We start from the raw sequence: 101,990 nt of genomic DNA on the forward strand, positions 1-101,990 counted from the left end.
CTAAGCTATTCGCGACTATTTGGTCAGATGTCCGAGGGCAGATCCGTAAGGATCATCCGGCGCCATACCCGCTCGAAATACCGCGCCGTCTCATCTTTAATGTTTGGCTTCAACCATGGACGAGCCTGCTGCCGTGGCCTTGTGCCGGAGGCTGAGCGTGGAGGGGAGATCATCGGGCACGGCAGTCGCATCATGCGACGCGGCGCCCGGGTGACAACCTTGCTGCCCGGCCCGCTGACCAGTCTGCGACGGCTGGTGGACCAGCGGATCCCTGGCCGGCTGCGCAACACCCTGTCCGGCGCGCGCAGCAACGTCCAGGCGCACTACGACCTGAGCAACGACCTCTTCGCCGGCTTCCTCGACCCGACCATGAGCTACAGCTGCGCGGTCTTCGGCGGATCACCGCCGTACGACGCGCAGAGTCTCGAGGACGCGCAACGGCGCAAGATCGACCGGATCCTCGACCTGGCTGGGGTGACCCAGGGCACCCGGCTGCTCGAGATCGGGACGGGCTGGGGCGCTCTCGCGATCGCCGCCGCTCGCCGCGGCGCACACGTCACCGGTGTGACGCTGTCGGGCGAACAGCTCGAACTCGCGCAACGCCGGGCGGCCGGGGCCGGTCTCGGTGACCGGGTCGAGCTGCGCCTGCAGGACTACCGGGCCCTGCAGGGCAGGTACGACGCGATCGTCAGCGTGGAGATGATCGAGGCGGTAGGTGCGGAGTACTGGCCGACGTACTTCGGCACGCTCGACCGGCTGCTGGCGCCCGGCGGCAGGATCGCGCTGCAGGCGATCCTGATGGACCACGACCGGATGCTCGCAACCCGGAACTCGTTCAGCTGGATCCAGAAGTACATCTTCCCGGGTGGACTGATCCCGTCCCGGCGAGCGATCGAGGACAGCCTGGCTCCCACTGGGCTGCGGATCGTCGCCGACGACCGGTTCGGCCTGCACTACGCGGAGACGTTGCGGCGCTGGCGGCGGCGCTTCGACGAGCAGTGGCCGCGGATCCGGACGCTCGGCTTCGACGAGAACTTCCGCCGGATGTGGGAGTTGTACCTGGCCTACAGCGAGGCCGGCTTCGCGTCCGGCTACCTCGATGTCGGTCAGTTGCAGCTGGCCCGGGGATCGCGATGAGCGCCCTCGCCGGCAAGACCGTCTGGGTGGTCGGCGCATCCAGTGGGATCGGTGCCGCTCTGGCCGCCGAGCTGGCCGACCGGGGCGCCCGGGTGGCGATCTCGGCCAGGCGGGCCGATCGGCTGGAGTCCGTCGCCCGCGGGCGGATGGCCGTCGTACCGCTCGATGTGACCGATCGGGAGGCGGTCGACAGGGCCGCTGGACGGGTCGCCGACGACATCGGTGAGCCGGACCTGGTCGTGTTCAGTGCGGGTACCTGGGAGCAGTTGGATGCCACCGCCTGGGACCGGGATCTCTTCGCCCGCCACATCGAGGTCAACCTGCTCGGCCTGAACAACGTCCTCGGCGCGATGCTGCCGCCGATGCTCGAGCGCGGGCGGGGCGCGATCGTCGGGATGGCGTCGGTGGCCGGCTACCGCGGCCTGGCCGGAGCCGAGGCCTACGGCGCCACCAAGGCGGCGCAGATCAATCTGCTGGAGGCGTTGCGGATCGCGGTCGCCGGTTCCGGCGTCGACGTGGTCACCGTCTGTCCGGGGTTCGTCCGGACCGAGCTGACCGAGACGAACGCGTTCCCGATGCCTTTCATCATCGACGCGGACGAGGCCGCCCGATCGATCTGCGACGGCTTGGAGCAGGGCCGCGCGGAGATCGTCTTCCCGGTGCCGATGGCGATCCTGATGAAGATCGCCCGCCTGCTCCCGGTCCGTGTCTGGGCGAGCACGATGAGCCGGTTCACGCGTCCCAAAGGACGTTGAGGGCGGACGGTTTCCGGAAGACCAGACCGCGCGGTGGGGGAGAGCCCGGCGCCAGTCGCAGGCCGGGCAGGCGCAGTACGGCGTCGACCGCGGCCAGGGTCTCCAGCCGGGTGAGGTGCATCCCGAGGCAGATGTGCGGGCCGCTGGCGAAGGCGAGGTGGCGGCGGGCGTTGGGGCGGCGTACGTCGAAGTCGTCGGGGGAGGGGAAGACGGCGGGGTCGCGACCGGCACCGGCCAGGGACACGGTGACCAGGTCCCCGCGGCGGATGGACGCGCCGGCCAGTTCCACATCACGCGTCGCGTAGCGGTCGACGACGGCGGCAGCCGGTTCGAGGCGCAGGGACTCCTCCATCGCGTTGGGCAGCAGGGACGGGTCGGCGAGGATCACCTCGAGCTGGTCCCGGTGGTTGAGCAGGTGCCACAGCGCGTTGGTGATCATGCCTTCGGTGGTCTCGATCCCGCCGAACATCAGCACCGCCGCGTTCGCGACCACGTCGTCGACCCCCAGCCCCGCGCGGGCCGCGGCCGCGATCAGGGAGTCGGTCGACTCGATGCCTGCGGCAACGTGTGCGTGCAGCCGGCCGAACGCCTCGGCACCCTCCGGTGTCACCGGACGTCCGGCCGAGACGCCCGTGACCGAGTCGGAGATCGCGGCGTACCAGTCCAGCACTGTCGAGGCCGAGGCAGGCGGCAGGCTGAGCGAGTACGCCACGACCGCCACGGACAACGGACCGGCCACGGTACGGCGCAGATCCGAAGACCGCGGCTCAAGAGCACCGACCAACTCATCGACGGTCTGTTGCACGACTGAGGTGAACCGTCGGCGGGTCTCGGCCAAGCCGAAGGGGGCCTCGAACGGCGTGCGGTGGGCGGCATGCGCGGCGCCATCCCTGGAGAGCATCGACGGGCCGACGACCTGCGCGGTGGAGAAGCGCGGATCGTCGACCGTGAAGGTGTCGGGATCGCGCAGAACCGTCAGTGCGAGCTCGCGGCTCGCGACGACCCAGCTGTCCAGGGCATCGACCCAACCCACCGGCCGCAGTGCCGCCAGCGCCGGATGCGGATCCGTTTCGAGCTCCTCCAGCGTGACCATTCAGCCACCCTAGATCGATGAAACCAGTAGGTAGACTGGTATGGCTGCGACAGATCGGAATTAAACGACTCAGCGGGGCAGCGGGTTACGAAACTCGAACTAACGCCATCTAGGGTGTGGGCCATGTCTGAGAACCTGGTGCTGCTGCCTGCCGTCGATGTGGCAGACGGTCAGGCTGTCCGGCTGGTGCAGGGAGAGGCCGGAAGTGAGACCTCGTACGGCGATCCGCTGGCGGCCGCGATGGCCTGGCAGGACGCCGGAGCGGAGTGGATCCACCTCGTCGACCTGGACGCCGCGTTCGGCCGGGGCAGCAACCGTGAACTGCTCGCCGACGTGACCGGCAAGCTCGACGTTCAGGTCGAACTGTCCGGCGGGATCCGGGACGACGACTCACTCGAGGCCGCGCTGGCGACCGGCGCTCGCCGGGTCAACATCGGCACCGCCGCGCTCGAGGACCCGGAGTGGTGCGACCGGATCATCCAGCAGTACGGCGACCGGGTCGCGATCGGGCTCGACGTCCGCGGCCGGACCCTGGCGGCCCGCGGCTGGACCAAAGAAGGCGGCGACCTGTACGAGGTCCTCGAGCGGCTGGAAGCGGCCGGCTGCGAGCGCTACGTGGTCACCGACGTCACCAAGGACGGCATGCTCCAGGGGCCGAACCTCGACCTGTACCGCGACCTGTGCGCGCGCACCGCGAAGCCGATCATCGCCTCCGGCGGTGTCTCCAGCCTCGACGACCTGGTGGCGCTGAGCACGCTGGTCGCCGACGGCGTCGAGGGCGTGATCGTGGGCAAGGCCCTGTACGCCGGTGCGTTCACCCTGACCGAGGCACTCGAACTCACGCGTGGAGGCGACCAGTGAGTCTGGCCGACAAGCTCAAGGACAAGAAGGTCCTGGTCACCGGCGTCACCGGATTCGTCGGTGAGGCGCTGCTGCACCGGATCATCGGCGACCTGCCCGGGACCACCGTGGTCGCGATCATCCGCCCGAAGGGGTCGCTCAACGGCACCGACCGGATGGCGCAACTGCTGAAGAAGGACATCTTCAAGCCGTTCTACGGCGAGGGCACCGAGTACGCCGACGCCGAGGCGCTGAACAGTGCCCGGATCCAGGTGATCGACGGCGACCTGTCCGACGTACCGGAACTGCCGAAGGATCTCGACATCGTCGTGCACTGCGCCGGCGACGTCAGCTTCGACCCGCCGATCCACGAGGCGTTCACCACGAACGTGCTCGGCACGAAGAGCCTGCTCGAGCGGATCGTCGAAACGGCGCGGCCGGTCCACTACGTGCACATCTCCACGGCCTACACCGCGGGCCGTCGCCGGGGTGCGATCCCCGAGGCGTCGGTCGAGCACAGTGTCGACTGGCGGAGCGAGGCCGAGGCCGGGATGGCGATGAAGGCCCGGATCGAGGAGCAGTCCCGGTCCGCGCCGATGCTGGCGAAGTTCCGCAAGGACGCCGAGAAGCTGCACCGCCGGGCCGGCCACCTGACCGCCGCGACGGACACCGAGCGCCGCCGGACCGAGTGGGTCGCGAAGAAGCTGGTCGAGACCGGCACCGAGCGCGCCCGCAGTCTCGGCTGGACCGACTGCTACACGTTCACCAAGGCCCTCGGCGAGCGCGTGGTCGAGGAGTTCTCGGCCAAGTTGCCGACCTCGATCGTCCGGCCGGCCATCATCGAGTCCGCGGTGCAGAGCCCGCACCCGGGCTGGATCGAGGGCTTCAAGATGGCCGAGCCGCTGATCCTGGCCTACGGCCGCGGTGAGCTGCCGGAGTTCCCGGCCAGCCCTGACTCCGTCGTCGAGATCATCCCGGTCGACCACGTGGTCGGCGCGATCTGCGCGGTGATGGCGACCGAGCCCGAGCTGAACAAGCCGGAGTACTACCACGTCAGCTCCGGCGCCCGGAATCCGCTGACCTTCGAGCAGTTGTACGCCGGTGTCCGCGCGTACTTCTCCAAGCACCCGTTCGACCTCGGTGAGCGTGGCGCGGTCCGGCTCCCGGTCTGGAAGTTCCCCGGCGGCGACTCGGTCGAGAGCATGCTCCGGTACGGCGAGAAGGCCCACAAGATCGCCGACAAGATCATCACGACCGTGCCGCGGAGCGAACGGGTCCGCAAGTACGCGCGGGAGCTGGACGTACAGAAGCGCCGGCTCGACTTCCTCCGCCGCTACATGGATCTGTACTCCGAGTACGCGCAGGCCGAGCTGCAGTTCATCGACGACAACGTGCTGGCGCTGCACAACGCGCTCGAGGGTGACGACCGGGAGAAGTTCTGGTGCGACACCTCGATCGTGGATTGGCAGCACTACCTGCAAGAGGTGCACTGCCCGAGCGTGACGGACTCGCTGCGCCGGCTGGACGTCGTACGGAAGAAGCGGAACAAGGCGCTGGCCGAGTCGGCCGGCGTACTCAAGAAGGTCGAGCCGACCCAGGACGCGGAGGTCATCGCCGCGTTCGACATGGACGGCACGCTGCTGTCGTCGAACGTGATCGAGACCTACCTGTGGATGCGGCTGCCCGAGCTGGACAGCCACCAGCGGGTCGGTGAGATCGGTGCGATGCTGCGCCGGCTGCCGAAGCTGATCTCGGCCGAACGCAAGGACCGCGGTACCTTCCTGCGCACGATCTACCGCCGCTACGAGGGCGCGGATCTGGAGGAACTGAACCGCATCGTCGACGAGGTCCTCGCCGAGCATGTCCTCGAGCGGCTGAGCGGAGCCGCGGTACGGCGGATCCGCGAGCACCGCGCGGCCGGGCACAAGACGATCCTGATCACCGGCGCGGTGCGGCCGCTGACCCGGCCGCTCGAGCCGCTGTTCGACGAGATCGTCGCGGCCGAACTGGCCGTCGACGACCGCGGCCGCTGCACCGGCTTCCTGTCCGGACCGCCGCTGGTCGGTGAGTCCCGGGCGGCGTGGCTCAAGCACCGCGCCCGCGGTACGAACATCGACCTGTCCAAGTCCTACGCCTACGCCGACAGCCACTCGGACCTGCCGATGCTGTCGGTGGTCGGCAATCCGGTCGCCGTCTCGCCGGACGTGTCGCTGTTCCGGGCCGCCCGGGCCGCGCGCTGGCAGATCGTCGACTGGAAGACCCCGTCCTCTTCGTCCCGACTCGAGCTCCCTGGGGTGAACGCTCGATGATGCTCGCACTCGAGATGTACCGGTCGCCGGCCAAGTACCTGGCGGCCAAGGCGGTCGGCGGCCGCATCCCCGGCATCCTGACCGGTCCGGCCGCGCCGCTGCGTCTCGTCACCATCAACGAGCCGAAGGCCGAGCGGGAGGGCTGGGCGCGGATCCGCCCGATCCTGTCCGGCATCTGCGGCTCCGACCTCGGCATGGTGACCGGATCCACCAAGCTGTACTTCTCCGCCATGGTGTCGATGCCGTTCGTCCCCGGTCACGAGATCGTCGGCGAACTGCTCGACGACTGCGAGGACCTGCCGAAGGGCACCCGGGTGGTGATGGACAGCGTCCTGACCTGTGCGGCCCGCGGGGTCGAGCCCTGCCAGGGCTGCGCTTCCGGCAACACCAACCGGTGCGACCGGATCACCGTCGGCCACGTGGCGCCCGGTCTGCAGACCGGCTTCTGCCAGGACACCGGCGGTGGCTGGGGCAACGTGATGATCGCGCACCGCAGCCAGCTGTACGCCGTACCTGAGACACTCACCAACGAGCGCGCAGTGCTGGTCGAGCCGCTCGCCTGCGCCGTGCACACGGCGCTGAGGTCCAAGGTCGAGCCGGGCCAGTCGGTCTTGGTGAGTGGCGCAGGTGCGGTCGGCCTTTTCGCAACCCTCGCCCTCCGCGAGCTCACCCAGGCCGGCCGGATCACGGTTGTCGCCAAGCACGCCAAGCAGCGTGAGCTGGCCCGGGCGTTCGGCGCCAGCGATGTGGTCGCGCCCGACGAGGTCTTCCGCGGCGTACGACGCTCGACCGGTGCGTTCCGGTTGAAGCCGGAGATGGCCAAGGAGTTCCTGCTCGGCGGTGTCGACATCGCCGTGGACGCGGTCGGCAGCAAGGACTCGATCGACACCGTGCTCCGGGTGACCAAGGCCGGCGGCCGGGTGGTGCTGTCCGGCATGCCGTCGACCGGCGCGGACCTGTCGCCGGTGTGGTTCCGGGAGCTGGAGCTGGCCGGTACCTACGCGTCCGCGCGGGAGGAGCCGAACGGCCGGCCCGCCTTCGACACCGCGCTGGAGCTGGCCGCCAAGGCTCCGCTGGACGGCGTGGTCGGCGCGCGCTACCCGCTCTACCGCTGGCGCGAGGCGATCGACCACGCGCATTCGGCCGGCCGACTCGGCACGGTCAAGGTTGCTTTCGATGTGAGGGCCTCATGAGGGCCGTGACAGCGCTGCACGACGTACGAGAGAGGTTCTGACATGTCTCGGCCAGGGTTTGTGCTTGAGGTGGACGACCGGACTCCGCCCCTGCTCGTCCACAACGGTGAGGGATTCCTGCTGGAGCGCTTCCCGCTCGGTACCCGGGTGGTGTACCCGCCGGAGGCGCTGCCACCGGTGCGGGACGTGGACGAGGCGATCCAGAACGCACTGCTCAACCCGCTGGAGTCCGAGCCGCTGCCCGAGCTGCTGTTCGCCGGGATGCGCCTGACGATCGCGTTCGACGACATCTCGATCCCGCTGCCGCCGATGAAGAAGCCGGACATCCGGCAGCGCATCATCGAGGCGGTGCTCGAGCTGGCCGCGGCCGCCGGGGTGGACGACGTCGAGCTGATCTCGGCGAACGCCCTGCACCGCCGGCTCACCCCGAACGAGCTGCGCGACATCGTCGGCGAGCGGGTGTTCCGGTCCTTCTTCCCCGACGGCAAGCTCTACAACTTCGACGCCGAGGACACCGCGAACCTGACCCACCTGGGTCAGACCAAGCACGGCGAGGACGTGGAGATCTCCAAGCGGGCGGCCGAGTCCGACCTGCTCGTCTACGTGAACGTGAACCTGGTGGCGATGGACGGCGGCCACAAGTCGACGTCGATCGGCCTGGCGTCGTACAAGTCGCTGAAGCACCACCACAACAGCCACACGATGATCCACTCGCGGTCCTTCATGGACCACAAGGCCTCGAAGATGCACCACTCGGCCTGGCGGATGGGCGAGATCCTGACCCAGCACGTCAAGGTCTTCCAGATCGAGACGTCGCTGAACAACGACATCTTCGGCGGCCCGCTGGAGTTCCTGCAGAAGCGCGAGTGGGAGTGGTCGATCAAGGACCAGGCCTCGATGCTCGGCACCAAGCGCGCGCTCGCGGCCGCGCCGGGCAAGCTGCGGCACAAGATCTTCACCGACGTCCGGTCGAACTACGGCCTGACCGGGATCCACGCCGGCAAGATCGAGCCGGTGCACGACAAGACGCTGGACAACGTGCACCGCCAGCACCTGGTCGAGGTGCAGGGCCAGTCCGACGTAGCGATCATGGGCGTGCCGTTCGTCGGGCCGTACAACGTGAACTCGGTGATGAACCCGATCCTGGCCGCGTGCATGGGGCTGGGCTACTACTTCAACTCCTACCGGGGCAACCCGATCGTCCGCAAGGACGGCGCGGTGATCCTGTACCACCCGGTCGACTACGAGTTCAGCCAGTTGCACCACCCGTCGTACGTCGACTTCTTCGAAGAGGTGCTGTCGGAGTCGACCGACCCGGCCACGATCGAGGCCAAGTTCGAGAAGCAGTACGCCGAGGACCCGTGGTACATCCACCTGTACCGCACGTCCTACGCGTACCACGGCGTGCACCCGTTCTACATGTGGTACTGGATCTCCCACGCCCTGGACCACTGCGGTGACATCGTCTGGGTCGGCGCGAACCGCAAGACGGTCGAGCGGATGGGCTTCCGGTCGGCCTCGACGCTGCAGGACGCGCTGGAGATGGTCAGCCACTCGGTCGGCCGGTCGCCCTCGATCACGTACCTGCACAACCCGCCGCACCTGCTCGCGGACGTGCGCTGATGGGGACCAGCCTGGTGAAGTTCAGCCGCGACACCGCGCGTGACGTGAAGCAGGTCGCGCGCGGGTGGCGGTGGGGCCGGCGGCCGCAGGTGCCGCGGTCAGCCGAGCCGTACGTGATCCCGAAGGAGACCACGGTCTTCCCGACCAAGTGGGCCCGGACTCCGGCGGCGATCGCGGTCCGCGAGGTGCTTCAGAAAGGCGCCCTCAACTCGGTGCTGCGATGGGAGGTCAACCCGCAGGTCAGCGGGCTCGACTCGCTGCTGAAGCTGCACGGCCCGGCGCTGATCGTGGCGAACCACTCGTCACACCTCGACACCCCGCTGGTGCTGTGCACGCTGCCCGACGCGATGCGCCGCAAGACCGCCGTCGCCGCGGCCGCCGACTACTTCTTCGACACCTGGTGGCGGGCGACCGCGTCGGCGATCGTGTTCAACACGTTCCCGATCGAGCGCCGCGGCGGGAAGCTCAGCTCGACCCCGGGCGACCTGCTCGCCGACGGCTGGAACGTGGTCGTCTTCCCGGAGGGCACCCGGTCGCCGGACGGCTGGATGGAGCGGTTCCGGATGGGCGCGGCGTACCTGGCCGTCGAGCACGGCGTGCCGGTGATCCCGGTCGGCATCAAAGGCTCGTTCGCCGCGATGCCGCGCGGCCGCGGCTGGCCGGTGCCTGGCCGCCCCTCGGTCGCGGTCCGGTACGGCGATCCGCTGAGCCCGGCGGAAGGGGAGAGCGCCCGCGAGTTCGCGCCGAAGATCTCCGCGGCGGTCTCGGCCCTCCTCGACGAGGAGTCGACCACCTGGTACGAGGCGCGCCGCCGCGTGGCCGCCGGCGCGTCCCCGTCCCAGTCCGGCCCCGACGCCGCCCGCTGGCGCCGGGTCTGGGAGTCCACCGCCCCGCTCAAGCCGGCCGGTTCCAAGCGCCGCGCCTGGAAGTAGTCACCGCTGGTTGCGTCCGGAGAGTGCCTCGGACGCAACCACCGCCAGCGCCTCGTACCCGGCGTCGTTGGGGTGCAGATGGTCGCCGGAGTCGTACGCCGGGTTGAGTTGCTGCTCGTCGGACGGGTCTCCCACGGCTCGAGCGAAGTCGGCGACGGCGTCGTACTGGCCTGAGGTCCGGATCCAGGTGTTGACCTGGTCGCGGATCGCCTCCGCCCGCGCGAAGTCCGCCGGTTGCATGTAGTCGGCCTTGAACGGCGTGATCGTGGCTCCGACGATCCGGACGCCGCGTGAGTGCGCGGCCTTGATCATGCTCCGGTAGCCGGCGATGAGCTGGTCCGCGGTGACCCTGGCCGTGACGCCGCAGCCGCCGAAGTTGCCTTCGCTGTCCCAGATGTCGTTCTCGCCTTCCTCGACGATCACGGTGCGAACACCCGGCTGCCCGAGCGCATCGCGGTCGAACCTGGACACGCCTGACGCGCCGAAGCAGGGCAATTCGCTGAGCAGCAGGTTCCCGGTGATGCCGACGTTGGCCACTCCCAGCCGACTCGACTGCAGGCGCTCCGCGAGTGTGTCGGAGTACCGGCGATCGGCGTCGACGGTCGAGTTGTGCCCGTTGGTGATCGAGTCGCCGAAGGCGACGACGGTGCTGGCCGCGCCGGTCACATCGACGCCCGTGAGGTAGTAGACGGAATGGCTGGTCTCCCCGCCGGCCACGCTGTCGTACAGGTGATCGCCGGGCGCGGCGGTGGTCGTGGTGAGTCCGTCTTCGTGGTACGTCGCGGGCCCGGTGGCGCCGTCGACGTACAGGCTGATGACGAGTTGGTCTCCGGCGTCGGTCGCGATGGTCACCGGGTCCGACGTCATCGTTCGGCCGGCCGCGACAGTGGTACGGCGTGAGTCGTCGAAGGTCACCGTGTCGTGTGGTCCGCCTGTGGCCCTGGTCAGGGTCGTGCCGGTCACGTGCAGCGGCTTGGCGCCGTACTGGTTGGACAGCCGGATCCGCAGGCTGCGACCGCCGGTGCTGAGCCGGATCGTCTGCCGGATCGTCTGGTGGTCGAAGCCGGCGGTGGACCAGTTCGAGTTGTCAGCGGAGGGGCGTTGCATCGCGGCGGTCCAGGCGGCCGACCAGTGGGTGGCCGGTGGTTGCGCTGCCGCGGACGCCGGAAGGACGGAGGTGGTGGCCGCGACGAGCGCGGCGATCAGAGTGGTTTTCACGGTTGGATGGTTACATGGCATCTAGTTGCAGTGCAACTAGTATTGGCTCACTCCGGATCGACGACCGCGTACCAGCCAATCAGCAGGTGAACCGGGATGCCGCTCGGGTCGTCGTCCGCGAGGGTGTCGAATTCGTTCTGGAGCGCCAGCAGCCGACGCCGGAAGTCCGCGGCGCGGACGGGGCTCACGCGGGCGACCATCCCTCGCCCGATCAACAGGCCGAGCGGCGTCTCCGCCTCCGTGCCGATCGGCACTCGCCCTGCACTCAGGTTCCCGGTCAACTGGGTGTGGAACTCGCTGAAGACAGAGGACAGGGTGTCGGCGAACTCGGTGGACGCCGATGGGTCCGTGACAAGTTCCCGGCTGAGGGTGAAGGTCAACTGGGCGGTCCGGTAGCGCTGCTCCTGGATGCCGGAGACCAGCCGGGTCTCTGCCACCTGGATCAGGCCGGCCGCCTCGAGTTGCTTGAGGTGGCGGTAGAGCTTCGTCTGTGGTTCGCCGAGTGCCGCCGCGATCTCCTTGGCCGACATCACCGGCGCGGACCGGCCTCCGCTCATCAGTACACGCAGGATCGCGATCCGGGTCGGATCGGAGAGGGTCCGCATCGTCTCGAGGTCGGTGATCACCCGGACCGGCGAGACGTCGGCTGGTGGCTGCATGGCGCTCCTTCTTGCCCAATGTTCACCCGTCTGTCAATGTTCACCCTAACGTGAATATCGAGGTCAGGGGCTGGAATGAACGAGGAATGGTTACGGCGATTCGCCGAACTGGCGGTCCGGGTCGGCGTGAACGTGCAGCCCGGGCAGGGGGTGGTGGTCTCCGCCGACGTCGCCCAGGCCGAGATCGCCCGGCTGGTGGTCGAGCGTGCCTATCTCGCCGGGGCGCGGTGGGTGGAGGTTCTCTGGTCCGACGCCGTCGTCCGGCGGTCCGACCTCATGCACGCCGACCTGGAGGCCCTGACGGCAGACCGGCCCTGGGCATTGGAACGCACTCGCAGCTGGACCGACGACGGGATCGCATCGATCGCCCTGGTCGGTACACCGGATCCGGCTCTGTACGCCGGGATCGGCCCCGCACGGATGGCCGCCGTACGAAGGCAAGAGGCGATCGCCATGCAGCAGGCTGTCATGTCCGAAGGGTGGCGATGGACGGTGGTGACCGCTCCGAACGCCGACTGGGCCACTCAGGTGTACGGCGAGCCGGACGTCGACCGGCTGTGGGGCGTGGTTGCCCAGGCCATGCGCCTCGACGAGACCGATCCGGTCGGGGCCTGGCGGGAACGGTCGGCGGCCCTCGCGGCTCGGTGTGCTGCCCTCGATGCCCTGCAGATCAGCGAGCTCAGGTACGTCGGCGAAGGTACGGACCTGACCGTCGGCCTGCTGCCCGACTGCCGCTGGACCGGCGGCTCGACGGTTGACCCGGGCGGCGTGGCGTACCTGCCGAACATCCCGACGGAGGAGGTCTTCACCAGCCCGGACCGACGCCGCGCGGACGGTGTGGTCCGGCTGACCCGGCCGGTCGTCATCGCCGGCCAACTCGTCGAGGACCTGCGGCTCACGTTCGCGGACGGCCGGATCACCGAGGTCTCGGCCACGACCGGGGCGGACCTGGTCCGGTCGCAGCTCGACACCGACCCGGGTGCCCGCAGCCTGGGGGAGGTGGCCCTGGTCGACAAGGAGTCCCGGATCGCGCAGGCAGGTGTCGTCTTCCACAACACCCTGTTCGACGAGAACGCCGGCTGCCACGTCGCCTGGGGGCAGAGCTTCCCCTTCGCCGTCGACAAAGGCCTGGAGCTGACGCCCGACGAGCGCTACGCCCTCGGGCTGAACAACTCGTCCGTCCACACCGATGTCGTCGTCGGTGGCGACGGTCTGTCGGTCACCGCCACCACGCCGAATGGTCCCGTCGTGCTGCTTCGCGACGACATCTGGCTACTGCCGGCCTCTTGACCCGCGGGAGGGGTCTCGCCGGACGCTCAGGCGGGGTTCCCAGGGTCGAGTCGGTACCCTTTCCGCGTGACTCTTGCCGTGCGGGTGATCCCCTGTTTGGACGTGGATGGCGGGCGGGTGGTGAAAGGGGTCAACTTCACCGACCTGCGCGATGCGGGAGACCCGGTCGAGATGGCCAAGGTCTACGACGCGGAGGGTGCCGACGAGCTGACCTTCCTCGACATCACCGCGTCCTCGGGGTCGCGGGAGACGACGTACGACGTGGTCGGGCGGACCGCCGAGCAGGTGTTCATCCCGCTCACCGTCGGCGGCGGTGTGCGCGAGGCGGCAGACGTGGACCGGCTGCTGCGGGCCGGCGCGGACAAGGTCGGGATCAACACCGGCGCGATCGCCCGTCCGGACGTGATCCGCGAGATCGCCCACCGGTTCGGCAACCAGGTGCTGGTGCTGTCACTCGACGTACGGCGGGCCGCGGACCAGCCGAGCGGTTTCGAGGTGACCACGCACGGTGGCCGCAAGTCGGCCGGACTGGACGCGATCGAGTGGGCCAGGCGCGGTGCCGAACTGGGTGCGGGGGAGATCCTGCTGAACTCGATGGATGCCGACGGCACCAAACAGGGGTTCGACCTGGAGCTGATCCGGGCGGTGCGCGAGGTGGTCGACATCCCGCTGATCGCCAGCGGGGGAGCGGGGGCGCCGGAGCACTTCCCACCCGCGATCGAGGCCGGCGCGGACGCCGTACTGGCCGCGAGCGTGTTCCACTTCGGCGACTTCCGGATCGCCGACGTCAAGAAGGCGCTGCGCGACGCCGGGATCGTGGTCCGGTGAACGAGGTCGTCGAGTCGCCGCGGACCGAGCACAGGGAGCGCATGCTCGCGGACATCGAGCAGGAGTTGTCGGCGCTGTTCCGGCGCTCCCGGTCGGCGTCGCTGCGGCTGGCGCGCCGGGTGCACCCGGACATGGACGCGGCCGGTTACGCACTGATCTCCCAGATCGAGCTCGGCACGTCCGGCGGTCGTGCCGGCGTCCGGGCGTCCGACGTCGCCCAGGCGCTCGGCCTGGACAAGTCCACCGTCAGCCGGGGCATCACCCAGCTGGAGAACCTCGGCCTGATCGAACGCGTCGGCGACCCTGACGATGGCCGCGCCCGTCTGCTCCGGCTGACCGCCACCGGCGCCGACAGTTTCGGTGCCATGCGTGCCCAGCGTCAGACCGAGTTCAGAGCCATCCTGGACCGCTGGAATCCCACCGACCTGGCCGACCTCGGCCGCCTCCTCGCCCGCCTCAACGCCGACCTCACCTGACCGCCGACGGCCGACGTCAACCGACCGGCCACGGCCGACCTGAGCTGACCGGCGACGTCGGCCCGCGTTCAGCGGCCGGTGCGTTGGGCCCGTCCACCGCTGTCGTTGCCCGCCTCGCGCCACTGGGCCCAGGTCAGGTCGGTGTCGTTCCAGGAGAAGTACGGTTCGTCGAGTGACGGCACGAAGTACGTGTTGTTCTCGAAGCGATTGTTGGCTCCCGTGTAGACGGCAGCGTCTCCGATGTCCTGGACCGCACCGGTCGTCTGGCCGGTGGACAAGGTGACGCGGTTGTCGTGGACCCAGACGTTGCGAACGACGTGTGGTCCGTGCGGCGCCGGCTCCTCGTCGGCACGGCCGCCACTCTCGATCAGGGCGATGCCGTTGGCGTTCTCGCCGAGGGTGTTACCGGCGACCTCGATGAGTCCCGTGCCGCCCGACGACTGGATCTGGATGCCGGCCTGCCAGGCCCAGCCGCTGTGCCGTCGGCCGTTGCCGGAGATCTCGTTGTCCTTGATGGTGGCGTCGTAGCTGATCTCGTGCTGGATGCCGGCTCCCCAGTTCCCGGTGATCTTGTTGAACGAGTACTCCGTGTGGATGTTGCCGCCGTCGGTCCACAGGCCCGGGCCCAGGTTGTCGTGGACGTAGTTGTGCCTGACCGCGTGCCGGTCGGTGTGCCAGCTCTTGCTCCCGCCCGCTTCCCAGTCCGCCGAGTAGCCGGCCACACCGTTGAACGAGATCTCGTTGCCGCTCACCACCGATCCGTTGCCCCAGGCACCGAAACCGAGCTGGCCCTGGTGGTGCACGAAGTTCGAGGTGACGACGGCTCCGTCGGCCAGCCCCAGGCCGACGCCGTGGTTGAGGCGCACCTCGTTGTGCGAGATCCGCCAGCCGGACCCCATGCCATCCGGCGTGGTCCGGCGGGTCTCGACGACGGCCACCTGTGCCTCGTTGGCGGCCTGCTCGAGAACGAGGTTGGCGACGGTGACGTTGTCGACGGCCGCACTGATGAGGCTGGGAGCGACGGCCTGTTCGACCAGGTGGAGGCCAGGGTTGTCGCCGATGGTGATCGTGTTCGTGGCGTAGTCGGCATGGACCGTGCCGGCGGTGACGGCCGACCTGGATCCGACCCGACTCATCCGCTGCTTGTCCACGAACACGTCTTCGGCGTACGCACAGGTCGGCACGGATTCCACGCACTCGCCGTGGTCGCCCGGCTCCGTGGGCAGGAAGCCCGTGTTCGACCAGACACCGTTCCGCTGTTGCCAGCCGGTGAGTACCTTCGATCCACTGACCACCGCGCCCTGACGACCGATCATCGCGTCACCCTGCTTCGGCTCCAGGGGTTGCTCCAGCCGGTAGGTGCCAGGGGAGAGGCAGTACGTCGTACCGGCCGCGTGCGCGTCGATGACCGATTGGAGGTCCTCGGACGGACCGACCGAGACGCCGTCACAGGATCTCGGAACCGGACCAACAGGCCCGGTCAGTCCGGCGCGGCCAGGCAAAGCGGTGTCGGTCGGCTCGCCGTCGCACGACACGGCCGGCGATGCCGCCAGCAGGCAGATCACCGCGATCCAACGCGTCCTGGATCTCACGGTCCCATCCCGCCACGGAACCAGGGCCGGACTGTGGTCACCGCCACCCCGATCCCGAACGTGGTCCACAGCAGCGCCGCGACCTGCGGTCCCTCCAACTGGGGATCGAAGAAGCAGGACACCAGCACGGCCGTCGTCACCATCAGCGAGAGCACGCCCACCTGACGCCTGGTGTGGAGCCCTTCGCGGGCCAGCCGCCGGCAGCCGCCGATCATGCGCCAGTACCACCCCACCCACAAGGCGATCCACAACGAGATGCCGACCAGACCCAACCTGGCCATGATGTGCAGGTGCGAGTTGTGCGGGCTCCGCAGCGAGTCCTTGCCCGCATCGAGTATGCCGACCTCGCTGGCCAGGTTCTGGCCGAAGCCGGACCCGTCGATCAGATGGCCGTCCGCGACCTGTTTGTCGAGGATGCGCGACCAGAGTTGCTCACGCCCCTCGACGGTGCCGCCGAGGTTGCCGCTGGTTTCCTTTCCACCGAGGCTCACGACGTTGGAGATCAGCTGGGTGGCCGAGAACTCCCGCCCCTGCAGGCCGCCGAGCGGTACCTTCAGCGACAGCAGTGAGGCCAGTCCCAGGCCGACAGTCATCACGAGTACGACGCGGGCGGCGAGCCCCACGCGGTTGCGGAGGAACGCCAGTCCGACCGCGCCACCGGCCATCACGCCGAGCAGGCCACCGCGATTCTGCGTGGCGGCAAGTGCGACCACGACGAGCGCCATCAAGCTCCAGCCCGTACGGCTCCGAGCGCTGCGCGTCCCGGGCAGGAGCCACATACACCCGAGCACGAGCAGCGCGGCGATGGCCGAGCTCCCGGCCTTGTGCGACAGCACCGACACCGTGGTGAACGGCACCGTGGGGGCACTGTCCGACAGCGGATACAGCACGACGGCGAACGGCAGCCAGAGCAGCAGCCACGGAGCCAACCGGCTCAACCCGTTCGTCCACCGGTCGAGGAGCTCCGGGGACCTGGCCAGCGCGGCAATGACGAAGAACGCGAACAGGCAGTAGAACCAGAGCGCGGCATCCCGCACCGCGTCCAGGTGGTACGTCGCGACGCCGGGCACCGTCCGGATCAGTCCCCAGGCGGCGAACGCGATGAGCGGCGCGAGGATGGACTCGTCCCTGATCGGCACCTTGAGGTAGTGGGTGGCCACGACGGCGGCAGCAGCGCCCACCCCCAGCACCATCTCGCCTACGAACAACGGGCTACCGGGCAGATGGACGTAGGCGAAGGCCCGGTCGAGCAGCAGGTAGCCGGCCAGGAGAGGCCCGAGCAACCGCCCGTACAGGATCCAGAGACGTCCCGATGCGTCCGGAGGCGGCGCGCGCAGGTCACCGCCGAGCTCGCGCGGAGTACCTGCGGGCAAGGACATCCCGCATCAGTCCTGTGGTTGGTGTGCCGATGTACGGCGGCCCCTGCCGGGCCGGAATGCCAGCATTTCGACCGGCTGCATGGGCTCAGATCCGATCCGCGCTCGCAGCCAGCCGACGACCTTCGGTCCAGGACCGGTCCGCCGGTAGATGTAGCCGGCGACACTGGGCTCGACCTGCTCGAGTCGCTCCACCACTGTCACGTGGTCCTGCACCTGTTCGCCGGGGCCGAGGACGACGACGGTCGCATCGGAGTCCTGCACCAGTTCGACGGCGTTCGCCGCCGTCAGCACGGCGGGGCTGTCGATCAGGACGAGTTCGAACGACTCCTTGGCCTCGGCGATCAGCTTCCCCACCGCCTCGGCGTACGCCGTGCCGCTGGTCCGCCGCACCCGGGTGGGACCCGCCCGTAGGACGGTGACGTCCGCGTTGAGCGGGCTCGGCTCGATGCACTCCGACACCGGACAGCACCCGGCCACGACCTGTTCGAAGCCGTCGGACTGCGGGCTGCCGGGGAGAAGCAGACCGGTCAGGGCACTCGCGCCCGCATCGGCGTCCACCGCCAGTACGGGCGTCCCGCTCTCGGCTACCGCGAGCGCGACATTGGCGACGACCGTACTCCGCTCGGATCCGCTCTCGGCCGAGAGGAAGACGACGGCCATCCGGTGGTCCCGGCCGGAGCGCAGGCGCTCGACGGACCCCGCGGTGAACCGGAACGCCTCGGCGGCCGCGGACTGCGGATCGGCGGCCATCGGCAGGGGATGGGCGTTAGCCGACAAGGTGGATCGGATCCGGTTCCGGCCGGTCGGCGGGATGTCGCCGAGGAGAGGCGCGTCGTAGATCGCGACCGGGTCGAGGCGGTCGTCGAGACACCGCCGGCGGCCGGCCCGCAGATAGGCCAGTACGGCACCCAGGGCGAGGCCGGCCACCAGCCCGATCGCACCGGACCGCTTCGCGTTGCCGTTGATCGGCAGCTGCGGTTCGGCGGCCCAGGTGACGGTCGGGTGGGTGGCGAGGGCCAGCTGCAGATCTACCAATGTCTGCGTCCGCTGGTTCTGCAGGTCGGTCCGCTGGCCCTGGGTCCGGGCGTCGTCGATGGCTCGCTGGACCGCGGCGACATCGGCCGCACCTTGAGCCGCGATGGAGGCGGACCGTGCGTCATCGAAGGCCTTGAGCACCGCGTTGACACCGGCCTGGGCGACCTTGCTGCTCGGCCAGGTGAAGGTCAGCGCGACGATGCTGGAGCCGAAGCCGCCCGGTGTGGCCTGCTCCGGTGGGGTGATCTCCAGTGAGCTGTCCTCGCCCGCGAAGTCGCGCCGGGTCAGCGCGTTGCCGTTCAACTCCGCGTTGGCGAAGCGGACCGCGCGGTCGGCCACCTCCTGGGACTGCAGCAGCAGCACCTGACCGTCGAAGTACTGCGTGCGGGCCTCACCCTCGGCGAGCGTGCTCTGCGGCACCGTGACCGTGGCGTACGCGCGGTACACCTCGGCCTGTTGCATCGAGTACCCCACCGCTGCCACGGCCGTCAGCACAGCGATGACCGTGACCATGACCCAGTAGCGGCGTACCGCACTGAGGACAGTCGGCTCAAAGCGTGCTTGTTCGATTCCCGTGGCCTTCATGGCCTCACCTCAGTCGCTCCCCTGGACTTCGGTGCACTCCCCAGAAAATGCTCCCCTTCGGAGGATGATAGACGGAGAGTGGCTAGAATGGCGCCCTTCTCCAGAATTTCTCACGCTCCGTAATTGAAACCGGCCAGTCTGCCATATGGTTGCAGAAACCAACTACTTTGACATATAGTTGGGTTATGCAACTAGCTCAGGAACCCCTCGTCCCGGGGGTAGAGCGGGACGCGTCGGCCCAGGAGCTGCTCGAAGGAGTCAGCTCGCTGGTACGGGCCGTGCGTTGTATCGAGCATCGGCATCTGATCCCTGAAGGCCGGCTGCGCCGCTCCGACGCGAGCGTGCTCAGGGTCCTCCTCAGGGACGGTGAGCAACGCGGCGGTGAGATCGCCGCCAAGCTCGGCGTCGACGCGTCGGTGGTGAGCCGGCAGCTGACCGCGCTGGAGGCCGACGGACTGGTGAGCCGTCGACCGGATCCGGCCGATGCGCGGGTCGGGCTGGTCAGCCTGGCTCCCCAAGGCAAGGCCCAGCTGGAGGCCTTGTACTCCACCTACACCCAGCAACTTCGTACCGCCATGGCGGACTTCGACGACGACGCGCTCCTTGCCGCTGCGGAAACCATGCAGCGGATCGCCCGCGCCATCACCGAAGCCGCCACGAGCGTGAGGCGATCTCAACCCACAGGAGACTGATGACTGTCATCGAGACCCGGCGTGCGCCTGTGCCCACCGCGCCGGAACTCACCCACCGCGAGATCCTCGAGATCCTGATCGGCCTGCTCGCCGCGCTGTTCACAGCGATGCTGAGCTCGACCATCGTCAGCAACGCCCTGCCGACGATCATCGCCGAGCTGGAAGGGACCCAGACGCAGTACACCTGGGTGCTGACGGCGAGCCTGTTGGCCACCACGGTGTCCACGCCGATCTGGGGCAAGCTCTCCGACTTGATGAGCAAGAAGCTGCTCGTCCAGCTGGCGATCTCCCTGTTCGTGGTCGGGTCGGCACTGGCCGGCATGTCCCACAACGTGCCGTTCCTGATCGGCGCCCGCGTCCTGCAGGGCCTCGCGATGGGCGGCCTGATGGCGCTGGCCCAGGCGATCATCGGAGCGGCGATCCCGCCCCGCAGCCGCGGCCGATACTCCGGCTACATGGGTGCGGTGATGGCCGTCGCGACCGTGAGTGGTCCGCTCATCGGTGGCGTCATCGTCGACACCTCGTGGCTCGGCTGGCGCTGGTGTTTCTACGTCTGCGTCCCGCTGGCCGTGATCAGCCTGGTCATCCTGCAGAAGTACCTGCACCTGCCGCTGATCAAGCGCAAGGTCCGGATCGACTACCTCGGCGCGGTGCTGATCAGCATTGCGGCGAGCCTGCCGCTGCTCTGGGTCACCTTCGCCGGTCACGACTTCGCCTGGATGTCGTGGCAGTCCGCGCTCTTCGTCGGCGGCACGCTGCTGGTCGGTTTCCTCGCCGTGCTGGTGGAGAACCGGGTCAAGGAGCCGCTGGTCCCGCTGAAGGTCGTGCGGGAGCGGACCACCGCGCTGGCGATCGTCGCCAGCCTGGCGGTCGGTGTCGCGATGTTCGGCAGCGCGCTGTTCCTCGGCCAGTACTTCCAGATCGCCCGCGGCTACAGCCCGACCGAGGCCGGTCTGCTGACCATCCCGATGATGCTCGGGTCGTTCCTCGGCTCGGTCGGCTCCGGTCAGATGATCACCCGGTTCGGCAAGTGGAAGCGCTACTTGGTTGCCGGTGGCATCCTTCTGGTCGGCGGCCTGACGGTGCTTGGCACGATCGACCACACCACGCCGTACTGGTACGTCGGACTCGGCATGCTGGCGATGGGTCTCGGCATGGGCATGACCATGCAGAACCTCGTCCTCGCCGTACAGAACACCGTTGACGTCTCGCAGATCGGTGCGTCGAGTGCCACGGTCTCGTTCTTCCGCAGCCTGGGTGGTGCCGTCGGCGTGTCGGCTCTGGGTGCCGTCCTCGCGGTCCGGGTGCAGGATTCGATCGTCGCCGGTCTGCTCGCCAGTCCGGGTGGCGCCGACGCCGCGCGCAAACTGCAGGAGGGTGGCTCCGGCAGCACCAGCCTGCTGGACGTCGGCCACCTGCCGGCGCAGTTGGCCGAGCTTGTGCGGCAGTCGTACGGCGATGCGACCGGTCAGATCTTCCTGATCGCGGCCGCCTGTGCGGTGGTCAGCCTGATCGCGGTGCTGTTCATCAAGGAGGTCCCGCTCCGGCTGACGGTCGCCAAGGTCAACGACGTCGAGGACCTCGCCGACCGCGCGGTGCACGACTAAGGGCCACGACTAGAACTCAGGAGGCTCGAGTCCGTCGAGTTCGCGGGTGCGGATGTTCGGCGAGCCGACGAGCCACAGGACGGCAAGCAGGCCGCCGGCCGCGGAGACGAGGAGGGTTGCCCGGACACCGATCCAGGTGCCGAGCAACCCACCGACGACCGCGCCGAGCGGCCTGATGCCGTAGTTGATGGTGCTGTAGGCCCCCGACACCCGGCTCCGCATGTAGTCGTGCGTGACGGCGGCCTGCAGCGAGTTGTTCGGTATGTCGAAGCACATGACAGCGAACGCGCCGACGAACTCGGCCGCCGCCAGCGCGGTGGCCTTGACCCAGGTCGGGCCGTCGGCGAACGCCGCGATCGCGATGGCGCCGGGGAAGACCACGGCGCCGGCGGCGATCAACGGTCCGACGCCGAAGATGCAGCTGAGCGGGGAGGCGGCGACCGCGCCGAGCAGCCCACCGGCCGCACCGATGCCGAACGCGATCCCGATCGTCCCCGCGGACAGCTCCAGCTCCCGGCTGGCGAACAGCACCAGCAAGGCGGTGCTGATCAGGTTGAAGAAGTTGACGGTCGTCGAGCAGGCCAGGCTGCGGCGGAGGTACGGATGCCGGAGCAGGTAGCGCATGCCGGCGCGGGCGCGGCGCAACAGCGGTTCCGCTGTCTCGTCCGAGGCGGCCGGGGTCATCTCGATCCGGCGGATCTGGAGGGCGGAGAACGCGAAGGTCAACGCGTCGACGACGATCGCGACCGGTGCGGTCAGCCACTGCACGAGCAGGCCGCCGAGCGCGGGACCACCCATGAACGAGATCGACCTGGTCGCGGACAGCTTGCTGTTGGCCTCCAGGAACTGATCCCGCCCGACCAGCGCGACGAAGAACGACGCGTACGCGGTGTTGAACACGACATGCGCCGTACCGGCGAGGATCGCGATCACATAGAGCTGGCCGAGGGTGAGCGCGTCCAGCCAGTACGCCGCCGGCAGCGAGAGCAGGAGGACGGTCCGGGACAGGTCGGCCGCGATCATCAGCGGGCGCTTGTCCCGGCGGTGGTCGACCCACGTGCCGATGAACAGTGACGCGAGGTTCGGCAGCCAGACCGCCGCGGTCAGGAACCCGACCTGACTGGGCGAGGCGTTGAGCATGGTGACGGCGATCAGCGGCAGCGCCAGCTCGGTGATCCGGTCGCCGAACTCGGACACGCCCTGCGCGGACCAGAAGGTCCGGAACCGGCGGTCCCGCCAGAGACTGGTGGCGGACAGCGTGCTCACGGCGATCCCCCAGGCGGAGTTGTTGCTTCGGGCAACGTCATCCGCAGGTAGCGGACCGAGCCCGCGTCCGGTGGCGTCTCGCCCTCGTTGCGGCGTTGGACGTACGGCGCCAGCAGTTGCTCGATCGCGGATTCGATCGCCTCGGCCTCGGCCGGTGTGATGACCAGCCGGGTGTTGGCGGACCCTGCGACGCGGCTCCACCCGGCCTCGAGTCCGGGCTCGGTCTCGGCCAGCCACTGCTGCACCGCCTCGAGCGACTGGTTGATCATCTCGGCGCGGAGCAGCCGGCCGGCCTCGGCACCCTCCGGGGTGTCGGGCATCTCGTAGCGGAATCCGCGCGAGACCGCGCTCCACCAGCGCTGCCGCCGGTCCGAGCCGCCGTCCGGGGGAGGCCCGTCCACCACCAGACCGAAGTTCGCCAGGTGCCGCAGATGCCAGCTGGTGACTGACGGCGAGGCGCCCACGTGCTCGGACAGCTGGGTCGCCGTGGCCGGGCCGTTGCGCTGCAGCCAGCTGAGCGCCGCCAGCCGAACCGGGTGAGCCAGCGCCCGCATCGCCTGCGGGTCGGTGATCTCGAAATCGCCGTACGGATTTCTGAGAGACATGTTTCGAGAGTAATCTCTCAGATCTCCTGGGAGCAAGACCTGGCACTCTGGCCGGGGTCGCGCGAAACTTCTCCGCACCGGGACGGAACCGGGTGGGCTGGTCGCGCGTGTTAGCCGTGTGACGACCCGTTGGGGAGGTGCGCGGCGTGCACGACAGCGACGGTGACCCGGCTGCCGACGTGGCGGCGCTGTACCGCCGGACGTGGCCGCGGCTGATCGGTCTGCTGGTGTCGATCGGCGGATCGCGCGCCGACGCCGAGGAGGTCGCCCAGGACGCGTACGTGAAGCTGCTCGGCCGGTGGGACTCGATCCGCCGGTACGACGACCCGGAGGCCTGGGTGCGTGCGGTCGCGGTCCGGACGCTGGTGAGCCGGTTGCGTCGGCAGCAGGTGGCGACGCGCGCACTGGCGAAGCTCCGCGGACGGCCGGTCGCCGTCGAGGGCCCGGATGGTGACGCACTGGATGTCGCCGCCGCCCTGGCGCGGATCACGCCCGAGCAGCGGGCGGTCGTCGTACTGCACCACGTGATGGATCTGCCGGTGGAGCAGATAGCCGAGGAACTGCAGGTCGCGGCGGGCACGGTCAAGTCCCGCCTGGCGCGGGCGCGGCAGGCCCTGGCGCCACTGCTCACGGTCAAGGAGGTGTCCGAGCATGCGTGAAGCCCTGATGGAGTACGTCGACGAGCTCACGCCGGCCGAGGCGCCGCCGTTCGAGTACGTCGAGCGCACGGCCCGGCAGCGTCGTCACCGGCGCCGGGTTGTGCTGGCTGCGGTGGCGGCGGTTGTTGTGGTTATCGGGGGAGTCGCCGCCACTGTCGGCCTACCACGCGCGGGCGAGGAGCCCGCCGGACCGGAGAAGACCACGAACTCCCTCGACGACGGTCCACCGCCGAGCCAGTTCAAGGTCGGTACGACGGTCATGGTGCTGCAGGGTGAGGTCGGCGTGATGTCCGCGACACCGGTGCCGGACCACCCGTCCGTGCTGATGGTGAGCGTCGGACCCGGGATGGGTAACCCGCAGCCGTGTGTGCCGAGCACGGTCGTCCGCATCCTGTCCCAGGACCACACCTCGGTCCGGATTGCGGCGTACCGCTACACCGCCGTCGCGGATCAGCCGGAGACTCGGCACTGCAGGCCGTCCCTCGGTGCGATTGCGGTCGACCTCGACCTGCGCAGTCCACTCGGCGACCGCACCGTCTACGCGGGCAGCAGCGGTCAACGCGCCGTCCTGAACTGACGCCTCGCCGGGGTGGACCGCGACCACCCCGGCGGGCGTCTATACGCTCCTGCGCCAGATGTCGCTGATCAGGTCGGGCTTCATGCCGACCGCGGTGTAGAGGGCGACGGCGGGTGTCGGGTTGCTGCTGTCGACGTGGAGGATCGTGCCGGAGCGGCCGGCGGCGGCGTCAACGGCGAACGCGTCGTGCAGCAGGAACTTCGCCAGCCCGCGACCACGCGCGGACGGTACGACGGCCAGTCGACCGACGTACCCGCAGTTGTCGGTGCTCACGAAGTTGTCGTTGCACTCGGTCACGGCCACCGCCTGGCCGTCGAGCTCGACCGTCGTGAGCTGCGACCAGTCGAACGTCGACCGGCTCTCCCGCGACGCGAACCACTCGTCGTACGGCCGTGGATCGGCCCCGGCCTGCCCGCGGAACGCCTCCACCAGTACGGCGTGAGCCGCCCGGCGACTGCGGTCGTCGAAGGCCCCGCGTCGTACACTCGCGCCTTCCGGCACCGTCGGCGCCGGGATCTGGCCGTCGAAGTCGATGCGCATCCGGTGGATCGACGTGCCGATCGTAAAGCCGTGGGCGGCGACGATCTCCGGCAACAGCTGGTCCTGACGAATCACGCCGACACTCGCCACCACCTCGCCTGGCGCACCGTCGGACGCCCGTTGCATCGCCCGATCGAGAAGCCACCCGACGATGGCCGGATTCTCACTCAGCACCTCGAGATTCGCCCGGGTCCGGTCGTTGTTCGCCGCCGCGGTCGCGGAGCCGGCGAACTCGCCTGCCTCGTCCGTCACCACCCACCCGTCGGTGGCCGGATCGAAACCCGGGTCTCGCAGGTAGTTCGCCACGTCCTCGAAACTGTGCTTCGAGAACCCGATCAATGCGCTGGTGTAGGCGCCGGACCGCTCGGCGATCAAGGCGGCGTCCTCCACCCGCATCGGGCGGACGGCGTAGCCGTCAGGCAACGTCATGCCGCCCGCACCTCCAACCGCCAGACGTCGATCACCAACGACGCGGACATGCCGACCGACAGATAGAGGCCGAGGGCGGGCGTCGGGTTGTTCGTGTCCACATGCAGGATCGTCCCGGCCAGCCCGGCCGAGGCATCCTGCGCGAACTGATCTCGCAGCAGGAACTTCGCCAGTCCGCGCCCACGGGCCTCCGCGACCACGCCCAGCCGCCCGATGTAGTTGCAGTTCTCGTCCTCGAGGAACTGGTCCGTGCACTCCCGGAACGCGACCACCTTGCCGTCCAGGTCGAGCAGTGTGATCTGCGACCAGTCGAACGACGACTGGTTCTCGTGCGACGCGTGCCATTCCTCGAAGGTCCGTGGGCTGAACCCGAACTGGCCTGCGAACGACGAGTTCAGCACGTCCTGGGCCGCCCGTCGGCTCGCCTCGTCCGGCGCACCTCGGCGCGCCGTGATCCCGGCCGGCACAGCGGGTACTTCGACCGGTCCGGCGTGATCGATCCGCATCCGGTGGTACGTCGTACCGGTCGTGAAGCCGTACTCGGCCAGCCGGGCGCGGCGGGATTCGTCGGCGCGGTAGACGCCCACGTCCACAGGCACGGAGGCGTGCCCGTACGCGGTCGCGATCTCGGCTGCGCGGCGGGTGAGCTCGCCGAGCAGGTAGGCCTCGACGACCGGCTCGGCGGTGACGACGTAGACGTCGAGCTGGTGGCGGTCGCCCTTGCCGTAGATGGTGGCGAAGCCGGCCAGGCGATTGCCGTCGAAGACCAGCCAGCCGTCCGTCGCGGGCTCGAATCCGGGCGCGGTGAGCTCGTCGACGACGTCGTCGAGGGTGAAGTCGGCGAAACCGATCACGGCCATGTTGCAGGCGGCGACCAGGTCGAAGACCGCTTCCGCGTCCTCCTTGGCCGGCGGTCGGACGGAGTACGTGGCAGGCAGTACGGCGGTCATCCCCACATCGTGGTGAACGACCGCCGTACTGTCGAACTGATTAGCCGGATCAGCAGGCCTTCTCCCACTCGAGGTCACAGCTGGACTGGCTGGTCCGCAGGGTGTTCGGGCTCACCGCGGCGGGCGGTGCCTGGTCGCTCCACGACGCGAGCGTGACGCCGACCGCATCCTCGATCGACCGCGGGCTGACCAGGTAGTTGTTGCTGATCATCGAGAACACGAGCTTGCGGCCGTCCTGGTTGCTGACGTAGCCGGACAGCGCCGTCACGCCGGTGAGCGAGCCGGTCTTGCCGTGCAGGTTGTTCGCGGCCGGGGTGTTCAGCATCCGGCTGCGCAGGGTGCCGCCGACGAAGCGTGCCGGGTTACCCGCGATCGGCAGGCCGTCGTACCACTGCTGCCACCACGGCTCCTTCTGGACGCCGATCAGGATGTCGGTGACGCTGTCCGCGGTCACGTTCACCTTGCGGGACAGGCCGGAGCCGTCGGAGAGCCGGATCCGGCTGGTGTCGACGCCGACGCTCTTGGCGTAGTCGGTGACGACGCCGAGACCCGCGGACCAGCTGCCCTCGGCCTCGACCACGGCACCCATCGCCTTGACCAGCGTCTCGGCGTGCATGTTGTTCGACAGCTTGAGGAACGGCGTCATCAGTTCGCCGACCGTCATCGACTCGTCCCGGGCCAGCCGCCGCGCGGTGGCGGGGGAGGCCGCGTTCTTGATGTGACCGTCGACCCGGATGCCTTCGGAGGCGAGCGCGCGCTCGAACACGTCGGCCGCGTAGAGCTCCGGCTCCCAGACAGTCACCCACTCCTGACCGACCGAGGCGCCGAGCGGAACCGAGCCGGTCACCCGGACGATGTTGGTGCCGTGGTCGCGCTCGATGCTGAGCGTGTTCGACGACCCGGCCGCACCGGTCTTCGCGGTGTTGACCAGCTTGAGTACGCCGTTCCCCGGGACCAGCGTGAGCTTGACGGGTGCACCGACCGCTGCGCCGGGCCGGCTCTCGACGATCGCCGTACCCGAGTCGTAGTCGGTGTTCGGCGCGAGCGTGAGGGCGGAGATCTGGGCCGAGTAGTAGAACGGCTCGTCGTCCCAGGCCCAGCTGTCACCGAGCCGGGCGTGGTCGAAGTAGGTGTCGTCGGCGATCAGGTCGCCGTCGACGCTGCGGACGCCGGCCGCGCGGAGCTGCTTGGCCAGTCCCACGTAGTCGGACTCGAGCGCGGTCGGGTCGCCGTACCCCTTGAGGTAGAGGTCCCCTTGCAACTTCCCGCTGCGGACCGGCGCCGTCGCCAGTACGTCGGTGTGGAAGCGGTACGACGGGCCGAGCGTGTGCATCGCGGCCGTCGACGTGAAGAGCTTGGTGTTCGAGGCGGGCAGCATCCGCTGATCGCCGTTCCGGTCGTACAGCGTCTCGCCGGTCGTCGCGTCCCGCACCACCAGCGCGACCTGCGACCCGTCGTACCGGGCGTCGTTCAGCAGCGTGTCCAGCTGTTGCTGTAACGCCGTTTCCTGCACGCCGGCCGGCGCTCCGGCCGACTGTGTCACCACGCCGCCGACAGCCGCTGCGACAACGGCGACGGCGGCGACCACCCCGCGCCCCGACACTCTCGGTAAATAGCTCACGAGAACTCCCTCAAACCCAGGCGGAAACCAACAGCGGGAGTCTGTACCCCGGATCGCTCCAGGTCCAGGGATCGGCACAATTCCGCTCTGTCCATCCAGGTGAATCGATGGAAAACTGCTCCGCACAGGTTCCGCCCCACCTGAGGAGTACTGATGTTCCGACGACTTCTGGTGGCCGCGCTGGCCGCACTCAGCCTGGCCGCCCTGCTCTCGGCACCCGTGCAGGCCACGCCCCAGCGAGCTACGGCGGCAGAGTTCCCGGCCGAGATCATCGGCGAGGACTTTCCCGATCCGGACGCCTTCGAGCAGAACGGCACGTGGTACGCCTACTCGACGAACAACGGCCGCGGGCATGTGCCGGTGGCCAGCGCCACGAGCGCGAGCGGGCCGTGGACCATCCGCGGCGACGCCATGCCCGGCGGTCCGTCCGCGGGCTGGGCCCAACCCGGCCGGACCTGGGCACCGGATGTGTACGCGAACGCGGACGGCACCTACACCCTGACGTACACGGCCTGGCACAAGGCGTCCGGGCGGCAGTGCATCGGCGTCGCGACCGCGACCTCACCGCTCGGCCCGTTCAACCCGGTCGGTAGTGCGCCGCTGATCTGCCCGCTCGACCTCGGTGGCGCGATCGACGCGAACACCTTCGTCGCAGGAGACGGCACCCGCTACCTGGTCTGGAAGAACGACGGCAACGCCATCGGGCAGCCGTCGACGCTCTGGCTCACCCGGACGGCGAACAACGGTACGACGCTCGCCGGTGGCAACACCGCGCTGCTGACCTCCAGCGGCATCATCGAGGCACCCGACCTGGTCCAGCGCGGCAGCCAGTACGTCTTGTTCTTCTCCGGTGGCGGCTACACCGACTGCAACTACCTCACGTCGTACGCGACCGCGGCCAGCCTGAGCGGTCCGTGGACCACCGCCTTCCGGCCGCTGATGACGACCGCGACGTTCGACAACCACATCTGCGGGCCTGGAGGCGCGGACTTCGTCGGCGACAAGGTGTTCGTGCACGGGTGGGTGAACGGGTCACGGCACCTGTACGTCGCCGACGTCGGATGGGCGAACGACTACCCGGTCGTCCGGGGCAGCCGGGTCCGGTACGAGGCCGAGCGCGGCACGCTGAACCACTGCCAGGTCCGCTCGAACGCCGCCGGTGCCTCGGACGGCAAGGTAGTCGCGTACATCGACTTCGCCGACTCGTGGGTCGAGAACTCGGTGTTCGCGCCGGTCGCGGGCGGTTACACCCTGCACGTCGGCTACGCGAACGGTTCCGGCGCCGCCGCCAGCCACGGCCTGGTTGTCAACGGCAACAACCAGGGCTCGGTCAGTTACCCGGTCACCGGCTGGGACAACTGGCAGCAGAGTTCGGTCCAGGTCACACTCAACGCCGGCTGGAACACCATCCGCCTGACGAAGGGCGACCTCTACACGGAAGTCGACTATCTCGAAGTGCAATAGAGCGCCGCCTTCGGCGGCGGCGAGGGAGAGGGAAGTCGACTGTCTCGAGCTTCAGTAAGCTGCCGGGTCAGGGAATCACCCGGCGGTTCCCCGGGTCCGACCCGGGAACCACCCGTCCAGGGCGTGGCGCGGTGCAACTGCGCTGCAGCATGCCTCGTACCCTCGGTACAGCACAGCAGGACGGACGGGGAGCACGAAAGCGGGCCATGGCGAAACCACCTGAGCAGGTCTCGGACCGGCGACGACGGCCGTTCTGGCTCGACCTGCGCCGTACCGGCCGGGGACTGCAGGCGATGCTGCTGGGCGGCCTCCTGTCGCTGATCTCGCTCGTCATCACGTTCTGGACGCTGCCGCAGATCAGCAGTGACGGCCGGATGCCGATCCTGCGCCTGGTCCTGCTGCTCGCGCTCTTCAGCATCCTGATGCGCTGGGTGCTGGCCGGGGTCGCGATCCTGATCGGGTCGATCGGCGTCCTGGTCGGCGGGTTGCTCTCGCAGTTCGGCGTCGTCTACCTCGGCATCACCGTGGATCCCGGGGTGACCCTGCACGGGGGCGTGGGGGCGCCGCTGCTGGTGGCGGTCGTGATGGCCTCGGTCAGCGCATTCGTCGGCTGGATCGCGTACGCCGGGAGTGACGACGCGTACGTCGCCGAGGTGATGCGGGTCGTGCACCGGAGGGCGCGGAAGATCGAGGCGGCGCCGAAGACCGGGATGCTGATCATCCAGATCGACGGGCTGTCCGCCCCGCTGCTGAACTGGATGGTCCTGGCCGGCAACCTGCCCAACCTGGGCGGCTGGATCCGGGACGGCAAGCATTCGATGGTCGGCTGGCACACCGGCGTACCGGCGACCACCCCGGCCAGCCAGGCCGGCATCCTGCACGGCGGCTCGAAGCACATCCCGGCGTTCCGGTGGTACGAGAAGGAAACCGGCCGGGTGATGGTGACCAACCGGGGCCGGGACGCGGCCGAGATCGAGACCCGGATGTCCACCGGGCGCGGCCTGCTCGCCGACGGCGGCGTCAGTATCAGCAACAACTGGTCCGGGGACGCGGACAAGTGCGAACTGGTCTTCAGCCGGGCCGCGCTGCCGAACAGCCGCAGCCGGGGCTATGTGCGGTTCTTCTCCAGCCCGCAGGGCGCCGCGCGCGGACTGATCCTGTGCTTCGCGGAGATCTTCAAGGAGCTGCACCAGGCCCGGCGCCAGCGGGTTCGCCACCTGGTCCCGCGGGTCAAGCGCGGTGGCGCCTACATCTTCCTGCGCGCGATCACCAACGTTCTGCTCCGCGACCTGAACGTCTCGCTGATCACCGACGAACTGGTCAAGGGCACCCCGGTGATCTACTGCGACTTCGTCGACTACGACGAGGTCGCGCACCACGCCGGGCCGACCCGGGCGGAGTCCCTGCAGACGCTGGAGGGCCTGGACCGGGTGCTCGGTGCGCTACAGCGGATCATCGACATCCTGCCGCACTCGTACGAGATCGTCGTGCTGTCCGACCACGGCCAGAGCCAGGGCTCGACCTTCCTGCAGCGGTACGGCCGGACCCTGACCGAGGTCGTCGACGACCTGGTCGACACCACCAAGGAGCCGGTCGCGGCCGTCGGCAAGGCCGAGGGCTGGGGACCGGTGAACGCGTTCCTGACCGAGCTGAGCCTGCGCCGGAGCGTGGCCGGTTCGGTCACCCGGAAGGCCCTGCACGGCAAAGCGTCCAGCGGCGGGGTTGAGCTCGGCCCGAAGGACTGCGAGCCACCGGTCGCCGCCGACGAGCAGATGGTCGTCACGGCGTCGGGCAACCTGGCGCTGCTCTACCTCGCCACCACGCCCGGCCGGGTGCCGCTGGAGGAGATCGAGCTGCTGCACCCCAAGCTGATCCCCGGTCTGGCCACTCACCCCGGCATCGGCTTCGTGGTGGTCGACTCGCTGGCCGAGGGGCCGGTGGCGATCGGCGGTGCGGGGGTTCACGTCCTGCGGACCGGCCGGATCGAGGGCACCGACCCGTTGACGCCGTACGGCGAGCAGGCGGCGGCGTCGCTGCTGTGGCAGGCGGAGATGCCACACAACGGGGACATCGTCGTGATCAGCCGGCTGGACGACTACACCCACGAGGTGGCGGCGTTCGAGGAGCTGGTCGGGTGCCACGGTGGCATCGGCGGCTGGCAGACCGACGCCGTCCTGGTGCACCCGAGTCGTTGGGTGCTGGCTGAGCCTCCCGTAGGCTCCGACGCGGTCCACAGACTGCTGATCAGCTGGCTGGAGCTCCTGGGCCATCGCAAGGACCTGGACAAGCCGGTCGAGACGAGTGTGGAGGCCTGACGCGTGCGGATCACCTGGTGGGGGCATGCCACCACCACCATCGAGGCGGACGGCACGCGGCTCCTGACCGACCCCGTCCTGACTTCGCGCATCGCGCATCTGCGCCGTCGCCGTGGTCCGGCCCCGCTGCCCGACGCAGGCCGGTGCGACGCCGTACTCGTGTCGCACATGCACTCCGACCACCTGCATCTGCCGTCGCTGGCGCTGGTCGCGCCGGACGCCGCGCTGGTCGTGCCGCGGGGATCGGCGAAGCTGATCCACCAGGACCAGGGCGCCGCGCTGTCGGACCGCTGCATCGAGGTCGCCCCGGGCAACCAGGTGCGGATCGGTGCCCTCGACATCACTGCGGTGACCGCTCACCACGACGGTCGCCGGCTGCCGTGGTCCTCGTACGCCGGACCTGCTCTCGGCTACCGCGTGGATAGCTCGCCGAGTATCTGGTTCGCCGGCGACACGGACCTGTTCGATGGTCTGGCGGCGGAAGCCGGTCCGGTCGACGTGGCCGTGGTTCCCGTCGGCGGCTGGGGGCCGTCGCTCGGTGAGGGGCACCTGGATCCGGTTCGTGCCGCGGAAGCGGTTCAGCGGGTCGGAGCCACGACGGCGGTGCCGGTACATTTCGGGACGTTCTGGCCGATCGGGTGCGACTGGCTCAAGCCGGAGCTGTTCCTGCCACCGGGGGACAGGTTCAAGACCGCGATGGCCGAGCTGGAGCCCGCGGTACGGGTCGAGCTCCTGGTGCCTGGCGAGTCGGCCGAGGTCAGCGGATGAGCGGCGACACGCGCTTTGACCTCTGGTACCTGTTCGCACTCGCGGGAGCCGTTCTGATCGGAGCGGTCCTGCCGGTGCTCCCGACCGGGGCGGCCGTCTCGGCCGGTGCCGTGCTGGCCTCGCACAGCAATCCAATCGGGCTGGTCGGCGTCCTGATCGCCGGTGCCGCTGGTGCGTACGTCGGCGACCTGATCGTGTACGCCGGTTGCCGGTTTGGCGGCGAGCGGCTGGCCAAACGCATCGGCTGGCTGCGCGACAACGCCTCGCTGGACGCACTGCGCGACCGCTTGGACGACCACGAGATAGGTGTGTTGCTGACGTCTCGGCTCATCCCGGGCGGCCGGGTCCCGGTGCTGCTCGCGGCCGGGCTGGCCGGGTACAGCTGGGAGCGCTTCGCGGTCGTGGACCTGGCCGCGTCGTCGATCTGGGCGGCGGTCTACATGGCGATCGGCCTCCTCGGTTTCGTCTTGTTCGACGAGCCGTGGCAGGGCGTGCTGGCCGCGATCGTGCTCGTCGTACTGACCACCGTGGCCAGCAGCATGGTCCAGCGAGCGCGTCGTCGGCGCGCGGGGAAGTCAGACTCCGAATGACGCGCTGCGGAGCCGCTCGACCGTCTCCGCGTCACCCTCGAGCTGGACGTCGGCCACCTGCTGACGGCCCATGCAGAACAGCACCAGCTCGGCCGGCTCGCCGGTCACAGTCACGGACCCGCGCTCGGTGGGTCGCTTCGCGACGGACGTCGTACCGTCGGGGAGTCTGAGCACCACGCCGCTCGGGGCCTTCCGGAGGAACGACTTCGCGCCGAGCCGGACGCCCTTCCACAGGCCCTCCTGCTGCTCGGCCGGCAGTGTGCGGACCTCGTACGACGGCTGGGCCCGGCGGACGTCCTCGTGGTGCACGAAGTACTCGGTGGTGTTGAGCTGGTGGCCGAGCTTCGGGAACGCGTAGATCGAGGCCCGGGGCGGCCCGTTGCGGACCTTGTCGACGACCTCGGCGAAGCTGTAGCGCCCCTTGGCCCGCGCCATCCGTCGCGCGGTGGTGTCCGACAAGGCCGGAATCATGATGCCGGGTCCCGCCATCGGATCGGCCTCCCGCACATACAGATGCACGGCGAGGTCGTAGGTCAACCATCCCTCACACAGCGTGGGCTGATCGGGCCCGAGCTGATCGAACAGATCACACAGAGCAAGTCGTTCTACCCGGCTGTAGTCGGTCACGAACTCGATCGTAGTTGTCTGCACCGAATGGCAGAATGTCAATCGTTGTCATGCTTGTGCCTGGTGTTCGCACCTGACTGCCCTGGAGAGTGTCTTGCAGCCGAAAGTCCCCGACAAGGGAAGTGTGACCCGGCGGGGGCTCGCAGTTCTGCGGGTCGCGATCTGGGAGGAGCCGTGGATCTTCGCCTTCTCCGTGCTCGCCGCCATGCTCTACGGAGCGATGACGGTGGCCATCGGCTTGGCGCTGGGCTGGGCGACCGAACACGTGCTCCGGCCCGCCTTCGAGACCGGTCACACCACCTTCGGTGCGATCGCCTCGCTGATCGGGCTGTTCATCGGGATCGCCATCCTGAACGCGATCGGCGTGGTCGGGCGTCGGCTCGGAGCCGGCGTGATGCAGTTCCGGCTGCAGGCGACGTACCGCCGCCGCGTCACCCGGCAGTACCTGAAGCTTCCGCTCGAGTGGCACCACCAGCACTCGACCGGCATGTTGCTGTCGAACGCCAACGCGGATGTGGAGTCGACCTGGTTCGTGATCGCTCCACTGCCGATGGCGATCGGTGTGATCGCGATGCTGGTGTTCGCGACCGTGGCGATGTTCGCGGCCGACCCCTGGCTCGCGCTCGTCGGCTGCCTGGTGTTCCCGCTGGTGTTCGTGGCGAACGTGATCTTCCAGCGCTACCTCCAGCCGCTCGCCACCCGGGCGCAGCAGCTCCGTGCCGACGTCTCCGAGGTCGCGCACGAGTCGTTCGACGGGGCGCTGGTGGTCAAGACGCTGGGTCGCGAGGCCGCCGAGACCGAGCGCTTCCGGGACCCGACGTACCAGCTGCGGGACGCGAACATCGCGGTGAACAAGGCCCGCGGCCTGTTCGACCCGGTGATCGATGGCCTGCCGCGGCTCGGTGTGCTCGCGGTACTGCTGGTCGGCGTCGTCCGGGTGCAGTCGGGTGGGGCGGACGCGGGTGACGTGGTCCAGGTGGCGTTCCTGTTCACGCTGATCGGCTTCCCGATCCGCGCGCTGGGCTGGGTGCTCGGTGAGTTGCCGCGGTCGGTCGTCGGCTGGGATCGGATCCAGCGGGTGCTGACCGCGGAGGGCGGGATCGAGTACGGCGAGGCGCGGCTGACCTCGACGAAGGCGGCCCGGTTGCAGGTGGCCGGCGTTCGGTTCGGGTACCTGCCGGACCGCGACGTACTGGCCGGAGTGGACTTCACTCTCGAGCCCGGACGGACCGTCGCGATGGTCGGGCCGACGGGCGCCGGGAAGTCCACGATGACCACGCTGCTGATGCGGCTGGTCGATCCGGAGCAGGGCGCGGTCAAGGTCGACGGGGTCGACGTGCGGGACCTGGCCCGCGACGAGCTGGCCGGATCGGTCGCGCTGGTGGCGCAGACCGCGTTCCTGTTCGACGACACGATCCGCGGCAACATCACGCTCGGCGGCGACTACAGCGACGAGGACGTCTGGGATGCGCTGCGGATCGCCCAGGGCGACGGATTCGTGAAGCAGCTGTCGGACGGTCTGGACACCAAGGTCGGTGAGCGCGGTACGACGCTGTCCGGCGGCCAGCGGCAACGCATCGCCCTGGCCCGCGCGCTGGTACGGCGTCCTCGGCTGCTGATCCTGGACGACGCGACCAGCGCGGTCGACCCACAGGTCGAGGCGCGGATCCTGGCCGGGCTGCGGTCCGCCGTACAGGACGCCGACGCGGCGACGACCGTGTTGGTGATCGCGTACCGGAAGGCGACGATCTCGCTCGCGGACGAGGTGCTGTTCCTGGACGAGGGCCGGATCGCGGCGCAGGGGACGCACACCGAACTGCAGGAGACGTCGGCCGCCTACCGGGATCTGGTCGACGCCTACGAGAAGGACGCGGAGCGACGCCAGGAAGAGGCGGATCTGGCCGCGGAGATCGACGATCTGGACTCGGAAGGAGCATCCGCGTGAGTGCGGCAGAAGCCAGCCGGTTGGACCACGGCGATGACGCCGGTGGTCTCGAGACCCTGCGGCAAGGGCTGAAGGTGTCGCCCGAGCTGGCGAACGGGTGGTGGGTCACCGGGATTCTCGCGCTGACCATGACCGCCGGGCGGATCGTCGTACCGATCGCGGTGCAGCAGACGATCGACAAGGGGCTGTCCGGTCCGGGCGGAGCGGACCTGTCGTACGTCGCGTGGATGTGCGTGGTCTGTACGCTCGGCATCCTCGTCACGGCCGGAGCGTCGTACCTGACGACCGTGCGGCTCGCGATCAACTCCGAGCACGGGCTGGCGACGATGCGGATCAAGGCGTTCCGCCATGTGCACGACCTACCGGTGCTGACCCAGAGCACCGAGCGGCGCGGCGCGCTGGTCAGCCGGGTCACGTCAGATGTGGACACGGTGTCGCAGTTCCTGCAGTTCGGCGGGTTCATCTTCCTGGTCAGCATCGGCCAGATGCTGCTCGCGACCGTGGTGATGTTCGTCTACTCCTGGCAGCTCGCGCTGGTGGTGCTGCTGTGCTTCATCCCGCTGTTCGCCAGCCTGAAGTACCTGCAGCGGGCGATGTCGAAGGCGTACGGCATCGTCCGGGCGAAGGTCGGCGAGATGCTGTCCGCGGTCGCCGAGCCGGTGGTCGGCGCGCAGGTGGTCCGCGCGTACGCGATCGAGAAGCGGACGCAGGACCGGATCGACACCTCGATCGAGGACTACCGGCGGCAGGCGACGAAGGCTCAGGCGCTCACGGGTGTGACCTTCTCGATCGGCGGTCTGGCGGCGGGTCTGGCCAACGCCGGTGTGCTGTCGGTCGGCGTGCTGCTGGGCGTCGACAAGCAGGCGACACTGGGGGAGCTCCTCGCGTTCATGTTCCTGGTGGCGCTGTTCTCCGACCCGGTGCAGATCGCGACGCAGGTGCTGACCGACGCGCAGAGTGCGTTCGCCGGCTGGCGTCGGGTGCTCGGGGTGATCGCCACGCCGGCCGACGTGGTCGACCCGGGTGAGTCAGGGGTGAAGCAGCCGCGCGGGCCGATCACGGTCGAGTTCGCGGACGTGGACTTCGCCTACCCCGAAGGCGAGTTGGTCCTGCGGGACGTCGGCGTACGGATCGAGCCGCATCGGCGGGTCGCGGTGGTCGGCGAGACCGGCTCGGGGAAGACGACGTTCGCGAAGCTGCTGACCCGGTTGATGGATCCGACCTCGGGATCCGTGTTGCTGGACGACGTGGACGCGCGGGAGATCTCGTTCGAGTCGCTGCGCGAGCGGGTCGTGATGGTGCCGCAGGACGGCTACCTGTTCGACGCGTCGCTGGCCGAGAACGTGCGGTTCGGCCGGCCGGAGGTCACGGACGCGGAGTTGCTGACGGCGTTCGAATCGCTCGGGCTGACGGACTGGCTGGACTCGCTGCCGGAGGGACTGGATTCGCCGGTCGGGCAGCGTGGTGAGTCACTGTCTGCGGGTGAGCGTCAGCTGGTCGCGCTGGTCCGGGCGAACATCGCGGACCCCGACCTGCTGGTGCTCGACGAGGCGACGTCAGCCGTCGACCCCGGCACCGAGGTCCGGGTCAACGCGGCATTGGAGCGGCTGATGGCCGGGCGTACGTCCGTCACCATCGCGCACCGGTTGTCGACCGCGGAGGCGGCCGACGAGGTGCTGGTCTTCGACAACGGGGAGATCGTGGAGCGCGGCGCGCACGCCGAGTTGGTCGGCGCCGGCGGGGTGTACGAGCGCCTGCACGACAGCTGGATCGCGCAGCGCAGCGCGGCCTGACCAGCCGGGCCTCACCGCCGGGCGAAAGATGGGCCAGACCGCTGGGCGAAGGGTGGGCCTGACCGCTGGGCGAGGGATGGAGCCGGGACCCCGGGAGGGTGGGTCCCGGCTGCACCCACGGTCATGCTCAGGCGGTCGGGGCAGCGCCGTTCTGCTGACCGGCCCCCGGCTGCGGCACGAGCAGGAACTCGACACCGCCCTTGTCGTCGACCGCTGCGTCCAGGATCTTGTCGTCCAGGGCGTTCGCGGCGTTCTCCTCCAGGAACACGCGTGCTCCGGCCTCCTCCACCACCTGGTCACCGGGCCGCGGCGCCTCCGTCGTCGTCACCGCGAGCGCCGGATCCGCGGGGTTCTCCTGCGAGATCCGCACCCCGGCCCCCTCCGGCGCGCCCTCGACCCCCGTGATGCTCTTGATCACCAGGGTCGCGTTCTCAGTCAGGGTAAGCACAGCCCACTCCATCCGTAGATTTCACTGAGCCCGCCCCGTGCCCGATCCCCCAGAACACAAACACCACCCCACGGCCCCGAGCCACCGCCCCCCGCGCCGCCGCCCCCCGAGCCACCGACCCCGGCGCCCGGTGGTGCCCCGGGCGACTTGGTGCACCACATACGTACGATTTCGCACTCGGCGTACGGATCCTGTGCACAAGGTCAGCTCTAGGCCGCGTCGCTCCCGGCCAGGCCGGGCAGGGGCGCTGGGCGCCAGGTCGGGGCCGGGCCGGTACGGCGGGATCCGCGATCGAAGGCGGCACGGAGTCGCCGTACCAGCTGGTCGGGGTGGGAGACAGCGTCCTCCCAGCCGAAGTGGACCAGTTCCACGCCGAGGTCCGCGAGTCGCTGGTCGCGCCGGAACGATCGGCGCAGCAACCGGCGCCGAGCCGTGGCGGTTGCTGCCTCGAACTTCTCGAGTCCGTCGGCCTCACCGACCGTACGGAAGTCCGGCCACCAGAGATCGACCCGCTCCTTCATCCAGCCGTGATGGTCCCAGAACTGCGCCTGAAGGAGCGGAACTGGCAGGCCGGCTTCGGAAAATACCGCGCGCGCGAACGACTCGAGCGCCGACTCCGCGCGCGAGTTCCCGAGCGCTACGGCTGCTCGCGCAGCCTGGACGCCGGGCCAGCGGCGCTGGCGCTGCAACACCGCTTCCAGATCTCCGCGGGACACGGACGTGGACAGGGCATGGTCGATCGTGACCAAGGCTTCGCGCAGCGGCAGCTCTCGGGCGAGGTCCACCGTGGTTCGTGCGTCCGAGGTGATCCAGAGGCCACGGTGCAGCTGGCAGTCCGCTGCCGTGAGGCCGGCGCAGCGCAGAACGACGTCCGCACGCTTCAGATTGCGCCGGGAGCCGGGCTCGCAGCTGAGCCAGATCGACCCGGGAGCCAGCAGGCGGTTCGGGTTCGTCCAGACCCGCAGTCCGGCGAGCTCTGCGGCTGTGCAGTGGCTGATGATCGACTTCGGATGCGCCGCCTGAGCGCACCCGGCGCGAGCCAGACGTGGTTCGAGGTCTCCTCTGACGTAGTAGGTGTGCGCACGCTGCAGGACACCGTTGCGCAGGAGCCGCTCGACGTCGTGCTTGCGCAAGCCCAGCTGTAGAAGCTCCAGATGCCGCAGAGGCCGCCCCCACTCCGCCACCAGCCGAACCCTGACCCCCTCCCCGAGCCTCTCCACGCTCCCATCCTCCCCAAAACCGCCGCCCCCTGCCCGGCCGCCCTGTGGATAACCCGACCTACTGCATGGCGTCCGTACGACGACGCGCGTCTGGTACGGACGCCATGCACAAAGTCCGCCTCGAGCGGCGGGGAAACCAGGGTGCGGATTGTCGGCGCGGTGGTGTGTGATGCGGGTATGGCGATTGTGTTGGGGATGCCGGGGGTTGATGAGCTGGGCGACGTTGTGCGGGCGCTGCGCGGGTGGCAGGACGATGGGGCTCCGATCCAGTTGCATCCGGGGGATCTCGGGTGGTTCTGGCGGTTCGGGGCGGAGCGGACGGCCGCTGCCACCAGGACGTGGAGCCGTGACGGCGAGGTCGTCGCGGCCGGGATGCTCGACGAGCCGGAGCTGATCCGGCTGGCGATCGCGCCGGATCTGCAGCATGACGAGGAGCTCGCACAGCAGTTGGCCGAGGACGTCTCCGCGCCGGAGCGGGGTGTCCTGATCGAGGGCAAGGTGTACGTCGAGGCGCCGATGGGCTCGCTCGTCCAGGACCTGCTGTTCAAGGACGGGTGGATGACCGACGACCCGTGGGTGCCGTTGCGACGCGACCTGAGCGAGCCGGTGCCGGATCCAGGCCTCCGCGTCGACGTGATCGGGGCCGAGGAGGCGCACGAGCGGACGGCCGTGCAGCGGGCGTCGTTCGACGGCTCCACGTTCACCGACGCGCGCTGGCACGCGATGGCCGACGGCGTGCCGTACGCGGACGCGCGATGCCTGGTGGGGCGCAACGAGATCGGTGAGTCCGTGGCAGCCGTCACCGTGTGGTCGGCCGGGGAGGGCAGGCCGGGGCTGCTCGAGCCGATGGGCGTGCACCGGCTGCATCGCGGCCGCGGCTACGGCCAGGCCATCACGGTCGCGGCGGCGCGAGCCCTGCAGGACCTGGGCTCGTCCAGCGCGATCGTGTGCACGCCTGGCTTCAACGTCGGAGCCGTCGCCACCTACAAGGCGGCCGGCTTCGAGCAGTTGCCGGACAAGCGCGACCTGTACCGCAACGACTAGGCGGCCGCAACGACCAGGCGGCCAACGACTAGGCGGACGCGTCGTCGGCGGCCCGGAGCACCCGGAGGATGTTGCCCCCGGCAAGCTTTGCCAGTTCGTCGTCGCTCCAGCCGCGGTCGGCCAGGGCGCCGAACAGGGCCGGGTACGACGACACGTCCGGGAGCTCGACCGGGAATTCCGGGCACCCGTCGTAGTCGCCACCGACGCCGATGTGGTCGACTCCGGCCACCTCGCGGACGTGCTCGACGTGCTCGACCACATCGGCCAGAGTGGCGAGCGGCTTGGGCTTGCCGTAGATCTCGGCCAGGCGCTTGCGGGTCTCGGGTTCGTTCGGGTCCAGGCCCTGCTTCTCCGCTGCCTCGCGCGCTCCCGCGACCCAGTCGACGTACGCCTGGGAGACGAAGTACGGGACGAAGGTGACCATGCACACGCCGTCGTTGCGGGCGAGTGTCTCCAGTACGTCGTCCGGTGCGTTCCGCGGTACGTCGCAGACCGCCCGGGACGACGAGTGGCTGAAGATCACCGGCGCGCTGGTCACCCGCAGCGCGTGCCGCATGGTGTCGGGGGAGACGTGCGACAGGTCGACCAGCATGCCGATCCGGTTCATCTCCCGGACGACCTCCTCGCCGAAGTCGTTCAGTCCGCCGAGCACGGGCTCGTCGGTCGCGGAGTCGGCCCAGGACACGTTGTTGTTGTGGGTCAGCGTCATGTACCGGACGCCGAGCTCCCGCATCACCCGCAGTACGCCAAGCGACTCGCCGATCGAGTGGCCGCCCTCCATCCCCATCAGTGAGGCGACCCGGCCGGCCTTGATCGCCGCGTCGACGTCGGCGGCGGTCGATGCCAGCTGCAGCGCGTCGGGGAACCGATCCACCAGCCGGAGCATGAAGTCGAGCTGCTCGAACGTCCGCCGGACCGAGTGCTCGTCCTGCGGGACCCACAGCGACCAGAACTGCGCGCCGACCTGTCCCTCTCGCAGCCGCGGCAGGTCAGTGTGGAGCTGCGGCACCGAACCGCTCAGGTCGTGTGCGTCCAGGTCGTAGTCGCACAGTTCGTAGAACGCGATCGGCAGGTCGTTGTGCCCGTCGATCACCGGCTGCGCCGTCAGGACGTCCCGGACCCTCGCCTCACTCGATGTCATCTCGCCATCCTGACAGATTCTGCCCGCGGTCAGGCGGCGGCTGTGCATCGGCGACAATGGGTGGGTGAGCATCGACGAGCTGACCTTCGACGCGGCCGGGCTGATCCCGGCAGTGGTGCAGCAATACGACACGCGCGAGGTCCTGATGGTGGGCTGGATGAACGCCGAGGCGGTACGCCGTACCGCGGAGACCGGACGGAGTACGTTCTGGTCCCGCAGCCGGCAGGAGTACTGGGTCAAGGGCGAGACCAGCGGCCATCGTCAGCACGTCAAGCAGATCCTCGTCGACTGCGACGCCGACACCCTGCTCGTGCTGGTCGACCAGGAGGGCCCAGCCTGCCACACCGGGACCCGCAGTTGCTTCGAGCACGGCGAGATCGAGGTCAAGCCGTGAACCAGAGCGTCACCGAGACCACGATCGCGAAGGAAGCCGTGAACAGCCCCAGCCTCGAGACCTTCCGGGAGTACGCCAAGGACCGCCGTGTCATCCCGGTGACGCGCCGGCTGCTCGCGGACGCGGAGACGCCGATCGGTGTCTACGGCAAGCTCGCGGCCGAGCGCACGGGCACGTTCCTGCTCGAGTCCGCCGAGAACGGCGGGGTCTGGTCCCGCTATTCGTTCATCGGCGTCCGCTCCGCCGCGACCCTGACCGAGAGCGACGGCCAGGCCGTCTGGACCGGCAACCCGCCGGTCGGCCTGCCGGAGACCGGCGACCCGTTGCAGGCGCTGCGCGAGACGCTGGAGATCCTGCACACGCCCCGCCTGCCCGACCTGCCTCCGCTGACCGGTGGCATGGTCGGCTTCCTCGGGTACGACGCCGTCCGCCGGCTGGAGCGGTTGCCGGACACAACGACCGACGACCTCGGCCTGCCCGAGCTGACCTTCCTGTTCGCCACCGACCTGGCCGCTCTCGACCACGAGACCGGCGAGATCTGGCTGATCGCGAACGCGGTCAACTGGGACGACTCCGACGAACGGGTCGACGAGGCGTACGCGGACGCGGTCCGCCGTCTCGACGCGATGGAGGCCGACCTGGCCCAGCCGACGCCGTCGTACGTCGTCCGCGCGGACCGCGGCGCGCAGCCGGATCCGCACCGGCAGCGCTCCAGCGCCGAGTACCGGGAGGCGGTGGAGCACGCCAAGGAGGAGATCCGGGCCGGCGAGGCGTTCCAGATCGTCGTGTCCCAGCGCTTCGAGCTGCAGAACACCGCGTCTGCGCTGGACGTCTACCGGGTGCTGCGCCGGTCGAACCCGAGCCCGTACATGTATCTGGTCCGCCTGGACGGCTTCGACATCGTCGGCTCGAGCCCGGAAGCGCTGGTGAAGGTCACCGAGAACAAGGTGATCCTGCACCCGATCGCGGGCACCCGCCGCCGCGGCGCCACCCCGGAGGAGGACCACGCGCTGGAGGAGGAGCTGCGCGCCGACGCCAAGGAGCGCGCCGAGCACCTGATGCTGGTCGACCTCGGCCGCAACGACGTCGGCAAGGTGTGCGCACCGGGCACGGTCGAGGTGGTCGACTTCATGGACGTCCGCCGCTACAGCCACGTGATGCACCTGGAGTCGACGGTCACCGGTCAGCTGGCCGCCGGGCGGACCGCGTTCGACGCGCTCACCGCCGCGTTCCCGGCCGGAACGTTGTCCGGGGCACCGAAGCCGCGGGCGATGGAGATCATCGACAAGCTCGAGGTGACCCGGCGCGGCGTGTACGGCGGCGTGGTCGGCTACCTGGACTTCGCCGGCGACGCCGACACCGCGATCGCGATCCGGACCGCGGTCCTGCGCGGTACGACGGCGTACGTGCAGGCGGGCGCGGGCATCGTCGCCGACTCCGACCCGGCCGCCGAGGACGCGGAGTGCCGGACCAAGGCGGCCGCGGTGCTGAACGCCATCGCCGTCGCGGGAACGTTCAGTGATGTGTGATGAAGCCGCAGCGACTGGTTGACCTGCTGGCTCTGGTCGGGCTCGTCCTGCTCGGGTTGTCGGCGTACCTGACCTGGTCCTCGGCCGATCCGGGCAGCGGGCGGCCGGTCGTGGACTTCAACGGTTACACCGTCACCAAGGCGCCGGTGACGCTCGCGCTGGCGTCGCTGGTCGCCGTCGTCGTCACCAAACTCGCCGGTACGGCGCTGCGCCGCGTGCTGGGTGCTCTGGTGCTGCTGCTGGGTGCGGGCGCCATCGGCGTCGCGCTGCAGGTGCGACCGGGCGCGGACGAGCTGGGCCGGATCCGTCCGGAGCTGAGCCAGGCGCTCACCGACCACGTCTCGGTGACCGGAGGTCCGGCCCCGTGGTTCGCGCTGACCGGGGGAGTGGCGCTGGTCGCGGCGGGCCTGATCGCCTTGCTGACAGCGCATCGCTGGCGGCGCGCGACCGCTCGCTACGAGCGTGATCCGGCCGCCACACCGGCCGATCAGTGGAAGGCGATCGACGCGGGAGAGGACCCGACTCTCTGAGCTCGGCGGGCTACCGCCACAATAGGACGGGACGACGACGAGGAGTGGCGCCAACCATGGACAATACGACAGCCGATCAAGCGGTGACGCGGGTGAGCGAGGAGGCTCACGACCTGCACGGCAACAGCCCGGCGGCCTGGACCGCCGTGGTGATTGTGCTGGTCGCGTTCACGCTAGGGGCCATCGCAATGGTGCTCGGCCCGAACTGGCTGCTGTTCTGGATCTCGGTCGCGATCGCCGTACTCGGCGCGCTGACCGGCAAGGTGATGCAACTGCTGGGCTTCGGTGTCCCGGCAGACGGCCACCACTGAGGAGTTGACCGATGACGACTGTGCTTGACGACATTCTCGTGGGGGTTCGGGAAGACCTCGCGGAGCGCCAGGCGCGGGTCAGCCTGGACGATCTCAAACTGGAGGCGCAGCGCAAGCCCGACGCCAAGGACCCGATGCCGGTGTTCCGCGGCGACGGGATCGCGATCATCGCCGAGGTGAAGCGGTCCAGCCCGTCCCGGGGCGAGCTGGCCGAGATCAGCGACCCGGCCGCGCTGGCCGGGGAGTACGAGGGCGGTGGCGCCGCGGCGATCTCGGTGCTGACCGAGAAGCGCCGGTTCAACGGCAGCCTGGACGACCTGCGGGCGGTCCGCGGCCGGGTCGACGTACCGGTACTGCGCAAGGACTTCGTGATCTCGTCGTACCAGCTCTGGGAGGCCCGCGCGGCCGGCGCCGACATGGTGCTGTTGATCGTCGCGGCGCTGGAGCAGGAGGCGCTGGTCTCGCTGATCGAGCGCGCACACTCGATCGGGCTGTGCCCGCTGGTCGAGGTGCACGACGAGGAGGAGACCCGGCGTGCGGTGGGCGCCGGCGCCCAGCTGATCGGCGTGAACAACCGGAACCTGAAGACCCTCGAGGTCGACCGGGACACCTTCGCCCGGGTCGCGCCGACCATCCCGGCCAACCTGGTCCGGGTGGCGGAGTCCGGGGTTCGCGGTCCGCATGATGTAATCGAGTTCGCGCGCGCCGGGGCCGATGTCGTCCTCGTCGGTGAAACCCTGGTGACCGGCGGCGATCCCCGTGCTTCGGTTGCCGACCTCGTCGCCGCCGGATCGCACCCCGCCATCCAGCAGCGGCACTAGAACCCCCCGCGCCGTAGGCCGGCCGGGGACTTTGGAAGGCTTTACGGATGAGTACTGTGCTGCCCGACCAGCTCGGGCACTTCGGCCGTTTCGGCGGCAGGTTCATGCCGGAGGCGCTGATCGCGCCACTCGACGAGCTGACCCGGGCCTGGCAGGAAGCCATGGCCGACGCGGAGTTCACCGGCGAGTTCGACCGGATGCTGCGTGAGTACGCCGGCGTCCCGAGCCTGCTGTACGACGCGACCCGGCTGTCCGAGGCGGCCGGTGCGCGGATCCTGCTGAAGCGCGAGGATCTGAACCACACCGGTGCGCACAAGGTCCGCAACGCGCTCGGCCAGGCGCTGCTGACCAAGCGGATGGGCAAGACCCGCGTGATCGCCGAGACCGGCGCCGGCCAGCACGGTGTCGCGACCGCGACCGCGTGCGCCTACCTGGACCTCGAGTGCGTGGTCTACATGGGCGAGGTCGACACCGAGCGGCAGGCCCTGAACGTGGCCCGGATGAAGCTGCTCGGCGCCGAGGTGATCCCGGTCAAGAGCGGCAGCCGGACGTTGAAGGACGCGATCAATGAGGCGCTGCGCGACTGGGTCGCCAGCGTCGACAAGACCCACTACCTCCTCGGTACGGCGGCCGGGGCGCACCCGTTCCCGGCGATGGTGCGCGACTTCGTCCGTGGCATCGGCGACGAGGCGCGGGTCCAGTCGCTCGAACTGCTCGGCAAGCTGCCCGACGCCGCGGTCGCATCGGTCGGCGGTGGATCGAACGCGATCGGCCTGTTCGCCGCGTTCATTCCGGACACCGACGTGAAGCTGTACGGCATCGAGCCGGGTGGTGACGGGTTCGAGACCGGTCGGCACGCGGCCACGATCAGCGCCGGGCAGGTCGGCGTACTGCATGGTGCGCGGTCGTTCCTGTTGCAGGACGACGACGGGCAGACGATCGAGTCGCACTCGATCTCGGCCGGTCTGGACTATCCGGGGGTCGGACCGGAGCACGCGTGGCTGGCCGAGACCGGGCGGGCGTCGTACCGGCCGATCACGGACGCCGAGGCGATGGAAGCGTTCCGGCTGCTGTCGCGGACCGAGGGCATCATCCCGGCGATCGAGTCGGCGCACGCGGTCGCCGGCGCGCTCGACATCGCCAAGGAACTGGGGCCGGAGGCAACCATTCTGGTGAACCTGTCCGGTCGTGGTGACAAGGACATGGACACCGCCAGCACGTGGTTCGGACTGATCGATGCGCCGGAGGCCGGTCGTGAGTGAAGTGGTTGCCCTGGGCAAGGCGGGGGCCGCGATCCGGAGGGCGAACGACGAGGGCCGCGGCGCTCTGGTCGCGTACCTGCCGGCCGGGTACCCGTCGTACGACGGTGGGATCGACGCGATCAAGGCGCTGGTCGACGGTGGCGCCGACGTGCTCGAGATCGGTTTCCCGTACAGCGACCCGGTGATGGACGGTGTCACGGTCCAGCGCGCCTCCGAGGCCGCACTGGCCGGTGGGCTGCGGACGCGCGACGTCCTCAGCACGGTGGAGAAACTCGCGTCGTACTCCGACGTGCCGGTGCTGGTGATGACCTACTGGAACCCGATCGAGCGGTACGGCGTGGACCGGTTCGCCGCCGACTTCGCCGGGGTCGGGGGAGCGGGGCTGATCACGCCCGACCTGATCCCGGACGAGGGCGCGGAGTGGATCGCGGCGGCGGACAAGCAGGACCTGGACAAGGTGTTCCTGGTGTCGCCGTCGTCGACCGACGAGCGGATCCGGATGACCACCGCCGCGTGCCGCGGTTTCGTCTACGCGACCGCGGTGATGGGTGTCACCGGGACCCGGGAGAAGCCGTCGGACCTGGCGGCGCCGCTGGTGGCGCGGACCAAAGCGGCCACCGGTGTGCCGGTCGGCGTCGGCCTCGGTGTCTCGAACGCGGAGCAGGCCGCCGGAGTAGCGGCGTTCGCGGACGCGGTCATCGTGGGTTCGGCGTTCGTCAAGGTGGTCGAGGCCGGCGAGGGTCCGGCGGGTGTGCGAAGGCTCACGGAGAGCCTGGCCGAGGGTGTCCGCAGGGAACCCAGCACCGCCGCCGGTCGTTAGAACCGCCGTGAGTCGAACCAGGAACGCGGCACTCCTGCTGGCCGCGGTGGCTCTGCTGGCCCTCGCGGGCTGCAGTGGCGGCAAGGAAGAGGCGGACAACCCCGGTGGAGCGGTGATCCGCACCACGCAGAACCCGAACGGTCTGCGCGGGGCGAGCCTGGACCGGCCGTTCTCGATGCCCGCGAAGACGCTGACCGACACCGGCGGGAACCCGTTCAACCTGGTCACCTCGACCAAGAAGCCGGTCACGCTGGTGTTCTTCGGCTACACGAACTGCCCGGACGTCTGCCCGACGGTGATGGCCGACGTGGCGTCCGCGCTGACCAAGCTGGACCAGCCGGTGCGCGACCAGGTGCAGTTGCTGTTCATCACCACCGACCCGGCCCGCGACACCGGGCCGGTGATCCGTAAGTACCTGGACCGGTTCGACCCGTCGTTCGTCGGGCTGTCCGGTTCGCTGACGTCGATCAAGGACATCGCGCAGGCCCTCGGAGTAGCGGTGGAGGGGATGCAGAAGCTTCCCTCCGGCGGCTACGAGGTCGGGCACGGTGCCCAGGTGATCGGCTTCGGCAAGAACGACAAGGCCAACGTGCTGTGGTTGTCGAACGCCGCCATCGGCGACCTGGCGCATGACTTCGGGAAGCTGGTGGAGGACAACCAGTGAGTAAGTGGCGACAGCCGTGGTTCCCCTGGGTCTCCTTGGTGGCACGGCTCGTGCTGGGCGTGGTGATGCTGGTGGCGGGTGCGCTGAAGGTGACCGATCCGGAGACCGCGGCGCAGGCGGTCCGGGCGTACGAGATCCTGCCGAGCGGGCTGGTCTCGCCGGTCGGCTGGGGGCTGCCGTTCCTGGAGATCGCGATCGGATTGCTGTTGATCGTCGGTTTCGGTGTCCGCGCCGCGGCCGTGGCTGCGGGTGTTTTCATGATCGTGTTCATCGTCGCGGTAGCGTCCGCCTGGGCGCGCGGCCTCGCGATCGACTGCGGCTGCTTCGGCGGCGGCGGACAGATCGCCCCCGGTCAGACGAAATACCTGCAGGAGATCCTGCGGGATGTCGGCCTGCTGCTGCTCGCGGCCTGGCTGTGGCTGAACCCTGTGAGTAAGTACGCCCTCGAGTCCGACCCATCCAACGAATCGTCCGCCCGGACAGGAGTCACCGCGTCGTGAGCAAGACCAAAGCCCCCGTGAATCCGCTGGTGCAGCAGACCAGACGGCGGATCTCGCCCGGGATCATCGTGGTGATCGTCCTGGTGCTGGCCCTCGGGGCCGGCGTCGGCGTGCAGTACTGGCGCGGCCACTCCAAGGTCGAGGTGAGCTCGAACGGGCGGCCCGAGCCGACCGTGATCACCGGCCCCGGCCAGGCCGGCAAGGGTGTCACCGTCGGCCAGGCCGGTGCGAAGGCGCACATCGACCTGTACCTCGACTTCCGCTGCCCGCACTGCGCGGAGTTCGAGGAGGCGACCGGTGCGACCGTCGACAAGCTGGTCCAGGACGGCACCGCCACCCTGACCTACTGGCCGCTGGGCTTCGTCAACCCGGACGCCTCGCCGCGACTGGCCAACGCGTTCGCCGCCGCGGCTGCGAACGGCAAGGCGCTCAGCTTCGCCGACGAGATGTACGGCGACTTCAGCAAATCCTGGACTACCGACCAGCTGATGGAGCTGGGCAAACAGCTCGGCATCGGCGACGCGAAGTTCCAGCAGGCAGTGCAGGACAACACGTACGCCGGCTGGCTCGACAGCGTCTCCAAGGCGTCGGACGACCGCGGCGTGACCGGTACGCCGACCGTCTACGTCAACGACAAGCAGCTCGATGCCGACCAACTGACCGCGGAAGGCCTCCAGAAGGCCGTGGACGCGATCGCGAGCTGACGCACCGAGTCCCCATCGTGACCATGAGTTTCTGGTCGCGGTGGGACGGGTCGAGTAGCGTTCCCACTTGCCATGTCTAGTCTGATTCCCGCCGTGATGGTTCCGGCGTTCATCCCCAGCCCGAGCCAGGGTGTCTGGCACGTTCTCGACGTGCCGATCCGCGCGTACGCGCTGTGCATCCTGGCCGGCATCTTCGTCGGCTACTGGCTCGGCCGCCGGCGCTGGGTCGCCCGCGGCGGCTCGCCCACCGTGCTGGCCGACATCATGTTCTGGGCCATCCCGTTCGGGCTGGTCGGGGCCCGGATCTACCACGTCATCACCGACGCCGAGCTGTACTTCGGCGCGGGCCGGCACCCGATCGACGCGTTGAAGATCTGGCACGGAGGGCTCGGGATCTGGGGTGCGGTCGCGTTCGGAGCGCTCGGCGCCTGGATCGCCTGCCGGCGAGCCAAGGTGCCGTTCCTGGCGGTCGCGGACGCAATGGCGCCCGGGATCGCGCTCGCCCAGGTGCTCGGTCGGTTCGGGAACTACTTCAACCAGGAACTGTTCGGCAAGCCGACCGACAAGCCGTGGGGCCTGGAGATCGCGCCCGAGCACCGGCCGGACGGGTATGCGAACTTCGCCACGTTCCATCCGACGTTCCTGTACGAAGCGGTCTGGAACCTGGGTGTGGTCGCGCTGGTGATCCTGGTCGACAAGCGCTACAAGCTCGGCCACGGCCGCGCGTTCGCCCTCTATGTGGCCGGATACACCGCCGGTCGCGCCTGGGTCGAGAACCTGCGCATCGACACCGTCAACCACTTCCTCGGCCTGCGGCTGAACGTGTGGACGTCGCTGATCCTGTTCGTCATCGCCGTCGTCTACTTCATCGTCAGCGCTCGCCTGCGGCCCGGCCAGGAAGACATCTCCGGCGGTCCCGCCGCCGGCAAGCCCAGCGACGACGAGGCGAAGCCTGAGAACGAGCCCGAGTCTGAGACCGAGCCCGAGTCCGGGCCTGCGGCCGATTCGAAGGTCGATGCTGAGCCTAAGGTTGAGGCCAACAGCACCAACGGTTCCGATCCAGACGGGTCTCGTGACTGACGTACCTGAGGTTTCTGCCGAGCATCACGGAGATCACACCCATCGTGATGTGAACGGCGGCTGGCTGCGTCCGGCGGTGTTCGGGGCCATGGACGGCCTGGTGTCGAACTTCGCCTTGATCGCTGGCATGGACGGCGGGACCGAGTCCGGCTCGAAGGTGATCGTCCTGGCCGGGTTGGCCGGCCTGGCCGCGGGCGCGTTCTCGATGGCGGCGGGGGAGTACACCTCGGTCGCCTCGCAGCGCGAACTGGCCCGGGCCGAGATCGAGGTGGAGCGCAAGGAGATCCAGCGCCACCCGGTCGACGAGGAGATCGAGCTCGCCGAGACCTACCGCGCCAAGGGCCTCGACCCGGACCTGGCCAGCAAGGTCGCCAAGCAGTTCCACACCGACCCCGAGCAGGCCCTCGAGGAGCACGTCCGCGAGGAACTCGGCATCGACCCGCACGACCTGCCGAACCCGGTGATCGCGGCCGCGTCCTCGTTCGTCTGCTTCGCGGTCGGCGCCTTCATCCCGCTCCTGCCGTACCTCCTCGGCGCCGGCAGCGTCGTACCGGCGCTGATCATGTCGCTCACCGCGCTCTTCGTCTGCGGCGCCGTCGTGTCCCACGTCACCAGCAGGTCGTGGTGGTACTCCGGCCTCCGCCAACTGTTCCTCGGCGGGTTGGCCGCAGCACTGACCTACTTCGTCGGAACGCTGGTCGGACCAGGCATCGGCTGACTGTGCGTGAACAGCCCGCTGTAGGCGTTCAGGGCGGGCTGGCCACCGAGGTGGGCATAGAGGACGTTCGAGTCCTTGCCGATCTCACCCTCGCGGATCAGATCGATCAGCCCGGCCATCGACTTCCCCTCGTAGACCGGGTCGATGATCATCCCTTCGAGCTGCCCGGTCAGCCGGATCGCGTCCAGCGTCGACTGCACCGGGATGCCGTACAGGTCACCGGCCCAGCCCTCGAGCACGGTGACCTCGTCGTCGCGTACCTCCCGGCCGAGCCCGATCAGCTCGGCGGTCGCGCGCGCGATCCGCGCCACCTGGTCGTGGGTCTCCTGCAGCTTCGCGCTCGCGTCGATCCCGATCACCCGCCGCGGCCGGTCCTGCCCGGCGAACCCCGCGATCATCCCGGCCTGCGTCGACCCGGTGACCGCGCAGACGATGATCGTGTCGAAGAACACGCCGAGCTCCTGCTCCTGCTGCGCGACCTCGTCCGCCCAGCCCGCGAACCCGAGCCCACCGAGCCGGTGGTCCGAGGCACCCGCGGGGATGGCGTACGGCGTACCTCCGCGGGCCTCGACGTCGGCGAGCGCTTCCTTCCAGCTGTCCTTGAAGCCGATCCCGAAGCCGGCCGGGTCGAGGCGGACCTCGGCACCCATGATCCGGCTCAGCAGGATGTTGCCGACCCGGTCGTTGAGCGCGTCGGGCCAGTCGACCCAGTTCTCCTGCACCAGCACGGCTTTCAGGCCGGCCTTCGCCGCGACCGCCGCCACCTGCCGGGTGTGGTTCGACTGATACCCACCGATCGACACCAGGGTGTCCGCACCCTGCGCAAGCGCGTCGGGCAGCAGGTACTCGAGCTTGCGTGTCTTGTTCCCGCCGTATGCGAGCCCCGAGTTGCAGTCCTCCCGCTTCGCCCAGATCCGGGCACCACCGAGGTACGCGCTCAGCCGGTCGAGCGGATGCACCGGGCTGGGCCCGAACAGCAGCGGGTACCGCGGGAAATCGGACAGTGCCATGGTTCCTCCCGAAACTCGATCGCCCGGCGCAGCCGCCGTGACTAGGGTCGGCCAGATGTTCCCCGGCGAGATCGATGTCCAGCCGTCCACCTACCTCGACCACCTCGGCACCATCTTCGCCCGCTTCGGCGCCGAGACCCAGGACTCCGGCAACGTCTCGTACGGCGTACAGACCGGTGCGGCCCGGTACTTCGTGAAGACCGCGGGCGACTCTGCGAACACCGACGCGTATCTGGACTTCGACGGCCGCGTCGCCTTGCTGCGGAACGCGGTCGCGCTCGCGGAGTCCGTCGTACACCCGGCTCTCCCGGCCGTGCATGCGGTGGTCGAGTCATCTGGGGGACCGCTCGTCGTCTACGACTGGCGTGACGGTGAACTCCTCCACCTGAACTCCGGCAGCGCGCACGAACGCTTCCGCGCCTTGCCGGTCGACGAGATCCTGGCGGCGCTCGACACGCTCTACGACCTGCACGCTGACCTCGACGCCGCCGGCTGGGTGGAGGGCGACTTCTACGACGGCGCCATGCTGTACGACTTCCCCACCCGCCGGCTCACCGTGATGGACCTCGACACCTACCGCCGCGGTCCGCATCGCAACGACATGGGCCGCATGTTCGGCTCCCGCCGCTTCATGGCCCCCGAACAGCTCTCCCTCGGCGCCCCGATCGACACCCGGACCACGGCGTACGTCATGGCCCGCACGGCCCTAGTCCTCCTCTCCGAGCCGCCACCAGCGCTGTACGCCGTACTCCAGGAGGCGACCACCACGCGCTTCCCGTCCTACTCCGCCTTTCACCAGGCCTGGCTGAGCGCTCGGGCGAGATGAATTTCAGGTGTTGTGGGTGGTTCTCTCGAGGGGTTGCTGGGATGATTGAGGCGAGGAGTGAGCGCTTGCTTACGGTGGGTGAGTAAGGCGTGTGACGGTGGAATGGCAGTCCATCTGTCGGGCGTCATGAGGTAGTCTCGGGACACCCGGCTTGGGCCAATGTTGTCCCGCGGCCAGTTGTTGACCGTAGGACGACGGGAGCCCCTGAATGTTTGGTCGCGCCCCCTTCCCGAGCGAGGGACTGTACGACGGAACCCACGAGCACGACGCTTGTGGTGTCGCCTTCGTCGCCACCCTGACCGGTGAACCCAGCCACGACATCGTGGCCAAGGCATTGACCGCCCTGCGCAACCTCGAACACCGTGGCGCCTCCGGTGCCGAACCGGACTCCGGCGACGGCGCCGGCATTCTGATCCAGATCCCGGACGCCTTCTACCGCAAGGTGTGCGACTTCGAGCTGCCGGTCGCGCGCAGCTACGCCACCGGGATCGCGTTCCTCCCGACCGATGCCGACGACGCCGCGAAGGCGATCGCGCGGATCGAGGAGCTCGCCGCCGAGGAGAAGCTGACCGTCCTGGGCTGGCGCGACGTGCCGACCTCCCCGGACCTGCTGGGTGCCACCGCTCGCTCGGTGATGCCGACCTTCAAGCAGCTGTTCGTCGCCGCGCGGACCGGCCGGGTGCTCGGCCTGGCGCTGGAGCGGATGGCGTTCCGGCTGCGGAAGCGGGCCGAGAAGGAGACCGAGACCTACTTCCCGTCGCTGTCCGGCCGGACCATCACCTACAAGGGGATGCTGACCACCGACCAGCTGGACAAGTTCTTCCCCGAGCTGACCGACCCCGACCTCGCCTCCGCGATCGGCGTCGTGCACTCGCGGTTCTCCACCAACACGTTCCCGTCCTGGCCGTTGGCCCACCCGTACCGCTACATCGCGCACAACGGCGAGATCAACACCGTCCAGGGCAACCGCAACTGGATGCGGGCCCGCGAAGCCCTGCTCGCCAGCGACCTGATCCCCGGCGACCTCGAGCAGCTCTACCCGATCTGTACGCCGTCCGCCTCGGACTCGGCGTCGTTCGACGAGGTCCTGGAGCTGCTGCACCTGGGCGGCCGGTCGCTGCCACACGCGATCTTGATGATGATCCCGGAGGCGTGGGAGAACGCGACCACGATGGACCCGGCGCGGCGGGCGTTCTACGAGTTCCACTCGACGCTGATGGAGCCGTGGGACGGCCCGGCGTCGGTGGTCTTCTCCGACGGCAGCAAGGTCGGCGCGGTACTGGACCGCAATGGCCTGCGCCCGTCCCGCTACTGGGTCACCGAGGACGGACTCGTCGTACTCGCGTCCGAGGCCGGCGTACTCGACATCGACCCGGCAACCGTCACCGAGAAGGGCCGGCTCGAACCGGGCCGGATCTTCCTGGTGGACGTCGAGGCGCACCGGATCATCACCGACTCGGAGGTGAAGAACGCGCTCGCCACCGAGCACCCGTACGACGAATGGCTGCACGCCGGCCTGATCCGGTTCGAGGACCTGCACGAGCGTGAGCACGTGGTGCACAGCCACGCGTCGGTGACCCGGCGCCAGCAGGTGTTCGGGTACACCGAGGAGGAACTGCGGGTCCTCCTCACCCCGATGGCCAGGGTCGGCGCGGAGCCGATCGGCTCGATGGGCACCGACACGCCGATCGCGGTGCTGAGCGACCGGCCGCGGCTGCTGTTCGACTACTTCGCGCAACTGTTCGCGCAGGTCACCAACCCGCCCCTGGACGCGATCCGCGAGGAGCTCGTCACCTCGCTGTCGTCGTCACTCGGCCCGGAGGCGAACCTGCTCAGCCCGAGCCCGGCGTCCTGCCGGCAGGTGGTGATCCCGTTCCCGGTGATCACGAACGACGAGCTCGCCAAGCTGCGCCACATCAACCTCGACGGAGACATGCCGGGCCTGGCCACCACGGTCCTGCGCGGCGTGTTCGACGTCGAAGGCGGGGGAGAGGCGCTGCAGGCGCGGCTCGAGGAGATCTGCGCCGAGGCCGACGCTGCGATCAAGGACGGCGCCCGCATTCTGGTGCTGTCCGACCGCCATTCGAACGCGGACAGCGCGCCGATCCCGTCGCTGCTGCTGACCGCCGCGGTTCACCACCACCTGGTCCGCGAGAAGACCCGCACGCAGGTCGGCCTGGTGGTCGAGGCCGGCGACGTCCGCGAGGTCCACCACGTAGCCCTCCTGATGGGGTACGGCGCTGCCGCGATCAACCCGTACCTCGCGCTGGAGTCGGTCGAGGACCTGTGCCGCCGCGGCACCTACCTGCCGGGTGTCGAGCCCGAGCAGGCCGTGCGCAACGTGGTGAAGTCGCTCGGCAAGGGCGTCCTCAAGGTGATGTCGAAGATGGGCGTCAGCACGGTGGCGTCGTACACCGGTGCCCAGATCTTCGAGGCCAACGGCCTGGCGCCGGACCTGGTCGACACCTACTTCACCGGTACGTCGTCCAAGCTCGGCGGCGTCGGCCTGGACACGATCGCCGAGGAGGTACGCCGCCGGCATCTGCGCGCGTACCCGGCGGACGGCATCCTGCCGGCGCACCGCAAGCTGGAGATCGGCGGCGAGTACCAGTGGCGGCGTGAGGGTGAGCCGCACCTGTTCGACCCGGACACGGTGTTCCGGCTGCAGCACAGCACCCGGACCGGGCGCTACGACATCTTCAAGCAGTACACGGCCCGCGTGGACGAGCAGTCCGAGCGGCTGATGACCCTGCGCGGCCTGTTCGGGTTCGACTCCGACCGCGAACCGATCCCGGTCGAGGAGGTCGAGCCGGTCAGCGCGATCGTCAAGCGGTTCTCCACCGGTGCGATGAGCTACGGCTCGATCAGCGCCGAGGCGCACACCACGCTCGCGATCGCGATGAACCAGCTCGGCGGCAAGTCGAACACCGGCGAGGGCGGCGAGGACTCCGACCGTCTGCACGACCCGGCCCGGCGGAGCTCGATCAAGCAGGTCGCGTCCGGCCGGTTCGGCGTGACCGCGGAGTACCTGACGAACTCCGACGACATCCAGATCAAGATGGCGCAGGGAGCCAAGCCGGGCGAGGGCGGTCAGCTGCCCGGCAACAAGGTCTACCCGTGGGTGGCGAGTACCCGGCACTCGACGCCGGGCGTCGGCCTGATCTCACCGCCGCCGCACCACGACATCTACTCGATCGAGGATCTGGCCCAGCTGATCCACGACCTGAAGAACGCGAACCCGGCCGCGCGCATTCACGTGAAGCTGGTCTCCGAGGTCGGAGTCGGCACGATCGCGGCGGGTGTCAGCAAGGCGCACGCGGACGTCGTACTGATCTCCGGCCACGACGGCGGTACGGGTGCGGCTCCGTTGACGTCGCTGAAGCATGCGGGTGGTCCGTGGGAGCTCGGCCTGGCCGAGACCCAGCAGACCCTGCTGCTCAACGGGTTGCGCGACCGGATCGTCGTACAGACCGATGGGCAGTTGAAGACCGGCCGGGACGTGGTCGTCGCGGCGCTGCTCGGCGCCGAGGAGTACGGCTTCGCCACCGCACCGCTGGTGGTGTCCGGCTGCATCATGATGCGGGTCTGCCACCTGGACACCTGCCCGGTCGGCGTCGCGACCCAGAACCCGGTACTGCGCGAACGGTTCTCCGGCAAGCCCGAGTTCGTGGTGAACTTCTTCGAGTTCATCGCCGAGGAGGTCCGGGAGTACCTTGCCCAGTTGGGTTTCCGGTCCCTGGACGAGGCGATCGGCCACGCCGAGGTGCTGGACATCCACCGCGCGGTCGACCACTGGAAGGCCGACGGCCTGGACCTGTCCCCGATCCTGCACGTGCCGGCGTTGCCCGAGGGCGCGTCCCGGCACCGGGTCGTCGAGCAGGACCACGGCCTGGACAAGGCGCTCGACAACGAACTGATCCGGATCTGCTGGCCGGCGCTCGACAGCGGCGAGCCGGTCCGGGCGCAGCTGCCGATCCGCAACGTCAACCGGACCGTCGGCACGATGCTCGGCCATGAGATCACCAAGCGGTACCGCGCGGCCGGCCTGGCCGACGGCACCATCGACCTGACCTTCACCGGGTCGGCCGGCAACTCGTTCGCGGCCTTCGTCCCTAGCGGTGTGACGCTGCGGCTCGAGGGTGACGCCAACGACTACGTCGGCAAGGGCCTGTCCGGTGGGCGGGTGGTGATCCGGCCGGACCGGGTCGCGCGGTTCGACGCCGCTGACCAGATCATCGCCGGCAACGTCATCGCGTACGGCGCGACGTCCGGTGAACTGTTCATCAGCGGTGGCGTCGGGCAACGGTTCTGTGTCCGGAACTCCGGAGCCACCGCGGTCGTCGAGTCGGTCGGCGACCACGCCTGCGAGTACATGACCGGTGGGCGCGTCGTCGTACTGGGCGCCGTCGGCCGGAACTTCGCGGCGGGCATGTCGGGCGGCGTGGCCCACGTGCTCGATCTGGACCGCGCCCTGGTGAACCCGGAGCTGGTGGACCTGCTCCCGCTCACCGAGGACGAGTCCGGACTGTTGCAGGACCTGGTCCGCCGGCACCACGAGGAGACCGGATCGGAACGGGCGGCCAAGCTGCTCGCCGACTGGGCCGCGGCCGAGGTCAGGTTCACCACGGTGATGCCCCGCGACTACGCCCGGGTGCTGGCGGCCAAGGCGGCCGCCGAGCGGGACGGGCTGGACGAGGACGCCACCACGCGAGCGATGATGGAGGCCATCTGATGGCTGACCCGAAGGGCTTCCTGACCACCCCGCGCGAGGTCGCCGACCGGCGGCCGGTGGGCGAGCGGGTGCAGGACTGGAAAGAGGTCTACCCCGGTGGACCCGGCAAGGCGCTGCTGCCGATCATCACCAAGCAGGCCGGTCGCTGCATGGACTGCGGGATCCCGTTCTGCCACAGCGGCTGCCCGCTGGGCAACCTGATCCCGGAGTGGAACGACCTGGTCTGGCGGGACGACTGGTCCGGTGCGATCGAGCGGTTGCACGCGACCAACAACTTCCCGGAGTTCACCGGCCGGCTGTGCCCGGCACCCTGCGAGCCCGCGTGCGTGCTCGGTATCAACCAGGACCCGGTGACGATCAAGAACGTCGAGGTCGCGATCATCGACAAGGCCTGGGAGAGCGGTGACGTCAAGCCGCAGCCGCCGGAATGGCTGACCGGCAAGACGATCGCCGTCGTCGGCTCCGGTCCGGCGGGTCTGGCGGCCGCACAGCAGCTGACCCGGGCCGGCCACACCGTCGCGGTGTACGAGCGGGCCGACGCGCCCGGCGGCCTGCTGCGGTACGGCATCCCCGAGTTCAAGATGGAGAAGATCCAGGTCGACCGCCGGATCCAGCAGATGAAGGAGGAGGGCACGGTCTTCCGCTCCGGCGTGAACGTCGGCGTGGACGTGACCGGCACCCAGCTCAAGCAGCGGTACGACGCCGTCGTCATCGCGACCGGTGCCACCGCGGCCCGCGACCTCCCGGTTCCGGGCCGCGAGTACGGCGGCATCCACCAGGCGATGGAGTACCTGCCGCAGTCGAACCGGGCCTCGCTCGGACGGACCGTCGAGGACCAGATCGTTGCCACCGGCAAGGACGTGGTGATCATCGGTGGCGGTGACACCGGTGCGGACTGCCTCGGCACCGCGCACCGGCAGGGCGCCCGCTCGGTGACCCAGCTGGAGATCATGCCGCGGCCGTCGGACGACCGCCCGTCCGGGCAGCCGTGGCCGACGTACCCGATGATCTACCGGGTCGCCTCGGCGCACGAAGAGGGCGGCGATCGGGTCTACTCGGTCTCCACCGTCAACTTCGAGGCCGATGCCGAGGGCAACGTCTCCGGGCTGAACCTGGTCGAGGTCGAGTTCAAGGACGGCCGGTTCGTCCCGGTCGAGGGCACCGAGCGGACCATCCCGACACAGCTGGTGCTGCTCGCGATGGGCTTCCTCGGGCCGGAGCGCGAGGGCTTCCTCGAGCAGCTCGGTGTCGACCTCGACGAGCGCGGCAACGTGATGCGGGACAAGAGCTACCAGACCTCGGTCGAGGGCGTCTTCGCCTGTGGCGACGCCGGCCGTGGTCAGTCGCTGATCGTCTGGGCCATCGCCGAGGGCCGGTCGTGCGCGAACGGCGTGGACACGCTCCTCACCGGTTCGTCGACCCTGCCCACTCCGATCCCGCCGACGGCCCGCCCACTCGCGGTCTGAACCCGGGACATGAAATGCGGGCTGCAGGCAACAAAACGTTGCGTGCAGCCCGCACCTGTGTGAACGACCGGCAACACCCACCCGGTTCGAGATGCGACGACTTGACCAGCCCAATAGGTTGGATCCGTGGCTAGCCGCCTGGTGACCAGAGCCCGGCTCCGTGCGATCGCGCCGTGGGCCTCGCTCACCCTGCTCTTCCTGGTCACCTCCGTGGCCGTCGGGCTGCTCGGCTTCGTCAACGACTCCGAACGCGTCACCATCGGTGCGCACGCGGCTACTGTCTCACCCACCTTCGACGGGTACGCCACCCTCGACCTCGGCGCCGTCCTGCCGCGGCTGCGGCTGCCGGCCGACACGCCCGCCGGCATCGGGATCAACATCGACATCCAGGAGACCGACGCCGACAACCTCACCGAACTCCTCAACCGCGACGCCCTGATCGCCTCCCAGCCCGACGGTGAAATCGCGAAGATCCAGCAGGTCGTCCAGCAGATGGCCGTCGACAACGCGGTCGCGGGCGCCGGGACCGGCCTGCTGGTCGTCGTCGTGGTCGCGACCATCTGGACCATGCTCGGCCGGCGCCGCCGCCGCGAGTTGTGGGAGCTGGTGCATTCGCACGAACGCCGGGTCGAGCACCGGGCCATCGTCGTACTGGTCGCGATGCTGATCACCATCGCGTCGATCTTCGGGCCCGGCCAGATGCGCACCGCGGACGTCGTGCCGACCGAGTGGCGGCCGCTGGCCAAGCTGCTGCCCGAGCTGTCGCTGGACGAGCGGTTGAAGGGTGTCGAGGTCGCGGCCGGGTTCTCCACCACCGGCGGAGTGGGCCTGATTCGTACCGCGGTCGAGACGTACGAGCGATCCACCGAGTTCTACGGCCGGCTGGAGGAGCGGGTCAGCCGGGTCGGCGGCCGGATCCACCAGGCGAGCGAGGGGGAGACGGTCGCGCTGCTCGTGTCGGACCGGCACGACAACATCGGTATCGACCGGTTCGCGGCCGAGGTGGGGAAGGTGGCCGGCGCCAAGCTGCTGATCGACGCGGGCGACGACTCGTCCTCGGGACAGTCCTGGGAGGTGTTCAGCATCAACTCGCTGCGTCAGCACTTCAAGAATCTGAAGGTCGTCGCCGTGGCCGGCAACCACGACGCCGGCGGGCACATCGAGGACTCGATGCGCAAGAACGGCTTCACCGTGCTGGACAGCAAGCCGGTCGAGGTCGAGGGCATCCGCTTCCTCGGCGACAGCGATCCGACGCGGACCGGGCTGGGTTCCGCGGACACCCCGGGCGACGAGACGACCGCCGAGCAGTCCGAGCGGCTCGCGGACATCGCCTGCGAGCAGCCCGACGACAAGCGGATCTCGACCATGGTGGTGCACGATCCGTCGTCGTTCGCCGACACCGCGGCCCGAGGCTGCGCGACGCTGCTGCTGTCGGGCCACCTGCATCGCCAGGTCGGGCCCGAGCACAAGGTGGTCGACGGCCGCCCGGTGACGACGTACACCAACGGCACGACCGGGGGAGCGGCGTACGCGTTCGCCCTCGGGTACACGCTGCGGCGGCCGGGTGAGGTCACCCTGATCACGTACGCCGACGGCAAGCCGATCGGCCTGCAGACAGTCACCGCCGAGCTCGACGGCGACGTCGGTGTAGGTGCCTACAGCCCCTTGCCTTCTTGACGATTCAGGCTCTCGAGCCGAAGTGTCACGAGGAGTTAACCGCCTGGTAAGGGGGGCGGACCAGCGGACCAGTGGTCTTGTAGGAGTAGGGTTTTGTGACGTGCGTCGCGCAAAGATCGTTTGTACGCTCGGCCCGGCTACTGCCGCCCCCGAGCGCATCCTTGAACTCGTCCAAGCCGGTATGGATGTCGCCAGGCTCAACCTGAGCCACGGTGCCCATGCCGAGCACGAGCGCATCTATCAGCGGATCAGAACCGCCGCCGCGGAGACCGGGAAGAACGTCGGCATCCTGGTCGACCTGCAGGGCCCGAAGATCCGGCTGGCCGAGTTCGCCGAGGGCAAGGTCACCCTGACCTACGGCGAGCGCTTCACCATCACCACCCGTGAGGTGCCGGGTGACGTGACCATCTGCGGTACGACGTACGACGGTCTGCCGGGTGATGTGAGTCCGGGCGACCAGCTGCTCATCGACGACGGCCGGATCGCGCTGGTCGCCGAGGAGGTGACCGAGACCGACGTGGTCTGCCGGGTCACCGTCGGCGGACCGGTGTCGAACCACAAGGGCATCAACCTGCCGGGTGTCGCGGTCAGCGTGCCGGCGATGTCCGAGAAGGACGCCGAGGACCTGCGCTGGGCGCTGCACCTGCCGGCCGACATGATCGCGCTGTCGTTCGTGCGGGACGCCTCCGACATCCAGCTGGTGCACAAGATCATGGACGAGGAGGGCCTGCGGGTCCCGGTGGTCGCCAAGATCGAGAAGCCGCAGGCGGTCGCCAACCTGGACGAGATCATCGACGCCTTCGACGGGTTCATGGTGGCCCGCGGCGACCTCGGCGTGGAGCTCCCGCTCGAGGAGGTCCCGCTGGTACAGAAGCTGATCATCGACCAGGCCCGGCTGAACGCGAAGCCGGTGATCGTCGCGACCCAGATGCTGGAGTCGATGATCTCCGCGCCGCGGCCGACCCGGGCCGAGGCCTCCGACGTCGCGAACGCCGTACTCGACGGTGCCGACGCGGTGATGCTGTCCGGTGAGACCAGCGTCGGCCGCTTCCCGATCGAGACCGTGAAGACGATGGCTCGCATCGTGGAGTCCACCGAGGAGCACGGACTCGGCCGGGTGCAGGCGATCGAGTGGGAGCCGCGGACCAAGGGCGGCGTGATCGCCAAGGCCGCCGCGGACGTGGCCGAGCGGCTGGAGGCGAAGTACCTGATCGCCTTCACCCAGTCCGGCGACACCGCCCTCCGGCTGGCCCGCTACCGCACCGAGGTGCCGCTGCTCGCCTTCACACCGGTCCCGTCGGTCAGCTCGTGGCTGAGCGTCGTCTGGGGTATCGAGACGCACATCGTCCCCACCGTCGACCACACCGACGAGATGGTCCGCCAGGTCGACCAGCGCCTCCTCGAACTGGGCAAGCTCAAGAAGGGCGACCTGGTAGTCATCGTCGCCGGCTCCCCACCCAGCATCCCCGGCTCCACCAACGCCCTCCGAGTCCACCGCATGGGCGACGCGATAGAAGGCATAGCCCCCGCCTACCGCAACCCCGAGCGCTAGGGGTCGACTGCTGCCTGTCCGCAGTAGGGCGGACAGGCACGGAGCGTGTTCGCCAGTTGATTGGCGGCGCCCGATCGCGGTCGCCCGGGTCGATGAGCGCGATCGCGGGCTGAACAGATACAGTTCTCCTGCAACCTCGCCGGGTTGGCGGAACGGCATACGCGATGGTCTCAAACACCATTGCCCGCAAGGGCTTGTGGGTTCGAATCCCACACCCGGCACAAACTGTCGGCGCTCGACGTCAGCATGTCCTATGGCTCGGTTCAGGTCGCGGGAGACGGTCGAGTCCGCGTTGGGGATGTCGGACGCCGGCGTCCTCGACCGGATCAACGCAGAGACCCACGGGGTCACGATCTCGACGATCCGTGGGTGGCGGCGGAAGTACCAGCGGCTGGGTCTCGTCAGGACGAACAGCGGGTATGCCGGGACGCCGTGTCCGCGGTGCGACGACGCCGAGCTGGACGAGGCGGCGTACGCGCTGCTGCTGGGGTGGTATCTCGGAGACGGGTCGATCGCGCGGGCCAGGCGTGGGGTCTTCACGCTGCAGATCATCAACGACGCGCGGTACGTGGAGCTCAACCAAGAGATCGCGAAGGCCATCCGGCTGGTGAAGCCGAACGCGAGCCCGTGTCTGCGAGGAGGCGACGGAGCGGTCCGGATCGAAGCCCGGTGGAAGCACTGGCCGTGCGTGTTCCCGCAGCACGGTCCCGGCCGGAAGCATCTGCGGAAGATCGAGTTGGCGCAGTGGCAGCGGGAGATTGTTGCCGAGTACCCCGAGAAGCTGCTGCGCGGGCTGTTCCACTCCGACGGCTGCCGCTTCGTGAACTGGGCGAGCAAGCCCGGCCGCGACAAGCGGTACTACTACGTGCGCTACCAGTTCTCGAACGAGTCCGAAGACATCATCGGGATCCTCACCGACGCGCTGGATCTGCTCGGGATTCCGTGGCGGCGGCCGCGGCGGAACGTGATTGCGGTGAGCCGGAAAGTGGCGGTCGCCGCACTGGATAGGTTCGTGGGTCCGAAGAGCTGATGTGGGGCTCGATAAGGTGTGCGGTGTGACTGCTAAGCGTGTGGTGATCGCTGAGGATGAGGCTTTGATCCGGATGGATCTGGCCGAGATGCTGGCGGAGGAGGGGTACGACGTCGTCGCGCAGGCGGGGGACGGGGAGGAAGCCATCCGGCTGGCGACGGAGCATCGGCCCGACCTGGTCATCCTGGACGTCAAGATGCCGAAGCTCGACGGCCTGAGCGCGGCGGAGAAGATCGCCGGCGAGCGGATCGCCCCGGTGCTGATGCTGACGGCGTTCTCGCAGCGCGAGCTGGTCGAGCGGGCCCGCGACGCCGGCGCCATGGCGTACCTGGTGAAACCGTTCTCCAAGGCCGACCTGCTGCCCGCGATCGAGATCGCCGCGTCCCGGTACGTCGAACTGGCCGAGCTGGAGCGTGAGGTCGCCGACCTGGCCGAGCGGCTGGAGACCCGCAAGCTGGTCGACCGGGCCAAGTCGATCCTGCAGACGAAGTTCGGGCTGTCCGAGCCGGACTCGTTCCGCTGGATCCAGAAAACCGCCATGGACAAAAGAGTTTCCATGCGGCAGGTTGCGGAGTTGGTTGTTGACGAGGCTGGCGGTAGTGACTGACTCACTCTCCGCGTACGACGCCCAGCGCGCGTACAGCACTCACCTTGACTCACGCTGCTTACCGCTGTAACGACCTCACAACACACGTTCCGTGACATCGCTTCGAGAGCCACCGGAGGTCTAACCTGCGGGTGCTCGCGGCAAACGCGGGAGTCCGGGGTTTGCCGGACTATCCAGACATGGGAGGAACAGTGCACCAGCGTTCCGTAGTACGGGTCGGCGCGTCGCTGATCGTTGCGTCGTTGGCCCTGACTGCCTGCGGTTCACGCAGTGGCGACGACTCCGGGGGGGACTCCGGCGGCAGCGCGACCAAGACTGCCAAGATCGGCGTGATCGCGCCTCTGTCGGGAGACTTGTCGGCCCTGGGTCTGGGTATCCAGCACTCCGTCGAGCTGGCCGTGAAGCAGGCCAACGACAGCAACGCGATCCCGGGCTGGAAGCTCGAGGTCGACGCCAAGGACGACGAGGCCAAGCCGGACCCGGGCAAGAACGCGGCCACCGCGCTCGCCGGTGACGCGGACGTGATCGGCGTGGTCGGCACGCTGAACACCAGCGTCAGCCAGCAGGTCCAGCCGGTCCTCGCGCCGAAGAACATCGTCCAGGTCTCCCCGGCCAACACCGGCCCGGGCCTGACCCAGGGCGCCAACTGGCAGACCGACCCGAAGCGGCCGTACCCGACGTACTTCCGTACCTGCACGACGGACGCGGTCCAGGGTCCGTTCGCGGCGCGGTACCTGTACGAGACCGCGAAGATCACCAAGGTCGCCACCATCCACGACAAGAAGGCGTACGGCCAGGGCCTGGTCGGCACCTTCACCGAGGAGTTCAAGAAGCTGGGTGGGCAGATCGTCGCGGCCCAGACCATCAACCCGGACGACTCGAACTACCAGGCCGTGATCTCCGCGGTGAAGCCGTCGGCTCCGCAGGCGGTCTACTACGGTGGTGAGTACCCGCAGGCTGGTCCGCTCTCGCAGCAGATGAAGGCCGCCGGTCTGAACGTCCCGCTGATGGGCGGCGACGGCATCTACGACCCGAAGTACATCACCCTGGCCGGCAAGACCAGCGACAACGACCTGGCCACCTCGGTCGGCGCCCCGGTCGACGCGCTGGACTCGGCGAAGAAGTTCGTCGCCGACTACAACGCGGCCGGCTTCAAGGAGCCGTACGCGGCGTACGGCGGTTACTCCTACGACGCGGCCAACGCGATCATCAACGCGCTGAAGACCTCGCTGAAGGACGCCAAGGACGTCGAGTCCGCCCGGCAGGCCACCGTCGATGCCATGAGCAAGGTTGCGTTCGACGGCGTGACCGGCAAGGTCGCCTTCGACCAGTACGGTGACACCACCTCCAAGGTGCTGACCGTCTACAAGGTTGCCGGTGGCAAGTGGGCCACCGTCGAGACAAAGGACTTCGAGGCCAAGTAGTTTCGAGTCGACCTGATGCCTCGGGGGTGGGAGCGATCCTCCCACCCCCGTGGCATGTCATAACTGAGGCAGATGGGAGGTCGACGTGGACCAGTTCTTCCAGCAGCTCGTGAACGGGCTGACACTCGGGTCGCTGTACGCCCTGATCGCAGTCGGGTACACCGTCGTCTACGGCATCGTGCAGCTGATCAACTTCGCCCACGGCGAGGTGTTCATGATCGGTGCGTTCGGCGCACTGACCACGTACCTGTTGTTCTTCGACGGCGAGACCAGTGTGTGGATCCTGCCGATCATGATCATCGGCGCCATGATTGCCTCGGTCGGCACGGCTGTGGCGATGGAACGTGTCGCGTACCGTCCCCTGCGGAACGCGCCACGACTCGCACCGCTGATCACCGCGATCGGTATCTCGGTGTTCCTGCAGGAGTTCGTCCGGCTGTTCTACGAGCGCCCGGGCTGGACGTTGTTCGCCTTCGCCGGCCTGGCAGTGGGCATCGGCTACTACGTCGGCGCGCTCGTGTCGAAGGCCGACCTGAACCACCAGGTGAGCAGGTGGTACGACCGCGCCCCGTTGATCGGCGCCGTGCTCGGCGCCGTCGGCGTCTGGGTGGTCGTGCGGCTGGTCGACAGCGACGTGAGCGTGCTGCTGGCGCTGGGCGTCGTCATCGTCGGCGCCGCCGTCGGTACGGCGATCGGCTGGCTGGCCGGTCTGGCGACACGGCGCAATGCACGCACCACGATCGGCATCCAGGCGATCGCAGCGTCCGCGGCCACTGCGGCGGTCGCCGCGGTCGTGGGCTGGGTGCTCTTCGAGAAGCTCATCAGCAGCATCACCTGGCCGAGCGCGAAGCAGCGCATCCCGTTCCCGCAGATCGATGTGGTCACCGGTACGGCGATCGACATCGGCGGCGTGACGATCCAGCGGTCGGCGATCTTCACCATGGCCGCCCTGGCGATCTGCGCGATCCTGCTGTGGTTCTTCATCAACCGGACCCGGCTCGGCCGCGGCATGCAGGCCGTGTCGCAGGACCCGGACACCGCCCGGCTGATGGGTATCAACGTGGACCGGATCATCGTGGTCGCGTTCGCCCTCGGCGCCGTACTCGCGGCCATCGCGGGTGTCTCGCAGGGTCTGCAGAACAACAACATCGAGTTCCGGATGGGCTTCCTGGCCGGTCTGAAGGCGTTCACCGCCGCCGTCCTCGGTGGTATCGGCAACATCTACGGCGCTGTCGTCGGTGGTCTGGTGCTCGGCGTCGTCGAGGCGATGGCGACGCAGTACATCCCGGGCCAGTTCGGTGGTAGCACCTGGAAGGACGTCTGGGCCTTCGTGATCCTGATTCTGGTACTGGTGTTCAGGCCGCAGGGCCTGCTCGGCGCGAGGGTGGTGGACCGGGCATGACCGATGTGAAGACGCCTCCGGCGGAACCGGAGATCACGGCTCAACCGCCCGCCAAGCCGCTCGCCTGGCCGTTGGGGCTGCTCGGGGTGGCGCTGGTCATCGTCGGCTCCTTCCTGTCCTGGAGCTACGACGACGAGATCCTGGGCGACCTGTCGATCAACTTCTTCCCGGGTGGTCTGCAGATCCTGGCGATCATCCTCGCCTTGATCGCGCTGGTCCTGCTGCTGGCCGAGAAAGGCCCGCTGACCAAGCTGGGCGCGTGGATCGACGCCACAGCCGGTCTGCGGGCACTGGGCTTCACTCTCACGCTGTACATGCTGCTGGTCCTGATCGCGATCTCGGTCGAGTCCGACGGCCTGATCAACGTGAACCCCGGCGGCTACATCTCGTTCGTCGGTGCCGTGCTCATCCTGGTCAGCGCCTGGATGCTGCCCTTGCGGCAGTTGCGGGACATGAGCGAGGCGAGACTGCCGGCCTGGTTCGAGATCCTCGCGGTCGCGCTACTCATGGCCGCGGTGCTGTTCGTCGCGGCGTACGCGCTCGGTCTGGAGGACGCCTGGTCGTTCATCCTCTGCCTGGTCTTCATCGCCGCGGTCACGGCCGTACTGTTCCGGACCGGTTCGTTCTCGTGGGTCGGTCACGTCTCGCAGCGGCAGCGCAAGGTGCTGACGCTGTCGGCGGTCGTGGTCGCGTTCCTGTTCCCGTTCACCCAGGGTGGCTCGGACGCGAACATGTCGATCGCCACCCAGGTGCTGGTCTTCGCGGCGACCGCGATGGGTCTGAACATCGTGGTCGGTCTGGCCGGCCTGCTCGACCTCGGGTACATCGCGTTCCTCGGGTGCGGCGCCTACGTGGCCGCCACCATGTCGACGTCGGCGTTCGCGACCGTAGGGTGGAAGCCTCCCTTCCTGGTCGTGATGCTGATCGGCGCCGGTGTCGCGGCGACCCTGGGTCTGATCATCGGTACGCCGACGCTGCGGGTCTCGGGTGACTACCTGGCCATCGTGACCCTGGGCTTCGGTGAGATCTTCCGGTTCTCGATGTTCAACCTGGACGGCAACAACGGCCCGAACCTGACCAACGGCCCGAACGGTGTCCCAGGCATCCCGGACCTGGAGATCGGCAGCTTCAACTTCGGCGACGTGCACACGGTCGCGGGGATCGAGCTGGGCCGGTTCTCGAACTACTACTTCCTGCTGCTGATTCTGACCGGCTTCGTCATCCTCGTCTTCTCTCGGTTGAACAACAGCCGGATCGGCCGGGGCTGGGTAGCGATCCGGGAGGACGAGAAGGCGGCCGAGGCGATGGGCGTGAACACGTTCGGGCTGAAGCTGCTCGCGTTCGCGGTCGGTGCCTTCCTGGCCGGCCTGGCCGGCACCATCAAGGCCCACCAGGACGGCGCGGTCAGCCCGGACCAGTTCATCTTCCTGGAGTCGGCGTTCCTGCTCGCCGCGATCGTGCTCGGCGGTATGGGCACCATCGCCGGTGTGTTGCTGGGGGCAACGATCCTGAAGCTCCTGCCGGAGAAGCTCCGGTTCTTCTCGGAGTACCGGCTGCTGCTGTTCGGCCTGCTGCTGGTGCTGATGATGCGGTTCCGGCCCGAGGGCCTGGTCGCGAACAGACGCCGCCAGTTGGAGTTCCACGAAGAGGACGAGCAGCTTGCCGTCGAGCTCGACGAGGAGCACCTGCTGGTCGAGGAGGGGAAATGACCGTCACGGACACGCAACGCCAGCCGGCCCGGACCGGAGGGCAGCCGGTGCTGGAGGCCTCCGGTGTGACCATGCGGTTCGGTGGTCTGCTGGCGGTCAACAACGTCGACCTGACGGTCCGCGAAGGCGAGATCGTCGGTCTGATCGGCCCGAACGGTGCCGGCAAGACGACGTTCTTCAACTGCCTGACCGGTCTCTACAAGCCGACCGGCGGTCAGGTCCGGTTCGCCGGAGCGCCGCGGAAGGCGCCGAAGGCGACCAGGAGACAGGCCGAGGACCCGGAGGCCGTGCGGGTGGAGCCGCTGGCCGAGCTCACCCCGCTACCACCCAAGCCGCGGGCGGTCGTGAAGGCCGGGATGGCGCGGACGTTCCAGAACATCCGGCTGTTCGCGAACATGACCGCGCTGGAGAACGTGATGGTCGGCCGTTACTGCCGGACCAGTTCGGGCGCGCTCACGTCGGTCCTGCGCGGGCCGAAGTTCCGCCGCGAGGAGGCTGCCACCAGGGCGCGGGCCCAGGAGCTCCTCGACTTCGTCGGCCTCGGCAAGTCGACCGAGCACCTGGCCAGGAACATGCCGTACGGCGACCAGCGCCGGCTCGAGATCGCCCGGGCGCTGGCCACGGACCCGAAGCTCATCCTGCTGGACGAGCCGACGGCCGGTATGAACCCGCTGGAGACCCGGCAGGCCAGTGACCTGATCTTCAAGATCCGGGACTCGGGGCTGTCGGTCGTGGTGATCGAGCACGACATGCGGTTCATCTTCAACCTCTGCGACCGGGTGCTCTGCCTGGTCCGTGGCGAGGCGCTGATCGAGGGCACGCCGCAGGAGGTGCAGTCCGACCCGCGGGTGATCGAGGCCTACATCGGCACCGGCGAGCAGGACGACGAGGACGAGGCGGCCGCCGTCCAGGACACCGCCGTCGCCGACGAGGAGGACAGGTCATGACCGCGATGCTCGAGGTCCGCGACCTGGAAGTTGCCTACGGCAAGATCGTCGCGGTGAAGAAGATCAGCTTCAGCGTGGAGCAGGGGCAGGTGGTGTCGCTGATCGGCACCAACGGCGCCGGCAAGACCACCACGCTGCGGACCATCTCCGGCCTGCTCCGGCCGACGTCGGGCGAGATCCTCTTCCAGGGCGAGCGGATCGACAGCGTGGCGGCGCACGACATCGTCGCCCGCGGTCTGGCCCACTCGCCGGAAGGGCGGCGGATCTTCCCGCGGCTGTCGGTAGAGGAGAACCTGCTGCTCGGGGCGTTCGCCCGCAAGGACCCGGCGGGCGTGCGCACCGACCTGAACGCGGCGTACGACCTGTTCCCGATCCTGGGGGAGCGGCGCAAGCAGCCGGCCGGGACGTTCTCCGGCGGTGAGCAGCAGATGCTGGCGATGGGCCGGGCGATGATGAGCCGGCCGAAGCTGCTGATGCTGGACGAGCCCTCGATGGGTCTGTCGCCGATCATGATGAAGCGGATCATGTCCACGGTGTCCGAACTGCAGTCGCAGGGTACGACGATCCTGCTGGTGGAGCAGAACGCCCAGGCCGCGCTGAAGCGCGCGGACTTCGGCTACGTGCTGGAGGTCGGCCAGATCGTTCTGTCCGGCACCGGTCGCGACCTGCTGGTCAACGACGAGGTGCGCAAGGCCTATCTCGGCGAGGACTGACCATCCACCTTTGGCTGGTTGACCCACCACGCTCGTGGGTCAACCAGCCAACGGCGGTCAGTCGCGGATGGCCACGAGCAGCTGCACCAGCAGGGGAGCGACGATCAGTGCGGGCAGAAGGTCGGCGACCGCGATCTGCTTGATCTTCAGCAACCGCAGCGCCACGCCGATCAGCATCACGCCACCGGTCGCGCCGAGTGCGGTCACGTGCGCGTCCGGCAGTACGTCGCCGAGTACGGCGCCGACCGCGGTCATCAACCCCTGCACCACCAGGACGACGAGCGCAGACGCCATCACACCCCAGCCGAGGGATGCGGCGAACGCGATCGAGGCGAACCCGTCCAGCACCGCCTTCAAATACAGCTGGTCCGCGCCCCGGCCGAGCCCGTCGGACAGCGCGCCCAGGAAGGTCAGCGGCCCCACACAGAACACCATCGAGGCCGTCACGAACCCCTCGACGAACGTGCTCTCGCCCTCGGCACGGCGGAATCGGTGCTGCAGCCACGCCCCGAACTCCTCCAGGCGAAGCTCGATCCGTAGCAGCGAGCCGGTGATCCCGCCGATCAGCATCGCGCCCAGCACGATCAGGATCGGTGCGCTGTCACCGACCGCGTCGCCGAGGACCGCGTCGCCCACCGTGAGTGCGGAGCTGATTGCGATCAGCAGCGTGACCAGACCGAGTGCGTCGGTGACCAGATCCCTCGTTCGGTGACTGAGCCGGTGGCCCACGAGCACGCCGAGTACCGACCCGACGAGGACCGTCGCGACGTTCACAGCAGTGCCGATTCCGATGAACAAATCTGGTCTCCGATCACCCCGGGGCGCAGCTTTGCAAGTGACCCGCAAGGGCCTACTGTTGCGCGGGGGACGAGCGTATCCGCCGTCCCGTTCACCTCGGGGGTGGACCGAAGCAGGAGGTCGCTGTGGCATCAGCCATCGAGGTGAGGGACGCCCAACGCGGTGATGCCGCCGCCTTGGTCGCGCTGTGGCGCGAGCTGGCCACCGGAGCCGGTCATCCGTCCCGGCTGCCGGCGGCTCCGTCGCCGGCCGCGGTCGAGGTTGCTGTCAGCAAGCATCTGGACGATCCGTTCGGCCGGCTCCTCGTCGGTGAGCTCGACGGCGCCGTCCACGGCATGGCGTATCTGCGCCGGACCGCGATCAGCCCGCTGCACGACGACCTCACGGTGACGGTCGAGTATCTGCACGTCAGTGACGAGGCCCGCCGGCACGGACTGGGCAAGGCGCTGATCGCCGAGGCGACCGCGTGGGCCGAGCACGAGAACTGCGCACACGTTGCCGCGGTCGCGCCCCCGATCGCCCGCGAGGCGAACAGGTTCCTCGCCCGGCTCGGGCTGGCCCAGGCCGGCGTACTGCGCTATGCGACCACGCACACGGTGCGCCGTCGGCTCGCGGCCGAGCACGCGCCGAACCTGCTTGCCCTGTTGTCGTCGCGACGGTCAGTGATCGCGCGCCGCGCGCAGCTCGGCCGTCCGCTGCCCGCCGACGTGGCGCACGTCGACGTACCGGCCGAGGTCACTTACCCGGCGGAGCCTGAATCAGCTGGCACGTGAGCCGCGCGGTGCAGACCCGCTTGTCCCGGTCGTCGGTGATCACGACCTCGTACGACGTGGTCGTGCGACCGAGGTAGATCGGGGTCGCGACGCCCGTGACGGTGCCCTCGCGGACCGCGCGGTGGTGGGTGGCGTTGATGTCCACGCCGACCGCGACCTTGTCGTACGTCGCCGCGTGCAGGGCCGAGCCGATCGAGCCGAGGCTCTCGGCGAGCACACAGGACGCGCCGCCGTGGAGCAGCCCGTACGGCTGGGTGTTGCCCTTGACCGGCATCGTCGCGACGACCCGCTCCGGGGAGGCTTCGGTGACAACGATTCCCATCAGCTGCAGGAGCGTGCCTTCCATGCCCATGCCCGGGCCGAGGTCCATGTGATCAGTCACAGGGGCAGACTACGTGGCTGTGGCAGAACTGTCCGTGGGAACCACTAGAGTCGGTACGTGGCTCCAGAAACCAACACCTCGACGATGACCAAGGACGCTGGATCTGCGCAGGCCGGCGCATCAGGGCGGCCGCGGATCCTGCTGCTGGACGGGCACTCGCTGGCGTACCGGGCGTTCTACGCGCTTCCGGTGGAGAACTTCTCCACCACCACCGGGCAGCACACCAACGCGGTGTACGGGTTCACCTCGATGCTGATCAACATGCTCCGCGACGAGCAGCCCACGCATATCTGTGTGGCCTTCGACGTGTCCCGCAAGACCTTCCGCTCCGAGCAGTACGCGGAGTACAAGGCGGGCCGGTCGAAGTCGCCGGACGAGTTCAAGGGCCAGGTGTCGCTGGTCAAGGAGGTGCTGGAGGCGCTGCGGATCCCGACCACGGAGATCGACGGCTGGGAGGCCGACGACGTGATCGCCACGCTTGCCACCCAGGCCTCCGAGCAGGGCTTCGAGGTGCTGATCAGCAGCGGTGACCGGGACGCGTTCCAGCTGGTCAGCGACGACGTCACGGTGCTGTACCCGAAGCGTGGCGTGTCCGAGATCGCCCGGATGGACCCGGCCGCGGTCGAGGAGAAGTACGGCGTCACCCCGCAGCTGTATCCGGATCTGGCCGCGTTGGTGGGGGAGCAGAGCGACAACCTGCCGGGTGTGCCCGGCGTCGGCCCGAAGACGGCGGCCAAGTGGCTGAACCAGTTCGGCTCGCTGAACGACGTGGTCGACCGGGTGAACGAGATCAAGGGCAAGGCCGGTGAGTCGCTGCGCGAGCACCTGGCCGGCGTGATCCGGAACCGGCAGATCAACGAGCTGGTCCGGGACCTGACTCTCGACGTCACGGTCGACGACCTGGTCCGGGTGCCGTGGGACCGGGAGAAGGTGCACACGCTGTTCGACAGCCTGGAGTTCCGGGTGCTGCGCGAGCGGCTGGTCGCCGAGCACGAGGAGGTCGACGCGACCGTCGACCACGGGTTCGAGCTGGAGGGTGTGCAGCTGAAGCCGGGCGAGGTGGCCGCCTGGCTGAAGGAGAACGTGAACACCGGCGAGCGCGTCGGCGTCGCGGTGCAGGGCAGCTGGGGTCGCGGGACCGGCGAGATCACCGGCCTGGCGCTGGCGACCACGGCCGGTGCGGCCGCCTGGTTCGACCCGACCGCGCTCAGCCCGGACGACGAGGCCGCGTGGCAGGCCTGGCTCGCCGATCCGAAGCAGCCGAAGGCGCTGCACGACACGAACGGTCCGCTGCTCGGCTTCCTGGAGCGCGGCTGGACGCTGGCCGGTCTGAGCTCGGACACGCAGCTCAGTGCGTACCTGGTCCGTCCCGACCAGCGGTCGTACGACCTGGCCGATCTGACCGTTCGGTACCTCAAGCGCGAGTTGCGCAACGAGGAGGCCGACAACGGCCAGCTCAGCTTCGACGACATCGAGGGCGGCCCTGCCGCGGACCACACGATGCTGCGGGCGCGCGCGATCGCCGACCTGGCCGACACACTCGACGCCGAGCTGGACAAGCAGGCCGGTACGGCGCTGCTCGCGGACGTCGAGCTGCCGCTGATCGACGTGATCGCGAGCATGGAGCGCGACGGCATCGCGGTCGACCGGCCCTACCTGGAGGAGCTGGAGGCGCGGTTCGCTACCGGTGTCCGGGAGGCCGCGACGGCGGCGTACGACGTGATCGGCAAGGAGATCAACCTCGGCTCGCCGAAACAGCTGCAGGTGGTGCTGTTCGACGAGTTGCAGATGCCGAAGACGAAGCGGACCAAGACCGGCTACACGACCGACGCGGACTCGCTGCAGGCGCTGTTCGAGAAGACCGAGCACCCGTTCCTGGCGTACCTGCTGGCGCACCGGGACGCGACCCGGCTGCGGCAGACGGTCGAGGGGCTGCTGAAGACGATCAGCCCCAAGGACGCGCGGATCCACACCACGTTCAACCAGACGATCGCGGCCACCGGGCGGCTCAGCTCGACCGATCCGAACCTGCAGAACATCCCGATCCGGACCGAGGAGGGCCGCCGGATCCGGCAGGCCTTCATCGTCGGTGCGGGGCACGAGTCGCTGATGTCGGCCGACTACAGCCAGATCGAGATGCGGATCATGGCCCACGTGTCGGCGGACGAGGGCCTGATCTCGGCGTTCAACTCGGGGATGGACTTCCACTCGGTGACGGCGTCGCGGGTGTTCTCGGTCGATACCGCGGAGGTGACGCAGGAGCAGCGGGCCAAGATCAAGGCGATGAACTACGGTCTCGCCTACGGCCTGTCGGCGTACGGGCTGAGCCAGCAGCTGAAGATCGGCGTCGACGAGGCGCGCGGGCTGATGGACGAGTACTTCGAGCGCTTCGGCGGCGTTCGCGACTACCTGCGCAGCATCGTGCTGGACGCCGGCAAGAGCGGCTACACCGAGACGATCCTGGGCCGCCGGCGCTACCTGCCCGACCTGACCAGCGACAACCGGCAGCGCCGGGAGATGGCCGAGCGGATGGCGCTGAACGCGCCGATCCAGGGCTCGGCCGCGGACGTGATCAAGATGGCGATGCTGAAGGTGGACGCGTCGCTGCGCGAGTCCGGTCTGAAGTCGCGGATGCTGCTCCAGGTGCACGACGAGCTCGTCTTCGAGATCGCACCCGGCGAGCGCGAGCCCCTCGAGGAGCTGGTCCGCCGCGACATGGGCCACGCCGTCGACATGGCCGTCCCTCTCGACGTGTCCATCGGCATCGGCCGCACCTGGCACGAGGCCGCCCACTAAGTGTCCTGAGTCGGTGGTCGAGCCGAACCGGCCGTTCCGCTGGGATCTGGTCCGGCCGGATCAGCTCGGCTCGTTGCTGGACGACGTCGGGGAGCCGAGCCTGTTCTTCCTCGACGACCTGATCGAGTGCGCCGCCCGGGTGCTGGCCCAGTGCGCGGACGGTGAGCTGTACTTCGTCGGCCGTTCGGTCGACAGCCTCTTCGACCTGCTCAGCGGTGCACTGGCCGACACGGACTGGAGCACCCGCCTGCACTCGCTGCCGTTGTCGCTGTTTCGGGGTGACGGCCGCGACTTCACGCCGGAAGAGATCCGCCAGTTGCGGACCAACCTGACGGCCGACGGGCTCGCGCCCGCCGACCTGATGCGCGGCCGCCCGACCGTCTTCGTCGACCTTGTCTTCGCGGGCTCGACGTTCGGGAACCTGTACGCCGTACTGCGCCGGTGGATCGACGACGACCGGGCACAGTGGGACGTCATCCGGCGGCAGCTGCGGTTCATCGGGATCACGGCCCGGACCAAGACCAGCCCGAACACCTGGCGCTGGCAGCAGCACGCCGCGTTCGCCGCGGAGCTGCCGGCGGCGGCGATCCGGAACGTGTCGCTCGACGGCCGCCTGTGGTCGTACTTCGGCGACTTCCAGCACAAGACGGCCGCGTCGTTCCGCCGGACTCGCTGGTCGGACCCGGAGGTCGCGAGTCCCCCGCGCGACCAGGACACCCGGTTCGCGCTGGCGCAAGCCGTACGTGTGGTTGCGGCGGGGCGTACGGCACAGGTGCGGCGCCGGCTGGCCGACCGGTTGACGCGGGAGCCGGCGATCAGCGACCGGTGGCTGCGCGACCTTCAGCTGGTGCTTCGGCGGTAGCCCATTCGGTTGCCCTGTCGGTCGCGAAGATCGGCATCGGGTCGGGGGAGAGGGCCTGCTGGATCAAGGTCAGTTCGCGAGCTGCCAGGGGCGGTAGGTCGTCCAGGGGCCACCAGCGGACCTCGAGGGACTCGTCGTCGTTGACGCGTGGCTCCCCGCGGAGCGGCCGGCAGCGGAAGCAGAGGTCGAGGTACTGGACCTGGTCGCCGTTCGGATAGCCGGCCGGCGGCAGTGACTCGATGCTGACCAGGCGGTCGATCGCTGCCTCGACGGCGGTCTCCTCCTCGATCTCGCGGAGCAGCCCGACGGCGGGCTGTTCACCCGGCTCGAGAATGCCCGCGACCAGACTCCAGCGTCCGTTGTCGGCCCGGCGTACCAGCAAGACCTGACCGGCGTCGTCGAGCACGACACCGGTGATGCCGGTGAGCCAGAGCAGGTCGTGCCCGATCTTCTCGCGCAGCTCGAGGATGAACTTGGGTGTGGTCATGTCCAGAACCCTATCGGTCGCTTTCGCAAGAACCCGAGATCGGCCACGCACGTTGGAAAGCGCTTGCACGTAAGACGCGGACCGTCGCGCGGAGGTTCGCCAAGTCCAGCCTCTGGTGAATCAGTTCGCGTCGGAGGCCTGGCGGCGGAGTCCTGCCGCCAGGCCGGCCGACAACAGCAACGCACACGTGCTGGTCATCGCGACGAGGACCAGCACGCCGTTCAATCCGGTCGCGATGCCGGTTCCGAGCACGATTCCGGCGGCGAGCACGAGTACGACCAGACCGACCCAGATCAGCAGCGCGGCCCGCTTCTCCTGCTGTGCGATCGCCGCATAGACAACGAGTTGCAGTACGGCGTACGCCGAGCCGGAGATCGCGAACAGCCAGGTGTACGGGCCGAGCGGCGCGTACTTCTCCTCGCCGCCGATGATCGCCACCACCAGATCCGGCAGCAGCAGGGTGCCGAGCACCGTACAGAACCCGAGCGCGGCGACGGCCTGGATCGCGCGGCGCAGCCGCACGGTGTCGCCCGGGGAGCTGGCCAGTATCGGGAACACGACCACGATGACGAACTGCGGCAGGAACAGGCAGGCCTTCGCCACGATGACACCGGCCGCGTAGTACCCACTGTCCGTGCCGTCGAGGAGCGCCCGGGCCAGCAACACGTCCGCGTTCGCCATGACGAAGAACGCCAGCAGCGTGTGCGTGCCGTGCACCGTCCCTCGCAGTACCTCCTTGATGTGCTCGGACGTCGCACCGGACGATCCACGCAGCAGGAAGGCACCCAGCAGAGTCGGTACGGCGGCACCCAGGGTCAGACCGATCATGGCCGAGTCGAGCGATGGGTGGATCAGCAGCGCACCGCCACCGAGTACCAGGCGACCCACACCGACCGCGGTGTAGACAGCGGCGAGTTCGGTCCAGCGTTTGCTGCCCTGCAGTACGCCGAGCTCAGAGCCCATCAGCGTGAGGCAGCCGAGTGTCGGTGCGAGCAGCAGGACCGGGAGGACGGAGTCGATGTGCAGCAGCCACATGAACAGCGGGGTGGCCACGAGCAGGACCGCGGTCAGCCCGAGTGCTCCGCGGCGGCCGGCCTTGACCAGAGCGTCGGCCAGGGACGCTGTGCTGTCGTCGGTGTGGGTGGCGATCATCCGCGCGCCGGTCGCCTGCAGACCGAGCGAGGCGACGTTGCCGATCAGCAGCAGGCCGAGCAGGGCGGTGATGGCGCCGAACTCCTCCGGCGTGAGCCGGCGGGAGCCGAGGATCGTGAAACCGTAGGCGGCGACGTTCATGATGGCCATGCCGACGGCAACGACCGTGGCGCCGCGCAGGAATGCCAACCGGGGTGCCATGGGCTCTTGCTCCGGAGTGGTGTCTGAACTCATGCTCTACTGCCTCAGGTCGCAAGCACTGGGTGGGGAGGTGGTCATGTCAGAACGTGCACTGCGCGTCCTGCCCTGGTTGTGGCCTGTCCTGCTCACCCTGTTGATCACTGCTCCGCTGCTCGCTCCGGGCTACATCGTCGGCTACGACATGGTGTTCGTGCCGGACCTCACGGTACGGCTTGACCTGTTCGGTGTCACAACGGCCATGCCGCGGGCAGTCCCGTCGGATGTGCTGGTCGCCGTACTGGATGAGCTCACCGGCGGCCAGGTGCTCAACAAGCTCGTGCTGGTAGCCATCCCGCTACTCTCCGGTCTCGGTCTGACCGCACTCTGGCGTGAGCTCCGGCTGGGCGGTGCACTGCCGGGTGCCGCGGCCGCCACCCTCTACATGTGGAACCCGTTCGTCGCCGAACGACTCCGCCTCGGCGCCTGGGCGCTCCTCCTCGGGTACGCCGCTCTGCCGTGGCTGGTGCGATCCGCGCTGCGATTGCGCAGGGGAGAGGGATGGCCGGGCTTCGTGCTCGCATCCGCCGGCTGTGCGCTCACCGCGTCCGGTGGAATCACCGGACTGCTCGTCGGTGGCTTGATCCTGCTGTGGCGACCACGGGTGAAGTCGCTGTGGCCGTTGGGTGCCGCAGTCCTGCTGAACGCACCCTGGCTGATGGCGGGCCTCGCGCACACCGGCAACGCGACCACCGACCCGGACTCGGTCACCTCGTTCGCGGCGCGCAACGAAGGCTACGGAGGAGTGCTGCCCACTCTTCTCACCTTGGGTGGGATCTGGAACGCAGATGTTGTGCCGGGCAACCGGGGAGATCTGCTGCCGGTCATCTTCGCGTTCGTCCTACTGGTCGCCTCCGTGATCGGTGTCGTGTTGTGGTGGCGACGGGACCCGGTGGCGAGAGCACTGGTCGTGGCTGCGGTCATCGCAGTGCTTCTCGGCCTGGCCGGTGTGGTCGCATCCGGAGCCTTTGCTCAGGTTGTCGCTCACGTCCCGGGTGCAGGTCTGTTCCGCGACGGCCAGCGCTATCTCGGACCGCTCGCCCTGCTCGAGTCCATCGGCTTCGGTGTCGCGCTGGCCGCCGCCCTGGAGCACGTTCGCCTGTACCGAATCGTCGGCATCACCGCGATGCTGCTGCCGATCGCCGCGCTGCCGGCCCTTTCCGGCGGCGGGGGACTGAAGGTGTCGCACTACCCGGCCGATTGGGAGCGGGCACAGCAGGCCGTCGCGGGGCGGTTCGTCCCGTGGCCGTTCGAGTCCTACCGGGCACCGTCCTGGAACGGGCGGCGCCCGTTGCTCGATCCGATGCCGCGGTACTTCGTGCAGCCCTCGATCGCCCCGGACGAGTTGATCGTCGGAGGTCATCGATTGGCCGGTGAGGATCCGAGTGCGCGCGAGGTGGCCACCGCGATCCGGTCGGCCGTGCGCGACAAGACGGATCCGACGCCCGCGCTGCTGCGCCAAGGTGTCGGTTGGCTGGTCGTCGATCGTGAGGCAGGTGGACCGACTCCACCCAGCCTCATGCCCGGACTGACCGAGGAGTTCTCCGGCCCGACCGTGACGGTGTACCGACTCGCTGGAACGCCTGCTCCGCGACCCCATGCGCTCTGGCGGACCATCGTCGTACTGGCTGCCTGGGCGGCTGCGGGGATGACCTTGATCGCCGCTCTGGTCTCGATGGTCCGGCGTTGTTACTCTTCGGTTCACTTGACCGGGAGGGGACATAGTTCATGGGATCACTGATCGGTGCGGCACTCGCCGTACTCGCCGGGCTGGCGGTTGCTACCACCACGGTTGTCGGGGTGGTGCAGTCGGTGCAGGAGGATCCGGCACCGCCGGCCGGACAGCCTCAGGGGCAGGCCGACGTACCGATCGTCGGCTACGGCACGAAGTAGACAGCAGCCGGTCGAAGGACAGTGCGGCCGCGCACCAGGTGAAGTTGTCCGCACCTGCGACCGCACCGTCCGACAACCGTCGCCGAAGCTCGGTGTCCTGCAGCAGCAGGGTGATCGCCGTACTGAACTCGTCCGGGGTGTCGACCAGGATGCCGGTGACTCCATCGTGCACGGACTCCGTCGGACCGCCCGCGCTCCGATAGGCCACCGTCGGTACGCCGTGACCCGCTGCCTCGCCGACGACCAGACCCCAGCCCTCCTTGAGGCTCGGCAGTGCCAGCACCCAGGCCTCGTCGTACGCCGCGTGCTTGTCGTCCTCGCTCACGTGTCCGGTGAACTCGACCGCCGCCTGCAGGCCGCGCTGCTCGACGTACTCGCGCAGTGACTCCTCCCACCAGCCCGAGCCGACGACGACCAGGCGCGCGTCCGGCAGCACCTTGCGTGCTTCGGCGATCGCGTCGACGGCGTGCTCGAGTTGCTTGTGCGGAACGATGCGCCCGACGCAGACCACTGTCGGTACGGCGGCCTGCGGTCGCTGCCGTGGTGGCGCCGGATCGGTGCCGTTGTGGATCACGGTGATGTCGGCAACCCCCAGTCCGGCGAGCTCGTCGCGTGAGGCCGACGACACGGTCACGTACCGGCAGTCGTCGTACAGCTGTGGGGCCACGCGCGATTCCAGCCACCATCCGAGCCGGCCGCGCCAGCCCGGGTACACCACCTGCCACTGCTCCTGGTGCACGTGATGCACGAGGACGACGACGCCGATACGACGTACGAGGCGGGTAAAGAATGGCAGTCCGTTCTGCACGTCCACCACGCGGTCCGGGCGGTGCAGCCAGGTGTGCAGGAGACCGCGCAGGTACACGGTGACCTTGGTACCGCGGTACAAGTACCGCACCTCGTGGCGACGCGCTTCACGCGGGCTGCCCGGGTACGCCGCACACAGCACCGTCACCGACCAGCCCAATGCGGCAAGGCCTCTCGCCACCTCCTCCACATAGCGTTCAGAGCCTCCGCCCTCAGGGTTCGTCGTGTCCCGCCAGTTCAGCATCAGCACGCTCTGAGCACGCACCTCGTCAACCCCACCCCTCCGGTCACCTCCCCCGAGGTAATGGGCGGGGACGTTACCAAGGAGTAACGATGTCCACCAGACCTCGCGAGATCCGTTAATGTCCCGCCTGTGCCAGTGATCACGAATGCCACCGGAACTGCGGACTGGACGGCCGATCTCGGTCGTGCGGTCCGGCTGTTCCGGGCGTTCGGCGTGGAGCAGACGGACCCGGATCGCTTCTACGGAACGCTTGCCGCGGACTCGGTCGGACAGGTCGGCCAGTACGCCGATCTGCGGGGCGCACTGATGCTCGACGTCGGAGGTGGACCGGGCTACTTCGCCGACGCGTTCCGCGCGGCCGGTGCGACGTACTACGCGATCGACTCGGACCTGGGCGAGCTGAGCGGTCGAGGCGACCCCGTACCAGGCACAGTGCTCGGCAGTGGCATGGCTCTACCCGTCGCAGACGCGACAGTCGACGTCTGCTTCTCGTCCAACGTGCTGGAACACGTGCCGGACCCCTGGCGGATGGCTGACGAACTGGTCCGAGTCACTCGGCCCGGCGGCACGGTCTTCCTGTCGTACACCGGTTGGTGGGGTCCACACGGCGGTCACGAGACGGCGCCCTGGCACTACCTCGGTGGAGACCGGGCAGCCCGTCGGTACGAACGCCGAGTGGGTCACCGGCCGAAGAACAAGTTCGGTGAATCGCTCTTCCCGATCAGCGTCGCCGCCGGACTGCGGTGGGCACGCGGCTGTACCGCGGCCGAGCTCGTGGCAGCGGTGCCGAGGTATCACCCGCGCTGGGCGTACGGCGTACTCGCCGTCCCCGGAGTACGCGAGGTCGTCACGTGGAACCTCGTCCTGGTGCTCCGGCGGCGATGAGGAGACTGAAGGCCGGAAGTTCCGAGCAGGTGGTCTGGCGAGCGAGGCTCGTGCTGGGCTGCCTGGTCCTGATCGCCCTGTGCTTCCACCAGGCGCCGGGCAAGATCGTGCCGGACACCAAGCTGGACCTGACCGCCAGTCCCGGTGGCTTCCTCGTTCGTGCGCTGCACCTGTGGGATCCGCAGGGTGCCTTCGGGCAGTTGCAGAACCAGGCGTACGGCTACCTGCTGCCGATGGGTCCGTTCCACTGGCTGCTCGACTCGCTGTCGGTGCCGGACTGGGTGACGCAACGGCTGTGGTGGTCGGTGGTGCTGTGCGTTGCCTTCCTCGGTGTGTGGAAGCTGTGCAACGCCCTCGAGTACGGCGTGCCGTGGACCCGTTTCGCGGTCGCACTGCTCTACGCACTGAGCCCCCGGATGCTCGGCGAGGTGTCGATCACCTCGATCGAGGTGTGGCCGATCGCCATGGCTCCCTGGGTACTGCTCCCACTCGTCACACCACGGGCTCGCTCCGGCTGGTGGCGGGTCGGCTGGTCCGCGGTCGCGTTCGCATTGGTCGGTGGAGTCAACGCCGTCGCCACTGCTGCCACGCTCGTACTGCCTGCGTTGTGGCTGATCACCCGCCGACTGGACCGGTCGACGGTGAAGGTGATGCTCGGTTGGCTCGGCTGTGTGGTCGCAGTGTCGATCTGGTGGCTCGTACCACTCCTGCTGCTCGGCCGGTACAGCCCGCCGTTCCTCGACTGGATCGAGGACGCCGGAGTCACCACCGGAACCGCCAGCGTCTTCGAGTCCTTCCGCGGTACGTCGCAGTGGCTCAACTTCCTGTCCGGCGCGGACGGACCGAGTTGGCCGGCCGGGTGGTTGTACGTCACCCAGCCGACGCTCATCCTGATCACCGCGGTCGTCGCGCTGCTCGGCCTGGCAGGCTTGGCGATGGGCTCGCTCAAGCACCGCGGCTTCCTGCGGCTCGCACTCGTCGTCGGACTGCTGCTCGTGACGCTCGGCCATGCAGGTGCGGCCGGCTCGCCACTGGCACCCCAGATCCAGGACCTGCTCGACGGTCCGCTCGCAGCACTTCGCAACACGCACAAGTTCGAGTTGGTCGTCCGTCTGCCGCTCGCACTCGCCGCTGCGCACTCGCTGAGCAGACTCACCGAGTGGGCGACCGTCCGCGGCGTTCATCGCCGCGTGGTGCCGGTGCTGGTCGCCTGCCTGATCGTGTCGGTGGCGACGCCGGCCATCTTCGGCCAGCTACCCAGACGCGAGGGGTACGACGGCATCCCCGCTCACTGGCGTGAGGCGGCGGCGTGGCTCGACGACCAGACCACGAAGGGCAGTGTCCTCGTGGTGCCTGCCGCATCATTCGCCGACTTCACCTGGGGATCGACGAAGGACGAGCCTTTCCAGGCCTTGCTGAAACGCCCCCTGGCTGTGCGGGACGCCGTGCCGCTCGGCTCTGCGGGTACGACGCGCTGGCTGGACGAGGTGGAACGCCGGCTCGGCACGGGGGTCGGCGACAAGACCCTGAAGCAGGCACTGACCCGGGCCGGAATCCGGTACGTCGTCGTCCGCAACGACCTGCGGTACGACGCCCAGGTGACACCGACGCCGGCCGTCCACGAGACCTTGGACGAGTCCGGCATCGACCGCGTCGCGTACTTCGGTCCGGGCACTGGCAGCACGATCGAACAGCCCGGCGTCACGCTCGACGGACACACCCGGCTCCCATACCCGAGCGTGGAGATCTATGACGTCGGCGCCACGAGTCCAGGGCGGCTGATCCCGAAGTCGCAGCTTGTGGAGGTCCGCGGCGCGGCCGAGGACGTGCCGGCCGCACTGACCGCGCTCGGTGGCGATCGCACGGCGGTGACGAGCTCGGACGCGGCCGGTCGACTGACCGGGCTCCCACTGATCCAGACCGATGGCATGCAACGCCGTGAGGTCTCGGTCGGTCGTCCCGCGGAGAACTACTCGCCCGTGCTGACCGCGTCGGAGGCAGGCCGGCAGGGCCGCCGCACCCTCGGGTACGACGTTGACCCGGCGGCACCGGTCACGACGCGGACGTGGGGCGGCGGCATCCTCGACGTACGGGCGTCGTCCTCGGCGGCGGATGCGGACGCGACGCTGCGGACCGGGCCGGGCAACGGGCCGTTCGCAGCCGTGGACGGTGATCCGTCGAGTCGCTGGATCTCCGGGACGTTCGGCCGGAGCAGTGGCGAGTGGCTCGAAGTGACGTTCGCGTCCCCTCGCAGTGTCGACGGTCTGAAGGTGCAGTTCTCGCTGGCGCCGCCGACCACCGAGCCGGTCCGCACGTTGCAGGTGGACACGGACGCGGGCTCACTGACCTCAGTGGTTTCGGGGTCGACCGATCCGCAGAGCATTCCGGTCCCGCCCGGCCAGACCAAACGGTTGCGGCTCAGTGTGGGTGTGACCGACGGCAAGAACCCGAACGGCGTCTCGATCGCCGAGGTCTCGTTGCCCGGGATGCTTCCGGTCAGTCGGCTCAGTGTGCCGTCGGGCGACCGTCAGCCGAGCGCACTGGTGCTCAGGAACCAGCAGATCGGCCGCTCTGCCTGCCTGCACGTTGCCACCCGTCCGCTGTGTCGACAGGAAGTAGCCAAGGACTCCGAGGAACCGACCGGACTGCTGCGCAGCATCGACCTTCCGCAAGCGGCGTCGTACCAGCTGCAGGGGACGGCGCTACCGAAGGACGGTGCCACGCTCGAAGGTCTACTGGCTGTGCCGGGCGCCATCACGGCGTCGGCGACCTCCCGAGCGGTCACGGCTCCGGAGGGACGTCCGGGCGCCGCGGTGGATCGCGACCTGGGCACCGGCTGGGTCGCGGACCCGTCCGACCAGCACCCGGCGCTCACGTTGAAGTTGCCTGAGGCAAGAAGCATCAGCGGACTGCAGTTCCTCTCCGATCCCTACCTGACCGCCTCGCAGCCGACCGAGGTGTCGCTGCGCTTCGACGGTGGCCCACCGGCGAAGGGCACGGTGGATCCGGAGGGCTACCTGCGCTTTGCCGCACGGAGCGCACGAACAGTCGAGCTGACGTTCACCGCCACCAGACCGATGACGGACTTCGACTCCGCGACCGGCTACGCGCGGACGGCACCGGTCGGCGTCGCCGAAGTTCGCGTGCTCGGCGCCGACGAGCTGCGCAAGGCACTCGACCTGGACGGCCAGACCGGTGTGTACTGCGGCTACGGCCCAGGTGTTCGCGTGGACGGCGTACCGGCCGACACACAGGTGAAGGCGACCGTGCGGGACCTGCTGCAGCGGCGTCCAGTGACGTTCGCGGCGTGTGGCAAGGACAGTGTGGTCCCACTGCAGTCCGGACGCCACAACATCGACGTACTGGCCGGTGGTGGGTTCGTGCCGACCGAGACGACGCTGACCAGGGCGGGCTTCCGCAACGTGTCCAAGACGCCGGTGCAGGGCGTGGACGTCTGGCGGCCCAATCCGGCCGAGCTGAGCATCGAGGTGCCGGCCGCTGACGAGCAGTCGGTGCTGACCGTCGCGCAGAACTACAACGAAGGCTGGGAAGCGTACGACAGCACCGGCCGCAAGCTGACGCCGATCCGGATCGGTGGCTGGCAGCAGGGATGGATTCTGCCCGAAGGGGCCGAGCAGGTCGTCACCGCGCGGTTCATGCCGGACCGTCTCTACCGCGCCGGTTTGCTGGTCGGTCTGGCCGCACTGCTGTCGGTGGTCGCGCTCGCGATCTTCTTTCGGCGCCGGTCGAGGCACTCCGGTCACCGACTCCGTGAAGGCCGCGATGTCGGGCCATGGGTCGCGCTCGTAGGTGGCCTGGCGGCGGGGTGGTTCATGTCCGGCTGGATCGGACTGGTCGCAGTGGCGGTCGCTGCGCTGTGCTCCTGGTTCCTGTCGCCGCGGGTGGCGATCGGAGTGGTGGCTGCTGCGGTGGCGGTCGGCGCCCTGATCGCGGCGGTTCAGCCGTGGCCGGACGGGGGAGCGGGACTGACGTCAGGAGTGGTCCAGGCATCGACCTTGTTCGCCTGTGCGCTGGCGCTCTTGTTCCGGCCGACCGGTGAGACGTCGTACTCCTTGTCGCGCCTGCCCAGGCGCATGATGGGCCGCTCCATCCCGTAGTAGCTCGCGGCCGCGACACCGACGGACACCACCAGCGTCGGGAAGAACAGCAGCGCGAACTTGCCGCTGAACACCTCGTACCCGCTGATCCGCTCGACCACGCTCAGCACGATCAGGTGGTACGCGAAGACGCCGTACGAAATGTCTCCGGCGATGTGGCCGGCCTTGCCTCCGAGGATGCGGACCGTCCTGGCTGTCGGGTTCAGAGCCGGGAACAGGACGCACGCGGCGATCCCGGTGTAGAGCAGGCTCTTCAGGAACGCTTGACCTGGCGTGGACGGCGAGAGACCGTACGGGCCTGCCAGCGGGTTGGCAGCGATGACCAGCAGCGCCGCTGCGACGCCCCAGATGGTGCCGGGGATCTTCGTGAGCGTGTCGAGCGTGGACGGCTCGAGTCGACCGCTGCTGCGCGCCACCTGCCACAGCGCGAACCCCATGCCGACCGCGAACCAACCGACGTACCCAGGGAGCCAGAGACCGGCGCGGGGGTGGTCGGTCGCGTTGATGGAGGCCATCCAGATCGGGCTGAACACAGTGAGGACACCCAGTACGACGAGGCGCCAGCGGACACTGCGCCGGGTCGGACGCTCGTACCCGGTCAGCAGCTTCGCCAGCGCCGGCAGCAGGAGGTAGAACGCCACCTCGGTCGCCAGACTCCACAGCTGCGTGAGTCCGTCCGCGGCCGGTCCGTCGAAGTAGATCTGGGTGAGCGACGCGTGCTGGAGGTACGTCGCCCAGCCCACGCCGTCCTTGCGCGGCACCAGGAACGCGGCGAGCAGTGCGGCGACCCACAGCGCCGGCAGGATCCGTAGAGCGCGGTTGCGTAGGTACGGCAACGTCAGTGGTGGCAGTGTGCCGTCGAACCACGCGACCACGTGCGGCCGGTACAGGAGGAACCCGGAGATCGCGAAGAAGATCGCCACCCCGACGTCGAGCCGCGCCAGCAGACCGGCGAACGGCCCGTTGAGCGAGGCGCCGGAGTGAAACCCGACATGCGTGGTCAGCACCGCGAGCGCACCGATCGCCCGCAACCCGTCCAGCGCCGGGAAGCGCGTTCGATTCATCTGGGCAGTCCGATCTCGAGGTTCTCCACGCAGAGGTTCGTCGCGGGATCGGAGGAGCGTAGCCGAACCTCGGTGGCTCCGATCCGCCGCGACGGGCCGAGGTACATGCTCCCAACACCGGCCGGCCAGTCGGCGGCCGGGAGTGCGGTGACGTTGCCGTCCGCATCGATTAGCTCGACGGACACCTGGTTCTCGCGGTTGGAGAAGTACGCCGCCTTGATGAACCATTCGGCGGTCGCGATCTCGTTCTGCGTCGGCGTCAGCCGGATGATCAGCGGCTCGGCGCCGTGCACGAGCAGATTGCAGAACGAATTCCCCCGGGTTGGCGGCTCGCCGCGCGACCACACCGCGAATGGTGCCGGTCTGATGTGTCCGCTGTCGTCCACCCGCAGCGGCTCGCTACCCGCCGCCTGCACCCGGAACTGCTTCCCAGCCATCCGCAGTACTGGCGACAATCTGGGGTCGGACATCAATGCGGTGCCCATCGGCTGTGGCATCGAGGTGTCCCACAGGTTCACGTTCGGTCCGGTCCGATCCAGCTCCGCCGTCACCGTCGCGAAGTAGGACTTGGCCGGATTCCTGCCCCACGGACCGGCGAACCCGACGTCCGACACAACCACTCCGACGAGCAGACAGGCCAACCCGACGGCAGGTACGGCGATCCGCACTGTGGACGCCGACAGTACGACGGCCAACGTCAACGGAATCGAGAGATCGGACCAGTAGTGGTAGTGCACGGTGAACACCGAGCCGAATCCCGTGAACCGTCCGTAGGACACCAGCACCACGGTCACCAGGACATAGCCGGCCACCGAGGCCCACAGCATCAGCGCACGGCGGTCGTGGCGAAAGGCGACCACGAGGAGCAGACCGGCCACCAGCCCACCGAGCACCAACGCTGCGACCGGCGGACCCGCAAGGCTCAGAGGCTGTCCGGTCTGAGCCCAGGTCCAGGGTCCGCCCACCACTGCGGAGACCGGCACCTCGAAGCCGCGGCCCGTGAGTTCCAGCAGCTTCCCGGCAGACGGGAGGTCGCCGCGGGACGGGTTGCCGCGGGCCAGATAGAGAGTGCCGAAGGCAACGATCGGAACGGCGAGAGCGGCAGCGAAGGGCCAGGTCCTGCGGAGCCAGACGCGGATCGGCTGCTCGCGAAGATAGAGGGCCAGGGCAATGGCCGTCACCAGGATCAGCCCGGACTTCTCCCAGCAGGCCAGTGAGATCAGCAGCGCGAGCGGGCCGTAGACGAGGGCGCGCCGACGGCCGTCGTACCAGTCGATGGTTGCGTGCAGCAACAGCAAGCCGAAGACGTGCGCGGACAGGTTGTTCACGCCGCTCGACAGCGACATGAACGACGGCATGCTCAGCGGGGTGAGCGCGTAGAACAGGGTGCCGAGGAGCACCCACCAGTTCGATCCGAGGAGGCGAACAAGCAGCAGGCCCATCAGCGTGATCGCGATCGCCTGCATCACCGTCCGCCACCCGACGGTGAAGTCGTGGTTGAGTGGCGCGACCTTCGCGAAGACGGCGTAGACGAACCGCAGTCCCGGCGCGATGTGGTCGTTCACCGGCGTCAGCAGTTCGGCCGGCGCGAATCCGCGACTGCCCTGGACCAGGAAGTCGAGGTCGTCGCTCAGCCAGGAACCACGGCGCGCGAGCAGCCCGAGGACCACCGATTGCACGACAGCGACAGCCACCACGAGACCCCGGAGAACCGATGACTTCGGTGCCTCCGGCAGTGTCCAGATCCCCCTCATGCGGCGCGACTATATGTCAGTTCGGACCTGCGCGAACTTTGTTGTCCCCGCCGTCTGTTCAAGGTGCCTACTCGCTGGTAGCGTCCCGCGGACAGACCGGGAGGGGATGCAGTGGGGACTCGTAGTCGTGCGGTGCTGATCGGGCTCGGGGTGTTCTTCGTCGGCATCGCGGCGCTGGCCAGGTTCTATGCCTATCCAACTCTTGCGGTGGCGCCCGCGGACCAGATCGCGCACACGGTGTCGGCCGGGAAGGACGCCACCATCTTCAGCGTCGCCGACCTGAAGGAGAAGACCGGCGTCGAGCTCGAGGCACGCCGGACCGTCCGCGGTGACGTGGTCGCGGCGGAGAAGATCAGCAAGGCGCTGAACCGCAAAGTCGTGGTGTACGACACCGCCGTGGTGACCGACGACTCGAAGAACTACCAGTTCCCCGACGATTCGGCGAAGACCGCAGAGCTGCCGCTGAGCTTCGTCCAGGAGCGGGTCGTGCTCGACGCGCACACCGGCGAGGCGGTGCGCTGGAACCCGACCGGCGACGACAACAGCGGCGAGTACGTCGCGACGACGCTGGAGAAGGCGGATCGGCTGAAGCCCGGCCAGAACACCGCGCTGTTCGCGGGCCATCAGGGTCTCGTGCTGAAGTTCCCGTTCGGCACGGAGAAGAAGACGTACCCCTTCTGGGACACCACGCTGCGCAAGGCGTTCCCGATCGAGTTCAAGCGGGAGGAGCCGCTCGACGGGCTCAAGGTCTATGTCTTCGAGCAGGAGATCCCGAAGAAGGAGGTGCCGCAGGCCAAGCCGCTGGAGGTGCCGGGCAGCCTGGTCGGTGACTCCGGCAAGGACTCGGTCATCGTCCAGCGCACCTACAAGAACACCCGGACCTTGTGGGTCGAGCCGGTCACCGGCGCGATCATCAAGGGCCGCGAGCAGCAACTCGCCACCATCGCGTACGAGGGCCAGGACAAGTTGACCGCCACCCAGGTCACGATCGAGTACGACGCCGCCACGGTCGCGAAGAACGTGAAGGGTGCGACCGAGAACGGAGTCGCCGAGGGCGGCTACCAGTCGAAGGCGGCGCAGCTGCACCTGATCGGCTTCTGGGTGCCGTTGCTCTCACTGATCCTCGGTCTGCTGTTGCTGGCGTCTGTCGGGTTCTTCCAGCTCCTGCCCAGGAAGGCGGACTGAGCTCAGGCCTTGTGGGCGGACCAGATCGCGGTGCCGGGAACGAGCCGCCCGCGGTCTGGTCCCCAGCCACCCCAGACCAGGTCGTGACCGGCCGGCCATTCCGGTTCGAGCAGGTCGTCCACGACGAAACCCGCGGTGGTGAGCGCCCGGATCCAGTCGCCGGTCGTCCGATGGTGTTCGGCATAGATCGGCGTACCGGCGTCGTCCACTTCGACGTACGGCGTCCGGTCGAAGTACGAATGGGTGATCCGCAGACCGGCGCGGGTCGGGTCGTCCGGCATGGTCCAGCGGATCGGGTGTGTCACCGAGAACACGAGCAGACCGCCCGGCTTCAGGGTCCGGGCGATCTCGCGCAGTGCGGTCGTGGCGTCGGCGACGAACGGCAGCGCACCGAACGCCGAGCAGACGATGTCGAACGTACTGCTCTGATAGGGGAGGGCTACCGCGTCGGCGGCGACCGTGCGGACGGCCGTGCCGGTGCGGGCGTCGAGTTGCCGGGCGATCCGGAGTTGCTCGAGCGAGATGTCGAAGGCGACCACGTCGGCGCCCTGGCCGGCCAGCCAGCGCGAGCACTGGGCGCCTCCGCAGCCGACTTCGAGGACGCGCTTGCCCCGGACCGGTCCGAGCAGCTGGGCCGACTCCTCGTCGACACCTTCGGGGCACCAGACGAAGCGGTCGTCGCCGAGGAACTCGCCGTGCTCCGACAAATAGTCGTCGGCCTCGGAGTTCCAGTACGCCCGGCTGGCCCGGGAGGTCTCCGCCTCGCTCAACTCCACCCGCACCGGCCCGCTCACGCACCAAACTCTAGTGTTCAGCGGTATGAGCGACTTCGCGGCCAGTGCCGTTCCGTTGGCGGGTGGGTACGGCGGGCAGACGTACGCCGTGAGTGCCGGCGGTGAGGACGCCGTACTGAAGCTGTATGTGAAGCAGCCGGAGCGGGCGGCCGTGGACGCGGCGTTGCTGCAGCTGGTCCGCGGACTGCTGCCTGTCCCGAAGGTGCTGGAGGCGAAGCGCGAGGGGTCGCCGGAAGATCCGCCGTACCTGCTGACCGAGCGGCTGCCGGGGGTGAACCTGCAGGTCTACCTGGAGACGGCAGAGGAGTCGGCGCGGCGGACGGTCGGGGAGCAGCTGGGTGAGTTGCTGGTGCGGCTGAGCGGGATGCCGTTCCTGACCTTCGGCGAGTTCCGCGGCGGCGAGCTGGCCATCGAGCCCTTCGGCCTCGGGGATCTCGAGCAGTACGTCGATGGCCTCGACCTCGGCCTGGACCCGGGGCAGCTGGAGCGGTTCGGCGCGGTCATCGCCGAGGCCGAGGACGTGCTGGCCGAGGGGGTCGACCGGGTCTGCCTGGTGCACAGCGACTTCAACCCGAAGAACCTGCTGGTCGACCCGGCCACGGCCCGGATCACCGGACTGATCGACTGGGAGTTCAGCCACGCCGGGTCGCCGTACACGGATTTGGGAAACCTTTTCCGGTTCTGCGCCGATCCGGTGCTGGCCGGCGCGGTGCTGAGCGTGATCCGGGGGAGCGGGCCGGGGCTGGGCGAGCCGTTGGTGGACCTCGGGCGGGCGGCGGATCTGTGGGCGCTGCTGGACCTCGCGTCCCGCTCCACCGAGCACGAGATCGCGGCCGCGGCGCACGACCTGGTCTCCCGAATGGCGGACACGAGGACCCTCGCGGGGGGCCGAGTGGAGCTGGACGTCGTACATTGAGATCAGTGAGACGTCGGGAAGCCTCGGCGGGCAGCCGGTGGAGGCCGGGTGCCCCGGGTTGCCCTGCCTTCGTCAATACCCGTATTCTGTCAGATGCGCTATGGGCCCGCGCGACCTCGGACGGAGCAGGCTCGTGCTCGCAGCAGTCGGTGGTGAATCTGTGCTCTTCAGGCAATCCAGCGGTTTGGTGCGATCCAACGGTTCATGACGCGACCGAACGACACCACCAGTCCACGGAGCAACCCACCACATGACGGCCAGCATCGAGGCACCTCTCGACCCCGCAGTGCGCAACACCCCGCAGGTAGCGGTCAATGACATCGGGTCGGAGGAAGACTTCCTCGCGGCGATCGATCAGACCATCAAGTACTTCAACGACGGCGACATCGTCGAGGGCACCATCGTCAAGGTCGACCGGGACGAGGTCCTGCTCGACATCGGTTACAAGACCGAAGGCGTCATCCCCTCCCGGGAGCTGTCGATCAAGCACGACGTCGACCCGAACGAGGTCGTCAACGTCGGCGACCACGTCGAGGCCCTTGTACTCCAGAAGGAGGACAAGGAAGGCCGTCTGATCCTCTCGAAGAAGCGCGCCCAGTACGAGAAGGCCTGGGGCACGATCGAGAAGATCAAGGAGGAGGACGGCGTCGTCACCGGCACCGTCATCGAGGTCGTCAAGGGTGGCCTCATCCTCGACATCGGCCTGCGTGGCTTCCTGCCCGCCTCGCTGGTCGAGATGCGCCGGGTCCGCGACCTCCAGCCGTACGTCGGCCAGGAGATCGAGGCCAAGATCATCGAGCTGGACAAGAACCGCAACAACGTGGTCCTGTCCCGCCGGGCGTGGCTGGAGCAGACGCAGTCCGAGGTGCGGATGAACTTCCTCACCCAGCTGCAGAAGGGCCAGATCCGCAAGGGTGTCGTCTCCTCGATCGTCAACTTCGGTGCGTTCGTGGACCTCGGCGGCGTCGACGGTCTGGTGCACGTCTCGGAGCTGTCCTGGAAGCACATCGACCACCCGACCGAGGTGGTCGAGGTCGGCCAGGAGGTCACCGTCGAGGTGCTGGACGTCGACATGGACCGCGAGCGCGTCTCGCTGTCGCTGAAGGCGACCCAGGAAGACCCGTGGCAGCAGTTCGCCCGGACCCACCAGATGGGCCAGATCGTGCCCGGCAAGGTCACCAAGCTGGTTCCGTTCGGTGCGTTCGTCCGCGTGGAGGAGGGCATCGAGGGTCTGGTGCACATCTCCGAGCTGGCCGAGCGTCACGTCGAGATCCCGGAGCAGGTCGTCCAGGTCAACGACGACACGATGGTCAAGATCATCGACATCGACCTCGAGCGGCGCCGGATCTCGCTGTCGCTGAAGCAGGCCAACGAGGGTCTCGACCCGGTCTCGGACGACTTCGACCCGACGCTGTACGGCATGACCGCGACGTACGACGACCAGGGCAACTACGTCTACCCCGAGGGCTTCGACCCGGAGACTGGCGAGTGGCTCGAGGGCTTCGACGCACAGCGCGAGGAGTGGGAGCGGCAGTACGCCGAGGCCCACACGCGCTGGGAGGCCCACAAGAAGCAGATCGAGGACGCCAAGACGGCGGACGTCGAGGCCGGCGAGGCATCGACGTACTCCTCGGCCGCGGCTCCGAAGGACGACGCTCCCGTCGAGGGCGCGCTCGCTTCTGACGAGGCGCTCCAGGCCCTCCGCGAGAAGCTGACCGGCCAGGGCTGATCCACCGCAGGACCCGAGACCCCCGCATCCCCGTACTGGATGCGGGGGTCTCGCTCGTCTACCCCACTGGCGGGTTGTCCGCCCGCTGACGGCTTACATCCCGCCACCGTCCAAACAACCCGCCAGCCGTGCCCGCCCGCCCCACCACTGGGAGTGGATAGGGTGCTGCTGTGCTGAGAGTCGGGCTGACCGGGGGTATCGGGGCGGGGAAGAGTTCTGTGTCGGCGCGGTTGGCCGAGCGCGGGGCTGTGGTGATCGACTCCGATGTGCTGGCGCGGGAAGTAGTGGCCAAGGGCACCGAAGGTCTCGCCGAGGTGGTGACGGAGTTCGGGGTCGGCGTGCTGACGGCCGAGGGGGAGCTGGACCGGCCGGCACTCGGGCAGATCGTATTCGGTGATGCGGCGGCGCGGCGCAGGCTCGAGGCGATCATTCATCCGCGCGTACGGGCCCGGGCGGCCGAGATCGAGGCCGCGGCACCGGCGGGAGCGATCGTCGTGCACGACATCCCGCTGCTGGTGGAGACCGGTCAGGCGGACCGCTTCGACGTCGTCGTGATCGTCGACGTACCGGTCGACGTACAACTCGAACGGCTGACCGCGCAGCGCGGAATGCCTGACACAGAAGCGAAACAGCGCATCGCGAGCCAGGCGTCCCGCGAGGATCGGCTCGCCGTCGCCAGTCTTGTCGTGGACAATTCCGGCCCCCTCGGCGACCTGGATCGCCGCGTCGACGAGGTGTGGGCAGAGCTCGAACGACGGGCAGGGCACGGTCCGGACACGAAAAGGTGACCCCTGCGCGGTAAATGATGAATCCGGGACCGGCTGTACAAGAATCTGTCCCGGTTCGGCCCAGGCTCTGGGCCGGCCACCGACGGCGCGCCCCGCGCCGGTCCGGATGTCCGAGGTTGGGAGGATGGCGTGGTCTGTCCGCGCTGCAACTCAGACGTCCCCGAGGTGTCGCACTTTTGCCACCACTGTGGCAACGATGTGCGCTCCGGGGACGCCGAGCGGAAGAAGGCGTACGCCGCCAGGCCGGATGAGCCAGTGGCGTCGTTCCGGCTGGTTTCGACGATCATGCCGCAGGGCTCGGGCAAGCAGCCCTATACCTACAAGGTGGCACTCGGTGTCGCGCTCCTGCTGACCGTTCTCACCGCCGCGCTCGGCGCGCTGCCGGTGGCGATCATGGTGGCGGCGTTCTCGATCCCGATCGTCTACATCCTTTATCTGTACGACGTGAACCTCTGGGAGGACGAGCCGATCCCGGTCGTCGCCGCGGCGTTCGTGCTCACCGGAGTACTGGCCGCGGTGTTCACCTGGATCTGGTCGGACAAGATCGCCCTGAGCCTGGACACGATCGGCGGCAACGACGCCGGTCCGGCCGGGCGGGACCTGCTGATCCTGCTCCTGCTGGTGCCGGTGGTGTCGGAGCTGATCCGCCAGATCGGCCCGCTCTACCTGGCCTCCCGGCCGCGGTACGACGACCTGATGGACGGCTTCACGTTCGGCGTGGTGGCCGGCGTGGGCTACGCGTGCTTCGAGACTCTGGTGCTGCACTGGGGATGGATCAGCGGCGGTTTCGCCGGTCCGGGCAGCAGCGCGGGCACCTGGATCTCGATCGTCCTGCTGCACGGCTTCATCAAGCCGCTGATCTACGGTTCGGCGACCGGCCTGGCCGGTGCGGAGTTCTCCGGCCTGGGCGAGGGGTACGACGGCTTCACCCCGCGCTGGGTGTTCGCTGTGATCCAGGCGATCGTGATCAACGCGCTGTTCCAGGGCGGGGTCTACCTGCTCGGGTTCGTCGGCGGTCACGGCTCGACGGTCGGCGCGATCCTCGGTGTGGTCTGGGGTCTGCTGCTGCTCGGCGCGCTGATCATCCGGGTCCGCACGGTCCTGCACAAGGGTCTGCTCGAGGCGGCGCTGGAGTCGGCCGCCCGCGGCGGCTCCAACCACGCGTCGGGCGAGCTGGCGTTCTGCTCGCGCTGTGAGATGCCGCTGCTCCCGCACTCCGACTTCTGCTCCGCGTGCGGCAACTCGGTGCGATCCGTACCGAAGTCCGCCCGTGGTGTGGCAGCACAGGCCGTGGCAGGCGGCGGGGTTGGTGGATACGACGCGACGACTCGGGAGACGCAGGCATGAGCAACCAGCCACCGCCCTACGGTCAGGGTGGCCACCCCGGGCAGCAGCCCCCGTACGGCGGCCAGCCGGGCCAGCAGGGTCAGTCCGGCTACGGTCAGCCGGGGCAGCCGCCGCAAGGTCAGCCTGGCTACGGCCAGCGGCCGGGGCAGCCACCCCAGGGCCAGCCACCGCAGGGCCAGCCCGGCTACGGTCAGCCCGGCTACGGTCAGCCCGGCTACGGTCAGCCCGGTCAGCAGCCACAGGGGCAGCCTGGTTACGGGCCGCAGCCTGGACAGCCGCCGCAGGCGCCGCCGGGCTACGGTCAGCCGGGTCAACCGCCGTACCAGGGGCAGGGTCAGCAGCCCTACCCCGGTCAGCAGCAGGCGCCGTACCAGGGCCAGCAGCAGTACCAGGGCCAGCAGCAGTACCAGGGCCAGCAGCAGGGCTACCCGGGTCAGCAACAGCAGTATCCGGGTCAGCAGCAGCCTTGGGGCCAGTACGGCGGTCAGACTCCGCGCGGCAAGGGCGGGAACAAGATCCTGTTCCTGGCCGGCGGTGCGATCGTCGTCGTCGCGGTGATCGGCGTCGTGCTGGCGCTGATCTTCGGTCGCGGTGACGACAAGCAGGCCGAGCCGACCCCGCAGCCGACCAATGGGCAGAGCACCGAGCCGACCGAGAACGTCGACGAGGGCATCGAGGTCGCCGAGGGCGTCTTCGTGAAGCCGCAGCCCGGCTACGTCCGCAAGGAGCTGAAGAACTTCGACGGCGTCTACCTGCTGAAGGCCAAGGAGGCCTACTTCATGGTGGAGGCCTTCAAGGGCAAGGAGGGTGAGAACACCGACACCATCCTGCCGAAGCTGATCGGCGCCGAGACCGGGGACCTGTCCGCGGTGAAGAAGAACGAGCCGAAGGTGACCAAGCCGGGGCCGGACGACAAGACCCCGGTGAAGATCCTCACGACGCAGAGCTTCTCCGCCACCTCGTCCAGCCAGAACGGCAGCGAGCCGGTGGTCGGGTTCGTCGGCGTGGTCGAGCGCAACGACGGCGTGATCACGCTGGTCCGGGTGTACGGGCTGAAGACGAAGTTCGATGCCATCAACAAGGACTCGAATGAGATGCTGAAGTCGGTGCTCAAGAGCCAGTGATCCGCAAGCGCGCCGAGGGTGTGGCCGGCAGGTCGAACCCTTGGGTGAGGAACCCAGCGCCGGACGACGGTGCGGCTCCGGGTACGCCGGAGCCGCCACCGTCGCGGCGATTCCCGGGTCGGTCGCGACCGACCCCGTCCGCCGGCCCGGCCCAGGGTCCGCGGATCCCGACGTACCTGATCCCGGCCGGTGCCGGCCTGATCGTGGTCGTGGCGGTGGCGGTCGGGCTCTACCTGCTGTCCGGCGGGGACGACAAAGCCGACCCGGCTCCACCGCCGTCTCCGACGACGACCGCGAGTACGCCGACGTCGACGTACAAGCCGCCGCCGAACGCAGTCCTGGTCGGTTCCGGCGTCGCCGTCGTACCGGCTGCGGGCTGGAGCCTGCTGGAGAAGGAGACGCAGGGCAAGGAGTTCGTCTCCTACGCGGCCAGCGGCGACGCCCGGGCGTTCTTCTGGGTCCGGCAGAAGCAGAACGTGACCGCGAAGGCGTACGTGCTCGGGATCGTCGAGGGCGAGACCCAGAACGAGATCGCCCAACTGGGCAACGTACGGAACCTGACCTGCCCGAAGGACGTCCTGGAGGAGTGCGTCGCGATCAGCTACACCTCCACCACCAAGGACAAGACCGGACTGCAGGTCAAGGTCCAGGGGTACGTCGAGGCGTACCGGCGCAAGGACCAGGTGGTCACCGCGCTGGACTTCCGGACCCGGATCGACTTCGCCCCGCAAGCCGAGGCGGACGCCGCGACCATGAAGCAGTCGGTGCTCGACAGCCTGTGACGACGCCATCCCAGACATACCGCGAGGAAGAGTTATGAGTCAGCAGTACGGTCCGCCCCCGAACTCCGCGCCGGGCGGCTGGGGACGTGGGCCGGGCCAACCGCAACGGCAGTCGTCGGGGTCGATGCGGTCCCGGTGGATCATCATGAGCGGCACCATCGTCGCCGTTGCGCTGATCGCCGTCGGTGTCGTCGTACTGGTGACCGGCGGCGACAAGGAGCAGCCGGTGGCCGAGCAGACGCCGGACCCGACCGGCACGCTGTACACACCGCCGACGCCGTCTCCGACCAAGGCGGCCGTCACCAAGGGCCGGTACGACACCGGCGTCGAGGTCGGTGGTGGGCTGTGGTTCACCCCGGTCAAGGGGTGGCTGCCGGACTGGGACAAGTCCAAGGGCGGGACCAACTACATCCTGCCGCAGCCCGGGGCGCGGGGGCGGATCGACGGCTACTACTGGGTCCGTCAGACCACGCAGTACGACGCCAAGGGGTTCGCCGAGCACCTGGTCGACGTGGAGTCGGACGGGTTCAAGGACGTCCGGATCGGCAAGACGGTGGCCTGCAAGACGACCAACCCGGCGATCAAGGCCTGCTACGCGGTGACGTTCAACGCGCTCGTCCCGGCCGCCGGCGGCAAGTTCCTCCCGTTCCGCGGCTTCGTCACGGCGTACGCCGACCAGTCGGGCAAGATCACCGCCACCGACGCGGCCCTGGAACTCAGCGTCTACAAGCGCCGGGTCCGCGAGCTCGTCTACATGAACAACACCCTGATGAAAAGCTTCTGATCCGGCCCTGACCTGGGGTTTTCGGAACTGTCGGCGCGGCGCCGTACGGTGGAGGGCATGAGACAGGTCTCGGATCTTCAGCGTATGGTGGCGCCGCTCAAGGTGGTGTCCGATTTCGAGCCGGCCGGTGACCAGCCGGCCGCGATCACGGACCTGGAGCGCCGGATCAACAGCGGCGAGCAGGACGTCGTACTGCTCGGCGCGACCGGTACCGGCAAGACCGCCACGATCGCCTGGCTGGCCGAGAAGATCCAGCGCCCGATGCTGATCCTGCAGCCGAACAAGACACTCGCCGCCCAGTTCGCGAACGAGTTGCGGCACTTCTTCCCGGCCAACGCCGTCGAGTACTTCGTCTCGTACTACGACTACTACCAGCCGGAGGCGTACGTCCCGCAGACGGACACCTACATCGAGAAGGACTCCTCGATCAACGAGGAGGTCGAGCGGCTGCGGCACTCGGCGACCTGGTCGCTGCTGACGCGCCGCGACGTGATCGTGGTCGCGACCGTCTCCTGCATCTACGGCCTGGGCTCCGCGGACGAGTACCTGAACCGCATGATCCACGTGAAGGTCGGCACCGAGATGGATCGCGACGGCCTGCTGCGCAAGCTCGTCGGGGTGCAGTACGCGCGCAACGACCTGGCCGGGACCCGCGGCACGTTCCGGGTCCGCGGCGACACGCTCGAGGTCTTCCCGGTGTACCAGGAGCTCGCCGTCCGGGTGGAGTTCTTCGGCGACGAGATCGAGCGGGTGATGACGCTGCACCCGCTCACCGGTGAGGTGATCAGCGAGGAGGACGAGGTCTACATCGGCGCCGCGACGCACTACGTCACCGCGCCGGAGCGGATGGAGCGCGCGATCACGTCGATCGAGGCCGAGCTGGAGGAGCGGCTGGCCGAGCTCGAGCGTGGTGGCCAGTTGCTGGAGGCACAGCGGCTCCGGATGCGGACGACGTACGACATCGAGATGATGCGTCAGATCGGGACGTGCTCCGGCATCGAGAACTACTCGCGCCACACCGATGGCCGCGAGCCCGGGACGGCGCCGCACTGCCTGCTGGACTACTTCCCCGAGGACTTCGTGCTGGTCATCGACGAGTCGCACGTGACCGTCCCGCAGATCGGCGGTATGTACGAGGGCGACATGTCCCGGAAGCGGACACTGGTCGAGCACGGGTTCCGGCTGCCGTCCGCGATGGACAACCGGCCGCTGCGCTGGGAGGAGTTCCTGGAGCGGATCGGCCAGACGGTCTACCTGTCCGCGACCCCGGGGCAGTACGAGCAGGACAAGTCGGACGGTTTCGTCGAGCAGCTCATCCGGCCGACCGGTCTGGTCGACCCCCAGGTGATCGTGAAGCCGACCAAGGGGCAGATCGACGACCTGATCCACGAGATCCGGCTCCGGGTCGAGCGGGACGAGCGCGTCCTGGTCACCACGCTGACCAAGAAGATGTCCGAAGACCTGACCGACTACCTGCTGGAGATGGGGATCCGGACCAGGTACCTGCACAGCGAGGTGGACACGCTGCGCCGGGTCGAGCTGCTCCGCGAGCTGCGCCAGGGCGAGTACGACGTACTGGTCGGCATCAACCTGCTGCGTGAGGGTCTGGACCTGCCCGAGGTGTCGCTGGTCGCGATCCTGGACGCGGACAAGGAGGGCTTCTTGCGCTCCGGCCGGTCGCTGATCCAGACCATCGGCCGTGCCGCCCGGAACGTGTCCGGCCAGGTGTTCATGTACGCCGACAAGATCACCCCGTCGATGGAACAGGCGATCGACGAGACCAACCGGCGTCGCGCCAAGCAGATCGCCTACAACGAGGCGAACGGGGTCGACCCGCAGCCGCTGCGGAAGAAGATCGCCGACATCACCGACATGCTGGCCCGCGAGGACGCGGACACCGCCGAGCTGCTCGGCTCCGGCCGGAACCAGTCCCGCGGCAAGGCGCCGGTACCGGGTGGTGGCAAGGCGAAGGCGGGCGAGAAGGCGAAGGAGCTGGCCGGCGGGCTGCCGTCGTCCGACCTGGCCGACCTGATCCAGCAACTGACCGACCAGATGCACAACGCGGCGGCCGAACTGCAGTTCGAGGTCGCGGCCCGCTACCGCGACGAGATCTCCGAACTGAAGAAGGAACTCCGCCAGATGACCAACGCCGGCATGAAGTAGGACACCGCCGCCCAGCAACACCGCCGGCCCAACACCACCCACCCGGCCGGCTGTCCTCGACTTTGTGCATGGTGTGCGTACCGAATCGCCGCTGGAATGCGGATCTGGTGCACTGAGTGGGGGTTAGCGTGCGTAGCGAGACCAGGTAAGGGGTGGGCACATGTTCGATCATCTGTCGTTGCAATGTGATGACTTGGATGCGAGTCGGCGGTTCTACGAGACGCTGCTCGGGCCGCTCGGGATCACCGTGGTGATGGAGTTCGGTGATGTCCTCGCGCTCGGCGGGCCGGACGGCGCACCGAAGTTCTGGCTCGGGAAGCAGACGACCGGCGGTACGCAGCGGGAGATCCACGTCGCGTTCACGGCACCGAATCGGGCAACCGTCGACACGGTCCACCGGACCGCCCGGGAGTTGGGCGCCGAGATCCTGCACGAGCCGAAGGAGTGGCCGGAGTACCACCCCGGCTACTACGCCGTCTTCGTCCGGGACCCCGACGGCAACAACGTCGAGGCCGTCTCACACAGTTGAGCTGAGAGGGAGTGTGATGGGGAGACTGAGTGGCGCGGACTTGCTTGAGCACTGCTTGGCGAAGCCGGGGGCGTGGCAGGACGAGCCGTGGGAGGGCGATGTGGTCGCCAAGGTCGGCGACAAGATCTTCGCGTTCCTGGGTGGCGGCGACGGGGTCGGGATCAAGTGCGGCGCCAACCGGGAGGAGGCCGACGAACTGGTCGACACCTACCCCGGTGACGTCACCAAGATGGCCTACATCGGCCGCTCCGGCTGGAACAGCGTCCGCCTCGGCGGCAGCGTGCCGGACGACGAGATTCTCGAGCTGATCGACGCGTCGTACGAGACGATCGTGGGCAAACTCCCCAAGAGCAAGCGTCCGACCTAGCCGCGGACGACACGCCCGAAACAGGCGAACCGATCACACAGCGCAACTATTCCTCGGCCGGTTGTGATCATTCCGACAGCCGGACACGGTGCCCTGGGATTTGGAGACTTGGACATCGACCAGTCAGAATAGACGTGGAGAAGGGGAGTATTCCTTCGCGGCGGCATCGTCATCACGGTCTGGGATTCGTTCCCGCGCCCGGTGCCACCGGCCGGACTCGCAGTGCGAGTCCGGCGGAAGAGACCTTCGGAGTCCTGTTTCAGCTGAGCTCCGGAGGTGTCTGTGCACGTTGCTGACTACGTTTGGTACATCACGGTCGGCGTGCTTCTCGCGCTGCTGGCTTTCGACGTCTTCATCATCGGCCGCCGTCCACACGAGCCGAGTACCCGGGAGTCCGCGACCGCGATCGCGTTCTACGTGGGTCTCGCGGTGGTCTTCGGCCTCGGCGTCTGGTTGTTCTCCGGTGGGCAGTACGCGGGCGAGTTCTTCGCCGGCTGGCTGACCGAGTACAGCCTGAGCGTCGACAACCTGTTCATCTTCCTGATCATCATGTCCAGGTTCGGCGTACCCAGGAAGTATCAGCAGACCGCGCTGCTGATCGGCATCATCCTGGCGCTGGTGTTCCGCGGCGTGTTCATCGCGGTCGGTGCCGCCGCGATCAACCAGTTCTCCTGGATCTTCTACCTGTTCGGCGCGTTCCTGGTCTACACCGCGATCCACCTGGCCAAGCAGGGTGAGAACGACGACGACGACTTCAAGGAGAACGCGGTCATCCGGTTCGCCAAGAAGCGCCTGAACGCCACCGACGAGTACAACGGCGTCAAGCTCACCATCGTCAAGAACGGCAAGCGGCTCGTCACCCCGATGGCGATCGTCATCATCGCGCTCGGCACGACCGACCTGCTGTTCGCACTCGACTCGATCCCGGCGATCTACGGCCTGACTCAGGAGCCGTTCCTGGTCTTCACCGCGAACGTGTTCGCACTGATGGGTCTGCGGCAGCTGTACTTCCTGCTCGGCGACCTGCTGAAGCGGCTGGTCTACCTGTCCATCGGCCTGTCGGTGGTGCTCGCGTTCATCGGCGTGAAGCTGGTCCTGCACGCGATGCACGTGAACGAGTTGCCGTTCATCAACGGCGGTCACCACATCGAGTGGGCCCCGGAGATCCCGATCTGGTTCTCGCTGGGCTTCATCATCATCACCCTCGGCATGACCACGGTCGCCAGCCTGCGCAAGTCCCGCATCACCAAGCAGGAGAACGGGACCGACGCCCCGGCCGAGGGCGGCGAGCTGGACGAGTCGACCCCGGTCGACAGCCCGAACGGTACGACGGCCGAGCTCGACCCGAAGACCCAGGCCGAGCTCGACTCGATCCGCGAGCCCGAGCCGCAGGAGTCGGACGCGAAGAAGTCCTGACCCTCGAACGCCAAGAGGTTGTGACCCTCGAACGCTGAGGAGTCCTCTTCTCCGTCGAGGCGGGTCAGACCCTCGGCCTGGTCGGGGAGTCCGGGTGCGGCAAGACGATGACCGGCCTGTCGATCCTGCGGCTGCTGCCGC

The 101,990-nt window shown here is 68.7% G+C and carries 86 protein-coding genes, 1 tRNA gene and 3 pseudogenes; 66 read left to right on the forward strand and 24 right to left on the reverse strand.

Translation table 11 applies throughout. The annotated features are described in order from the left end of the window. Nucleotides 1-141: 141 nt before the first annotated feature. Both AB0I34_RS33275 and AB0I34_RS33280 read left to right on the forward strand, forming a co-directional pair. Nucleotides 142-1,137 carry a cyclopropane-fatty-acyl-phospholipid synthase family protein gene (locus AB0I34_RS33275; RefSeq protein ID WP_360452799.1) on the forward strand — a complete coding sequence of 332 codons (996 nt, stop codon included), beginning with the start codon at nucleotides 142-144 and terminating at the stop codon, nucleotides 1,135-1,137. After that, a complete protein-coding gene (locus AB0I34_RS33280) occupies nucleotides 1,134-1,892 on the forward strand; it encodes an SDR family NAD(P)-dependent oxidoreductase (RefSeq protein WP_360452801.1) in 759 nt (252 codons plus the stop codon). Before AB0I34_RS33275 ends, AB0I34_RS33280 begins: the two co-directional genes overlap by 4 nt. On the opposite strand, the gene AB0I34_RS33285 is transcribed toward AB0I34_RS33280, so the two are convergent. Next, nucleotides 1,870-2,985, reverse strand: a complete 1,116-nt coding sequence (locus tag AB0I34_RS33285) for a cytochrome P450 (protein ID WP_360452803.1) — start codon at nucleotides 2,983-2,985, stop codon at nucleotides 1,870-1,872. The genes AB0I34_RS33280 and AB0I34_RS33285 overlap by 23 nt on opposite strands. 123 nt (nucleotides 2,986-3,108) lie before the next feature. On the opposite strand from AB0I34_RS33285, the gene priA reads away from it, so the two are divergent. From priA to AB0I34_RS33310, 5 genes are all read left to right on the forward strand, one after another. Beyond that, a complete protein-coding gene (gene priA / locus AB0I34_RS33290) occupies nucleotides 3,109-3,846 on the forward strand; it encodes a bifunctional 1-(5-phosphoribosyl)-5-((5-phosphoribosylamino)methylideneamino)imidazole-4-carboxamide isomerase/phosphoribosylanthranilate isomerase PriA (protein ID WP_360452805.1) in 738 nt (245 codons plus the stop codon). After that, on the forward strand, nucleotides 3,843-6,134 hold the full coding sequence (locus tag AB0I34_RS33295; RefSeq protein WP_360452807.1) for an HAD-IB family hydrolase: 2,292 nt from the start codon (nucleotides 3,843-3,845) through the stop codon (nucleotides 6,132-6,134). Before priA ends, AB0I34_RS33295 begins: the two co-directional genes overlap by 4 nt. Further along, entirely contained in the window at nucleotides 6,131-7,327 is a 1,197-nt protein-coding gene (locus AB0I34_RS33300; protein ID WP_360452809.1) for a zinc-binding dehydrogenase, read from the forward strand. The genes AB0I34_RS33295 and AB0I34_RS33300 overlap by 4 nt, the downstream gene beginning before the upstream one ends. A 69-nt stretch (nucleotides 7,328-7,396) precedes the next feature. Further along, a complete protein-coding gene (locus AB0I34_RS33305; protein ID WP_360452811.1) occupies nucleotides 7,397-8,950 on the forward strand; it encodes a lactate racemase domain-containing protein in 1,554 nt (517 codons plus the stop codon). Continuing rightward, nucleotides 8,950-9,882, forward strand: coding sequence for a lysophospholipid acyltransferase family protein (locus AB0I34_RS33310; protein WP_360452813.1), 933 nt, complete (start codon nucleotides 8,950-8,952; stop codon nucleotides 9,880-9,882). Before AB0I34_RS33305 ends, AB0I34_RS33310 begins: the two co-directional genes overlap by 1 nt. On the opposite strand, the gene AB0I34_RS33315 is transcribed toward AB0I34_RS33310, so the two are convergent. Together AB0I34_RS33315 and AB0I34_RS33320 are read right to left on the reverse strand one after the other, a co-directional pair. Continuing rightward, nucleotides 9,883-11,100, reverse strand: a complete 1,218-nt coding sequence (locus tag AB0I34_RS33315) for an SGNH/GDSL hydrolase family protein (protein WP_360452815.1) — start codon at nucleotides 11,098-11,100, stop codon at nucleotides 9,883-9,885. A gap of 47 nt (nucleotides 11,101-11,147) precedes the next feature. Further along, nucleotides 11,148-11,759 carry a winged helix-turn-helix domain-containing protein gene (locus tag AB0I34_RS33320; RefSeq protein ID WP_360452817.1) on the reverse strand — a complete coding sequence of 204 codons (612 nt, stop codon included), beginning with the start codon at nucleotides 11,757-11,759 and terminating at the stop codon, nucleotides 11,148-11,150. A 75-nt stretch (nucleotides 11,760-11,834) separates the two neighbouring features. Between AB0I34_RS33320 and AB0I34_RS33325 the strand changes: the two genes are divergently transcribed. From AB0I34_RS33325 to AB0I34_RS33335, 3 genes are all read left to right on the forward strand, one after another. Next, entirely contained in the window at nucleotides 11,835-13,049 is a 1,215-nt protein-coding gene (locus AB0I34_RS33325) for an aminopeptidase (RefSeq protein WP_360452819.1), read from the forward strand. A 66-nt stretch (nucleotides 13,050-13,115) separates the two neighbouring features. Then, a complete protein-coding gene (hisF, locus tag AB0I34_RS33330; RefSeq protein WP_360452821.1) occupies nucleotides 13,116-13,877 on the forward strand; it encodes an imidazole glycerol phosphate synthase subunit HisF in 762 nt (253 codons plus the stop codon). Then, the gene (locus AB0I34_RS33335) at nucleotides 13,874-14,353 is read left to right on the forward strand and encodes a MarR family winged helix-turn-helix transcriptional regulator (RefSeq protein WP_360452823.1); all 480 of its coding nucleotides are present in this window, start codon (nucleotides 13,874-13,876) and stop codon (nucleotides 14,351-14,353) included. Before hisF ends, AB0I34_RS33335 begins: the two co-directional genes overlap by 4 nt. Nucleotides 14,354-14,421: 68 nt before the next feature. On the opposite strand, the gene AB0I34_RS33340 is transcribed toward AB0I34_RS33335, so the two are convergent. Genes AB0I34_RS33340 through AB0I34_RS33350 form a run of 3 tightly spaced genes read right to left on the reverse strand, consistent with a single transcriptional unit; the run spans nucleotide 14,422 to nucleotide 18,944 of the window. Continuing rightward, on the reverse strand, nucleotides 14,422-15,945 hold the full coding sequence (locus AB0I34_RS33340; RefSeq protein WP_360452825.1) for a right-handed parallel beta-helix repeat-containing protein: 1,524 nt from the start codon (nucleotides 15,943-15,945) through the stop codon (nucleotides 14,422-14,424). Then, nucleotides 15,942-17,324, reverse strand: coding sequence for an O-antigen ligase family protein (locus AB0I34_RS33345; RefSeq protein WP_360452827.1), 1,383 nt, complete (start codon nucleotides 17,322-17,324; stop codon nucleotides 15,942-15,944). The genes AB0I34_RS33340 and AB0I34_RS33345 overlap by 4 nt, the downstream gene beginning before the upstream one ends. 6 nt (nucleotides 17,325-17,330) lie before the next feature. Next, nucleotides 17,331-18,944: a Wzz/FepE/Etk N-terminal domain-containing protein gene (locus AB0I34_RS33350; RefSeq protein WP_360452829.1), complete on the reverse strand. Its 1,614-nt coding sequence runs from the start codon at nucleotides 18,942-18,944 to the stop codon at nucleotides 17,331-17,333. A 185-nt stretch (nucleotides 18,945-19,129) separates the two neighbouring features. Here AB0I34_RS33350 and AB0I34_RS33355 point away from each other — a divergent pair, with 185 nt between their 5' ends. Then, nucleotides 19,130-19,636: a MarR family transcriptional regulator gene (locus tag AB0I34_RS33355; protein WP_360452831.1), complete on the forward strand. Its 507-nt coding sequence runs from the start codon at nucleotides 19,130-19,132 to the stop codon at nucleotides 19,634-19,636. Then, the gene (locus AB0I34_RS33360) at nucleotides 19,636-21,243 is read left to right on the forward strand and encodes an MDR family MFS transporter (protein WP_360452833.1); all 1,608 of its coding nucleotides are present in this window, start codon (nucleotides 19,636-19,638) and stop codon (nucleotides 21,241-21,243) included. The genes AB0I34_RS33355 and AB0I34_RS33360 overlap by 1 nt, the downstream gene beginning before the upstream one ends. Before the next feature lie 9 nt (nucleotides 21,244-21,252). Here AB0I34_RS33360 and AB0I34_RS33365 read toward each other — a convergent pair whose 3' ends face one another. Further along, nucleotides 21,253-22,509, reverse strand: a complete 1,257-nt coding sequence (locus AB0I34_RS33365) for an MFS transporter (protein ID WP_360452835.1) — start codon at nucleotides 22,507-22,509, stop codon at nucleotides 21,253-21,255. Continuing rightward, a complete protein-coding gene (locus AB0I34_RS33370) occupies nucleotides 22,506-23,114 on the reverse strand; it encodes a helix-turn-helix domain-containing protein (RefSeq protein ID WP_360452837.1) in 609 nt (202 codons plus the stop codon). Before AB0I34_RS33370 ends, AB0I34_RS33365 begins: the two co-directional genes overlap by 4 nt. 146 nt (nucleotides 23,115-23,260) lie before the next feature. Between AB0I34_RS33370 and AB0I34_RS33375 the strand changes: the two genes are divergently transcribed. Together AB0I34_RS33375 and AB0I34_RS33380 are read left to right on the forward strand one after the other, a co-directional pair. Continuing rightward, nucleotides 23,261-23,773, forward strand: coding sequence for a sigma-70 family RNA polymerase sigma factor (locus AB0I34_RS33375; protein ID WP_360452838.1), 513 nt, complete (start codon nucleotides 23,261-23,263; stop codon nucleotides 23,771-23,773). Further along, nucleotides 23,766-24,350, forward strand: coding sequence for a hypothetical protein (locus AB0I34_RS33380; protein WP_360452840.1), 585 nt, complete (start codon nucleotides 23,766-23,768; stop codon nucleotides 24,348-24,350). The genes AB0I34_RS33375 and AB0I34_RS33380 overlap by 8 nt, the downstream gene beginning before the upstream one ends. 39 nt (nucleotides 24,351-24,389) lie before the next feature. Here AB0I34_RS33380 and AB0I34_RS33385 read toward each other — a convergent pair whose 3' ends face one another. The 3 genes from AB0I34_RS33385 to dacB are packed head-to-tail and all read right to left on the reverse strand — an operon-like array spanning nucleotide 24,390 to nucleotide 27,890. After that, nucleotides 24,390-25,319 carry a GNAT family N-acetyltransferase gene (locus tag AB0I34_RS33385; RefSeq protein WP_360452842.1) on the reverse strand — a complete coding sequence of 310 codons (930 nt, stop codon included), beginning with the start codon at nucleotides 25,317-25,319 and terminating at the stop codon, nucleotides 24,390-24,392. Beyond that, on the reverse strand, nucleotides 25,316-26,269 hold the full coding sequence (locus AB0I34_RS33390; protein ID WP_360452844.1) for a GNAT family N-acetyltransferase: 954 nt from the start codon (nucleotides 26,267-26,269) through the stop codon (nucleotides 25,316-25,318). Before AB0I34_RS33390 ends, AB0I34_RS33385 begins: the two co-directional genes overlap by 4 nt. Nucleotides 26,270-26,318: 49 nt before the next feature. Beyond that, nucleotides 26,319-27,890: a D-alanyl-D-alanine carboxypeptidase/D-alanyl-D-alanine-endopeptidase gene (gene dacB, locus AB0I34_RS33395; protein ID WP_360452846.1), complete on the reverse strand. Its 1,572-nt coding sequence runs from the start codon at nucleotides 27,888-27,890 to the stop codon at nucleotides 26,319-26,321. Nucleotides 27,891-28,043: 153 nt separating this feature from the next. Here dacB and AB0I34_RS33400 point away from each other — a divergent pair, with 153 nt between their 5' ends. From AB0I34_RS33400 to AB0I34_RS33415, 4 genes are all read left to right on the forward strand, one after another. After that, a complete protein-coding gene (locus tag AB0I34_RS33400) occupies nucleotides 28,044-29,354 on the forward strand; it encodes a family 43 glycosylhydrolase (RefSeq protein WP_360452848.1) in 1,311 nt (436 codons plus the stop codon). 206 nt (nucleotides 29,355-29,560) lie between these two features. Beyond that, nucleotides 29,561-31,669, forward strand: coding sequence for an alkaline phosphatase family protein (locus tag AB0I34_RS33405; RefSeq protein ID WP_360452850.1), 2,109 nt, complete (start codon nucleotides 29,561-29,563; stop codon nucleotides 31,667-31,669). Nucleotides 31,670-31,672: 3 nt separating this feature from the next. After that, entirely contained in the window at nucleotides 31,673-32,437 is a 765-nt protein-coding gene (locus tag AB0I34_RS33410; RefSeq protein WP_360452852.1) for an MBL fold metallo-hydrolase, read from the forward strand. Then, complete coding sequence (locus AB0I34_RS33415; protein WP_360452854.1) at nucleotides 32,434-33,027, forward strand: VTT domain-containing protein; 594 nt, start codon at nucleotides 32,434-32,436, stop codon at nucleotides 33,025-33,027. The genes AB0I34_RS33410 and AB0I34_RS33415 overlap by 4 nt, the downstream gene beginning before the upstream one ends. On the opposite strand, the gene AB0I34_RS33420 is transcribed toward AB0I34_RS33415, so the two are convergent. Then, nucleotides 33,013-33,654 carry a TIGR03085 family metal-binding protein gene (locus tag AB0I34_RS33420; RefSeq protein ID WP_360452856.1) on the reverse strand — a complete coding sequence of 214 codons (642 nt, stop codon included), beginning with the start codon at nucleotides 33,652-33,654 and terminating at the stop codon, nucleotides 33,013-33,015. The two genes, AB0I34_RS33415 and AB0I34_RS33420, sit on opposite strands and share 15 nt — an antisense overlap. 94 nt (nucleotides 33,655-33,748) lie before the next feature. Between AB0I34_RS33420 and AB0I34_RS33425 the strand changes: the two genes are divergently transcribed. Both AB0I34_RS33425 and AB0I34_RS33430 read left to right on the forward strand, forming a co-directional pair. Then, nucleotides 33,749-35,599 (forward strand): ABC transporter ATP-binding protein, encoded by a 1,851-nt coding sequence (locus AB0I34_RS33425; RefSeq protein WP_360452859.1) that lies wholly within the window; start codon nucleotides 33,749-33,751, stop codon nucleotides 35,597-35,599. Next, the gene (locus AB0I34_RS33430) at nucleotides 35,596-37,392 is read left to right on the forward strand and encodes an ABC transporter ATP-binding protein (protein WP_360452861.1); all 1,797 of its coding nucleotides are present in this window, start codon (nucleotides 35,596-35,598) and stop codon (nucleotides 37,390-37,392) included. The genes AB0I34_RS33425 and AB0I34_RS33430 overlap by 4 nt, the downstream gene beginning before the upstream one ends. 127 nt (nucleotides 37,393-37,519) lie before the next feature. Here the strand turns inward: AB0I34_RS33430 and AB0I34_RS33435 are convergent, their stop codons facing one another. Then, nucleotides 37,520-37,840: a Fe-S cluster assembly protein HesB gene (locus AB0I34_RS33435; protein WP_360452863.1), complete on the reverse strand. Its 321-nt coding sequence runs from the start codon at nucleotides 37,838-37,840 to the stop codon at nucleotides 37,520-37,522. Between the two features lie 209 nt (nucleotides 37,841-38,049). Further along, the gene (locus tag AB0I34_RS33440; RefSeq protein ID WP_360452865.1) at nucleotides 38,050-39,060 is read right to left on the reverse strand and encodes a hypothetical protein; all 1,011 of its coding nucleotides are present in this window, start codon (nucleotides 39,058-39,060) and stop codon (nucleotides 38,050-38,052) included. A gap of 177 nt (nucleotides 39,061-39,237) precedes the next feature. On the opposite strand from AB0I34_RS33440, the gene AB0I34_RS33445 reads away from it, so the two are divergent. Next, nucleotides 39,238-40,104, forward strand: coding sequence for a GNAT family N-acetyltransferase (locus AB0I34_RS33445; RefSeq protein ID WP_360452867.1), 867 nt, complete (start codon nucleotides 39,238-39,240; stop codon nucleotides 40,102-40,104). Nucleotides 40,105-40,132: 28 nt separating this feature from the next. Here the strand turns inward: AB0I34_RS33445 and AB0I34_RS33450 are convergent, their stop codons facing one another. Further along, the gene (locus AB0I34_RS33450; RefSeq protein WP_360452869.1) at nucleotides 40,133-41,245 is read right to left on the reverse strand and encodes a dipeptidase; all 1,113 of its coding nucleotides are present in this window, start codon (nucleotides 41,243-41,245) and stop codon (nucleotides 40,133-40,135) included. Between the two features lie 64 nt (nucleotides 41,246-41,309). Here AB0I34_RS33450 and hisI point away from each other — a divergent pair, with 64 nt between their 5' ends. The 12 genes from hisI (at nucleotide 41,310) to AB0I34_RS33510 (ending at nucleotide 50,578) form a co-directional block, all read left to right on the forward strand. Next, complete coding sequence (gene hisI / locus AB0I34_RS33455; protein WP_360452871.1) at nucleotides 41,310-41,639, forward strand: phosphoribosyl-AMP cyclohydrolase; 330 nt, start codon at nucleotides 41,310-41,312, stop codon at nucleotides 41,637-41,639. After that, the gene (locus tag AB0I34_RS33460) at nucleotides 41,636-43,168 is read left to right on the forward strand and encodes an anthranilate synthase component I (RefSeq protein WP_360452873.1); all 1,533 of its coding nucleotides are present in this window, start codon (nucleotides 41,636-41,638) and stop codon (nucleotides 43,166-43,168) included. Before hisI ends, AB0I34_RS33460 begins: the two co-directional genes overlap by 4 nt. After that, the gene (locus tag AB0I34_RS33465; protein WP_360452875.1) at nucleotides 43,168-43,698 is read left to right on the forward strand and encodes a Trp biosynthesis-associated membrane protein; all 531 of its coding nucleotides are present in this window, start codon (nucleotides 43,168-43,170) and stop codon (nucleotides 43,696-43,698) included. The genes AB0I34_RS33460 and AB0I34_RS33465 overlap by 1 nt, the downstream gene beginning before the upstream one ends. Nucleotides 43,699-43,754: 56 nt before the next feature. Next, on the forward strand, nucleotides 43,755-44,009 hold the full coding sequence (locus AB0I34_RS33470; RefSeq protein ID WP_360452876.1) for an HGxxPAAW family protein: 255 nt from the start codon (nucleotides 43,755-43,757) through the stop codon (nucleotides 44,007-44,009). A gap of 11 nt (nucleotides 44,010-44,020) precedes the next feature. After that, nucleotides 44,021-44,830 carry an indole-3-glycerol phosphate synthase TrpC gene (gene trpC, locus AB0I34_RS33475; RefSeq protein ID WP_360452878.1) on the forward strand — a complete coding sequence of 270 codons (810 nt, stop codon included), beginning with the start codon at nucleotides 44,021-44,023 and terminating at the stop codon, nucleotides 44,828-44,830. A 47-nt stretch (nucleotides 44,831-44,877) separates the two neighbouring features. After that, nucleotides 44,878-46,092, forward strand: a complete 1,215-nt coding sequence (trpB, locus tag AB0I34_RS33480) for a tryptophan synthase subunit beta (RefSeq protein WP_360452880.1) — start codon at nucleotides 44,878-44,880, stop codon at nucleotides 46,090-46,092. Next, complete coding sequence (gene trpA / locus AB0I34_RS33485; protein ID WP_360452882.1) at nucleotides 46,085-46,912, forward strand: tryptophan synthase subunit alpha; 828 nt, start codon at nucleotides 46,085-46,087, stop codon at nucleotides 46,910-46,912. The genes trpB and trpA overlap by 8 nt, the downstream gene beginning before the upstream one ends. 7 nt (nucleotides 46,913-46,919) lie before the next feature. After that, entirely contained in the window at nucleotides 46,920-47,576 is a 657-nt protein-coding gene (locus AB0I34_RS33490; RefSeq protein WP_360452885.1) for an SCO family protein, read from the forward strand. Next, complete coding sequence (locus tag AB0I34_RS33495) at nucleotides 47,573-48,076, forward strand: MauE/DoxX family redox-associated membrane protein (RefSeq protein ID WP_360452887.1); 504 nt, start codon at nucleotides 47,573-47,575, stop codon at nucleotides 48,074-48,076. Before AB0I34_RS33490 ends, AB0I34_RS33495 begins: the two co-directional genes overlap by 4 nt. Next, nucleotides 48,073-48,780: a thioredoxin domain-containing protein gene (locus tag AB0I34_RS33500; protein WP_360452889.1), complete on the forward strand. Its 708-nt coding sequence runs from the start codon at nucleotides 48,073-48,075 to the stop codon at nucleotides 48,778-48,780. Before AB0I34_RS33495 ends, AB0I34_RS33500 begins: the two co-directional genes overlap by 4 nt. Before the next feature lie 72 nt (nucleotides 48,781-48,852). After that, a complete protein-coding gene (gene lgt, locus AB0I34_RS33505; protein WP_360452891.1) occupies nucleotides 48,853-49,860 on the forward strand; it encodes a prolipoprotein diacylglyceryl transferase in 1,008 nt (335 codons plus the stop codon). Then, on the forward strand, nucleotides 49,853-50,578 hold the full coding sequence (locus AB0I34_RS33510) for a VIT1/CCC1 transporter family protein (protein WP_360452893.1): 726 nt from the start codon (nucleotides 49,853-49,855) through the stop codon (nucleotides 50,576-50,578). The genes lgt and AB0I34_RS33510 overlap by 8 nt, the downstream gene beginning before the upstream one ends. Here the strand turns inward: AB0I34_RS33510 and AB0I34_RS33515 are convergent. Further along, nucleotides 50,539-51,588 carry a 1-aminocyclopropane-1-carboxylate deaminase gene (locus AB0I34_RS33515; RefSeq protein WP_360452895.1) on the reverse strand — a complete coding sequence of 350 codons (1,050 nt, stop codon included), beginning with the start codon at nucleotides 51,586-51,588 and terminating at the stop codon, nucleotides 50,539-50,541. The two genes, AB0I34_RS33510 and AB0I34_RS33515, sit on opposite strands and share 40 nt — an antisense overlap. A gap of 55 nt (nucleotides 51,589-51,643) precedes the next feature. Here AB0I34_RS33515 and AB0I34_RS33520 point away from each other — a divergent pair, with 55 nt between their 5' ends. The 13 genes from AB0I34_RS33520 (at nucleotide 51,644) to AB0I34_RS33580 (ending at nucleotide 69,673) form a co-directional block, all read left to right on the forward strand. Next, a complete protein-coding gene (locus AB0I34_RS33520) occupies nucleotides 51,644-52,414 on the forward strand; it encodes a hypothetical protein (protein WP_360452897.1) in 771 nt (256 codons plus the stop codon). A gap of 208 nt (nucleotides 52,415-52,622) precedes the next feature. Next, on the forward strand, nucleotides 52,623-57,146 hold the full coding sequence (gene gltB / locus AB0I34_RS33525) for a glutamate synthase large subunit (protein WP_360452899.1): 4,524 nt from the start codon (nucleotides 52,623-52,625) through the stop codon (nucleotides 57,144-57,146). After that, the gene (locus AB0I34_RS33530) at nucleotides 57,146-58,612 is read left to right on the forward strand and encodes a glutamate synthase subunit beta (protein ID WP_360452901.1); all 1,467 of its coding nucleotides are present in this window, start codon (nucleotides 57,146-57,148) and stop codon (nucleotides 58,610-58,612) included. The genes gltB and AB0I34_RS33530 overlap by 1 nt, the downstream gene beginning before the upstream one ends. Before the next feature lie 126 nt (nucleotides 58,613-58,738). Beyond that, the gene (locus tag AB0I34_RS33535; protein WP_360452903.1) at nucleotides 58,739-60,289 is read left to right on the forward strand and encodes a metallophosphoesterase; all 1,551 of its coding nucleotides are present in this window, start codon (nucleotides 58,739-58,741) and stop codon (nucleotides 60,287-60,289) included. Nucleotides 60,290-60,389: 100 nt separating this feature from the next. Continuing rightward, nucleotides 60,390-61,841: a pyruvate kinase gene (gene pyk / locus AB0I34_RS33540; protein WP_360452905.1), complete on the forward strand. Its 1,452-nt coding sequence runs from the start codon at nucleotides 60,390-60,392 to the stop codon at nucleotides 61,839-61,841. 138 nt (nucleotides 61,842-61,979) lie between these two features. Beyond that, nucleotides 61,980-62,062, forward strand: a tRNA-Leu gene (locus tag AB0I34_RS33545). A gap of 32 nt (nucleotides 62,063-62,094) precedes the next feature. Next, nucleotides 62,095-62,871 (forward strand): transcriptional regulator, encoded by a 777-nt coding sequence (locus tag AB0I34_RS33550; protein WP_360452907.1) that lies wholly within the window; start codon nucleotides 62,095-62,097, stop codon nucleotides 62,869-62,871. 16 nt (nucleotides 62,872-62,887) lie between these two features. Beyond that, nucleotides 62,888-63,478 carry a response regulator gene (locus AB0I34_RS33555; RefSeq protein ID WP_360452963.1) on the forward strand — a complete coding sequence of 197 codons (591 nt, stop codon included), beginning with the start codon at nucleotides 62,888-62,890 and terminating at the stop codon, nucleotides 63,476-63,478. Between the two features lie 179 nt (nucleotides 63,479-63,657). Next, nucleotides 63,658-64,902: a branched-chain amino acid ABC transporter substrate-binding protein gene (locus tag AB0I34_RS33560; RefSeq protein WP_360452909.1), complete on the forward strand. Its 1,245-nt coding sequence runs from the start codon at nucleotides 63,658-63,660 to the stop codon at nucleotides 64,900-64,902. 85 nt (nucleotides 64,903-64,987) lie between these two features. Then, complete coding sequence (locus tag AB0I34_RS33565) at nucleotides 64,988-66,304, forward strand: branched-chain amino acid ABC transporter permease (protein ID WP_360452911.1); 1,317 nt, start codon at nucleotides 64,988-64,990, stop codon at nucleotides 66,302-66,304. Continuing rightward, nucleotides 66,301-68,013, forward strand: a complete 1,713-nt coding sequence (locus tag AB0I34_RS33570) for a branched-chain amino acid ABC transporter permease (protein ID WP_360452913.1) — start codon at nucleotides 66,301-66,303, stop codon at nucleotides 68,011-68,013. The genes AB0I34_RS33565 and AB0I34_RS33570 overlap by 4 nt, the downstream gene beginning before the upstream one ends. After that, entirely contained in the window at nucleotides 68,010-68,960 is a 951-nt protein-coding gene (locus AB0I34_RS33575) for an ABC transporter ATP-binding protein (RefSeq protein ID WP_360452915.1), read from the forward strand. The genes AB0I34_RS33570 and AB0I34_RS33575 overlap by 4 nt, the downstream gene beginning before the upstream one ends. Beyond that, nucleotides 68,957-69,673 (forward strand): ABC transporter ATP-binding protein, encoded by a 717-nt coding sequence (locus AB0I34_RS33580; protein WP_360452917.1) that lies wholly within the window; start codon nucleotides 68,957-68,959, stop codon nucleotides 69,671-69,673. Before AB0I34_RS33575 ends, AB0I34_RS33580 begins: the two co-directional genes overlap by 4 nt. Nucleotides 69,674-69,730: 57 nt before the next feature. Here AB0I34_RS33580 and AB0I34_RS33585 read toward each other — a convergent pair whose 3' ends face one another. Then, the gene (locus tag AB0I34_RS33585; protein WP_360452919.1) at nucleotides 69,731-70,471 is read right to left on the reverse strand and encodes a DUF554 domain-containing protein; all 741 of its coding nucleotides are present in this window, start codon (nucleotides 70,469-70,471) and stop codon (nucleotides 69,731-69,733) included. Nucleotides 70,472-70,596: 125 nt separating this feature from the next. Here AB0I34_RS33585 and AB0I34_RS33590 point away from each other — a divergent pair, with 125 nt between their 5' ends. After that, nucleotides 70,597-71,244, forward strand: a complete 648-nt coding sequence (locus AB0I34_RS33590; protein ID WP_360452921.1) for a GNAT family N-acetyltransferase — start codon at nucleotides 70,597-70,599, stop codon at nucleotides 71,242-71,244. Here the strand turns inward: AB0I34_RS33590 and AB0I34_RS33595 are convergent. Next, nucleotides 71,207-71,614: a hotdog fold thioesterase gene (locus tag AB0I34_RS33595; protein WP_131352545.1), complete on the reverse strand. Its 408-nt coding sequence runs from the start codon at nucleotides 71,612-71,614 to the stop codon at nucleotides 71,207-71,209. The two genes, AB0I34_RS33590 and AB0I34_RS33595, sit on opposite strands and share 38 nt — an antisense overlap. A gap of 96 nt (nucleotides 71,615-71,710) precedes the next feature. On the opposite strand from AB0I34_RS33595, the gene polA reads away from it, so the two are divergent. Both polA and AB0I34_RS33605 read left to right on the forward strand, forming a co-directional pair. After that, entirely contained in the window at nucleotides 71,711-74,422 is a 2,712-nt protein-coding gene (gene polA / locus AB0I34_RS33600; RefSeq protein WP_360452965.1) for a DNA polymerase I, read from the forward strand. A gap of 13 nt (nucleotides 74,423-74,435) precedes the next feature. Continuing rightward, entirely contained in the window at nucleotides 74,436-75,284 is an 849-nt protein-coding gene (locus AB0I34_RS33605; RefSeq protein WP_360452923.1) for a hypothetical protein, read from the forward strand. Here AB0I34_RS33605 and AB0I34_RS33610 read toward each other — a convergent pair. Beyond that, nucleotides 75,238-75,771 (reverse strand): NUDIX domain-containing protein, encoded by a 534-nt coding sequence (locus tag AB0I34_RS33610; protein ID WP_360452925.1) that lies wholly within the window; start codon nucleotides 75,769-75,771, stop codon nucleotides 75,238-75,240. The two genes, AB0I34_RS33605 and AB0I34_RS33610, sit on opposite strands and share 47 nt — an antisense overlap. A gap of 120 nt (nucleotides 75,772-75,891) precedes the next feature. Then, complete coding sequence (locus AB0I34_RS33615) at nucleotides 75,892-77,157, reverse strand: polysaccharide biosynthesis protein (protein ID WP_360452927.1); 1,266 nt, start codon at nucleotides 77,155-77,157, stop codon at nucleotides 75,892-75,894. Nucleotides 77,158-77,200: 43 nt separating this feature from the next. Here AB0I34_RS33615 and AB0I34_RS33620 point away from each other — a divergent pair, with 43 nt between their 5' ends. After that, nucleotides 77,201-78,901, forward strand: a complete 1,701-nt coding sequence (locus tag AB0I34_RS33620; RefSeq protein ID WP_360452929.1) for a hypothetical protein — start codon at nucleotides 77,201-77,203, stop codon at nucleotides 78,899-78,901. Next, nucleotides 78,889-78,987, forward strand: a pseudogene (locus AB0I34_RS33625) (DUF2613 family protein); the annotation flags it as partial. The gene AB0I34_RS33620 and the pseudogene AB0I34_RS33625, both read left to right, overlap by 13 nt. Here AB0I34_RS33625 and AB0I34_RS33630 read toward each other — a convergent pair. Next, nucleotides 78,941-80,125, reverse strand: a complete 1,185-nt coding sequence (locus tag AB0I34_RS33630) for a glycosyltransferase family 4 protein (RefSeq protein ID WP_360452931.1) — start codon at nucleotides 80,123-80,125, stop codon at nucleotides 78,941-78,943. The pseudogene AB0I34_RS33625 and the gene AB0I34_RS33630 overlap by 47 nt on opposite strands. Before the next feature lie 108 nt (nucleotides 80,126-80,233). Here AB0I34_RS33630 and AB0I34_RS33635 point away from each other — a divergent pair, with 108 nt between their 5' ends. Continuing rightward, nucleotides 80,234-80,989 carry a class I SAM-dependent methyltransferase gene (locus AB0I34_RS33635; protein WP_360452933.1) on the forward strand — a complete coding sequence of 252 codons (756 nt, stop codon included), beginning with the start codon at nucleotides 80,234-80,236 and terminating at the stop codon, nucleotides 80,987-80,989. Then, nucleotides 80,986-82,995, forward strand: a pseudogene (locus AB0I34_RS33640) (DUF3367 domain-containing protein); the annotation flags it as partial. The gene AB0I34_RS33635 and the pseudogene AB0I34_RS33640, both read left to right, overlap by 4 nt. A gap of 1,952 nt (nucleotides 82,996-84,947) precedes the next feature. Here the strand turns inward: AB0I34_RS33640 and AB0I34_RS33645 are convergent. Beyond that, nucleotides 84,948-86,171: an acyltransferase gene (locus tag AB0I34_RS33645; RefSeq protein WP_360452935.1), complete on the reverse strand. Its 1,224-nt coding sequence runs from the start codon at nucleotides 86,169-86,171 to the stop codon at nucleotides 84,948-84,950. After that, nucleotides 86,168-87,925, reverse strand: a complete 1,758-nt coding sequence (locus tag AB0I34_RS33650; protein ID WP_360452937.1) for a hypothetical protein — start codon at nucleotides 87,923-87,925, stop codon at nucleotides 86,168-86,170. Before AB0I34_RS33650 ends, AB0I34_RS33645 begins: the two co-directional genes overlap by 4 nt. 111 nt (nucleotides 87,926-88,036) lie before the next feature. Here AB0I34_RS33650 and AB0I34_RS33655 point away from each other — a divergent pair, with 111 nt between their 5' ends. After that, nucleotides 88,037-89,110, forward strand: a complete 1,074-nt coding sequence (locus tag AB0I34_RS33655) for a DUF3068 domain-containing protein (RefSeq protein WP_360452939.1) — start codon at nucleotides 88,037-88,039, stop codon at nucleotides 89,108-89,110. A 2-nt stretch (nucleotides 89,111-89,112) separates the two neighbouring features. On the opposite strand, the gene AB0I34_RS33660 is transcribed toward AB0I34_RS33655, so the two are convergent. Beyond that, nucleotides 89,113-89,904 (reverse strand): class I SAM-dependent methyltransferase, encoded by a 792-nt coding sequence (locus AB0I34_RS33660; protein ID WP_360452941.1) that lies wholly within the window; start codon nucleotides 89,902-89,904, stop codon nucleotides 89,113-89,115. 25 nt (nucleotides 89,905-89,929) lie between these two features. On the opposite strand from AB0I34_RS33660, the gene AB0I34_RS33665 reads away from it, so the two are divergent. The 12 genes and pseudogenes from AB0I34_RS33665 to AB0I34_RS33720 form a co-directional block, all read left to right on the forward strand. After that, nucleotides 89,930-90,820 carry a phosphotransferase gene (locus tag AB0I34_RS33665; RefSeq protein ID WP_360452943.1) on the forward strand — a complete coding sequence of 297 codons (891 nt, stop codon included), beginning with the start codon at nucleotides 89,930-89,932 and terminating at the stop codon, nucleotides 90,818-90,820. 250 nt (nucleotides 90,821-91,070) lie between these two features. Beyond that, nucleotides 91,071-92,549: a 30S ribosomal protein S1 gene (rpsA, locus tag AB0I34_RS33670; protein WP_131351982.1), complete on the forward strand. Its 1,479-nt coding sequence runs from the start codon at nucleotides 91,071-91,073 to the stop codon at nucleotides 92,547-92,549. 170 nt (nucleotides 92,550-92,719) lie between these two features. Further along, complete coding sequence (coaE, locus tag AB0I34_RS33675; RefSeq protein ID WP_360452945.1) at nucleotides 92,720-93,337, forward strand: dephospho-CoA kinase; 618 nt, start codon at nucleotides 92,720-92,722, stop codon at nucleotides 93,335-93,337. 198 nt (nucleotides 93,338-93,535) lie between these two features. Next, nucleotides 93,536-94,684 (forward strand): PrsW family glutamic-type intramembrane protease, encoded by a 1,149-nt coding sequence (locus AB0I34_RS33680; RefSeq protein WP_360452947.1) that lies wholly within the window; start codon nucleotides 93,536-93,538, stop codon nucleotides 94,682-94,684. Further along, nucleotides 94,681-95,808 (forward strand): hypothetical protein, encoded by a 1,128-nt coding sequence (locus tag AB0I34_RS33685; RefSeq protein WP_360452949.1) that lies wholly within the window; start codon nucleotides 94,681-94,683, stop codon nucleotides 95,806-95,808. Before AB0I34_RS33680 ends, AB0I34_RS33685 begins: the two co-directional genes overlap by 4 nt. A 44-nt stretch (nucleotides 95,809-95,852) precedes the next feature. Further along, on the forward strand, nucleotides 95,853-96,590 hold the full coding sequence (locus AB0I34_RS33690) for a hypothetical protein (protein ID WP_360452951.1): 738 nt from the start codon (nucleotides 95,853-95,855) through the stop codon (nucleotides 96,588-96,590). A gap of 34 nt (nucleotides 96,591-96,624) precedes the next feature. After that, nucleotides 96,625-97,374, forward strand: a complete 750-nt coding sequence (locus AB0I34_RS33695) for a hypothetical protein (protein ID WP_360452953.1) — start codon at nucleotides 96,625-96,627, stop codon at nucleotides 97,372-97,374. Nucleotides 97,375-97,431: 57 nt separating this feature from the next. Beyond that, nucleotides 97,432-99,537, forward strand: a complete 2,106-nt coding sequence (uvrB, locus tag AB0I34_RS33700) for an excinuclease ABC subunit UvrB (protein WP_360452955.1) — start codon at nucleotides 97,432-97,434, stop codon at nucleotides 99,535-99,537. A gap of 160 nt (nucleotides 99,538-99,697) precedes the next feature. After that, nucleotides 99,698-100,066, forward strand: a complete 369-nt coding sequence (locus AB0I34_RS33705) for a VOC family protein (protein WP_360452957.1) — start codon at nucleotides 99,698-99,700, stop codon at nucleotides 100,064-100,066. A gap of 16 nt (nucleotides 100,067-100,082) precedes the next feature. Continuing rightward, complete coding sequence (locus AB0I34_RS33710; RefSeq protein ID WP_360452959.1) at nucleotides 100,083-100,433, forward strand: MmcQ/YjbR family DNA-binding protein; 351 nt, start codon at nucleotides 100,083-100,085, stop codon at nucleotides 100,431-100,433. A 282-nt stretch (nucleotides 100,434-100,715) separates the two neighbouring features. After that, nucleotides 100,716-101,849: a TerC family protein gene (locus tag AB0I34_RS33715; protein ID WP_360452961.1), complete on the forward strand. Its 1,134-nt coding sequence runs from the start codon at nucleotides 100,716-100,718 to the stop codon at nucleotides 101,847-101,849. 53 nt (nucleotides 101,850-101,902) lie between these two features. After that, a pseudogene (locus AB0I34_RS33720) lies at nucleotides 101,903-101,990 on the forward strand (hypothetical protein); the annotation flags it as partial.

Source organism: Kribbella sp. NPDC050281, assembly GCF_040655855.1.
In the GTDB taxonomy this organism is placed as follows: Bacteria; Actinomycetota; Actinomycetes; order Propionibacteriales; family Kribbellaceae; genus Kribbella.

Bases quoted from the DNA above. Each gene is read 5' to 3' on its own strand.
- AB0I34_RS33280 (WP_360452801.1), top strand. From the start codon at position 1,134: ATGAGCGCCCTCGCCGGCAAGACCGTCTGGGTGGTCGGCGCATCCAGT.
- AB0I34_RS33285 (WP_360452803.1), bottom strand. From the start codon at position 2,985: ATGGTCACGCTGGAGGAGCTCGAAACGGATCCGCATCCGGCGCTGGCG.
- priA (WP_360452805.1), top strand. From the start codon at position 3,109: ATGTCTGAGAACCTGGTGCTGCTGCCTGCCGTCGATGTGGCAGACGGT.
- AB0I34_RS33300 (WP_360452809.1), top strand. From the start codon at position 6,131: ATGATGCTCGCACTCGAGATGTACCGGTCGCCGGCCAAGTACCTGGCG.
- AB0I34_RS33310 (WP_360452813.1), top strand. From the start codon at position 8,950: ATGGGGACCAGCCTGGTGAAGTTCAGCCGCGACACCGCGCGTGACGTG.
- AB0I34_RS33320 (WP_360452817.1), bottom strand. From the start codon at position 11,759: ATGCAGCCACCAGCCGACGTCTCGCCGGTCCGGGTGATCACCGACCTC.
- AB0I34_RS33325 (WP_360452819.1), top strand. From the start codon at position 11,835: ATGAACGAGGAATGGTTACGGCGATTCGCCGAACTGGCGGTCCGGGTC.
- AB0I34_RS33345 (WP_360452827.1), bottom strand. From the start codon at position 17,324: ATGTCCTTGCCCGCAGGTACTCCGCGCGAGCTCGGCGGTGACCTGCGC.
- AB0I34_RS33350 (WP_360452829.1), bottom strand. From the start codon at position 18,944: ATGAAGGCCACGGGAATCGAACAAGCACGCTTTGAGCCGACTGTCCTC.
- AB0I34_RS33355 (WP_360452831.1), top strand. From the start codon at position 19,130: ATGCAACTAGCTCAGGAACCCCTCGTCCCGGGGGTAGAGCGGGACGCG.
- AB0I34_RS33360 (WP_360452833.1), top strand. From the start codon at position 19,636: ATGACTGTCATCGAGACCCGGCGTGCGCCTGTGCCCACCGCGCCGGAA.
- AB0I34_RS33370 (WP_360452837.1), bottom strand. From the start codon at position 23,114: ATGTCTCTCAGAAATCCGTACGGCGATTTCGAGATCACCGACCCGCAG.
- AB0I34_RS33380 (WP_360452840.1), top strand. From the start codon at position 23,766: ATGCGTGAAGCCCTGATGGAGTACGTCGACGAGCTCACGCCGGCCGAG.
- AB0I34_RS33385 (WP_360452842.1), bottom strand. From the start codon at position 25,319: ATGACGTTGCCTGACGGCTACGCCGTCCGCCCGATGCGGGTGGAGGAC.
- AB0I34_RS33390 (WP_360452844.1), bottom strand. From the start codon at position 26,269: ATGACCGCCGTACTGCCTGCCACGTACTCCGTCCGACCGCCGGCCAAG.
- AB0I34_RS33400 (WP_360452848.1), top strand. From the start codon at position 28,044: ATGTTCCGACGACTTCTGGTGGCCGCGCTGGCCGCACTCAGCCTGGCC.
- AB0I34_RS33405 (WP_360452850.1), top strand. From the start codon at position 29,561: ATGGCGAAACCACCTGAGCAGGTCTCGGACCGGCGACGACGGCCGTTC.
- AB0I34_RS33415 (WP_360452854.1), top strand. From the start codon at position 32,434: ATGAGCGGCGACACGCGCTTTGACCTCTGGTACCTGTTCGCACTCGCG.
- AB0I34_RS33445 (WP_360452867.1), top strand. From the start codon at position 39,238: ATGGCGATTGTGTTGGGGATGCCGGGGGTTGATGAGCTGGGCGACGTT.
- AB0I34_RS33450 (WP_360452869.1), bottom strand. From the start codon at position 41,245: ATGACATCGAGTGAGGCGAGGGTCCGGGACGTCCTGACGGCGCAGCCG.
- AB0I34_RS33465 (WP_360452875.1), top strand. From the start codon at position 43,168: ATGAAGCCGCAGCGACTGGTTGACCTGCTGGCTCTGGTCGGGCTCGTC.
- AB0I34_RS33470 (WP_360452876.1), top strand. From the start codon at position 43,755: ATGGACAATACGACAGCCGATCAAGCGGTGACGCGGGTGAGCGAGGAG.
- trpC (WP_360452878.1), top strand. From the start codon at position 44,021: ATGACGACTGTGCTTGACGACATTCTCGTGGGGGTTCGGGAAGACCTC.
- trpB (WP_360452880.1), top strand. From the start codon at position 44,878: ATGAGTACTGTGCTGCCCGACCAGCTCGGGCACTTCGGCCGTTTCGGC.
- lgt (WP_360452891.1), top strand. From the start codon at position 48,853: ATGTCTAGTCTGATTCCCGCCGTGATGGTTCCGGCGTTCATCCCCAGC.
- AB0I34_RS33515 (WP_360452895.1), bottom strand. From the start codon at position 51,588: ATGGCACTGTCCGATTTCCCGCGGTACCCGCTGCTGTTCGGGCCCAGC.
- AB0I34_RS33520 (WP_360452897.1), top strand. From the start codon at position 51,644: ATGTTCCCCGGCGAGATCGATGTCCAGCCGTCCACCTACCTCGACCAC.
- gltB (WP_360452899.1), top strand. From the start codon at position 52,623: ATGTTTGGTCGCGCCCCCTTCCCGAGCGAGGGACTGTACGACGGAACC.
- AB0I34_RS33530 (WP_360452901.1), top strand. From the start codon at position 57,146: ATGGCTGACCCGAAGGGCTTCCTGACCACCCCGCGCGAGGTCGCCGAC.
- AB0I34_RS33550 (WP_360452907.1), top strand. From the start codon at position 62,095: ATGGCTCGGTTCAGGTCGCGGGAGACGGTCGAGTCCGCGTTGGGGATG.
- AB0I34_RS33560 (WP_360452909.1), top strand. From the start codon at position 63,658: ATGGGAGGAACAGTGCACCAGCGTTCCGTAGTACGGGTCGGCGCGTCG.
- AB0I34_RS33570 (WP_360452913.1), top strand. From the start codon at position 66,301: ATGACCGATGTGAAGACGCCTCCGGCGGAACCGGAGATCACGGCTCAA.
- AB0I34_RS33575 (WP_360452915.1), top strand. From the start codon at position 68,010: ATGACCGTCACGGACACGCAACGCCAGCCGGCCCGGACCGGAGGGCAG.
- AB0I34_RS33580 (WP_360452917.1), top strand. From the start codon at position 68,957: ATGACCGCGATGCTCGAGGTCCGCGACCTGGAAGTTGCCTACGGCAAG.
- AB0I34_RS33595 (WP_131352545.1), bottom strand. From the start codon at position 71,614: ATGGACCTCGGCCCGGGCATGGGCATGGAAGGCACGCTCCTGCAGCTG.
- polA (WP_360452965.1), top strand. From the start codon at position 71,711: ATGACCAAGGACGCTGGATCTGCGCAGGCCGGCGCATCAGGGCGGCCG.
- AB0I34_RS33610 (WP_360452925.1), bottom strand. From the start codon at position 75,771: ATGACCACACCCAAGTTCATCCTCGAGCTGCGCGAGAAGATCGGGCAC.
- AB0I34_RS33615 (WP_360452927.1), bottom strand. From the start codon at position 77,157: ATGAGTTCAGACACCACTCCGGAGCAAGAGCCCATGGCACCCCGGTTG.
- AB0I34_RS33620 (WP_360452929.1), top strand. From the start codon at position 77,201: ATGTCAGAACGTGCACTGCGCGTCCTGCCCTGGTTGTGGCCTGTCCTG.
- AB0I34_RS33645 (WP_360452935.1), bottom strand. From the start codon at position 86,171: ATGAATCGAACGCGCTTCCCGGCGCTGGACGGGTTGCGGGCGATCGGT.
- AB0I34_RS33650 (WP_360452937.1), bottom strand. From the start codon at position 87,925: ATGAGGGGGATCTGGACACTGCCGGAGGCACCGAAGTCATCGGTTCTC.
- AB0I34_RS33665 (WP_360452943.1), top strand. From the start codon at position 89,930: ATGAGCGACTTCGCGGCCAGTGCCGTTCCGTTGGCGGGTGGGTACGGC.
- rpsA (WP_131351982.1), top strand. From the start codon at position 91,071: ATGACGGCCAGCATCGAGGCACCTCTCGACCCCGCAGTGCGCAACACC.
- AB0I34_RS33685 (WP_360452949.1), top strand. From the start codon at position 94,681: ATGAGCAACCAGCCACCGCCCTACGGTCAGGGTGGCCACCCCGGGCAG.
- AB0I34_RS33695 (WP_360452953.1), top strand. From the start codon at position 96,625: ATGAGTCAGCAGTACGGTCCGCCCCCGAACTCCGCGCCGGGCGGCTGG.
- uvrB (WP_360452955.1), top strand. From the start codon at position 97,432: ATGAGACAGGTCTCGGATCTTCAGCGTATGGTGGCGCCGCTCAAGGTG.
- AB0I34_RS33705 (WP_360452957.1), top strand. From the start codon at position 99,698: ATGTTCGATCATCTGTCGTTGCAATGTGATGACTTGGATGCGAGTCGG.
- AB0I34_RS33710 (WP_360452959.1), top strand. From the start codon at position 100,083: ATGGGGAGACTGAGTGGCGCGGACTTGCTTGAGCACTGCTTGGCGAAG.